This is a genomic window from Sphingobacterium sp. UBA5996 (assembly GCF_002429765.1).
In the GTDB taxonomy this organism is placed as follows: domain Bacteria; phylum Bacteroidota; class Bacteroidia; order Sphingobacteriales; family Sphingobacteriaceae; genus Sphingobacterium.
The window spans coordinates 1-113,687 of record NZ_DJAS01000018.1; the positions used below are offsets into that span (position 1 = coordinate 1).

Genomic DNA, 113,687 nt, shown 5'->3' on the forward strand with positions numbered 1-113,687 from the left:
TGAGACTTTTTCAGTGCCCTCGCTTGACGCAGGCTTCTTTTTTTTACTTTTTCTTTTGCTTTGTAGCCGGCTGTTGTTTACCGCTCTCCTTTTGTTGAATAAGCGACCGAACTCTTTTGCTCAAAACCACACGCAGATAGATCAATACGACCAAAAAGGCGATAGACAATCCTGTTACCAGCATGTTGCCGGCCTTATACCCTTCAAAACCACTGTAGATTAAAAATACAATGGCTAAACTTAAAACTATATTTAGAAAAAAATACTTTAACATATTATTTTTTTATTACTCCTAATACCCGTTCTCTCCATCCACCAAAGAAATAGAATGCCCCACCAACAACATTCAATAAAACAATCGTCAAAGCCATAACCATCCTTTCAGTATTGGAGATCGTTCTTGAAAGCATGATTTCCCGTAGAACCAAAATTACCCATAACAGCGATAATAAGATCGAAAGGCTCCCTAGCATAGGGAAAATACCAAGGTTAACTATTCGCGCCAACATAGCGACGATATAAAAAGCAAGACTAAACAGGAAAGCTTGTTTAGTCTGATGCTCTAAATTCTTCATCTTAATAAACGTCTAATTCGGGATCGATCTCCTCTTTCCAAGCCAGTATACCGCCTTTTAGATTTGCCAGGTTGTCAAACCCCTGTTGTTCCAATAACATGATTGCCTGCGCAGAACGTTTTCCTGAACGGCATTGTACGATAACTGGCTTATCCTTTGCGATCTTATCCGCCTCGATCAATATGCCCGAAAGGGGTATATTCAATCCATTGAGATTTGATACTTCATATTCAAACGGTTCGCGAACATCAATCAATTGAAAATCCTCGTTGTTATCGATTTTATTCTTTAATTCTTCTACAGATACTTCTTTCATTTTCAAACAATTTAATAGTCAAATATACTACATTTTTTCCGCCCTCTGTCCACTTATAGAATTTTCCTTATCTTCATGCAGATATTACTAAGCTTTATATGAATTCAATACCTAAAATTATTTTGTCCTTATCTTTGCTGGCAATTTCGGCAATTACCTATGGACAACAGGTTATTTCCAACCAGGAACGCCAAGATGTTAGCCGTATACTCACTACCTTGGCTGCTGACGATATGCGTGGTAGGTCTGCGCTCACCAAAGACATTGAAAAAGCAGCAGATTTTATTGCCGGCGAGATGAAAAGAATAGGTCTCACACCCTATGCGGAACAAAGCTATAGACAATCTTTTGAACTAGATAAAATCTCTCCAGTGAGCAAATCTGCAACGGTAAATAACCAGATTATTCCTGTAGATCATATTATTTCACTTGGCCACCAGATGGATTTGGAATGGGATAATAAAAGCGATATAACTATTGTGAAAATAAAATCGGGTGATGATTTTTCGAAAGTATTTAGAGAACATTCTTTGTCCAAAGAAAATACACTTGTATTGGTAGATCCCTCTTTTGAAAACTATTTTGTCCGTTTTGGTCAAATGCTTAACACTCCTAAATTTCTCGAAGATCCTACTGTACAGAAACCTTCAATTGTCTATCTCCTGACAAAGGAAATCCCGACAACCTATAAAATTCAAATTAAAAGGGCACATCAAAAATTTCCACTGTTCAACGTGGCGGGCATTATTCCTGGAAAAAGTAAGCCCAACGAATACGTCATCTTTTCGGGGCATTACGACCATATTGGTATTCTTCCGGCTGTTGGTCAAGATTCGATTGCCAATGGAGCAGATGATGATGCCTCTGGCGTGACAGCAATGCTGACCCTAGCAGATTATTACAAAAAGCAGAATAAGAATGAAAGAACTCTTATTTTCGTTGCCTTTACCGCAGAAGAACTGGGCATGTATGGCTCAAAATATTTTTCCAACCACATTGATGCCGATCAAGTAATGGCCATGATCAATATGGAAATGATTGGAAAAGATTCGAAATTCGGTCCTAATACAGTGTACATTACCGGATACGATCAGTCCAATCTGGGCGAATTGATGCAGGAGAATCTGAAAAATACGACCTTTAAATTCTACCCCGATCCTTATACTAAACAGAATCTGTTTTACCGAAGTGACAATGCAGTGCTAGCGGCCAAAGGGGTCCCGGCACATTCGTTCTCAACCTCCCAAATGGACAAGGATGAATACTATCACACCGTAAAAGATGAAGTATCTACGCTAAATGTTCAAAATATCATTTCCAGTATTGAGGCTATCGCGATAGGTGCCTCAGGAATTGTAGAAGGCAGGCAAACTCCTTCCCGAGTCGAAAAACTAAAGGATTAAGAAACAGCCGTCGCTTTGACTTCCTTTTGCATAACATAGTCGTTTAGTACATAGTCATAATAAGGAATATCGACAGTTTGAACCACTTTAAAGCCCTGCTTCAAATAAAAATGATAAGCAGGGTTATTCCTGTTGACATTCAGTTCAAGAATACCTCTGCCTTTTAAGACTGTTTTTTCTGAAGCGAAGTCTATCAGTGCTTTTCCGAACCCTTTACCCTGTACATCAGGCATCAAGTAGAGTTTTTCGATACGTACGCGATCTTCGAGCGTCCTCAACGCAATAAATCCTTGCCCAATACCATCTTCCTTCAATACATAAAAAAACTGACCATTGACCATACTTTCCGCAAGTGCTTCTACCGTATAATTTTTTTCCAGCATAAAGTCTATTTGATCTTGCGAAAGTACTTGACCATAAGTAAGCGGCCAAATGATAAAAGCCATATTGGAAATCCTTCTGATATCACTTTGCTCCGCCAGTTCGATTGTTATCATGTGATCTTCTCTCCTATTAAAATGTATTTTACATCGGAAAATTCAAGAGTAAATAAGCCATCATTTTCCATTTCGTATTCCTTATCGTTTATCTTAGTCAATCCCGTATACTTAATATCTTCGTCCTTATCAGCGCTAACTATCAAAATTCGCTCGCCTTCTGCCTTCCATTTGGTAAACCCTGTTGTCACAAAATAATAACGAAAGCCGTTGGAAAAAAGGACAATATTGATTTGCTCAAGATAGGCCCGATAATAGCCTAAATCCAACTGATCCGAAACGATATTTACCGCTTTATATTGATGTGCTATAAGGTATTCGATCGCAGCTTTTAGAAAAGCAACATCATAAGAAATCACCTTCAGGTTCTCCTGAGACGCATCAATGGCATTTTTTGTAAAAACAATATCGAACTTATACCCTCGTGCATCCAGTAAATCCATTGTTCTTTCTTCGATTACAATGGTTGGGCTCCATTCCAACAGCTGGCCCAGATCCTCTTCATCAATAAGGAAAAGATCTTCAATCAGTAATGCCGGTTCCTGATTTTCTCGGACAATATGGTGCGATGACATGGGATGAATTTAATATCCGAGCCGACGCAAGGTGATGTAAGCCATTAATCCCGTGCTAATCTCCAAGGAAGCCTCATCCACGTCAAATGTGGGCGTATGTACAGCAGAAGATATCCCTCGTGCCGCATTACCTGTACCCAAACGATAAAAACAAGCGTCGATTTCCTGCGAATAATACGAAAAATCTTCCGCCGCAGGCCACAGATCCAAGTCAACAACGTTTTCTTTTCCAAGATATTCCTCTGCAAAAGCACGCGCACTTTTAGTGAGTTCAGGCTCATTGATTAGAAAGGGATATCCTTTACGAACTTCAAATTCACAGGTCGCCCCCATGCTTTCGGCGATTCCAACAGCAATTTTCACCATTCTTTCGTGGGCTTCAGCCCGCCATTTCTCGTCAAATGTGCGAAATGTACCTTCCAAATAAACCTGATCGGGGATAATATTTGTAGCCCCATTAGCTATTATCTTTCCAAAAGATAATACCGTTGGTGTACGCGGGTCTGCAAAGCGACTGGCTACCTGTTGCAAAGCGGTAATAATCTGAGCTGTGATCACAATGGGATCGATATTCTGATGTGGGTGAGCTCCGTGTCCACCTCTTCCTTTTACAGTCATAAATAGTTCGTCGCATGAAGCCATATATTTACCTTCACGGAATCCAACTTTTCCCACTTCTATAAAAGGCATTACATGCTGTCCTATAATTGCCGATGGAGCAGGATCTTGTAACGCCCCTTCTTTTATCATTAAAGAGGCACCGCCTGGTAGGCGCTCCTCGCCGGGTTGGAAGATCAATTTGATGGTTCCTCCAAATTCAGCTTTTAGGCTATGCAATATTTTAGCTGTCCCCAAAAGAGAAGATGTATGTACATCATGGCCACAGGCATGCATTACTCCTGGGTTTTTGGATGCATATGAACGCCCCTCCACTTCTTGAATGGGTAAAGCATCCATATCTGCACGCAATGCAATTACTTCATTGGAAGATAGGTTACCCGTGATTAAAGCGACAATCCCCGTATCTGCTTTAGTCTCATAGGGAATTCCCAATTGATCCAGCTGCGATTTTACAAAGGCCGAGGTATTGTATTCTTCAAAGGAAAGTTCAGGATTCTGATGAAGATGTCTACGATTGGAAACCGTATCTTCAAAATATTGATGAGCTAGGGCCAGGACTTTTTCTTTCGTACTTGCCATAAAAGGTTGATTGATTTATTGATAGACAAAAACGTTCTCCGAAAATACAAAGACGTTGCTAAAATACTGACGTAATTCGCGCATGAAGGCGTTTGCCTCCGATCGACTTCTAAAATCGCCTACCTTGACGCGATAATTGGGTTCATCATAGGTGATATAAGTATCAATATCTTTATACATGTTTCGGAAACGTGTCTGCTCCGAAAACGCTTGATTCCTGCTCGATCCAGCAAATATCTGGACGCGGAAGCCTCTTACTTTGACCCGCGATGCCGCAGATCGGACAATGGGCTTAGAAGGCACTGCTGTCGCTTTGCTTTCGACAGGATTGATTCCCATAGCTGCCCTGAAATTTTGAAGCTGTGTAATCAACGTATCTTTGGTTACAATTACTCCACCTTTTTCCTGCGCGTTCACTTGAACAACAGAAAACAACACAAGTACATGTACGAAAATCAATCCTCTCTTCAGCATAGTTTAACCTTTCTTATCGATTAGTTATTTGCGCCGTGGCAATTTTTATATTTTTTTCCCGAACCACAAGGACATTCGTCATTGCGTCCAACCGTATTTTCATTGCGAACAGGTTCTTTTGGTCCATCGTTCACATCTTCTTCACTGACACCTGTAGGTGAAGTCAACTCCGCTTTTGTTTCAATAGTTTTCACTGGAGCCTGCTGTACCTGTCTCGCTTGCATTGAAGTCGGCTCTTGACCCGGAATCTCCCCTTTGAAAATAAAGCTTACCACATCTTTATTCATGGAAGCCAACATTGCTTTAAACAAATCAAATGCCTCCATTTTATAAATGATAATCGGATCTTTCTGTTCATAAACAGCGTTCTGAACGGATTGTTTCAAATCATCCATTTCACGCAAGTGCTCTTTCCAAGCCTCGTCGATTAAGGCCAAAACAATCCCTTTTTCAAAAGACTTAAAAACTTCTTTACCGTTGCTTTCGATCGCTTTTTTCAAATTGGCCGAAACCTGAATGCCACGGATACCATCGGTAAATGGAATGACAACGTTTTCGACAATTTGACCTCTTTCTGCATATACATTATTCAGAACAGGCACTGTCAAAGCACCAACGGCTTCAATTTTATGATGATAAGCATCGAGTGCATGCTCGAAAAGACGTTCGGTCAAGGCTTCAATTTTACCTTGAGCAAATTCTTCTGCGGTAATTTCTGGTGTGATTGCAAAAATACGGATTACTTCAATTTGAAAATCTTCGTAGTTACCCTGCTCTTTCGCTTCAACAACAATTTCTTCAGCAACGTCAAAAATCATATTATTCAAATCCACATCTAAACGCTCTCCAAACAGGGCGTTTTTCCGTTTTGAATAGATGACGGTACGTTGTGAATTCATGACATCGTCATACTCCAATAGGCGTTTACGGATCCCGAAGTTATTCTCTTCCACTTTACGTTGCGCACGCTCGATGGATTTGGTCAACATACTATGTTGCATCACTTCGCCCTCTTCGACTCCCATTTTTACCATGATGTTAGAAATCCGCTCGGAAGCAAATAAACGCATCAAGTTGTCTTCAAGTGAAACAAAGAATTGCGATGAACCCGGATCTCCTTGACGACCCGCACGACCACGTAACTGACGGTCAACACGACGAGATTCGTGTCTTTCAGTACCAATAATCGCAAGACCACCAGCCTTTTTAACTTCCTCTGTCAATTTAATATCCGTACCACGACCAGCCATATTTGTAGCGATAGTCACCTGTCCAGGACGTCCTGCTTCAGCAACGATATCAGCTTCTTTTTGGTGTAACTTCGCATTCAAAACATTATGTTTGATCTTACGCAGTTGTAGCATACGACTTAACAACTCCGAAATCTCCACAGATGTCGTACCGACCAATACTGGACGTCCTGCATCTGTCAATCGTTGAATTTCTTCGGCTACTGCATTGTATTTTTCACGTGCTGTACGATAAATCAAATCTTGACGGTCATCGCGTTGAGCCACACGATTGGTTGGAATTTCTACTACATCAAGTTTGTAAATTTCCCAAAGCTCACCGGCCTCCGTTGATGCCGTACCAGTCATACCCGAAAGCTTGTGGTACATGCGGAAATAGTTTTGCAATGTAATCGTAGCGTAAGTTTGTGTAGCATCTTCTACTTTCACATTTTCCTTCGCTTCGATCGCCTGGTGCAAACCATCCGAGTAACGACGGCCATCCATAATACGACCTGTTTGCTCATCAACAATTTTTACTTTACCTTCATCAACGATATATTCAACGTCATTTTCAAACAAGGTATATGCCTTTAACAGCTGGTTGATCGAGTGAATACGCTCCGCTTTGATTGAATAATCACGCAACATGTCTTCCTTTCTAGCTGCCTTTTCTTCCAAAGTCAACGAAGATTTTTCAATTTCAGCGATTTCAGTACCAACATCTGGTAAAATAAAGAATGAAGGATCCTCTCCAGTTGCTGTAATCAACTCGATACCTTTCTCTGTCAATTCTACCTGATTGTTCTTTTCGTCTATTACAAAATAAAGTTCTGCATCTACTTTAGGCATATTTTTATTTTGCTCCTGCATATAGTAGTTCTCTACTTTTTGTAAGATAGAACGGTTACCACCCTCACTTAAGAATTTGATTAAAGCCTTATTTTTAGGTAAACCTCTATAAGCTCTCAATAGGGCTAAACCGCCCCCTTCAACATCAGAATCACCGGCGGCCAATGCTTTTTTAGCATCATTCAAAACGGTATTGATATATGCTTTCTGAACATGGACCAAGCGCTCAATACGTGGTTTCAATTGGTAAAACTCATGTTGATCACCACGTGGAATTGGACCTGAGATAATCAAAGGTGTACGCGCATCGTCAATCAATACGGAGTCCACCTCATCGACCATAGCAAAGTGTAATTTTCCCTGTACCAATGCATCCGGAGTCTGAACCATATTATCACGTAGATAATCGAAACCGAACTCGTTATTGGTACCATATACGATATCCGATTGATAGGCCTTACGACGTTGTGGAGAATTTGGCTGATGTTTATCGATACAGTCAACCGATAAACCATGGAATTCAAATAATGGAGCATTCCATTCAGAGTCACGTCGAGCAAGGTAATCGTTCACCGTTACGATGTGCACTCCTTGACCAGAAAGAGCGTTTAGATAAGTTGGTAATGTTCCTACCAAAGTTTTACCCTCTCCCGTAGCCATCTCAGCAATTTTTCCGCTATGTAACACTATACCACCAATCAATTGGACATCGTAATGAACCATGTTCCAAGTGACTTCAGTACCAGCTGCCATCCATTTATTTTTCCAAATCGCTTTATCACCATTGATGATAACATTTGGTTTGTAAACAGCCAGTTCTCTATCAAAATCGTTGGCAGTAACTTCTAATTCTTCGTTTTCCGTCAAACGTCTGGAAGTTTCTTTAACCACGGCAAATGCCTCTGGCAAAATATCCTTCAATACCTCTTCCAACTTCTTATCACGGTCTTTGGACAGCTTGTCCACCTGCTCGTAAATAGAAGTTTTCTTTGCCATATCGTCCTCATCTTGTTCCGCTTCCTTCTTTAGCGAATCAATTTCTTGGTCAATATCTGCTAGGTAATTCTTAATTCTTTCTTTGAAATCAACGGTCTTGGCACGTAACTCGTCATTGGTTAGATTTGAAAGCTTCTCATATTCAGCTTTGATTTGGTCTACCACAGGCTGAATTCCCTTGATATCTCTCTCGGATTTACTTCCAAATAATTTACTTAAAAACTTTAACATAATTTTTTTTCTATCTCAACTTAAGATTTTGTACAATAATGACTCCAAAGTAAAATTGCAGACAATTTGACACTAATCGGGCAAATTTAGTTATTAGATATGATATCTAACAGCTTAGACCCATTTTTTTTACGTTATTTTTATTGAAAATGTCAGTTCCCTAAATCTAACAGTAGTCCAACATATATTTGTGTTCGTTTCGTGCTTTTTACATGCTTTTTTGAACACAATATAACTACCATTGGTAGCAACCAACTTATGACAAAAATATTTTTTTCTCTGAATTCGGTATAAAACCGAGCTCCTGAGCCTTTTCAAACATCTTCGTAATGGCGTTACGTCCTTCAATACCCAACGCTACTGAATATTTATTGACATAAAGTTCGATATGCTTGTACATCACCTCTTCACTCATTTCCTGTGCATGTGCGCGAATAAACTCAAGACCAGACTTCGGATTGGCAAATGCAAACTCCACACTTTCTTTCAAGATTGTATTCAATGTATCTTTCACTTCTTCCGGTAGACTACGTTTGACGACGATTCCGCCAAGAGGAATCGGAAATTTTGTCGTTTTCTCCCAATAGTCCCCGAGATCGACAACTTTATGCAATCCTCTTTCCGCATAGGTGAATCTATTTTCGTGAATAATCAATCCTAAATCAATAGAACCATCCAATAAGGCGCCTTCAATATCAGAAAAAACCAGTTCTACTTTATTTTTCAACTCGGGGAAAGCCAAGCTCAATAAAAAATTAGCCGTTGTATATTTTCCTGGATAGCCAACTTTCAATTGATCGAATGCTTCCATGCTTTCTGCCCGTTCCAATTTTTGTTGAAGTGATTTCGCCATCATTGGATCTTTCGTAATTAGCATCGGCCCCACACCAAAGCCCAGAGCACTCCCAGCATCGAGCAATTCATAGTCCTCAACAGCATAGGCAAAAGCATGATAACTTAGTTTGGTAATATCAAGCTCGCCTTGAAAAGCTTTTAAGTTTAAGGTCTCCACATCGTGATATTCCACTTCAAAATCCAATCCCTTAGTATCTATCTTATGATGAATCAATGCATCAAAAATAAATGTATCATTGGGGCATGGAGAAAATCCTAATGTTAATTTCATGTTGTACAAATTTTTCCCATCAATCCGATGAGTTTTACAGATTTAATCAAACCGTTATTTTATGCGTTATCAGATAGATAATCATCGCCAAGAAAGTACTTGCAATAATTCCCTTTCCAAGATGATCGCTTCCCGACCGATAAGCAAAACGTAATAGCACTAAATTTATCAGTACGGCTATGGTATAGATAGCCATAGGCTTCTCGGGTAAAAAGTGAAGTGCAAGATCCGTGAAACGTACCAATATATGAGCCAATACTGGAAATACAGCACCGATACCCAAACCTATCCAGAAATTATTTTTCACGTTTCCGACTGCTACTCTTTTCTTCAAGATGGTCAAAACTCCACGAATTCAATTCAGGAATGGCATGATGCGCCGTCATATCAAACTGTGTAGGAACAACAGATACATAGCCATTGGCTAAAGCAAAACAATCGGTATCTTCTCCCCTGTCCTGCAACACAAATTTACCCGTTGTCCAGTAATAATCGCGATTATGTGGATCAATACGTTCATCAAACTCCTCGACCCAATGCCCTCCAGCCTGCCTACAAATTTTAATACCTTTAAAACTTGAAGTTTGTGGAAAATTGACATTCAACAGGGTATTTTTAGGAAGGCCGTTTGCCAGTACCTGTTCAGTAATAGATATCACATAAGGCCTACAAGGGCTAAAATCAGCATCACGGGAAAAATTATCCAGCGAGAAGCCAATGGAAGGAATCCCTTCGATCGCTCCTTCTACCGCAGCAGACATGGTGCCGGAATATAAAACATTAATGGAATTATTGAGACCATGATTAATGCCCGATACACAGATATCCGGCTTTTGACCTTTGAAAACTTTATTGACAGCCAGCTTAACACAATCTACCGGCGTCCCTGAACACTGATACATTTCAACCCCTTCATATAAATTGATTTTATCTAAACGTAACGGCCTGCCAAGTGTGATGGCGTGCCCCATACCAGATTGTGCAGAATCTGGAGCAACGACGACAACATTTCCTATTTTCTGCATTTCCTCCAACAACACCTTGATACCTGGGGCTGTGATACCATCGTCATTAACAACTAAAATATTGGGCTTCATATGTAAATTATTTTTATTCTTCTGTTCATAGCGCATATCGACATTATTCCGATAGTTCTTCTTTCCCATTTACGAAGTTAGTAAATCTGAAACCGAGATGTAAATAATATTCATACAACCATCAATTATTCTTTTTAACTATACGATTACGACCAACATCCTATCAAATTAACACCAAATTCGACATTAACACCCCTATGACATCCACGTTACAGGGTTTTAGCAGGGGGTTAACAGGGCTATACCCCTGCTAACCCCCTGTTAACCCCCTGTAATCCCCCCGTTATTTCCTTGTTAGTATAGGAATTGGTATTAAGTTGCTAGACAGACATCCGGTAGTTAAATAGGAGCATGCTGAGCAAAATTGAAACCTAACGGTGCTACGACATCGTTTGCGTAACATTGTATCGTTATTGATAAATATTAGCCTTAAATTTAGCATTCAAACAAAGAAAATAATTCAGTTATGAGCGTTAATTTTGAATCCCGCTATGCAATAGGGCCCAAAGAATACAAAACTTTAGACACACAAGGATTAAGAGAAAATTTTCTAATTGAAAAAGTTTTTGAAGCAGATAAAATTAATTTTGTCTATACCCACTATGACCGCTATATGGCTGGGGGGGCGATGCCTGTCAGTTCAAAAATCAAATTAGAGACCATCTCGGCATTATTAAAAGAACCTTACTTCCTTTCGAGAAGAGAATTGGGCATTATCAATGTCGGAGGAAACGGCCAGGTCGAAGTTGACGGCGTTACCTACGATCTGAATACCAAAGAAGCGCTCTATGTTGGTCAGGGAGCTCAGGAAGTATATTTTTCAAGCAAAGATGCGGCGCAGCCCGCAAAGTTCTATTTAAACTCGACACCTGCACATTGCAGTTACCCCACTAAAAAAGTAACGAAAGAAGATGCAAATAAAATAGAATTGGGATCATTAGAAACATCCAACCACCGTACAATTAATCAGATGTTATTAAACAAAGTGGTACAAACTTGTCAGTTGCAGATGGGGATGACCGAGTTGAAGCCTGGGTCCGTATGGAATACCATGCCATCGCATACACATGATCGTCGTATGGAAGTTTATTTCTATTTTGAATTACCCGAAGGACAGGCTGTATCGCATTTTATGGGGCCTATTGATGAAACAAGACATATTTGGATGCAAAACGATCAAGCTGTCATTTCACCGCCATGGTCTATTCACTCAGGAGCGGGCACTTCAAATTACACCTTCATATGGGGCATGGCCGGCGAAAATCTAGATTATGATGATATGGACAAATGTGCTATTACAGAATTGAAGTGATATGAAAAAATTATTCGTATTAAGTTTAGCGCTTGGGCTTTCAACGGTTGCCTTATCGCAGAATAACAAAACAATTACTGTAAGCAACCCCAGTGCTAGCACTAGAACGGAGCTGATCAGTATTCCCTATACAACCTTCGAAAAACATTTCGATCTAAAAGGTGGTGTGTTTACAATTGTCGATAAGGATCAAAAAGAATTCGCTTATCAGCTTGAAAAATTAGGAAAGACCACTGTACAAAACGTCTTGATCCAGGTAGCCATCGCACCCAAAAGTTCCTTGACATTTGGGGTGAATGGCAGTAAGCCCACAGCATTCGCCTCCAAAACCTACGCGAGATATATCCCCGAGCGGAAGGATGATTTTGCTTGGGAAAATGACATTGCAGCATTCAGAGCCTATGGAAAGGCACTAGAGGGTACCTCCGAAGATGCACAAGGTTTTGACTTTTGGGCAAAACGGACCAATGATCTTGTTATTGACGAATGGTATAAAACCGGCGATTATCATGCTGATCACGGAAAAGGCTTAGACTATTATTCCGTCGGACAAACTTTAGGGGTTGGCGACGCAACGCCATTCTTTGGCGAAGAGGTCGTGTACCATAAACATTATCGCCAGTACGAGGTATTAGATAATGGTCCATTACGCACTACATTCAAACTTATTCATGAGCCTGAGCGTGTAAAAGGCCAGCAATTACAAGTTGAAAAAACGATTTCTTTAGATGCTGGCAGCCAGTTGAATAAAATAAGCTATTCGGTCAAAAACACAACGTCGGGTTCGACTCCAGTTGTTGTGGGAATCGCTAAAAGAAAAGAGGAAAAACCTCAGGTTTTAAACGATGAAAAAAATGGCATTTTAGCCTATTGGGAACCTGCCGAAGGAGACAAGATTACAGGCACTGCAGTTATTCTTCCAAGTGTAAAGTATGTTTTTAAGGATAGCCCAAAACAATTTTTACTAGCGACAACGGTCAAAAACAATAAACCTCTTATTTATTTTGCAGGTGCTGCCTTCAACAAAGCTGGTAAAATAACAAGTTTTGACCAGTGGCAGTCCTATGTCAAAACATTCAGAAATAATTTAGATCAACCCTTAACAATAAAATATTCAAAATAATGTCCATACTGCAATCTTTTGACTTGAGTGGAAAAGTAGCCTTGGTGACTGGCTGCAAAAGAGGAATTGGCAAGGCAATCGCCGAGGCATTGGCTGAAGCCGGAGCAGATATTATTGGGGTCTCAGCGACCTTAGAAATTGAAGGCTCTGCAGTAGAAAAATCCGTAAGAGCATTGGGAAAAAATTTCTATGCCTATCAGTGCGATTTTTCTAAGCGGACAGCCCTTTACAGCTTTATTGAAAAAGTAAAATCAGACCATCCAACGATCGATATTCTGTGTAACAATGCTGGAAATATACTCCGAAAACCAGCCGCTGAACATCCGGATGAATACTGGGATGAAATCATCGAAATCAATCAAAATGCACAATTTATATTAACCCGTGAAATTGGAAAGGATATGATTTCACGTGGAACTGGAAAGATCATATTTACAGCGTCTTTATTAACTTTCCAAGGGGGCATCAATGTTCCGGGATATGCTGCCTCGAAAGGAGCCATAGGATCTATGGTAAAGGCTTTTGCTAATGAGTGGGCATCCAAAGGTGTCAATGTAAACGGATTCGCCCCAGGCTATATTGCTACCGACAATACCGAGGCCCTTAGAGAAGATCCCGAACGTTCGAAGTCCATTTTGAGTCGTATCCCTGCTGGCCGCTGGGGAACACCGGAAGATTTCAAAGGACCGGCGGTATTCCTTGCTTCCAGAGCTTCAGACTATGTTCATGGAACCATCCTTACCGTAGATGGTGGCTGGATGGGGAGATAAATGATCAATCGATATTAGATTAGTTTGTTTTAAAAGTCTTTATCTCTCGGGATAAAGGCTTTTTTTCTGAAAGTGTCTGTTTTTAAAGGCCATCACGAACTTTCATGCCCGTTTTTGATCCAAAGGAATCATGAAAGTTTTTTGCGGTTCTAAATCCCAGGTTGCTAAATGATGCATTTGGATTTACAGAACCTATATAAACGGTATTGAAAGCTGCACAGCTATTTTTACTACACCACCAAGAGCCTCCACGGGCGTGGGCAACAGAACGGTCGCCATCTCTTTCAAGTCTTCCAGTGCAAAACTCAAAGACATTTCCGAAGATATCATAAAGTCCCAACGGATTGGGTTTGAATTTTCCAACAGGTGAAGTATAGAGATAACCATCGGAATAATCGGCCTTCAAATGATCTTTTCCATGCCAAACATTTGCATAATCGCCCATATTTTCCTTAGTGAAACCGTCGAAATAGCGTCCTTCGCTTCCTGCCCTAGCCGCCACCTCCCATTCGTCAAACGAGGGCAATCTGCAATCTGCCCATGTACAATAGGCCAGCACATCTTTATAGGAGATACAGGTAACAGGGTGATCCATTTTGGTTTCGATTCCGCCGCGACTTATACCGTTAGGAAAGCGCCAATAAGCCGTACTATCCTGTAGCCAACGAAACTCCCCTAAGCCAGGCTCAAAGACCATGGCATTTTGATAACGTTCTGCTAAGGTCTTATAGCCTGTAGCCAGAATAAATTTCTCAAATTCGGCGTTTGTCAGCTCAAACTTCGAGATCCAAAACGATTCAATATGTACAACCCTTTTGGGATTCTCTATACTGCTTACTTCACCCAGATGATAATTTCCTGCTGGAATTTGGATATATTTTCCGGCTTGAGCACCACAGTGGAGATATAAAAAGATCAAACCGATCGCATAGAACAGCTTTTTCATACTCCTTAGCATTCGTTATAACATACTTTCACGGCTTCTATACTATACCTCTTATTTGACCCTATTAATCTTACTGCGGTTCTTAAAACCGAATCGCTTATTTACCTTTTCTATCTTTGTAATAATTCAAAGCCCGTTTAAAGATCAAAGCTTCATTCTCTTTATTATAGTTTAGATAAGCGTAATAATTACTATTATCACCATATAGCTTTTTAAAAGAGGTAGACGTTGTAAATTCCTGATATTCGCCACGCTTCATGAGTAACATCAGCAACGTCAATGCATCTTTATCTTTTGGTGTTTTCTTGGCATAATCAATAATAAAAGGAATCATTTCCCAAGCATTGATCTCCACTAGTGCATGTTTGTAATTTACTCCCATTCTTTTGCTCCGGAGCACAGATTCCTGGATAAGCTTCATTACAGAATCCCTATTTTCATTTAAAAAATCGATCTGCCTTTGTGACCAGGAAGTTTCATTAAAACCGTCCAATAATGTTCCAAATATTTTTTTGTCAACTTGAGTCTGATATTCAGGTATAGCACAATTCTGCGCATATAGCTCTGCATGAATCATGGTATAGGTAAACTTTTCGCGCAGTGATAACCTGCTGAAATCCGTTGCTGGAATTGCATTTATACTGGCATCGGTTGTTTCGTTATCTTCCTCAGGGATAATCTTGGCAATTAATGCCTTTACTTTGGTCAGACCATAGGGTGGTATGGTCATTTTACTACGCATCTCAATCGCAGCAGGATCCATATAAAGGCCATTTTCATCCTCTTGAGCCGTTTGCGCAGAAACATTCATCCAACACAGGAAAGAAATAAAAAATAAAAGTCCCCTTCTCATAACGTATGATTTCTTATACTTTAAAAATAAAGAAATTATTGCTACAAAAACTATTCCTTTTATATGCTATTATTCGTTAGGTTCTGATTCTGCCTACCGTTTTTACAATGATCACATTCCGGATGAAAAAAGCCCCGGATTTCATGAAACCCGGGGACAGTATATTTTATGTATACCTTTCTATATTAAGAATATAAACCTTTTTTATCGATAAACTCAATCACCTTTTGAGGTGTAAAAAATTGAATATTTTTATTTTCTTTAATGGCTCTTCGCAAAAAAGTAGATGACAACTCCATTAATGGCGTGTCTGTCAGTGTGATAGCGGGGTGGTCTCTAAATTTTTCAGTGTCGTACCCAGGCCTTGGGTAAACATAAATCTGATAATCACGCAAGATAATATCTGCATTTTTCCACTTCGCTAAAGAATCCAAATTATCTTGTCCCATGAGCAGTACAAATTCCCTGTTTGGATATTTTTCTTTAAGATGTGTTAATGTATCAATTGTATAGGACGGTATTGGTAAATGGAACTCAACATCACAGACCCGCAGATGATCACAGTCTTCCAATGCTAGATTTAACATTTCTAATCGGTCGTAGGGATCTGCCAAGGTGGATTTCTTTTTAAATGGATTCTGTGGAGAGACCACAAACCAAACTTCATCCAACCCAGTAAAATTGGCCATATAATTGGCTATAATCAAATGCCCTATGTGCACTGGATTAAAAGATCCGAAGAACAAACCAATCTTTCGCATGAATTTATTTATTGATAAATTCCATTACAATATCTTCAGCTTCGGCACAGGCTGTAGCTAAATCAAAATTCTTCAAGATAACATCAAATTTATTGGCATAGGTAAGTTCCAATTCGGCCTTAGCAAAGCGTTCTTTTAATTTATCCTCAGAATCCGTTCCTCGTCCTGTTAAACGTTCTTTAAGAACCTCCAGTGACGGCGGTTGGACAAAAATAGAAATCGCCTGTTCAGGAAATTTTGATTTTAAACGTAAACCACCGACAACATCGATATCAAAAATAACATGTTTACCTTCTTTCCAGATACGTTCTATTTCCGAACGCAAAGTTCCATAAAATGTTCCTGAATATACTTCTTCAAATTCTATGAATTCTTGTTTCGCTACTTTATGTAAAAATTCTTCTTTGGACATAAAATAGTAATCTTTTCCATTCACTTCCTGTCCTCTTGGGTCACGTGTACTTGCTGAAATGGAAAATTCAATCTTATCACCATGTTTACTTAAAAGATCTCTTACTATTGTTGTTTTTCCAGCTCCCGATGGTGCTGAGAAAATAATTAATTTACCGCTCATTCTTACAATACGTTGAGCAATTGCTCTTTTATTTTTTCCAATTCTTCTTTCATTCTGACCACAATCTGCTGAATGCCGGCATGATTGGCTTTAGAACCAAGGGTATTGATTTCCCGACCCATTTCTTGTGAAATAAAACCTAATTTTTTTCCGTTTGAATCGGCTGAATCAAACGCTTTTAAAAAGTAGTTGCAATGGGAACGTAGTCTAACTTTTTCTTCGGTCACATCCAATTTGTCGATGTAGTACACCAGTTCCTGTTCGAATCTATTTTGATCAACATTTTCTTTGCCAATGGTATCATTCAAAAATTGCTCGATACGCTGTCTGATCAAAGGTATACGCTCAACTTCCAACAATTCTACTTCTTCAAGATAAGTTAAGATTAGTTCTGCGCGCTTTTTTAGGTCTCCGGCTAGTACATTTCCCTCATCCTCACGGAAGGTATTGAAGCGTTTGACGGCGTCATAAAAAGCATCCATCAATACTTTAGCCTCTTCATCATCGACCGAATCATCATTGTTGGTAATTACCTCCGGCATATTTAATGCAAGTTCAAACAGATTGACATTCGTATCATTGAGTTCTACAGCAATTTGCTGCAACTGACTATAGTATTTTTTGAGTAAATCAGCATTAATGGAAGAAGCTTTAGCGGTTTGATCCGTGTATTCAACCATCACAGTCAGGTTGACTTTACCACGCTCAATAAGTTTACTACATTCAGTACGCAGGGTCAATTCCTTGTCCGAAACGATTTTGGGCAAGCGAAGATTTAATTCAAGAAATTTTGAATTTAAGGACTTTATTTCGACACTATATTTGACTTTACCGTTATCGGCAGACGCAGTGCCATATCCTGTCATGGATTTTATCATATGCAAAGGTATGACTTTTCAGTAAAAATTGAATACCCTACAGGGATTAATTGCTGATACTCCTTAAATTAGGGCTCGTCTTATTTACCAATCGTGTTTAGCAATGATAACGACTAAGTAACTTTCATAGGGCTTTGCCCCTTTGCATTCGACATAACCAATTCCAATATCATATAAAGAAGCATTCCACTGATCCATACCCAATAAATGGGTACGGTGGTGATAGCCCGGAGATTCTTTCCCTATAATCAAAGCTTTAACGGCAGCTATAGCGCTCGCTCGATTGGCAGCAATCGATTCAAAATTGTTTGCGCTTCGTTTTGACAACCATTCGGGATTAAGCTTATAACCGGCCTCTTCTATGAAATAATTAGGTCCGTAGCCCTCCGGTGATACGTGGTCAAAATAGGAGCGCTTGGCCATATCTTTTGCGCGATAAACGGCAACCTCTGCCAACTGTTTATTCCAATTGAGCTTAGTTCGTTTTATCTTCTGCAAATTAAAAAGGTTCAGTTCTTTCGTATACTTCTCTGGATTTGTACGAATATTGTTCAATAGTTCATAGGCCTCCCGGGCTTGACGATGATCGACAACGACACGCTGTGCTAAAGCGAACTGTGTAAAAAACAAGGTAAATGCGAAAACCAAATAATTCATGCCTAAATAGTTATTTTCATAAGCGCGTGATGCACAACTTTCTTGTATAAAGCAAGATCTAGATCATTCACATCGCCCTACTTAGATGCGAACATGGACCAATCATACCGAAAAAAGTGCCCTTTCAATGGTAGATACGAATATACTGGCAATTTTATTTGCTTCGTTTACTTGAAAGCTTTTTAGAACAATGGCTCGTCCATCAACCTGAGTACTTCTCAAGTAAGAATAATTCGTCCTTACCCTTTAACCTTAAAAGACGCTATTTAGTATCCAACGTTTAATCTTTTTTTGAATTTTTAGCCGATAAAAACTGTACAAGCATGGGTATTAAGCTCATAAAAATAACGACCAAAATAACTAGCGAAAAATTATGCTTGAAAAATGGGATCTGACCAAAATAATAACCTGAAAGCGTAAAAACTAAAACCCATAATGCGCCGCCCAAAATATTGTATTTACCAAAGGTTTTGTAGGACATTTTGCCAATACCTGCTACAAATGGTGCAAAAGTCCTGACAACGGGAACAAATCGCGCATAAATGATGGTCCTCGTTCCGTGCTTCGCATAGAAATTTTGTGTTTTTTGAAGATAAGAAGGTCTGAATATCTTCGATCCTGGTTTAAAGACCCTCATTCCAACATATTTACCAATTTCATAATTTACGAAATCTCCGGAAATAGCCGCAAGAATTAGGATCAAAACAATCAACAACAAAGAGATATGACAATCCGGACGAGCGACTATAGCTCCCAGAGCAAATAAAACAGAATCTCCGGGTAGAAATGGGGTAACCACCAATCCTGTCTCTGCAAAGATGATTAAAAATAAAATCAGGTAGGTCCAGTTTTCATAACTATTAATCAGCTGCAAAAGATGCTGATCAATATGCAATATGAAATCAATGAATTGTGAAACGATTTCCATTTTCCATGTATAAAAAAAGGAGTCTTATAAGACTCCTTTTTTTGATTTGATTTTTTCTTTTATTAGCTCAAAGATTATGGGCAATACAGATAAAAAAATAATGATCAACACCACCTTCGAGAAGTTTTCGCGGATAATGGGAATATTCCCCAAGAAATATCCAGCAAGGGTTATACCACCTACCCACAATACAGCTCCTACAACATTATAGGTGATGAAGGTACCATAATTCATCTTTCCAATACCACCAACGAAAGGAGCCAGCGTGCGAACAATTGGTACAAAGCGCGCTATAACGATAGTTTTACTACCGTATTTCTCATAAAAAGAGTGCGTTTTGGCAATCTGCTCGTTTTTGACAACTTGCTTCCCGAAGAGTTTAAATTTTGTTAGGCGCATACCAAAATGCTTTCCGATAGAATAATTCAGGGAATCACCTGAAACTGCAGCTACTAACAAGATAAAAATCATCAGCCATACGTTGAGATCATTTGGCTGTGCGGCTAGCATACCCGCTGCAAATAATAAAGAATCTCCTGGCAAAAAAGGCATCACAACCACACCCGTTTCCACGAAAATAATAAGAAACAGAATAAGGTAAGTCCACGTCTGATAATCATTGACTATTTCCACCAAATGTTTGTCAATATGGAGAATAAAATCAATGAGATGTGTAATTAGTTCCAAACCGTGATAAAGATTAAGCGTTGTTTAACATAACGGGCATCACCAACATCAAAATATCTTCATGATCTTCTGATACTGCTGGAATCAATAAACCGGCACGATTTGGCGTACTCATTTCCAAAACAACTTCTTCACTCTCCAGGTTATTTAACATCTCGACGAGGAACTTGGCATTAAAACCAATTTCCATATCATCACCTTCAAATTGACACGACAAACGTTCATGCGCTTCGTTAGAAAAATCTAAATCTTCTGCTGAGATATGCAATTCACTTCCCGAGATCTTTAAGCGCACCTGATGTGTGGTTTTATTAGCGAAAATCACCACGCGTCTCAAGGTATTTAAAAACAATAATCGATCTACGGTCAATTTGTTAGGATTGACTTGAGGAATCACAGCGGCATAATCTGGATAACGTTCATCAATTAAACGACAGATCAAATTAATATTGCCAAAGCTAAAGAACGCGTTAGTTTGATTATATTCTATAGATACTGTAACATCGTCAGATGGTAGCGACGATTTAAGCAATGAGAGTGCCTTTTTCGGTAAGATAAGGGATGCTGGCTTTTCTGCACCAATATCAGTTCTCGAATAGCGCACCAATTTATGCGCATCAGTAGAAACAAACGTCACATTTTTTTCTGCTAATTGCACCAATACACCAGACATAGCCGGTCTTAATTCATCGTTACTGACGGCAAAGATTGTTTTACTGATAGCTTCTGACAAGATAGGTGCTGGCATCTGAATAACCGAACCATTATCGATGGAAGGAATTTTAGGAAAATCGTCAGCATTTTCTCCACTCAATTTATATTTTCCATCCCCCGCACTGATCTCAATAGCCAAGGTATTCATGTCTACTGAAAATGCCACAGGTTGGTCCGGCAAGGTTTTTAATGTCTCAATCAATATCTTCGAAGGCATGGCTACTCTTCCTTCTTCTTTTGCTTCGATCTGTAAAGAAGTAACCATACTTGTTTGCAGATCTGTAGCAGAAATAGTCAAGTTATTGTCTTTTATTTCAAAAAGAAAGTTTTCCAAGATAGGCAAAACAGTACTTGTACTGGATGCGCCATTGATAGCTTGTAACTGCTTTAATAAAATTGATGTTGATACAATGAATCTCATTTCCTGAATACTAATTATTATGTGCAATAATACACAAATTAATCAATATTTTTCAGTTTTATAGGCTGCTTTCTTTCCACATAAACAGATTTCAGTGGCTCAAATAAGCATTTGTATTTCAATCAATAAGCACAGCGCCACAAGTATAGAAAGCAAATTCGGCCGGATAAATCACAATATTTATTACATTTGTATAATAGCGGTATTGTATGCAGTTTAAAGAGATCATTGGGCATAAAGACATCAAAGAACATTTAGTTCGCACGGTTCAGGAGAATCGTGTGAGTCATGCGCAATTATTTCTTGGTCCCGAAGGTTCGGGCAGTCTTGCTTTAGCCTATGCGTATGCGCAGTTTTTAAATTGCGAAAATCGACAGGAAACCGATAGTTGTGGCGAGTGCCCCTCCTGTAGAAAATATAATAAGCTGATCCATCCAGATCTACACATGTCGTACCCTTTTATAGCCAAACATAAGGAAGATATAGCAACAGATTATGCAGACAATTGGAGAAAATCCTTTTTATCCAATCCATACATGGGATTGGAGTATTGGCGCAGCCGATTGGATGCAGACAATAAACAAGTCAATATTAATATTGCCGAAGCCCATGCTATCATCAAGAAGCTAAGTCTTAAATCTTTCGAAGCTGATTATAAGGTTCTAATTATGTGGCTTCCTGAATACCTCGATACACAAGGCAATGCCTTATTGAAGTTGATCGAAGAACCACCCGAAAAGACGCTCTTTATCCTCGTTGCAGAGAATCAGGACAAAATATTAAATACAATCATATCGCGCACACAATTAGTCAAAATTAAAAAATTAGATCATAGTGAGGTCACGCTGCATCTAAAGAAAGCACATCAGCTTTCAGATCAAGAGGCAGCAGAAATTGCTTTTATTGCAGATGGAAATCTTCAGGAAGCAATGAACCTATTGCACGCGCAGACTAATAATCATTTTGGGATTTTGGTAAACTGGCTCCGTTTTATTGTCTCGGATGCTGGCACCAATATGATTTCCTTGGTAGAAGAAGAGCTATCAAAAATTGGTAGAGAAAACCAAAAAAGCTTTCTTTTTTATGCAATCAATATGATGCGTCAAATCATATTGATCAAAGAGGGACTTTCCAATCTCGTATTCTTACCGGCAAAGGAACTGGATTTTGTTCAGAAATTTGCAGTACATTATACCCTTGAACAAATTGAAGCAACCATAAATCTATTGGAGGAAACACATTATTTTGTAGAAAGAAATGCAAATCCCAAAATATTATTTTTAGATTTATCTTTGCAGTTAACATTAATATACAAGTACAAAACGTTTCCGAAAGGAACTCAATATATAATATAGAAAACTATGGGATGTGGCAGTTGCTCATCCGGCGGAGGTTGCGGTACTACCACGGCAAATGGTACACCGGCAGGATGTCAGAACAATGGCTCTTGCATGACTAGCGGATGTAATAAATTAGATGTATATGACTGGCTTTCCGATATGGATATGCCATCAAACTATAAACCATTTAATATCGTCGAAGTACGATTTAAGGGATCGCGAAAAGATTTCTTTATTAATGTAGACAATATCTACCTTGAAATGGGTGAGATGGTTGTTGTTGAGCCCTCTACAGGGGGCTATGATGTCGGCCATGTATCCCTAACAGGTGAATTGGTTAGACTACAACTCAAAAAGAATAATGTTACCCCTGAGATGGTGACAAAAAAAATCTATCGGAAGCCTAATGAGGTTGATGTCGAGAAGTATAACGCAGCAAAAGATCTCGAATGGGAAACAATGCACAAGGCGCGCAAACTCGCCCTGGATTTGGGTTTATCGATGAAAATCTCCGATGTCGATTACCAGGGGGATAAAACGAAGGCTACCTTCTATTATACCGCTGAGGGTCGTGTCGATTTCCGGGAGCTCATTAAAAAAATGGCTGAAGCGTTTAGAATACGCATTGAAATGCGCCAGATCGGTATGCGACAAGAAGCCAGTCGTCTTGGTGGGATTGGTTCATGCGGACGTGAACTCTGCTGTTCAACCTGGCTAACAGATTTCAAAACGGTATCCACATCGGCTGCACGTTATCAAAACCTATCCCTGAATACATTGAAGCTAGCAGGACAATGCGGAAAATTAAAATGTTGCCTCAATTATGAATTGGATAGCTATATGGATGCACTTAAGGATATTCCTAATAACATAGACCGCATCGAAACGCTAAAAGGAGTCGCCTATCTTCAAAAAACTGATATCTTCAAAAAACTGATGTGGTTCTCTTTTCCTGGAGCAGAAAATTGGATTGCATTACCCGTTCAACAAGTCAGAGAATTTGTAGAAATGAATAAGCAGGGCATTAAACCGGAAGCAATTTCAAGTGTAATGGATACTGATGAAATCAAAGAAGAAAAAAATATCAAGCACGATTACGAGAATGTAGTCGGACAGGATAGCTTAACTCGACTTGATGATCGGAATAAAAGAAAGAAAAAGAGAAAATCCAAAAGCAATACTGGTAAACCTGAAAATAAGACTGGACAGAAAGCTGAAAAACCCGAACAGAGTCCATCAAAACAAAGTGGTAAACCTCAGCTAGCGACCGATGCCGTTAGCCCAATCGCGAATAAAGACAGCAAAGAAGGATCTAATAATAGACCAAAAAAGCGTTTCAATCGTCATCGGAATAAAAACAAAGGCAGTAATAACAATAATACACCGAAAGCAGAATAAAAGAATATGCCTAATTTTAACCCATTAGGCATATTCTTTTATATAAATAGACATGAAACTCAAACGCACTCCTCTTCTCCTTGGTTTGTTATGTATTGGCATAGGGTATTCTTGTGACCAACCGTTTGTTATAAATGAAAATAAACCTATTGGTAATAAAGCTTGGCTAAATACATCATTGCCCAGTTTTAAATTTCATATCGCCGACAAAAACAAACGATATGATGTATTGATGGATGTCCGTCATACGCCAGAATATGCTTTTTCCAACCTTTTTGTACTTATTTATCAACTCGGTCCAGATAAAAAGCAATACACTTTTCGTAAAGAAATAAAAATGGCCAGAGCTGATGGAAAATGGATAGGAAAATCTTCTGGCAGCTTGTACAATAATCAATCCGTAATCCATAAAGATTACCTATTTCCGGATACAGGAACTTATACTATTGCTATCGAACAGCACATGAAAGAAAATCCGTTGAAAGAAATTACAGACGTAGGGCTAACCGTTGTTCCAAAATGATAGCCTTGTTACGATATCTATTATTTCCTTTTACTATGATCTATACCGTGGTAGTCTGGATAAGAAATAGATTATATGATCATAAGCTGCTTGCGTCGCGCTCTTTCAATATTCCAACCGTTGTTATAGGAAATCTCGCCGTAGGGGGAACGGGGAAAAGCCCAATGACTGAATTTGTGGTTTCTATCCTTAAGAGTCACTATAAAACAGCTATACTCAGCCGAGGGTATGGACGCCGTACAAAAGGTTTTTATCTAGTACAGACGGATTCAGTGGCCATGGATGTCGGCGATGAGCCCTTACAATTCAAAAATAAATTTCCAGATGTCACAGTTGCGGTTTGTGAGGATCGTTGCACCGGAATTGAAAAACTTGAGTCCGCTCATCAACTCATTATTTTGGACGATGCTTATCAACATCGAAAATTATCACCGCTTTTCAATATATTATTATTTGATTTTCTATCGTTTTCACATCCCATGCTCGTATTTCCTACAGGAAATTTTAGAGATCTCCTTATTGAGGCTAAGCGTGCTCAGATCATAGCCATTACGAAATGTCCAATTGAACTTCCAACCGAAGACAAAAGACAAATAGAAAACAAAATCAGGTATTATAACAAAGAAGCATTAATCGTATTTAGTTATATTGACTATCTCGAACCCATTGATAGTAAGGGAAGTGTAGTTGATATCAAAGGCAAAGACATTATTTTGGTCACTGGTATTGCGAAACCTGAACCGATGGTAGATTATCTCCAAGACAAAACGAATTCAATTACACATATCTCCTTTGGAGATCACCATTCTTTTAACGAATCTGATATTAATCACATTTTAAAATCTTACCACAGTTCGACGAGTAGCAACAAAATAGTATTGACAACTGAAAAAGACTTTCAACGTTTAAAACCTTTTAGAAAATACTTTGCTGCTATCAACTTGGTATACTTACCGATCGGACTTCGATTTCACGACGCGCTCCAGCAGGACTTATTCTGTAAAAGACTACATGATACAGTGAATCAAAGTGTTAATCAACCTTAAATTTTGTTAAGAGCAGCTGCTATACTAAACCTTTTCATCAAATTTATATTCTATATGAAAGCGGAGAAGCTTAAAAGTTCTTCTCGGTCTTTAATGAACAAATGATTGTGCCACGACAAGCACTCATGATATAAACTATACAAACGATGAAAAAGAAAATTTTAATGGCAGTAGCGTGTTTATTTTTAAGCGCTACAGGTGTTGTTTCCGCTCAACAGCGTCAGCAACGTAGTCCGGAAGAACAAGCTAAAATGCGTGTAGAGCATTTAGACAAATTATTAAGCCTCAATCAAACACAAAAAGATTCAATCTATAATCTTACGCTAAGTCAGGCTCAGCAACGGGCTGCACTAAGAAATGATGGTGGGGATCGAAAAGCGAACATGGAGAAATTTAAGCAACTTCAAGAGATGCAATCTGCCAAAATCAAATCGTGGCTAACTCCTGAACAAGTTAAGTTATTTGATGAACAACAAGAAAAAATGAAAGAGAGAATGTCTAAACGCTAGCGTTTTTAATGTAATAGAGAGCTTTTAGGTAAAAAAGCAGAAAGGGCTATCCATTTTGGACTGCCCTTTCTGCTTTCTACTTAAAGTAATCGACATTAAGATTTTAACTTTTTCATAATGTCACTCACGTAAGTTTTAAATTTCTTGTCAGTTTCAATTAAATCCTCTACGGTTTGACAGGCATAAATAACAGTTGAGTGATCTCTTCCTCCGAAGAATGCTCCGATCGATTTGAGTGAAGATTTGGTATGTGCCTTTGCTAAATACATCGAAATTTGCCTGGCCTGCACGATTTCTCGCTTTCTAACTTTCGACTTTACCATATCCACAGGAACTTCGAAATACTCACAAACTAATTTTTGAATAAAATCCATTGAAATTTCTTTGTGTGTATTCTTTACAAAATTCTTCAACATCGATTTTGCTAACCCCAAATCGATCTCTTTCTTGTTCAATGTAGACTGAGCCAAAAGTGAAACCATTGCCCCCTCTAATTCACGAACACTGTTATCGATCTGTGTTGCGACGTATTCAACGACATTTTCTGGTAAGTCAATACCATCGGAATACATCTTCTTCTTCAAAATTGCCATCCTTGTCTCAAGATCCGGAATCTGAATATCTGCAGACAATCCCCATTTAAAACGACTAAGCAGACGCTCCTCCAAACCAGCTAAATCTTTAGGTGCTTTGTCTGAAGTCAAAATAATCTGCTTACCAGATTGATGCAAATGATTAAAAATATGGAAAAAGATATCCTGTGTTTTTTCTTTACCAGCAAAGTTGTGTACGTCATCCATAATAATGACATCCATTGCCTGATAAAAGTTAACGAAATCATTGATCGTATTATTTTTCAATGAATCCACAAACTGTTGACAGAATTTCTCACACGACACATAAATGACCAGTTTATCGGGAAGATTTCTTTTGATCTCATTTCCGATTGCTTGGGCAAGGTGTGTCTTTCCCAAACCAACATCTCCATAAATCATCAACGGATTGAATGAAGTGCCGCCAGGCTTATTAGCGACAGCATATCCTGCTGATCGAGCAAGACGGTTACATTCACCTTCGATAAAATTTTCGAATGTATAGTTTTGATTCAATTGCGGATCAACCTGCAATTTTTTCAATCCAGGAATAACAAATGGATTTTTGATATCTCTATTTAAAGATACCGGTACAGGGATCGATTGCCTTTTCCCCTCCGCTCCATTGCCATTCGATGGAAGATTAGTCGTATAAGGATGAGAAGCTGAAGACTTCTCTACTACAATATTGTATTCCAATCTACCTTGTTCTCCTAAAAATTTCTTTACGGTCTTGCGAAGAATTCCCACATAGTGTTCTTCTAGCCACTCATAAAAAAATAAGCTAGGCACTTGAATAGTCAAAACGTCACCCTCCAAACGGACTGCTTTCACAGGTTCAAACCAGGTCTTGAAACTTTGTGCTGGTATATTATCTTTGATAATCGAAAGACAATTATTCCAGACACTTGAATACGTTTTTTCCATTCTAAAATTGTTAATAAGTTGATTTACAATACGCGACAAAAAATATGTTGATAACTTTCTCTGAGAACGAAGATGACAAAAAAATATCAGCTAAAAAACTAAAATATAAAATAATTAATAAACAATTATATGTCAGTAATTTACAGTGTAAAATTGTGGAAAACTAGCGCTAAAATTGATCTCTAAAAATAATTATTAACATTCCAAATTTATTTAAAAAAAAGAACCAAAAGACGTGTAAACTTACTACTTCTCGCTTCCTAAGGTGCTGATCTAAATTAACCAAAATAATAGCTATTTACAATCTTTGGTTCATATATTTTTAATAATAAATTCATAAGAATTTAAAGCCAACTTAACATCATTGCTAATGTACATTTCACCAAATTAATACATACTTGTAAAATAAAAATCCGTATAAATTACCTGAATGAAAAAACACATTGTAACATGTGATGTTCCTGATGAACTTAAAACTTGAAAAATAAAAAAGGAGATCCAGATGGATCTCCTTTTTATTTTTCAAGTGCATAGGTTTTATCCGACCATTGAATTGGTTAATTTTCCGTCGCAAAGTTTTTTAGCTTCTACGATGATTGCAGTTGCATCATAGCGTGCGTTCTTCCACTGCGCATTTTGTTCAGCATGTTCAATGATCTTATCTGGAATACCTAAACGAACTACTTGGCTGTGATAACCATGATCAGCCATAAATTCTAATATAGCCGAGCCTATGCCCCCCTGTAAACTTCCGTCTTCCACTGTAATAATCTTATTAAACTTCTTAAAGACTTGATGGAGTAAGGATTCATCTAATGGTTTGGCAAACCGAAGATCATAATGTGCTGGATGTATACCTAATTCATTCAAATGCTGTACAGCTTTAACAGCTTCGTTTCCTATAGCTCCAAAACTTAAGATAGCAAGCTCTTCTCCCTCCGTTATAAGACGTCCTTTTCCAATTTCGATTTCCATAAATGGGCGGCGCCAATCTGGCATAACACCATTTCCTCTGGGATATCTGATGACAAAGGGTCCTTTGTCCGGCAATTGAGCTGTGTACATCAAATTACGCAATTCTTCCTCGTTCATCGGAGCAGAGACAGTCATATTCGGCACACAGCGCATAAATGCGATGTCATAAGCCCCATGGTGTGTCGCACCATCTGCGCCTACAACGCCCGCACGGTCCAAACAGAAAACGACGTTCAGATTCTGCAATGCAACATCATGGATCACCTGATCATATGCTCGTTGCATAAACGACGAATAGATATTACAGAATGGCAATAGTCCCTGAGTTGCTAGTCCCGCACTGAATGTGACAGCATGCTGTTCAGCAATACCCACATCAAAAGCACGTTCGGGCATAGCTTTCATCATGATGTTCATAGAAGATCCTGATGGCATTGCCGGCGTTATCCCCACGATCTTATCATTTTGTTCTGCGAGCTCCACTAAGGTATGTCCAAAGACATCCTGAAACTTGGGAGCTACAGGTTTATCACTGAGCGATTTTTTGATCTCACCTGTAATTTTATCAAATAAACCAGGGGCATGCCACTTTGTCTGATCTTTTTCAGCCAGCGCAAAGCCCTTTCCTTTAACAGTAACAGCATGTAATAATTTGGGGCCTGGTATATGCTTAAGGTCTTCAAGCGTTTTTGCTAATTTCTTAACATCGTGCCCATCAACTGGGCCAAAATATCTAAAATTTAGAGATTCAAAGAGATTAGCATTCTTCAGTAAAGTTCCTTTTATACTTTTTTCCAATTTCTTGGCAATCCCCAAAGCATTAGGACCAACTTCGGAAATCTTAGTTAATACTGCTGCTATATCGTCTCTAAATCTATTGTATCGTTTTGAGGTGGTAATACTTGTCAAATACTCCTTTAAGGCACCAACATTGGGATCTATCGACATGCAATTATCATTCAAAATTACTAAAAGATTAGATTTAGAAATTCCTGCATGATTCAATGCTTCAAATGCCATTCCTCCTGTTAACGCGCCATCACCGATCACGGCGATATGCTGGCGGTCTTTTTCACCTTTTATCTGAGATGCAACTGCCATACCCAACGCAGCGGAAATAGAAGTCGATGAGTGACCAACTCCGAATGCATCGTACTGGGATTCAAAACGGTTGGGAAAACCCGAGATTCCGTTCTCAATTCGATTGGTATGAAATATATCGCGACGACCCGTTAGAATTTTATGCCCATAAGCCTGATGACCGACATCCCAAATTAATTGATCATAGGGGGTATTCATTACGTAATGTAATGCTACCGTTAATTCGACAACTCCTAAACTTGCTGCAAAGTGACCACCATTAACCGAAACTTGATCAATAATAAATTGACGTAATTCCTGACTTAATTGTTCTAATTGGTCTTCCTTTAGCTTTTTAAGATCAGAGGGATCGTTTATTTTACTTAATAGTTCTCCAGTCTCAAACTGCATAGTATGCTATTTACATGATGTATACTCACAAAGTAACGACAAATTTATTTAATCTTTAAAATAAATCGCATTTACATATTGAGGTACAACAAATAAAATAATGAATAGTTTGCATAAGCGTTACTGCAAAAGATTTTATATGTAAATTTGTATAAGATATGCAAGTAGAAGAAGGCTACGAAATCAAGCTTCCTCAATTTGAGGGACCTTTTGATTTACTATTATTTTTTATCGAACGGGATGAACTAAACATCCACGATATACCAATTTCAAAGATTACAGATGATTTTTTGTCTTATGTGAGCCAAATGCAAGCGCTCAATATGGAAATGGCAAGTGAATTTATCTTCGTTGCCTCAACGCTGATGCGTATTAAAGCTAAAATGCTATTGCCTCGTCCAGATTTGGACGATAATGAGAATGAAATTGATCTTAGGGAAGATCTTGTTCAAAAACTTATTCTCTATAAACAATTTAAAGAAACCTGCGAAGATCTTAGAATATTGGAAGAGAATCGTCTAAAATGCTATAGCCGAGGCAATATACGTTTCGATATCCAGCAAAGACTTAAGCTAGATTCTAGCGGCGAAAATTTGGATAACTTCGACCTTTATGGCCTAATGATGATCTACGAGCAAATGATGTATCAATTCCGTAATCGTCCGCCAGAAGTAACCCATACGGTTGTCAAATACCCTTACACAATTGAACAACAAAAGAAAGCAATAGCCGAACTCATTGAGATTAACAAAAAATTGGATTTTCAGGAAATTCTTAAAAACTCAGAAAATAAAATTCAGTTCGTCTATAACTTTTTGGCCATTCTTGAAATGCTTCAGCAGCGATTGTTACAGATTGAAGTAGGCTTGGGCTACAACAATTTCAACGTTGGTGGAAGAGATCCAAATGAAGAGGAAGAATTTATCTTAGAAACTGAAGAAACATAAAAAAGACCTGTCTAAGACAGGTCTTTTTTTTAATCTTTCTTCTTAAAAGCATTCCATCCTTGCGCTGTAATCGGATAAAGATTTCCAGATTTAGAAATCATCTCGCAACCTTCGGATCTGGGAGTCATATAACCGATAATACTGATGTCTGGCAGATTCTTAATTTTATCGTGATCTGCCTGCGCGATTGTAAACAATAATTCGTAGTCTTCACCGCCATTCAACGCCGCTACAGTCGGATCAATTCCAAATTCCCGTCCAGTATCGTAAGTCATCTGATCAAGCGGAATTTTTTCCTCATATAGCCGACAGCCTTTGTCCGATTGTCGGCAGATGTGAAGAATCTCTGAAGCAAGCCCATCTGAAACATCCATCATCGCTGTAGGCTTAATTCCCAGATCAGCAAATAAAGCTACAATATCTTTACGGGCTTCAGGTTTTAATTGCCGCTCAACGATGTAATCTTTCCCTTCCAGATCAGGTTGTACATTTGGATTTTCTAGATAAATATCCTTCTCACGCTCAAGCAGCTGTAAGCCCATGTAAGCAGCCCCCAGGTCGCCAGAGACACATAATAAATCGCCTTCCTGAGCGCCACTACGATAAACGATTTGATCTGCATCAGCGTAACCTATACTCGTGACAGAAATTACTAATCCTTGTGCTGAAGCAGACGTGTCTCCTCCAATTAAATCAACGTTATATTTCTTGCACGCAATTAAAGCTCCCTGATAAATCTCCTCGACGGCTTCCAATGGAAATTTTGAGGACAAGCCTATTGAAAAGGTAATCTGAGACGCTATTCCATTCATTGCGTAGATATCGCTCAAATTGACCTGAACAGCTTTGTAACCTAGATGCTTTAAAGGAACATAACGAAGATCAAAATGAATTCCCTCCAAAAGTAAGTCAGTGGATATCAACGTTTTCTTACCCTCAAAATCCAAAACAGCGGCGTCATCACCTATACCTTTAATGGTAGACTTCTCCGTTAATTCCACAGCTTTGCTTATATAATCAATCAGTCCGAACTCACCCATTTCTTCCAAATTGGTTCGCTCGGTATTGTCAAAATCAAACATGTTAAAAAGTTTAAAAGTTTATTATCGATAATGCCAAACAATCATCTCAAAGATTGATCGTACTGACATTACAAAACAGTTGTCGCAATAAAATCCAACAGTTTTCCGCACTTGTCGAGTCGTAATTCTCGTTTCTGCTATGGAAAAAAGAAAAGCTCATGCTCGCTATCGAAAACCAGTCTTTTCTTCTATCGCTAATACCCAAATTATGCTAATCGCTATAGTCCCAAGCTCGCCGATATTTCCAGCATGCGTTCAATCGGACGCTGGGCGCGAAAAATAACATCTTCAGGAAGAAGAATTTCAGGCGATTCAAACTTAAGGCAATTGTAGAGCTTCTCAAGCGTATTCAGCTTCATGTGTGGACAATCATTACATGCACAAGCATTGTTGGGTGGCGCTGGTATAAAAGTCTTATGAGGACTCGCTTTCTGCATCTGATGGAGAATGCCTGATTCTGTAGCAACGATATAGGAATGAGCTGCATCATTTTGAGTAAATTTCAGCATTCCAGCTGTAGATCCGACATAATCTGCGTTCGCTAGAATATGATCTTCACACTCTGGATGGGCAATAAATTTCGCATCCGGATATTCGGCTCTCAAACGTTCAATTTTTTCCTGGGAAAAAATCTCATGCACCATACAAGCGCCGTTCCAAAGGACTAGATCCCGGCCAGTTTTCTTTTTAACGTATGTCCCTAGATTACGATCGGGACCAAAGATGATTTTTTGGTCCTCAGGCAAGCTCTCCACTATTTGAACAGCATTACTTGATGTACATACAATATCTGAAAGCGCTTTCAATTCAGCGGTACAGTTCACATAAGTGATGACCAGATGATCTGGATATTGTTCTTTAAACTTCGCAAAAAGATGTGGTGGACAGGAATCCGACAACGAACAACCAGCTTTGGCATCAGGTAAAATAACCTTTTTTGTAGGCGAAAGTATCTTGGCTGTTTCCGCCATGAAATGCACGCCAGCAAAAACAATTAAATCCGCATCCGTCTTGGCTGCCTCTTGTGATAGTCCTAGGCTATCTCCAATATAATCGGCTATATCCTGAATTTCAGACTCTTGATAATAATGAGCCAATATTACAGCATTTTTTTCTTTCTTCAATCGTTGGATTTCTTCAACCAAATCCAATGAAGGATCGATCGGAGCATCGATATAACCTTTGGCCTGAAGCTCATAATTTACAATTTCCATGCGGGTAGTTTCAACTTTTGTGAATGACAAAAATAAGCATTGTTGCATATATAAAAGTCAATTAAAAGCAAATTAATCTAATGATCGCAATTTACCCTTCACATCAACAGGAAATAGTATCTAGCATTCGGATATTAATGGTTGATAATGAAAATATCAATTATTTTTTCGGCTACAACTGATTTGTATTAATTATCCGGGTTACTGGATGGTACCAATTCCGAAATCTGATCCGATAATCGCTCCCAGTTATGATCTGGATTAGCAAACAAGAAAGAAAACCGAATGTTTCTTCAACTATAAAGCTTTTATATTTAAAATTAATAGTTAAATTATTATCTCTAAAAAACAATAAAAAAAGATCATTTCAAACTAAACCCTTCTAGAATCGAATATAAAGCATGTAATTAAGACATATATCCTTTATCAAAAGCTCAGCGGGTTTATTGTAAACTATTTCTATATTAGAAAATCAGTTTCGCTAATATTCCTCTTTCGGAGCCTAAGGAACGTTCTTCGCCACATTACAAAACAATGAAAAATATGCCACAAAACGAAGCTTTATTTATTAACATTTAATACGACTTGCGGATTTAAAGTCATTATAAAACTGATTTATGGTCTAGGACTTGATCAATAAATTTTTATTGAATTCTCAGGGGGTTAAATCAGCCAATACGCTATGAATTTGAAACGGTGAAAAGAAAGAATACTGAATATGTGTAGCAAAATGGAGAATAAAGCGCTTGACAATCGTCTGTAGCTCTATTTTTCATTCTAACTTCCATTTACCGCAAGCTGCCTATTAAGCGCTGCAGATTTATTAGTGCTTTGTAATTCGAACTAATTCCAGATAATATTAAACACAGCGCTAACAACTGTTGAACTGCAAATACACATTCAACTAGCGCATACTATACAATCAAAATTTACGCAATAAAGTAAGGTCGCTAGAAGAGCATATTTTGAAAAAAAACTCGAGGTGTGGTAAATAGTATAATCTTATAAGGACAAATCAATTGCAACCAGTTAGGAACTGGATCTAGGAAATGTATATTTATAATAAACTCGATAAGAATTGAATATTTCTATATATATAAAACGAATTCAATTATAAACTAATCTCAAAGCCTATTTATCAAAAATAATAGTCTACTATCGAATTCTACCCAAAATCGATCTTGTGTGTTTTCTAAACAAACCCTCTGAGAATCGAATATTAACGATATAATCCAATAAATGGGTATTTACTCAATTGTAAAGAGGTTTAATATAAAAATGAGCTAAATCAATCCAAAATCTGTAGATCAATGGCTTATTTTGGCACTCGAATTACAAAATCATACTAAAAGGCGCAGCCTGTTATTTCTAAAACTGTTAGACATAAATATAAAATCGCTATTAAAAGGAATTAAATATTATAGTGCACCAATTACTTACCAAAATCTATAAATAAACCAGCTTTAAAATAATAACCTAAAAAAATAATATACAGTTAAATACATAAATTTTAGATTTAAAATAAATAGCAATTCGAAAACACTTTTTTAAATTCTAAAATACACTTAATCGCTTAGGATTGAATAGGGGATAAAATTATCATTTAACATTAATCTATTCGATCTGTAAAGCGTTTATTTAAAAAATAAACCCCTTTAGAATTCTTTATAATAAAACTTCTAAATCATCATTCAGAATACTCAAATCTCACAAGCCAACATCCACTAATTCCAAATACAAATTGACGTCGGGCAACAAATATAACAAGATTGTTTGTACTACAATACATTATTCGAACAAATTATTTTATCTAAAAAATCTCAATCCCTTAATTATCTACTTCAGCGTTTAAAATCAAATTTTCAAATAAAGTCGTCTACAATCTTACAGAAAGTATTTGAATCTGATTATAATTGAATACTCAATTGTAAAAGCGTTTATATTAAAATTTGACGCCTATAGATTTGAATATAAAATCTACATCGTAGAAAACAGTTAAATATCTTAACTAAAAAGTGCTTAAAGCTCAAAAATTTATATCAATACACCTCAAATCTATCAATCTGGAAGAATTTCAATGATTTGATTGCTTGAATAATCAATGCCAAAAAATCCAATAGCTCAGAATGAGTTATTAAATTTCCATTTTTATAAAAACACAAATAGACAAATCTAAAGCACACTAAAATTAGTTTTCTAAAGCAAAAAGTCAACAGATAAACTATTTGGAACAGGTCCAGGCACTTTACAATCCAATAAAATGCACTATTTTCTTTAAAATAGCGAATATTGAAACCTCACAGCATCTAAGCTAAATTTACAAATAGCATTTTTTAACAATTTGAGCAGCTTAGAATTCCATAAAATCCATAATAAAAATTAAAAACTTAAAATATCGAACTATATAAGCTTTCGATTGCAAAAAGTGCAACAGATTTTGAAATTAAGCCTCTTAAAATCACATTAAATCCATATCAAAAAAAAATTAAATAAATATTGCTTTCTAAACCACTTTAGAAAGCGAATAGAATGAATAAAAACTAAACAAACTCAATCAGATTCGAATATTTCGATGGGATCTTTTACAAGTTCCAAATATCGAAACGTAGAAGCGTCTGATTGAACTTTACAAAACTAAACAAAGATTTTCGAACGTATTCCACAATCTTTTTTTTCAATAAATACTAATTATTTTAAATAGAAGATCTCTTATTGTTTATTATGGTGTGGAAAAGTGGTATAAATAGCTTTGATTTCATTTTGATTTTAGGTTTTTATAGAGTTTTCAACAATTTTTCAACAGTATTTTTAGATTAAATAGCTGATTTTTAAAATGCTAATTTTATTCATTTTTTATTTTCCATATTTTTTTGTTGAATAGTTTGTGTTTAAAAATTGTGGAAATCTCAAGAGTTTTATGCGGAAAAGTTTCAAAAATTTAGCTGGAAAGTAGGGGACTTGGAAATTGTTAAATACTTTTCATTTTTATTTAACCTTTTATTTACACGTTTTCCACATTTTTCGTTAATTTGAATCGTCACTTTTGGGGATAGTTTGTGAATTTAAAATATATGGCAGATAGAAAGGTCGATTTTTTGGTCATTGGATCAGGTATAGCTGGATTAAGCTTCGCATTAAAAGCTTCTAAATTCGGTAAAGTGTTGATAGTCACGAAGTCTAATGAGGATGAGTCAAATACAAAATATGCGCAAGGGGGGGTAGCTGCTGTTGTGGATAAGTCCGATAGCTTTGAAAAGCATATTGTTGATACTCAGATAGCTGGGGACGGATTATGTGATGTTGAAATTGTGGAAAACGTCGTTCGCGAGGCTCCTGATCGTATTGCAGAGCTGATTTCCTACGGAACATCCTTTGATAAGGAAGAATCTGGACTTTATGACTTAGCAAAGGAGGGGGGGCATTCGGCGCATCGCATATTACATTACAAGGATATCACCGGTTACGAAATAGAACGGGCACTATTAGAGCAGGCACATGTCGATCCAAATATTGAAATTGTAACACATTACTTTGCCATTGATTTAATCACACAACACCATTTGGGTGAATATGTAGATAAGAATAAAACGGATATCACGTGTTATGGTATCTATGCTTTCAACACATTTTCTCATCACGTAGATAAAATTTTGAGTAAGGTTACGGTAATGGCTTCCGGTGGAGCTGGGCATGTATATTCAAGCACAACTAATCCGACCATTGCCACTGGCGATGGTATTGCGATGGTGTATAGAGCCAAAGGGAAGGTGCGTAATATGGAGTTTATGCAATTTCATCCCACGTCACTATATAACCCTAAGGACTCACCTGCGTTTCTCGTATCCGAAGCAGTGAGAGGATTTGGAGGTATTTTAAGAAGAGTCAATGGAGAGTCTTTTATGGAGGACTATGATGAGCGAGCTTCGTTGGCTCCGAGAGATATCGTGGCTAGAGCTATTGATGCGGAGATGAAGAAATCTGGTATTGATTATGTATATCTCGATATCACGCATAGGGATAAGGACGATATTATCAAACACTTTCCGAATATATATGAGAAATGTCTTTCTATTGGACTTGACATGTCCAAAGACTTTATACCGGTGACACCTGCAGCGCATTATCTTTGCGGTGGAATTTATGTGGATGATTTTGGGCGTAGCAGTATTCTCAATCTTTATGCCTGCGGAGAGTGTTCTTCTACAGGCTTGCATGGCGCAAATAGACTGGCTTCCAACTCGCTGCTTGAAGCACTTGTATATGCCCATCGTATATTCTTAGATGCGACGCAATTGGTTGAAACAATCAGTCATATAAGTGATGTTCCTGAATGGGATGATTCTGAGACCTCGCGTTCTAATGAAGATATTTTGGTGACTCACAATTTGCGCGAATGCCAAAAGATCATGAGCGATTATGTTGGTATCGTCCGTTCTGATTTTAGGCTTGAAAGAGCGCTTAAGCGGCTCCATCTATTATATGAGGAGACAGAGGAGTTTTATAGAAATACCAGGCTTTCTGTCAAACTTTGTGAATTACGAAATGTGATTCAAGTAGCTTACATTGTTACGAAATCGGCGATGTTGCGAAAGGAAAGTCGAGGATTGCATTATACAACTGACCATCCCGAGCATTCCGAAATATTACAGGATACAATTTTCTAAGAGATATGGCACTTATTTTACCCGTTTTGGATAAGTCACCGCTAATTGCTGAAGAGTGCTTCTTAGCGCCCAATTCGACGATTGTAGGTGATGTTGAGATTGGACATCATTGTTCGGTCTGGTTTAATGCTGTCATACGTGGCGACGTCAATTATATTCGAATAGGGAACTATACAAATATCCAAGATGGAGCTGTTGTACATTGCACTTATAAGAAATGTGGTACTTCAATTGGCAGTTATGTAAACATAGGACACCAAGCTATGGTACATGGTTGCGTTGTTGAAGATCACGTACTTATCGGTATGGGCGCTATTGTAATGGATAATGCTGTGATCGAATCGAATGTAATTATTGCTGCTGGGGCTGTCGTTTTAGAAAATACGCGCTGTGAGTCCGGATTCCTATATGCCGGTGTGCCAGCAAAAAAAATAAAAGCGCTAACTGAAGAACAGAAAGATTTGTTACTACAGTTACCGCATAATTATGTTCTATACAGTTCTTGGTTTTAGCTTAAACGACTTAGGAATGTGTAAAAGGCTTTTTTAGTGGCCTCGATTATTCTTTCTTGAGGCCACTTAATGAAAAACTGTCTTTTTGCTCCCAGTTTGCTCGTATCGTGAATACTTTGTTTAAGTATACAACGGGTTCTGGAAAAGTCTTTTTTTCTACATCTCCGGTATCCCAGATACCGTTATCATTATCGTCTCGGATTACACGCAAACTGTATTTACCGCCTGGATATTGTTTATACACTACTGCCGGTTTATCTATGCTTATTTTGTCTAAGCGATAGACTTTGTCTTTTTTCTCATTGATCAATTCGACTAAGTATGTTGTATTGCTATCGAGGTCCGTGAAATCAAAGGTAAGATCCCCATAGTTTTCACTATCATCATAAGTAAGATCCAGTTTTTTTTCTTTGTTTTGTTCTCCAAAATAGCCCGTAATAGCGCCTTCTGCAAATTCAATTTGGTACTTTTTATCCTTCCTCCAATTATATCGAATGTGGTAGATGTTTGAATTCGCTGTATCCACAGCCAGCTGATAATTGGTCCGCACCAAAGAATCTTCCTTGAATTTTAATTTTGTCTTGTCTATATTTTTTATTGGTGTGAAAGCGGACACTTGAAGGTGAGTGATGCGATCGACCCTCCCGTTATTTGGTGTAAAAATAGGGTCTATTGTTTGTTCTATTTTTACGTTTCCTTTTCTAACCAGGATGGTATCCAGTGGCTTCTCATTTTCCGTTAAGGCCAACTTTAAAGAGTCTATTTTTAAATTTGGAATAAACAAGGTCGCAGAATCAGAGGTTTTTGCAAAGCGTATGATTTTATCTTTATTATTTACTTCATCATCAAGAATATTTAAGTTGGGTTTTTCTACTCTTCTATTAAAAATAAGGAGTACACTTCCATTTTTTTCAAATTTCTTTTCTAACGTTCTAAACTTCTTTGGAGTGGCCTTGAATATTTCAAGATTAATGTTGCTCAGATCTCGCTCTAGTACGATAGAATCTTTTAAGAAACCTATTTCTTCGTCGGCACCGTTATAGATTCTGTCATTATTTTTTTCCTGGAGTGCGTAAATGCGGTATGTTCCCTCCCTTAGATTATTTAGTTTGTAATTGCCTGCAGTATCTGTTGTCGTAAATATATTTGCCTTCTTTTTACCAAAAATAGAATCTTGGCTAATGGGGATCAATAAGACTTTAACTTCTTTCTCTACCTCTTTAGTTATTGCACTTTTTACATTACCAGATATGCTGAGCGAGTCGATTTTGTCTCCGGTAGCAAACACGTAAGCATAATTGACCAATGCATTTCCTGCATTATAATCGACAAGTCCTTTACCAAAGTAGATGCTATATGTGGTATTCTTTTCAAGAGAATCTGGAAGGGTGATTTCAAGATTTTTTTTCTTGACTTTAAATTCCGGATTGCTCCCCATATCGGGCGTCACACTAAATTCTTTTTGTTGATTGGCGAGTTTAATGTATTCATCAAAAGTGATGACTATTTTTTTTTCTGTAAAATTCTTCGAGAAATTCGGCGGATTTTCCAATAGAATCTTAGGCGGAATAGAATCTTTTGGCCCTCCAGTTGGTTGCTGTATACTCGCACACTGTATTGATAAGGCAATAAGCATGATAAACAAGCTTAAAATAAGTAATCTTGGCGTAAAGCTATTTTTTAGCCTTTCTGAGCTACTTTTATTTTCTTTTGAAGAAGTTGTCATAAAAAATAGAATATTGTCTTAAATCGCTTATTTTAAGCTTATATATGTATTTAGATTAAAAATCTGTAAATCAGTTATTTAACTCATGTGAACCATCAATACGCTGATATCAGAAGGTGAAACGCCCGAGATTCGTGAAGCTTGACCAAGTGTACGTGGTTTAACCTTCGATAATTTTTGCCTTGCTTCGATGGACAGTGAATTTAACAAACTATAATCGAAGTCCGGATTTATTTCTCTATCTTCCATCTTTTTCATGCGATTTACAATCTCTATTTCTTTTTCGAAATAGCTTTCATATTTAAGATTGATCTCTGCTTGTTCTATGGTATCGTTATCGAATTGTGCTACAAATTGCGCAAAACTTTCATCCCCTTTGATGATATCTTGAATACTAACCTGAGGTCTTGCCAATACATTACTTAATCTGGTTTTTTGAGCAAGTGCACTTGAACCTACATCAGCCAGTACGGTATTCATCTTTTCAAGATTAGTGGAATTTTGTTTTAAGTAGGCGATTATATTTGTAGAGTTATCTATTTTATCCTGTACTTTCTTTACTCTTTTTTCACCTACCAGTCCCAATTTATACGCTAATGGAGTAAGGCGAATATCCGCGTTATCCTGGCGGAGTAACAATCGATGTTCTGCTCTTGATGTAAACATCCGGTAAGGTTCTTCTGTTCCCTTTGTTACGAGGTCATCAACCAATACACCTATATATGATTCGGATCTTTTTAAGATAAGTTCTTTATCATCATTGATACGTTGATGTGCATTAATACCCGCTAGGAAACCTTGAGCAGCCGCCTCTTCATATCCTGTTGTACCATTGATTTGGCCGGCAAAGAATAGATGTTTTACCAATTGCGTTTCGAGTGTAAGATCCAATTGCATTGGCGGAAAATAGTCATATTCTATGGCGTAACCTGGGCGGTACATCTTAGCATTTTCAAAGCCCGGGATGAATTGTAGTGCTTTTAGTTGAACATCTTCTGGTAGTGATGTAGAAAATCCATTTACATAAATCTCTACTGTTTTGAAACCTTCAGGTTCGACAAATATCTGGTGGCGGTCACGTTCTGCAAAACGGTTAATTTTGTCTTCTATCGAAGGACAATAGCGAGGCCCCAAACCTTTAATACGTCCGGTAAACATGGGTGATTTTTCGAAACCCGTCCGTAGCATTTCATGTACTTTATCGTTGGTATAGGTGATCCAACAGCAACGTTGTTCTGTGGGTATATCTACATCTGTATAAGAAAATCTACCTCTTTTTTCGTCACCCCATTGTTCTTCCATCAGCGCATAGTTGAGGCTTCTTCCATCTATCCTTGGTGGAGTTCCGGTCTTCATTCTACCTGATTCGAAGCCGAGTGAAACAAGCTGTTCGGTCAAACCTGTGGCGGCCTTCTCTCCTGTTCTACCGCCTCCAAATTTCTTATCGCCGATATGGATAACGCCATTTAAAAATGTTCCGTTGGTTAATACGACAGCATCGGATTCTATTTCAATTCCCATTGAAGTGATGACGCCACAGGCTCTACCATTTTTTACGATGACCTCTTTGACCGTGTCTTGCCACATATCTAAATTAGGTAGAGACTCTAATTGTAACCTCCATTCTTCTGCGAATCGCATCCGGTCATTTTGCGTACGTGGGCTCCACATAGCTGGTCCTTTAGATAGATTAAGCATGCGGAACTGGATTGTTGATTTATCCGCAATGATACCTGTGTATCCACCCATCGCATCAATCTCCCGTACAATTTGACCTTTCGCAACTCCACCTATAGCGGGATTACAGCTCATTTGGGCTATTACCCCCATATTCATTGTGATGAGTAATGTTGACGAACCTAAGTTCGCAGCAGCGGCTGCAGCTTCACAGCCAGCATGACCTGCACCAACTACTATTACATTATATTTTTTAAACATATTTCTATTCTTGTTCCACGTGAAACGTGGTTTTTATTTGTTTACAAATTTAAGCTTTATCTTCGTTCCACGTGAAACGCTTTATGAAATTTTACATAAAATCAGCAAGATATAACCACCTCTCTGATTTCTCATCTATCTTCTTTTGTATCGATTCAATTTCCTCCGCAAGTGTCGAAAGCTTTAGATGATCTGTTAATTGATTAAGCTCTTCCGTTTTCAATTTTATATTTTGCTCGAGATTTTCTATCTCTTGTTCGAGTTTATTATACTCCAGCTGCTCTTTGTAAGAAAGCTTTTTCTTCTCTTCCTTTGCAACTGGCTTTACCTGTTCTTGAATATTTTTTTTCTGTCTTTCTTTCTCTGCCTTTTGGATCTCATCTTGTTCGAGTTTGAAGTCAGCATAGTTTCCATTGTAGATTTGGACTCTCCCCCTTCCTTCGAAAATAAAAAGTTGATCCGTTAGTTTATCTAATAAATATCTATCATGTGATACCAGGATGAGTACACCCTTGTAGTTATCGAGAAAATCTTCCAATACATTTAAGGTGTCGATATCTAAGTCATTTGAAGGCTCATCGAGTATAAGAAAATTTGGATTCCGCATTAACACACGCATGAGCTGTAGCCGTTTTCTTTCTCCTCCACTCAACTTGTTTACAAAACCAAACTGTTTTTCAGGAGGAAATAGAAAGTGAGTTAATAACTGGGAAGCTGTAATTACCTCTCCGTTTGCCATCTCAATATAATCTGCTACATTCTTCACAACATCCAATACACGGTCATTTTCATTTGCTTCCAATCCGCCTTGTTTATAATATCCGTATACTGTTGTTTCTCCAACAGCGATAACTCCAGCGTCAGGATATTCTTCACCAGTGATCAAGTTTAAAAAGGTAGATTTTCCCGTTCCATTTTTTCCAGCTAGACCAATACGATCTAGTTTTTTGAACGTATAGGAAAAATCCTGTATGATTTCTTTTGTGCCATAACGTTTAGAAACTTTATCTAGTTCCAATATTTTCGATCCCTGTCGACTCACTTTTACACTAAGTTGTACCGAGTCGTTTCCTTTAATAGCTTTAGATTTTTCTTCCAATTCATAATATGCATCGATACGCGATTTGGATTTTGTACCGCGTGCTTGAGGTTGACGCCGCATCCATTCCAATTCGCGACGAAGAAGATTTCTGCTCTTCTCTACCATCACTGCATCGATCGCTTCTCTTTCAGATTTTTTCTCTAGAAAATAGGAATAGTTTCCTTTATAATTATAGAGATTACCCCTATCCAGTTCGCGTATCTCCGTACAGATATTGTCTAAAAAATAACGATCGTGAGTGACCAAAAGAACGGTTTTGCTTCCTGTCGTTAACAGCTTTTCTAGCCACTCAATGGTTTCTATATCCAAGTGGTTGGTAGGCTCATCGAGGATATAGATATCAGGTTCATCGATTAAAAGTTTGGCTAATGCCAGCCGTTTTCGTTGACCTCCTGAAAGACTTTTAATATCCTGATGAAAATCCATAATATTTAGCCGATTGAGAATCGTCTTTATATTATGTTCATATTCCCACGCATTCAAAGAGCTTATTCTCTCTGTCAGATCTTCTAGCTTCTTTTCATCGATATTACTTTCCGAAAGAAGTTCTTCGTATTCGCGGATAAGACGTTGCTGGTCATTGTCTGCACTATAAATAAAATCATTGATAGATTTTAATCCTGTGAAATCAGGATCCTGTTCTAAGAAGCCAATTTTTATGCCTTTTTCTTTTACAACCTTTCCAGAAGTCGGTAGAATTCGTTCTGCTAAAATGGCAAGTAAGGTTGACTTACCTGTTCCATTGATTCCGACCAAGGCTACTCGATCTCCTTTTTGGAGTCCGAAATGTAAATCTTTAAAAAGCCATCGATCGTGGAAAGAATGGCTGACTTGTTCTGTAGCTAAAATACTCACGTTATATCACCCTAAATTATATTCATTAAATTACACAACACGGTACCTTCCAGGAGATCTCTATCCCCGGTAGTAGGTATTATGTTGATAATCATTTTTTTTATTAAATTTCTGATTATCAGTTATTTATATATTAAATCAATAATCTTTTTGATTGCTGACTAATTTAATGCATTGGGTGGCGTTCTGTATTCGGTTTACCTTTTCCATCACATGAAGCGTGAATTCAAAAGGAATAGGTATAACCCGCTAATTTGGAACGCTCGCAAAAATAAAGAAATAGTTTCTTATTCGATGCGAAAAAAGCTTCGTTGGATGATTAATTGGCAATAATGATACTGCCTTGATAAAATTAATTCAACGCGTAATCTGCAATCAGATTGAACCGTGGTATTTCAACATGAAAGCTGCTGTTGTCTAGTGTTCGGATCATATTATAATATCCTTCCATAAATCCGAATTCGCTATTGAGATTGCAACCTGAAGTATATTGATGGGTTTGTCCAGGCTCAATAACGGGTTGTTCTCCTACTACACCATCACCTGATACTTCTCTATAGTCTCCTTTTGCATCAAAAATTTTCCAATAGCGGCTTATCAATTGAACAGTGTAATCGCTGAGATTTTCTATGCTAATATGATAAGCAAACATAAAATGTTCACGGTCCGGATTCGAATACTCAGATTGATAGATGGTTTCAACCGAGATTTTTACGCCTTCTGTAATTTGTGTGATCATTTGAATGATGTTTATTGTTGCACTAAATATTTATGCTAAAATACTAATAATGAGTTTAAAATTCGAAATTTTAATGATTTAAAAAGGTTAAATAATGCTAAGTTTAAAATTAGTATAGTCAAATCGAGCTTAATTAGTACGTTTGTATTATGGCAAATGGCATATTATATTTAATTCCTGTTCCTTTGAGTGAAGATGCAGCTTTCCAGTCGTTTACTCCTTATTTGGTGGAAACGATAAATTCATTGGACGAGTATATTGTGGAAAACGAAAAGACAGCACGTAAATTTCTAAAACTTGCGGGTTTAAAGATTCCGCAGAGCGCGCTCAAAATTCATGACTATGGGAAACATGCGCGCGATAAAGGAAATATGAATGATTTTTTTGATGGCCTAACGCAGGGTAAGAATGTGGGTTTGATGTCGGAAGCAGGATGCCCCGGTGTGGCTGACCCGGGCGCTTCAATTGTTGCCCGTGCTCATCAGCTGGGAATCAAAGTTGTTCCACTTGTTGGTCCAAGCTCAATTCTGCTTGCTCTTATGGCATCGGGGTTCAGTGGTCAGAAATTTGCTTTTCATGGCTATCTGCCAATCGATAAAATAGAACGAGCCAAAGAAATTAAAAGTCTGGAGCTCCAGTCAGGACGTGAAAAACAAACGCAGATTTTTATTGAAACCCCGTTTAGGAATAATCAGCTTTTAGCAGAATTGTTGAAAACCTGTAAGCCGTCGACCTTACTCTGTATAGCATCCAATATGACAGCCCCAGATGAATCCATACAGAGCTTTACAATTGCTGAATGGCGAAAACGAAAGGATGATTTTCATAAAAGACCGACTATATTCCTTTTGTATGTTTGATGGCTCTCCCCTACCCTATTTATTTGGTACTATATAATAAAGCTGTAAAATTGCTAGAAATAGGTTTTAAGTTGTCTTTACGAGTTGAGTGAGTGCTTACATTTTGTCTTTTATCCTTCAATTTTATGTGAGAATAAGATGAATAGAATAATTCGCTGTAAAACAAAAATAAATTGATATAAATTACTCAAAAATATAACGATATGAAATACTGTAGATTATTTGGTTTAATGTTCTGTTTTTCATTAACTATTTTAGGCAAATGTCTTTATGCACAGTCTTCTACCTATGTAATAGTTCATGGGGCATGGGGCGGTGCCTGGCAGTTTAAAAATACGGCTACCGAATTGGAGAAAAAAGGAAATAAAATTTACCGTCCCACACTAACTGGTTTAGGAGAGCGTTATCATCTAGCAGATTCATCTATTGGACTGCAAACTCATGTAAATGATGTGGTGAATACAATTTTGTTTGAGGATCTTCATGATATCATTTTGGTTGGACATAGTTATGGTGGTATGGTTATAACGGCTGTAGCAGACAGCCTTCCGGATCGAATCAAAAAAATGGTTTATTTGGATGCTATCCTTCCTTCAGACCAGGAGTCAGTGATAAATTTGATGCAGAAGCCGGGTAAGGATAATGGACTCTTGAAATTTGAAAAGGATGGCTATATTCTTCCTTTTTGGGTAAAAGATGATACTAAGTTTCCGAGAGACGTCCCCCACCCTATAAAAACACTTACAGATAGAATTCATTTGATAAATCCGAAACGAAATGGGATTCCAACAACCTACATCTTAACGTATGAAGATGGGACCGCGTGGGAGAAGGATGATTTTTATCCATTTTATAAAAAAGCTAAAAGTCTTGGTTTTAAAACAATCGAATTTGTTGCTGATCACAATCCGCAAATAAAAAAGCTGAAAGAATTAGTAGATTTGTTAGAAAGGGAAAATAAATAAGCAATAGATATTTCAATGACGCAAGAGGAACTAGTAAGAGAATTGAGTAAGCCGGAGGTAATTTATACAGCCTTGGCTATCGTCGCTATACGTATTATCGTGTGGCTTTTATTTGCAAATACGATCCGGAAAACTTTAAAATTGGTTGCCCCAGAAAATCGATTAATGACACTTAACCAATCGTGGTTGGTCGCAATCCCTTTGGTGAATATTTATTGGAATTTTCAGGTTGCTGCACGTTTGCGGGATTCTTTGATTAACGAATTCTATGATCGGAAAATCGCCGTTGAGGAAAATCCTACCTTTAGAAAAGGATCCTTATATGCCTGGATTTATTTAGCAACAAATATTCCATTACCATTATCTATTTCAGGCGTGCTAATTGTTATGCATTTTGTGACTTTAGCAAATTACTGGTTTGAAATTAATGCAAATAAGCGGATTTTAGAAGAACATAATAAATTTAGAGAAAAGGAGGTAATTGTAAACCATGAGAATTAAAGATGTCATTGACTATTTGGAGCGGCTTGCTCCTTTAGATTTACAAGAATCTTATGATAATGCTGGACTTATTGTGGGAGATGCGAATAAGGAGGTTACAAAAGTGCTCATTTCGTTGGATTGTACAGAATCGGTCGTCCAGGAAGCTATTGATAAAGGCTGTAATTTAATTATTTCACATCATCCAATTGTATTTAAAGGATTGAAGAAATTCAATGGAAAGAATTATGTGGAGCGTACGGTTATTAAGGCAATCGAACATAAAATAGCATTGTATGCGATTCATACGAACCTGGATAATGTTACGGGTGGCGTGAATACAAAGATTGCGACCAAGCTAGGTTTGGAGAATCAGGCGATTTTGGAATCTAAAACAAATATTTTACGAAAAATGGTTGTTTTTGTTCCGAGAAGTCACGTTGAAGATGTTCGGCAGGCCTTATTCGATGCGGGAGCCGGAAAAGTCGGAAAGTATTACGATCAATGTAGCTTTAATACGGCTGGTTATGGTAGTTTTAGGCCGTTGGCTGGTGCGGACCCTGCAATTGGAGAGGTTGGCATGCAAGAACGTGTTGAAGAAACCCGGATAGAAGTGATTTATCAGAAAGGCATAGAACGTAAGCTGCTTTTGGCACTTTATGACGCCCATCCCTATGAGGAGGTAGCTTACGATCTGATTGATATTGCTAATAATGTCAGTGAGATTGGGGCTGGAATGATCGGAAATTTAGCAGAACCAATGGATGAACTGGATTTTTTAGCTTATCTTAAAGAAAAACTTGGACTTAATGTTATTCGTCATACAGCACTTTTGGGTAAAAAGGTTGGACGAGTAGCTGTCTGTGGTGGCTCAGGTGGATTTTTACTCGGAGCTGCTAAACGTTCGGGTGCTGATTTTTTTGTGACGGCGGATTACAAATATCATGAATTCTTTGATGCTGAAGGTGAAATCGTCATTGCTGATACAGGACATTTTGAGAGCGAACAATTTACGCAAGAATTATTGTACGACATTATTACGAAAAAATTTCCTAACTTTGCAACCTTAACAACAGAAATAGATACAAACCCTATAAAATACTACAGTTGATGGAACAAACCGTAGAACAAAAATTGAAAGCATTATGGCTTTTGCAAGCCATTCATACTAAAATAGATAAAATTCGCCAAGTTCGTGGTGAGTTACCTATGGAAGTTGCAGATCTTGAAGATGAGATTGCGGGTTTAGAAACTCGTATTGAGAAGATCAGAATAGACTTAGACGATTTAGAAGATTCGATCGTTAAGCGTAAGAACATGATTAAGGATGCCCAAGCCGCTATCAAGAAATATGAGTCGCAGCTAAATGAGGTAAAGAATAATCGCGAGTATGACGCTATTTCAAAAGAAATTGAAATTCAAGGTCTTGAGATTCAGGTTTGTGAAAAGAGAATTAAAGAAGCAGAATTCGAGATTCGCAATAAAACAGAAAACTACGATACTACTGTAGGGAATCTTGAGTATAGCAAAGGCGAACTTGAAGGAAAAAAGAAAGAATTGGAAACCATTACTTCTGAAACTCAAAAGGAAGAAGATGGATTGTTGGCGAAAGCTACTGAAGCTGAGGCTAATATAGAAGATCGGTTGAACAAAGTATACTACCGTCTTCGTAATTCATTCAAAAATGGACTTGCTGTGGTTTCAATTGACCGCGATAGCTGTTCAGGATGTCACAATAAAATTCCTGCTCAGATGCAGTCGGAAATCCGCCAGCGCAAAAAAATTATTATTTGCGAACACTGTGGACGTGTTTTGGTTGACGAAGGTATTGTATTGGAAATCGAACAAGAGTACGGTTTTTAATCGTTGATAAAGAAAAGCCCTGCTATTTTTAGCAGGGCTTTTTTTTTAATCATTTTTTTATGCAACTTTGTTGATATACTAACTAGGTCCACTATGCAAAATCGTAGTTTTGTATGTGGTAAATTTTAACCTTAACATGTTTATGAATAGAACTCACTTCAAGCTAATTGCAGCATTTTTGGTCGGAACAACTTTTCTGTCAGCAAAAGCGCAAGAAACCTTATTGCTTCGAAATCCAACTATAAGCGCTAATAATATCGCTTTTGTGTATGGTGGAGATATTTGGATTGCTGACAAAAATGGCAGTAATCCGAGACGACTAACAACCAATCCTGGTGTAGAACAAAATCCGATGTTTTCTCCTGATGGTAAGAAAGTGGCATTTACAGGCAACTATGACGGAAATACCGACGTCTATGTAATACCTGTAGCAGGAGGTGAACCCAAGCGTATCACTTATCATCCCTCTTCGGATGTATTACGTGGATGGCTCAACAATGATGAAGTATACTATACAACATCGCGAGATTTTACCTATGCTTTAAGTCCGCGATTATATAGTTCCAATATACAAATGTCAGGAATGGACAAGGCATTGATGATGCCTGAAGCCACGCAAGGCAGCCCTTCTGCAGATGGTCGCTATTGGGCCTATATCAAGAATACCGATCCTACAGAAAGAGACCGGGTAGCCTTTAAACGTTATCGGGGTGGCGGTATGCCGACTATTTGGATCTTCGATACGAAAACCAAAGAAATAGAAGCAATTCCACAAGTTAAAAGCAATGACGTTAAGCCATTATGGTTGGGTACTAAGGTTTATTTCCTATCTGACCGCGATAAAATCGTTAATATCTTCAGTTATGATACCAAGACCAAGAAGGTAGATAAATTAACAGATTTCAAAGACTATGATGTGCGTTCGCTGAATGGGAATGGCACAGATTTGATTTTTGAATATGCTGGAGCACTAAATACGTTGAGTTTAAGCAATAATAAAGTAACTCCGCTGCATATTAGTGTAAACACGGATGTGATGTATAAAAGGCCGTATTATAAAGATATCAAGGATGATATACGCTATGCTACACTATCACCAACCGGTCAGCGCGCACTATTTGAGGCGAGAGGAGAAATATTTACAGTGCCTAAAGAAAAGGGCGAGGCTAGAAATCTATCAAATTCACCGGGTTCTCATGAGCGTTTTCCAGATTGGTCTCCAAACGGTAAATGGGTATCTTATATTTCAGACAAAAATGGATCTTATCAGTTGGTGCTGACAGATCAGTTCGGAAAAGATAAACCATTATATTTTAATTTGGGTGAAACTAATTTCTATTTTGAGCCGACTTGGTCGCCCGATTCAAAGAAATTATTTTACAATGATTCGCATCTCAATCTGTATTATATTGATATCGCTTCTAAAGCAGTTGTCAAAGTTGCTGATGATAAATTAAGTGGCCAAACAGGGCGGGTATCCAATCATTTCCAGCCAAGCTGGTCTCCAGATTCTAAATGGATATCCTTTATTCGTACGCTGGAAAATGGCGTACCTGCTGTATTCATGTACAATTTGGACACAAAGAAAACCCAGCAGATCACCGATGGTATGAGCTCTGCTCGTAGTACGGCATTCTCTCAAGACGGTAAATATTTATTTTTTACGGCAAGTACCAATACAGGTTTAACGAATTCTGGTTTACATATGTCCGCTGTACAGCGAAATGTAGACTATGCAGTTTATGCTTTTATTCTTTCGAGCAAAACGCCATCTTTCTTTAAAAATGATAGTGATGAGGAGCAAATCCGTGAAGAAAACGCAGATAAAAAGGAAGAAGGAGAAACTAATAAAAAGGAGCGCTTAAAAGAGAACGATAAGAAATCTCCTAAAAAAGATAAAAAGGAAGCCGCAATGACAAGCAAGCCAATCGACAAATCTATTCAGGTTGATTTCGATCGTATAGAAAATAGAATTGTTGCGCTTCCTCTACCAGCAGGACCTTATTGGAACTTGAATGGTTTAGTACCTAATCAATTGACCTATCAACGCGGTGGAACGATTGGTGCCTATGATTTTAAGGAACTTGAAAACAAAACCTTAGTGGAAAATGCACGTAGTTATGTTATTAGTGCTGATGGTAAGAAAATGTTGTTCCAAACGGGAAATGGATTTAATATCGTAAATGCTGGACAAAAAGTTGCCTCACCTACTGCTGGAGAAATTAAATTAGCTGGAATCCAGCAACTGGTGGATCCTGCAGCGGAATGGAAGCAAGTGTTCAATGAAGTTTGGTCAATGCAAAAGGATTATTTTTACGTGGAAAATATGCATGGCGCCGACTGGAAAGCAATGAAAGCTAAATATGAAAAATTTCTACCATTTGTCAACCATCGTTCTGATCTCGGTTATTTATTGAATGAAATGATGGGAGAAATGGTCGTAGGACATAATTATATTTATCCCGGAGATCAGCCTTCTACACCTTCAGTTTCTGTTGGTGTTCTTGGAGCTGATTATACGCTAAAGAATGGATACTATCAGATCGCTAAATTATTTACGCGTCTAGAATGGAATCCGTCTTTCAAAGCACCATTGGCTGAACCTGGATTGAACATCAAGGAAGGAGATTATATTGTTGCTGTGAATGGTACAGAATTAACTGAAGATAAAGATATCTATAGCCTATTTGACAATACTGTCGGGAAGCAAGTGATGCTCAAGATCAATTCAAAACCTTCATTGGTTGGCGCACGTGAAGTCATCGTTAAACCGATTTCTTTTGGTGATGAAATGAACTTGCGTAGCATGGAATGGGTAGAGCGAAACCGTAAAAGAGTGAATGATTTGAGTAATGGCCAAATAGCTTACGTGTACATGCCGAACACCGGTCCTGAGGGGTATACTTATTTCAATCGTTATTACTTCGCTCAGATGGATAAAAAGGCTCTTCTGATGGACGAAAGGAACAATGGTGGTGGATGGGTTGCTGATTATGTGATCGACCTCTTGTCCCGCGAGTTAATTGCCGGCTGGGGTATTCGTGATGGAAAAGGATTCGCGACACCCGGTAACGGTATTTATGGACCGAAAGCCATGATCATCAATGAAAATGCCGGTTCTGGCGGTGATATGATGCCTTACATGTTCCGTTTTAAAGGCTTGGGCAAATTGGTGGGGCGCACCACAATGGGAATCTTAGTGGGTATCAGTGGTTATCCTCCATTGCTGGATGGAGGGCGGATAACATCTCCAAACTTCGGTGTGTATGACCTCAAAGGAAATTGGATCATCGAAAATGAAGGCGTTGCTCCGGATGTTTTTATCGAACAATTGCCGAAAGATCTTTTGGAAGGTCGTGATCCTCAACTGGAGAAAACAGTGAAAATACTGTTGGATGAAATGAAAACTTATCCATACAAAAATCTTCAGAAGCCAGCAGACCCAGTTCGGGTAAATTAATGAGATACGCATCAAAAAGGGCTTTGAAAATTTTCAAAGCCCTTTTTGATGCGATTAGATCATATACAATAGCAACTTTTGATGATTTTGAATGGATCAGCATTCGGCTATTTATTGGCTTTACCTGCTTTTATTGTTATCTTTAGCGTATATTTAATACATATGTTTCCAGCGCAAACTACCCACCCTTTTCAATCGTTGTTGCGGTTGATTTTAATGGTTATCGGTTTTACTTTCATATCACAAGTAGTCTATTTTATCGCGTTGTTTTTTTATTATAAAATGACGGGACAGGTTTTTTCATTAGCGGCGGTCATGAATGGATCGGCCAATGAAATGCGCCTTTTATTGTTTATGAGTAGTTTAGGATCATTTGTGATCCCTGCTTATTTGATGGATACTCGGGAGGGCTATGGAATTAAGTATTTCCGTCTTGATGATAAACCTAACGCAATACAGTTTGCCTATATCTTTCTGGCTATGCTTGCTTTTATGCCGGTGATGAATTTGATCGGTCACTGGAATGAGTCGTTAAAACTTCCAGAGAATATGAAATCGGTACAGCTTTGGATGGAACAGAGTGAAAAGGATTCGGGAGATCTTATTCGGGGTATTATTATGGAATCGAGCATTCTTGGTTTTCTGTTCAATATCATTGTGTTGGCGCTGATACCTGCCATCGGAGAGGAATTGTTATTTCGAGGTGTTTTACAAAATATAGTGGGAAGATGGTTGCATAATCCCCAGGTTGTTATCTGGATTGTAGCGGTTATTTTTAGTGCAATACATCTGCAGTTTTTTGGTTTTGTACCCCGCTTGCTCTTGGGTGCTTTTTTTGGTTATCTCTATCTATGGAGCAAAAACATCCTATTGCCCATCTTCGGGCATTTTGTTAACAATGCGGGAGCTACGGTTATCTCATTCTATTATGCTAGGCAAGGAAAAAGCTATGATGAGCTCAATGCATTTGAGTTACAATCTTGGTGGATATATCTTGTAGCCTTCATTTTTACTCTTATTTTTGTACTCTTATTTTATCGAACCACCCAAAAAGAAAACGATGGAGAACGATTGGAAAAAAATTAAAACATATACAAATGCTATTCAGGCAGAGATAGTCAAACAAATGTTGGAAGAGCATGGAATTCCTGCTGTTGTTTTGAATAAGCAAGATTCTTCTTATCTATTTGGAAAAATTGAACTTTATGTCAACGAAGGATCTATCGAAATGGCTGAACGACTAATTGAAGAAGCAGAAGGGGATATTAATTTATGAAAACAAGAGCAATAACAGGAGTAATCTTTGTAGCTGTCATGATAGCAGCCACTCTTTTTGGGGCATACGTTTACTCCATCTTTTTTACATTGCTCAGTACATGGTGCCTTTATGAATTTTATGGGATCGTTTCGTCGGATGAACGCGCTCCAAATAAATGGTTAGGCATACTATTGGCTTTGCTGCTATTTATTTTAGGTTCATTGATTTCATTGGACCTATTAAATGTTAAGTTTTTGGCGCTGATGATTCCTATTGTAAGCGTGACTTATATTGTTTCACTTTTTCAGAAACGAAAGTTCCCTTTTAACGACATCGCCTATACTTTTTTGGGTATAGCTTATGTTACACTGCCTTTTTTCCTATTTTCCAAACTAGGGTTTATGCAGGGTAGTTTTAATTATGTGCTTCCCTTAGGTTTTTTAATTTTATTGTGGACAAATGATACTGGCGCATATTTGGCTGGACGAAGCTTTGGAAAGCGTAAATTATTTGAAAGAATTTCCCCTAAAAAGACATGGGAAGGTTTTTTCGGGGGATTGATTTTGGCTATTGTTGCCACGGTGAATCTGGAAAAGTATTTCAGTTATTTACCGCTTTGGCAATGGATAACTGTTGCGGTAATTATTAGCGTTGTGGGTACTTTGGGGGATTTGGTCGAGTCTATGTTAAAGCGTAGCCTACAGGTCAAAGACTCGGGTAATATATTACCTGGGCATGGAGGGTTTTTGGATAGATTTGACGGATTGTTATTGGCTGCGCCAATGGTCTATGTTTTCTTAATTTTAATTAATTGATCGTAATATGAGTCACATTCAAAAATCTACTTTTGATTTTTTGACGGAATTGAAAGCTAATAATTCTCGGGAATGGTTTGCTGATAACAGGGCAAAGTATGAAGCCGCATTAGTTGATGTAAGAAGCTTTTTAACGGATTTAATTGCGGCTTTAAGTGAGTTTGATCCTAAAATTAATACCACCATACAGGCCAGCAAATGTCTATTTCGGATTTACCGCGATACGCGTTTTTCAACGGATAAAACACCTTACAAAAGCTGGTTTGGTGCAGGGATATCTGTAGATGGGAGAAAGCTACAAGGACCAGAGTACTATATCCATATCGGTGCAGAAAATTCATTTATAGCATGTGGCTACTGGCGACCTGAAAAGCAACATTTAGAAGCAATTAGGCAAGAAATCGATTATAATGGTGGTAAGCTAGATGATATTTTGAAAGAGGTGTTGTCCGAAAATAAAATTGCGCTATTTAAAGAGGATCTGTTAAAACGTGCTCCTGCGGGTTATAACGAAGATAATCCTTTTATTGACCTGATCAAATTAAAGAGCTTTGTGTTGGACAGATCGTTAACTGTAAAAGAGCTATCTGCGAAAAATGCACTGGATAATATCGTGGCGTCTTATAAAAGTATGCTTCCTTTCAAGGAGTTTTTACAAGAAGCCATCGATACAGAATAACTATTCGGGTAAGCTAATTTTACCCATACATACAGCGGGAGAATCTTTGATATACGCTACATTGGATTTGTTGCCCGCTAGGGTTTCGTTTGCCAATAGCGCAAAGAGAACGGCTTCTTTTGCATCAGGATCTATACCTAATGTTGCAAAACTTTGCACCTTACACGCTGGTAAACTTGTTTTGATATAATCAAACAGCAAAGGATTATGTAGCCCTCCGCCGCTGATATAAACGGCGATATCGGTTAGACCTTCAGTCTGGCTGCGAATTCCATTAACCATCGCTTGAGCAGCGAAACGATTAAGGGTAGCCATGACATCTTTGTGAGGCAGATCCGTTGTCTTAGAGCTATGCTGTGCTCGTTGGAGATAGGTCAGATTAAATAGTTCTGGGCCAGTAGTTTTTGGAAAGGGTAGTGTTAGAAACTCTTCCGCCAAAAGCTGATTCAATAAATCTTCATTTACATAGCCAGTTTTTGCCATCTGAGCATCCTTGTCCATTTCTGTATCAAAGTGCGTCTTCATGTATTGATTCATCATGGTATTTCCCGGGCCTAGGTCAGTAGCATATGCTTTCAACTTGGTTTGGTGGCTTGGGATAAATGTGAAATTAGAAATCCCTCCAATATTCAGTAAGAAACGATTTTCTGTCGGATGTGAAAAAAGTAGGTAGTCGCCATAAGCTGCTAAAGGTGCCCCCTCTCCCCCTGCAGCGATATGCTTCTGTCTAAAGTCTGATAGGGTTATGATACCTGTATGCACTGCAATATGATCCCCATCTCCGATCTGTAAGGTACTATTTGGCCAATTTTGATCTTTTGTCAACGATTTGGGAGCATGGTAAACTGTCTGTCCATGACTGGCTATACAATCAATCTCACTGTTCGCAATATTCCATTGTTTTAAGGCTGCATTGATTAAATTTGCATGGGTTATTCCAATGTAGGCATTGAGTCCGGAAAAGAGCTGCTGATCGATATGGCGTTTTGCAAAAACTTCTCGAACTCGTGTCCTAAATTCGTCGTCGTACTCCATGGTAGAAAATTTCTCCAGCTGTATTTTTGTTATTTTTCCTGCATGCTCTATGCGGCATAGTGCAATGTCTAACCCATCTAGTGAAGTGCCGGACATCAGGCCAATAATGAGTCGCGCTTTCTTTCGTGAAATTTGGTAAAGTCTTTCGATTTGAAGATTCATAGCTTAAAATTAAGCACAAAAATGTTATGATGAATATCATTTTTGACAATTGAAGATATTTTGTAACTTCACGGCATTAAAAATCAAAAAATTAAATACAATGAATTTTCCAGCAGAATTGAAATACACCAAAGATCACGAATGGATTCGTGTTGAAGGTGATGAAGCAGTTGTAGGGATTACTGATTTCGCTCAACGTGAATTGGGAGACATCGTTTTTGTTGACATTAACACTGTAGGTGATGAAATTGCCGCAAATGAAGTTTTCGGAACAATTGAAGCGGTAAAAACTGTTTCTGATTTGTTTTTGCCTGTATCAGCTACAATTTTATCTGTTAATGAGGCTATTGATGCATCTCCTGAGTTGGTCAATTCTGATCCGTATGGAGAAGGTTGGATTGTTCGTATTAAATTGAACAACGCTGCTGATGTAGACGCTTTGTTAGCCGCTGAGCAATACAAAGAAGAGATTAACGCGTAGTTTTAAAACTATCTATATGAAATAGGGACCAACAGGTCCCTATTTTTTTGTTCTAATCGATGGTTTATTGACTTTTTAATGTGGTCTTTATTTTGGCTTCCGGCATATCTACATCACTTATCATTTCGGTTGCCTTGGTAAGACAGGTTTTTTTGTCCAAAACATAAAAACCTTGGAGATTGCCGACCTGGTTTGCATCAGGACCAAACATCTTTCCTTCCACATTTACTTTGTAACCAAGCTCATTTGCCTCGATTAATGTCATTTTGCTTTCTACCATTATTCCTGAATCATCAGATTCTGTTTTTGATGTCCATGAATCTCCGATGGTAACCGGTTGCTCAGGTAATACAGTGCTGATATTTTCGAACATACTTTTGTCAAACGGCATATTGATGCCTTCAGGTAATTTGATATCCGACGACTTACCAAGTTGGTTTACATTGAAGGTTATATTATTTTCTAGCAGCTTGCCTAACGTAGCATGCATCTGCTTAGAAAAATCATTAGCTTCTGGATTTTTTGAGTCATATGCCATGTCCATTCCTGCCATATTCATTTTCATATTGATTCCTGTGTATTTTAAATCAAATGCGAATGAATTATCTTTTGTTGCTGTATTGGTTATATCAAACCCCATGTTGAGATCTGTAGTCATTTTTTGACCAGCGGCATCGATGTCCATGGTCATACTCAGGTTTTGTGAAATCTTTTTTCCTGCATCCGGATTTACGCGCAGTGTATATTTCTTTTGTGCGGAAGCCGCGAGAACAAAGAAAGCAAATACCGCGATCAATGAGGTTATTCTTAATTTTTTCATATCTATAATTTTTATGTTTTTATCAGTAATAATTGGGCAATTTAAATATATAAAAAAATCCCTTCTACGTGGTAAAAGGGATTTGGGTTTTTTATAATTAACAAAAATTACTTTTTGATATAAGATACTTCTTTAACAGCTTTTACAACTTTTTCGACGCTAGGCAGAGCCGCTTCGATTAATGTTGGTGCGTAAGGAAGTGGTACATCGGCACAATTTACGCGTATTACAGGCGCATCTAGGTAGTCAAATGCATTGCGTTGAACATTGAATGCTAAATCTGTAGAAATAGATGCCAATGGCCATGCTTCTTCTACAATCACTAAGCGATTCGTTTTCTTAACAGATGCGATGATTGTTGGGTAATCAATTGGACGTACGGAACGCAAATCGATTAATTCAACGCTGATACCTTCTTTTTTCAATTCTTCAACTGCAGGAATGACAACGCGAGGAAGCATTTTACCAAAAGATACAACAGTTACATCTGTACCTTCCTGGATGATATTAGCTTTTCCGATTTCCAAGTAATATTCTTCTTCAGGAACTTGTCCTTTATCGCCGTACATTACTTCAGACTCCATAAAGATGACAGGATCTGGATCTATAATCGATGATTTTAATAGACCTTTAGCTTCATATGGGTTAGAAGGTACCACGACTTTTAAACCTGGTGTATTTGCAAACCAGTTCTCGAAGTTTTGAGAGTGTTGAGCTGCAAGTTGGCCAGCATTTCCTGTAGGACCACGAAAGACCATTGGAATAGAGAACTGTCCACCACTCATTGAGTGGATTTTTGCAGCTGCATTGATCACTTGGTCGATAGCAACAAGTGAAAAGTTGAATGTCATGAATTCCACAATAGGTTTTAAACCATTCATTGCCGCTCCAACAGCAATACCCGCAAAACCAAGTTCAGCAATAGGTGTATCAATGATACGTTTTGCGCCGAATTCATCAAGCATACCCTGACTCACTTTGTAAGCTCCGTTATACTCAGCAACTTCTTCTCCTAATAAAAATATTTTGTCGTCTTTACGCATTTCTTCGTTCATTGCTTCACGAAGTGCTTCTCTGAATTGTATTTCTCTCATCAGTTGTAAAATAGTGTCAATTTTTTGATTACAAATCTACTATTTAAAATTGATATTTTGAAGATTTGAACACGCTAATTGTATAGTTTTATGTCATTTTTTAAGATGTAAATGACTTTCATATTAAATTTTTAAATATAAGTTGCTCAGATATTCCAATGTTTTTATAAGTGCCTTATTACTATTCATGATAGCTAACGGAATGTTCCACGTGGCACGGTTCCTTTTTTCTACGTAATTCGAAATACCGCGAATCTCTATAACGGGAACAGTTATTTTGTCCGCAGCATAGAAAACAGCAGCTCCCTCCATACTTTCTACGAGACTATTGGGATGGAGCTTTTGAATTTTTTCGATGCTTTCTGTATGACCATGTACTTTGTTTACGGTAATGCCCTCCCCCTGTTTTAGAAATGGGAGACGAAGCTCTTTGTCAGCTAATAAGCACGAGGAAAATTTAGACTTTCCGTAGCCCAATTGGTCTATTGGAATAAAGTTATGACCGTCTTCCGCGCCAAGCTCAACGAATGACTCTGAAACCACTTGGATGACTGAACCTATTTCAACATGCCGATCCAGACATCCCCCTATTCCTATATTAATAAGAAGATCATATTTTTTTTCATGAAGTGCTCTTCCTAGCGCAAAGGCTGTGGCCACCATGCCAACACCAGTGATGAGGGTATCGCATCGATCGTATGTTGATGCCACTTCCAGGAACGGCTGCAATTCAAATGAAGTAGCCGCAATAACTAATATTTGCATGACGAACTCTTTTTTGAGGGAAAAATACAAATTATCTTGCGCGCAAAAGTATTTTAAAACAAAATATAGTACTTGGTATTCGTCCAACTGACAGATCTGACTTTGATTTTATACATAGGATGATTTGGCTTTTGCTAACAATATCATTACTGATAAGCGCGGTGAAACGGCATTCTTTTCGGCATTTAAAAGTTAGAAGTAGCCACTGCTTTATTATACATTAATAGCGGTTTAATAGCTATTTAGTTTAGCTTTTAAATAGGGATAATATAGGTTGAACCTAAACTAACCCTAAGCTAACCCTAACTTAACCCTAAACTAAACCTAACTAAAAACGCAATCAAATAATAAGAAAAATTACGTAAAAGAGCCAATAATATATAAACACTGGTATTCTCATAAAGAGTAAGCAACGTTCGGTTTCAAATTTAGCCATGCGTTCTCTAATAGTTAAGAACTAGACTACGGAACTTTTATCGGTTTTGAATGAAGAATGGTATAAGCATTTCATTATATTACGGTATTCTGACGGCATTCCTCAAATTGAAATGTTAAAATTGCGCCTAAAGCCTTATCTTTGTATTATTATGGTATTTATAACTCGTCGTGAACGTTTCTGTGCTGCGCACAAGCTCTATCGTGAAGACTGGAGTGAGGAGCAGAATGAACAGGTTTTTGGTCTTTGTGCCAATCCGAATTGGCATGGACATAATTATGATCTTTATGTCACAGTTAAAGGAAATGTTAATCCAGAAACTGGTTTTTTGATTGACCTAAAGATGATGAAGGAAATTATCAATCGTAGCATCATCGATAAGGTAGACCACCGTAATTTTAATTTAGATGTTGATTTTATGCAGGGTGTGATGGCTTCAACTGAAAATATCGCAATCGAGATATTTAAGATTCTAAAACCCTTGTTTGATGAACAGGGAGTAATTTTACATCGTGTCCGTTTGCACGAAACAGAAAATAATTACGTCGAATATTTTGGCGATTAAACTTTAATACATTTAAATAGTAGAAACTATGAGTCAGCACTCATTTGACAACGAAGAGTTGGATGGATATATTAAGATCGACAAATACAATACTGAAAAGGTAGAACGAATCGCTTCTCATTATACCGATATATTGGCATGTCTTGGGGAAGATCCCAAACGTGAAGGTTTAGTAAAGACGCCAGAGCGTGTTGCGAAAGCGTTGCAATTTTTGACACATGGCTATGATATTGATGCTGGAGAGGTATTACGTGGAGCGATGTTTGAAGAAGACTATAGTCAAATGGTTGTCGTCAAAGATATTGAAGTCTATTCTCTTTGTGAACACCACATGTTGCCTTTTTTCGGTAAAGCCCATATAGCTTATATTCCTAACGGACATATTGTTGGATTGAGTAAAATACCGCGTGTCGTTGATATTTTTGCACGTCGTCTTCAGGTTCAGGAGAGGCTCACTAATGAAATCAGGGACTGTATCCAAGAAACTTTGGGTGCGCTGGGCGTAGCTGTAGTCATGGAATGTAAACACATGTGTATGGCAATGCGTGGCGTACAGAAACAAAATTCTGTGACAACAACTTCTGCATTTACAGGAGCTTTTCAAAATGATGTAACGCGATCCGAATTCTTACGCTTGATCACAGCTGATCTTGCGTAATACCGGTATGGTGCAATAATAAAAAAGCCTTCTAGAATATCATATTTTAGAAGGCTTTTTCTTTGGGGAAATTGTGATCTGAAATAAAATTTTAAAATTGAAGATGTTGGGTTTTTATGCATTTGAGGCAATTTTAAAAAAACGTCCTTTACAAAAGGTTTATTGTATTTGATTGATAATCAGGTTTTAGTAAAAAAAAGTTTTTATACTAAATATGTTTTTTGGTACCTTTGCGGTTATGGAAATTGTTGACAGCGATTTAGAGTCCTATTTGGAACATACTACAGACGAAGAAAATTCGTTACTGAAAATGGTAAATCGGGACACTTATTTGAAGGAAACAATGCCCCATATGTTATCTGGACATTACCAGGGAAGAGTTCTTTCTTTATTGAGTAAATTGGTTGCTCCCAAGCGTATTTTAGAGATTGGGACTTTTACTGGATACGCAACTTTATGTCTCGCTGAAGGGCTGAAGGAAGATGGTCTATTACATACCATTGATATCAATGCAGAGCAGCAAGAAAGGGTTCAAGGTTATTTTGATGAATCGCCATTTGCTGACAAAATCAGGTATCACATTGGCGATGCGGCGGTGATACTACCTACATTGAATGAAACATTCGATCTAGTATTTATCGACGCAGACAAGAAGAGAAATTTATTTTATTTCGAAACGATAATAAATCAAGTTCCGTCTGGGGGACTTATTTTGATTGACAATGTCTTATGGAAAGGTAAGGTATTGCATTCAAAACCAGACAACCAAACAAAGCAGATCATTGATTTGAATGCACGTTTAGCTCAGGACAAGCGCGTAGAAAAGGTGATATTACCAATTCGAGACGGACTTTTTGTATTACGCAAGAAGTAATTTGTGAACTAAAACATTCTTCATGAATTTAAAACAATTAAAAAGCTTTGTACTGATACTAGCTTTGGGAACTTTTGGATTAACAAAGGTTTCGGCTCAAAGTAATGCGGCATATGTCGATAAGTACAGTCCAATAGCAAAAGAAATGATGGAGGAACATGGTGTTCCGGCATCGGTTATCTTAGCCATCGCCATGCATGAAAGCGGAAATGGTGGTAGCAGGGTAGCAAAGAATTTGAATAACCATTTTGGTGTCAAAGGAAAGAACAATAGTACCGTTATTCGGTCAGCTTACAAAGGTTATCGGTCAGTATTGGACTCGTACGATGATTTTGTAGGAATAGTGAAAAGAAAAAAGACTACTCAAAGTCTTTTTGATAAACATCCGGGTGAAAAATACGAGGCTTGGGTAAAAGCGATAGCTCGTTCGGGGTACTCGACGAGTAAAGGTTGGACTGCAAAAGTACTCGCTACAATTAGACAATATCATTTGGATATGTTTGATCATGATGCTAAGCAAAACAAATTCTCGTCAACAAAAAGATAAGCACTAAGCACAACATTACTGCATGAAGAAGTTTTTTTATGGCATGTTTGTACTCATGATGTTGGTTACATCATGTTCAAGTCGGAGGGGCACGTTATCGTCCCCTAAATCTGGCTCCAATTCAAAAACTTCTTCATCTCCTTCTGTTGGGCGGCCCACCATGGCAGGGAACGATTACATCAGTCATTACAAACAGGTGGCAATTGCAGAAATGAACAGATACGGTATCCCCGCCAGCATTAAACTTGCTCAGGCACTGCTTGAATCAGGCAATGGGAATAGTTACCTAGCGCGCGAGGCGAATAATCATTTTGGTATTAAATGTGGCGGAGTGTGGAAAGGAAAATCCGTAACCCGCCCTGATGATAATATTAATGATTGCTTTCGTGTTTATGACAGTCCCGAACAATCGTTTCGAGATCATTCTGAATTTCTGTTGAGGCCTCGGTATGCAGCGCTCTTTAAATTGGATAAGAATGATTATAAAGGTTGGGCTAAAGGCTTGAAAGCAGCCGGGTACGCCACCAATCCACGTTATCCTGAATTGCTCATCGAAATGATCGAAAGATATCATCTTGATCAATACGACCGCGGTGAATCGCAGCGTGAAAAAGTTGTTCGAGAAGAAACGGTGCAGGTAGAAATCGTTCAGAATGTACAAGAAGCCCCCCCCTCGGTTGTAAAAACAGAAGCCATCAAGAGCCCCGTAGCCATGCGTATTCATGAGGTTAAAGCTCAAGATACGTTGTATTCGCTCAGTAAGCTATATAATGTATCTGTCGATCAGATTAAGGCTTTGAATGGTCTTACCGATGATGCGCTATCGTTGGGTCAGCTTTTGGTTATATCTAAATAGTTACGTTTTAAAAGATGTTAAATATTTCACTTTTGTATCGCTATATAGTAGTTTTACGATAGTGATATTAATACGATATATTTTTCTACTTATTGCCATTGGGGCTTCCACTTCTGCACTTTTTTGTCAAGATAAAAAAGTGGAGGGGATTGTCTTTGATAAAAATACCAAACAGCGTATTGGCAATGTCAAGCTTGCCAACTTACGAACAGGAGAGGTGAATTATAATACAATCAAAGGTGAATTTGTCTTTAATGCACAGTTAGGAGATCATATCGTCGCGATGAGTAAGGGGTACTTTTCAGATACGCTTCTTGTAGATGAACGTGGATTATTACTTTTTCATTTGGTACGCGAAACTTTTTATATAGAGGAGGTTCAGGTTTACGCACGCAAAAGTCCCGAAGAAATTTTGGAAAAGGCAAAAGTGGATTATGAAAAGGCATATCGTTTGGCAGGTTATGGTGATGTATTTTCTGTAGGACCAAATGGCGCTGGTTTAAGTATCAATTCAATCTACAGCTTATTTAGCAAAGAGGCCAAACGGGCACGCCGATTGACTAAAACCATTGAAAACGATTATAAGGAAAATGTGATCGATTATAAATTTTCGAAGGAACTTATTAGTAAAGTAACTGGACTCAATAGTGAAGAATCGGAGCGATTTAGAAGGATATTCAGACCCTCCTATTTCTTTATTCTTGCAGCAAGCGATTATGAACTGGCAAATTACATTAAGAATTGCTATTCACGGTATCAATTGAATCCTTCACAATATTTTATTGAGCCTTTTCCAACAATTAATTATAAATTAGTACCGTAAACAAAAATAGACGTTTTCAGAATGAAGTTATTTAATTTTGTCGGCATGGCTATGCTCTGCCTTTCTATTACTGGCATACAGGCACAGGATCTGAAAGATCTTAGGGCAAAACCAGATACCGTAATTTCCGTACAGAAAGAGCAACCTTTAAATATTAAAACCATTCGTCCTGTCGTTCCCAAACTGAACCTAGAAGTAGACTATTGGAAACATTGGACAAAATTTGGGATCAATTTAAATCAGGCATCATTTAATGATAATTGGAAAGGGGGCGGTGTCGGTTCTATTGCTGTTGGGTTGAATGCCAATCATAAATCGGATTATACCAGAGATAATTTCAATTTCGTGACTGAAGTTGATTTACGTTATGGAAAAATAAAGAACACCAATAATATTGCGAAGAAAAATAATGACCGTATATTTTGGGATAATAAGCTTTCTTATAAATTGTCTGCCAATTGGGCTTTGTTTACATCGGTGACCTTTGAGTCTCAGTTTGACGCAGGGTATAAATATAGGACGGAGAATGGTAGGGATACCATTGATTATATCGAAAATGCTTTTATGGCGCCAGCCTATCTGACGGAGTCTTTCGGTCTTGAGTACAAGCCCAGCAATGAATTCTCGTTACGTTTTGGTACAGGTACTGCTCGTCAGACCTTTATTTTGGATGAGCGCGTTAGACCTCGTTCGGTAGAGGGTTTTTATCAAAAATATGGTTATTACCTTCTTCCAGATATGAGTAAACCAGAAGGTGATAATAATCAGCGTAAAGGTACCGGCGAACGATTCGGTGTAAAGGAAGATCGAACTTTTGCAAATGCATTGGCATTCCAGCTAACGGGTAATTTGGACAAAAACTTCACAGATAAATTGAATGTAAAGGCGCGTTATAATCTTTTTGCGGATTATGAGAAACTTTCCGATCCAACGCACCGTTTAGATGTAACCGTAACAGCGAAAGTTACCCGTGTAATCAATGTGAACTTGAATGGTATTATGATTTATGATCCAGATGTTATTTCCAAGGTGCAATTGAGTCAGTCCTTGGCAATGGGAATTGTATATAGTTTACCAAAATAATGATTAGACCTGTGTCAGTAGGAATATTACTGTGCTCATTGCTTTCTTTGGCAAGTTGTAAGTCGAAGGTACAGCCGGCGATTTTGAAACCGTTGGTAACATCTTTTGCTTCTCCGGTGGTTTTGGAGCCGCAGATTGTGACTAATCCGGATACGAGTTTATTGACACCAGAGGAAAGAAAGATCATCTTTTTGCAGAAATCGGGAAGCCATTCTTATTGGCGTCAAGAAGAGGCTATTCATTATGATGTACGCAAGCCAAACTTTGTTATTATCCACCACACCGCACAAGATAGCATCGGTCAGACAATTAAAACTTTTCAGATCCCGAGAACTAAGGTGAGTTCACATTATGTTATTGGCCGAAATGGGGAGATTATACAAATGTTAAACGATTATGTCCGCTCTTGGCATGCTGGGGTTGCTAAATGGGGTTCTATCGTAGATATGAACTCATGTTCTATCGGTATTGAGCTAGATAATAATGGTAGAGAACCTTTTCCTGATGCACAAATTAATTCATTGATGACGGTGCTGGATACCTTGAAGTCTCGCTATTTAATACCGACAAATAATTTTATTGGGCATGCCGATATCGCTCCAGCAAGGAAGAACGATCCAAGTGTGTTTTTCCCCTGGAAAAAGCTGGCGGACCGGGGTTTTGGAATTTGGTATGATGAAGGGCAACTTGTTGCCCCCCCAGATGGTTTTAATGCGATAGATGCGCTTAAAATTATCGGTTACGATACGTCTAACCTTAAAGCTGCGATTGTTGCCTTTAAAAGAAAGTTTGTTGTAAGGGATACAACACCCGAACTGACCATATACGATAAGAGCGTGTTGTACAACATTTATAAAAAATATTAAACCTGTACAATCGTACTTTTCGTTTTATTAGGATTGAATTTTATCATCTACCAATGCGCTTTTTTTTACGCCCAGCTGTAGGAGATAAGCGATCAGCATGACGGCGAGACAGCCAATAAGATTTAACCATAGAAACGGTATTTTATCCATTAACCAAATACCAATCACGATCACTTCTGAAAGTATGGCGGCAATAAAAACTGCTTTTCCCCTGATTTTTCTCATATAGAAGGCTACAATAAAAATACCTAGGATCGTCCCATAGAATAAGGAACCTAAGATATTGACTGCTTCGAGAAGATTACCCAACCTATTTGCATATAAGGCTACCAGGATAGTAAATATGCCCCAAATCAGGGTAAATAGACGAGACCACAGCAGATCTTGTCTTTCAGATGATTTACGGTTAATGAATCTTTTGTAGATGTCAATTGTCGTTGTGGAAGCTAATGAATTAATAGCGCTTGCAGTTGATCCCATTGATGCGAGAAAGATAACTGCTATTAGCAGCCCGATTAACCCTTTTGGAAATACAGTCGTTACGAAAGACAGAAACACATAATTATTGTCGTTCGTTTCCGCACTGGGATTGTTTTTTTTAATCAAGTCTATGGTTCGGTCTTTAACCTGCTGCATTTGCGCGTTTAGTTGGCCCAATGCTGTGCGAGCATGAGCAATACTTTTTGTGTCATCTTGCTCTAAGGCTATATTAAGTTGCTGAACAGCAGACTCACGCGCTTTAAACAGTTCTTTATGTTTCTGTTCGAAGATTTGATACTCAGGAGCGTATTTGCTTTCCTTGAGGTTTTTGACTTCAACTTGATTAAAAAAGATAGGCGGTTGATGGAACTGATAATAGGCAAATACAAGGATTCCGATCAGGAGAATTGCAAATTGCATAGGTATCTTTAATAAACCATTCATAATTAATCCCATCCGGCTTTCTCTGATGGATGCTCCAGTTAAATACCTTCCGACTTGGCTCTGATCTGTTCCGAAATAAGAAAGCTGTAGAAAAAATCCTCCAATTAACCCTGTCCAAATTGTATAGTTATTGTTCAGATCAAAAGTAAAGTCCAACGCATTTGTTTTCCCTGATTTTCCTGCTATATGCAGTGCTTTTGAGAGGCCAATATCCTGTGGTAGCAGATGAATGACCAATATCCCGGCAATAAGTAAAGACGCAAAAATAATGCTCATTTGGAGCAATTGCGTATGAGATACAGCTTTGGTTCCGCCATAAGTTGTATAGATAACAACAAAACTTCCTATGGCCAAGGTCGTCCAAGTAAGGTCAATATGTAGTATGGTCGATATAATCAACGCCGGAGCAAATATTGTAATACCCGTTGAAATACCGCGTTGAATGAGGAAAAGAATAGCGGTGAGTCCTCTGGTCCTTACATCAAAGCGTTTTTCTAGAAATTCGTAAGCTGTAAATACTTTCAGCTTATGAAAAATGGGGATAAATGTTATGCAGAGGACAATCATGGCCAGCGGTAGGCCGAAATAGAATTGAACGAAACTCATTCCTGAAGAATAAGCTAGTCCGGGTGCAGAAAGGAAAGTAATGGCGCTTGCTTGAGTCGCCATTACTGACAATCCGACGTGATACCAGGGTAAAGAACGATTACCCAGAAGGTATCCATCAATATTTTTTATGCCTCTACTCTTGTAAACGCCATACACGACAATAACCAAGAGTGTCAGAAATAAAACGATCCAATCTGCTGTACTCATGAATAGTGGTTCGTGAAAATGTACAGAAAAAGGATGAATACAAATAGCCAGATAACGACCAACCAGTAGAAACGTTTCCAGCTATTCATCGTTGTTATCTATCGGAAGGCTTCTGAGGATAGATGACGCTATTAAAAATAGCGGCAATAATCAATCCGACAGCGGCACCTCCAAAGATGCTTAAAAATGTCTCGTTTGCAGTGAATCCAATTAATGCACCAAACACTACAGCAACTAAAAGAATGATTCCTTTTGCTTTGCCAGCATCAATTGTCGTGCAGCTGTTGTCAATCTGATTTTCCATTATTCTATTATTTTGATTTTGATAACAAATTTACAAATAATCTGTAAGCTCCGGGAATTCCTGCGGGTAATTGTCTGAAAAAAGACAAAGATGTATAAACAAATTTACCTTTTCCATAGTGTGCAACTAGTAATGATCCATTATGTAGCGCCTCACCCGGGTCTTGCATGGTAATAGGCGTACGATATCTTTTATCAATATCTTCGGCAAAATATAGTCCCCGTTCCTGTACCCAGTGTTGAAAGTCAGCTTCGCTGATTTTGTTTGGGTAATTGAAAATAGGATCGTTTTTATCAAAATGCACTGTTGCTTTTTCGTCCGTTACCCGGCTTCTGCCAATACTAAAAGGAAAGGGACCAAAGTTTTTTGCTATCATTCCGTTATTTACATTGTATTGTTCTAGAACTGTACCCCCCATTTTCACATACGCAAGTACTTTGTTTTGAAGCTGCGCAATCTGTTTATTGACGTTGAATATCCGTACACCAAAAATTACAGCGTCATAGGTGGAAAGATCTGCTTTTAACGCCTGTTCGTTACTTAGCACATCAACTTTTATACCAATGGCAACAAGCGATTCAGGAATTAGATCCCCTGCCCCATGAATGTATGCGACGTTCTTTACGTCGTTGATCAGGTTGATGTTGCTCATTTTTATAGCCGCATCTGGGAAATAAACGATATCAGGTATATGGTTGTAGTCAATGGACTTTATCTCTTTCAAGCGTTCTTTATTATTCAAAAGAAACCCAAGGGTATCTATGGAAGATTGGGTAGCATCGGATGGTTTTATGCTGATTTCCCTAGAGATTATACGTTCACTTTCTTTAAAAGATAAATAAAAAGATGCTGGTAAAACTTCCCAGCCTTTTGGTATGTTTGGTTTTACATGAAATGTAGTAGCGCCTATTTGTCCGTTTTTCTGAAAAGTCAGATTCACTTTGACCGTTCGGGCATTTTGGGTAAGCGCCAGAGAACTCGAACTTTTAGCCGTTAATGGTGGTAGGATTACGATCGGGTTGTAGATTTCACCACGGACAGGGTCGGTGTATTTATACTTTATAAGCTGATTGATTATGATGGGCTGGCCATTGATCCGAATTTCAATAGATACACTTGGAGCATCAGGATTTTCGGGATATCCGGTAAGATTGAAATCACTGATATTAAATTTACCTTTTCCATGCGGTTCCATCAGCCAGTAGGGTTGTGTTGTCCTATCGGCGATGACAAGCATAGTGTCTTTTTGCAACCTATTTGTTTTCAGTGTGTCATGAATGCTATTTCCGTTTAGCTGAGTCAGCTCAACTGTTATATTTGGACGGCGGACAATAATAGAATGATCCACTTTTATCTCATCTCCCAAGGCATAGGATGAATTTCTAGCAACACTTTCGAACCAAATTCCACCACAAGCAAGAATCAGTTTTTCAACTTCCTTTTTCTTCTCCGTTTTCCAGTATTCATCATCAATTTCATCCAGTATTTTGTATAGTTTGATCAGTTCTGTGATGATCAATTCCGGTTTATCAATTTGATATATCTGATTAATGTGGTCAATTAAGGGTTGGACTTTATTGCCGTTTTTCACTCTTTTCCAGGAAGTGTCTACATTATCCAGCAGTGTCTTTTCTGCAGGTACACCGTCGACGAATTCGAAATATTCAATTGATGAGCCGCGTTGGCTTGCCGACCCGAAGCCTTGACTTTTGTGTGAAGAGCGGCTGTGGGCAGCAATCTCGCCATAGGAGGCTCCTAATAGGGAATTGTAATCTCCAATATCTATTTTTAACTGATCTTCACGGGTATTGTTTTGACCGCCAAAATTAGCCGTATTCCAAAGGAGACGTTTCGCCTGCCAAGGACTTACAAATTGAAGTTGTTCTGAAAATTGATTAGGATCTGCAGCGGCTTTAAAAGCTTCTTGCGCTAGAATAGCGGAAGCTTGATGATGGCCATGGCCCCCCCTTGAATCGGGAGGAAAACGTGTAATAATTACATCGGGCCTAAATTTTCGGATGATCCATACGGCCTCTCCAAGAACACGTTTTTTATCCCAAAATTCGAAAGTTTCTTCTGGTGTTTTCGAGAATCCGAAGTCATAGGCGGAAGAAAAAAATTGCTCACCTTTATCAATTTTTCGAGCAGCCAGTAATTCTTGCGTTCGAATCAAGCCAAGCTCAATACCCTGTTCTGTTCCGATCAGATTTTGTCCCCCATCGCCTCTAGTTAACGATAAGTAAGCTATCTTATATTTCTTTTCCTGGGCTAACCATGCAATCAATCGGGTATTCTCGTCATCGGGGTGTGCCGCAAAATAGAGTACCGATCCCAATGTGTTAAGTTTTTCCAGATTAAGTTTTATTTCAGCAGCATCCCACTGTGGATTTTGTGCTTTAACGCTTGAAGTTGACAAGATACCCGCCAAAATTATGATAACAGAGATAAAAGGTCTTCGCATTTTTAAAGATAAAGATTTTGCTTAACAACGGATTGTTGATTATTGTAATTTTATTGAAAGTCTTTAAAGTTTGATTGATCCCTATGTATACCATTGCGCAAAGGTTATCATGCTGATTAGGCTTAGGCCAATACAAAGTGTAGGTTTCAGTTATACGTAAAAGCGCTGTAAAATCATATTCGTCGATGCTTAAACGGATAATATAAGCACAGAATAAAAAAAACGGAAATCCCAATCAAGTTGGAATTTCCGTTTAACAATTAAAATATTTTTTCCTGAAACGAATTTTTAGAGAATAGTTATTTTGTCGCTTCGCTCCAAGTGGCAACCTTTAACATAGTAAATATATGTAGAAAATATTGAGTTCTGTCAGATTACTTTAATTAGTTTTCCACATCGCTAAATTTTGTCAACATTTTAGCTTTTGGGAAATGTATAATATATCGTTACCATACCTTAAGCGACTATAGTACCGCGACACTTATTGTTTAATAGACAGACTGCTATCTTCATACGATCTAAACAACGTCGTAAGATTTGCTTCATAGTTTGGGCAAATTGGAATTGATATTCATCGCTATACTTCAAACGTTCAAAAAAGATTTAGACACATTAAAGAAAGTTTCAAAATCATACTTTTAAGCAAAAGCTATTTATCAATGGCACCAAGAACACGTTTCATAAATAAATTTAACGCGTCTTTTTTGGAATGACCTTCTTTAATTAATTTATCAACCTCTACCGCTCCATAAAGGTTTGAAATCAATTCACCAAGAACGTCTAGTTCCTCATCTTTCAAAGGAGCCTCTGTTAATGCTTCCAGTGTCTCTATGGTCTCTAGGACGTAGTCTACATCATTTTGCTCGATGAATTCTGTTAAATGCTTAATTACTGGAAGTTTCATTGAATAATTCTACTAATGCGTCCAACTTATTTGTTTGTACTTGATTAACCAATTTACCGTTCTTAAAGGCAGCAAAAGTTGGTAAATTATTCACGTTTGCTAATTTGCGAGATTCAGGAAATTTTTCTGCATCAGCGATTACAAAAGGCACACTTTCATTTTCGCCTGCTAACTTTTTGAATTTTGGTTTCATTATTTTGCAATTACCACACCAGGTAGCGGAATATTGAACCATAACAATATCGTTGCTATTTACAATTTCTTGTAAATTATCGTTTTCTAATTCTTGTAACATGATTTTATTATTAAGGTGATTGATGGAAGTCAACAGGAATCAGGAGTGACTCCTGTTGACGAGACTTGTCGTCTTCGTATTTTGTTAGTGTTTCGCTAAATAGTCAGCTACACCTTTTCTATCTGCGTTCATGGCATCTTTACCTTCTTCCCAATTTGCAGGACATACTTCACCGAATTTTTGTACGTGTGCATAGGCATCGATCAGACGTAAATATTCTTTAACGTTACGACCTAAAGGCATATCGTTTACCGACTCGTGGAATACACGACCAGTTTCGTCGATCAAATAGGTTGCTCTGTAAGTGACAGCAGAACCTTGTGCTAATGTGCCGTATTCAGGGTGTTCAACTTCTTGAACATCTAATATTCCCAATATACTTGATAAGTTACGGTTTGTATCTGCTAAGATCGGGTATTCAACACCTTCAATACCGCCGTTATCTTTTGCTGTGTTTAACCAGGCGAAGTGCACTTCATTTGTGTCACAAGAAGCTCCGATTAAGATTGTATTGCGTTTTTCAAACTCGGCAGCTGCCTCTTGGAAAGCGTGTAATTCAGTAGGACATACGAAAGTGAAGTCTTTTGGATACCAAAATAAAAGCACTTTTTTACCTTCTTTGACTGCTTTTTCAAAAATGTTAATTTGTAAATTATCGCCTAAATAATCGATTGCATCTACTGTAATGCTTGGAAAACTTTTACCTGTAAAACTCATAATATATCTTTCTTTTTTTGTTGCTACAAAGATACGGCAACTTCGGCCAAAAAGCGAATTGATTTTGCCAATACACTATCGTCAAAATCTATTTTGACTCGATTATAACAATAAATTTTTATTATAATAATGATGCGTTAATCCAATGATCAGGCGATCGATTGAATACCTTTAAAAAATAAATGGATTAATAATGCGGTAGTTACAAAATTATGGAATTAAATAATTGCAGTTTTGCAAATCAAAACCTACTTTTGCGCTGTTCAATTTGAGAACAACACAATGCTGGAGGGGTTCCAGAGCGGTCAAATGGGACGGACTGTAAATCCGTTGCTTCGGCTTCGAAGGTTCGAATCCTTCTCCCTCCACATTTTTCTTTCTTACCAAATTCCATTTCATCGTATAAGTTTTAAGTTTGTTTGCGTGTTAATTATTGCAGATTACATGAAATTCTTTGATGAGGTTTTTGGGAATAGCCAACGTCAATGGCTTGAGTAAAGCTAGTCCATTTAGGTCAAGACCTTCCTCAGGAAAAAAATATATCCCGATTTGAGACTTACTATTGACTTATTTATAAAATAAGATTAAGTTTGGCTTCTGAAATGGCCCCGTAGTTCAACGGATAGAATAGATGTTTCCTAAACATTTGATAGCAGTTCGATTCTGCTCGGGGCTACAATAAAGAAAGCGATGGATTACCATCGCTTTCTTTGTTTCATATGGTTTTTATTTTGGTATCAAAATTAAATCGTAATAGAATTGTCAATTTTTAATAATATTTCTATATTAGAATAATCAAATGATAATACAACAATTTTATCATTGGCTTTAATATAGATTGGATGGGAAAATTTTTAGTATACCAATTTAGAAGGGTATATGTAGCTAATCCTGCTTTTTTTGTTTTCTTTTCCATTTGGGTGTTTCTATTGACCTTTTTGGTGGCTTTTGTTCCCAAGGCTGATTCGTTTCATTTTATAAACTCACACCACGCTTTTTGGGCAGATATTCTCTTTACTATTTACACCTATTTTGGGGATGGTCTCTTTGTTATCACTGTTTTTATTGCTTACTGCTGTATGCAGCAATGGAATTGTGCTCGAGCTATACTCGGTACATATATCTTTTCGGGCGTCATCTGCTGTATGCTTAAAAATCTTTTCCATGTGGATAGGCCGGCCAGCGTATTTCATGGAGATCCAACATTCCATGTCGTCTCTTGGCTGCCTGTAGCCTACTTCAATTCGTTTCCTTCAGGCCATACAACTTCAGCCTTTGCGATGTCAGCCACGATAGCAATTGTCTCAAAAAATAGATCTTTTGGGATTCTTACCTTTGTTTTTGCGGCATTAACTGCATACTCGCGTGTGTATTTGGGGCAGCATTTTGTGATAGATGTATGGTTTGGCTCGATGTTGGGCACGGTTACGGCTTGCATTTATCTGCTGGCAATGCCCTATATTTTAAAAAGTAAACGCATGTCATTTAGCCTACGATTTCTTCAGGTCAAGTTTTAGATCGAAATTTCGATCAGCTGCTTCTTCGAAAAATTAGGCGGGGCTTGTTTGTTTAAATAAAGAGAGTCGCCCTACCATAAAAAACATTAAAAGGCCGAAGCATGCAAAAATACCGTAGGAATAGCGCAGGCTAAACGCTTCGGCAATATAGCCAATTAAAGGTGGCCCCATTAAAAATCCTAGGTAACTGATGCTTGAAACCATGGCTAAAGCTACGCCTGAAGGTACATTTTTGTTTTGTCCGGCAAGGCTATAGATCGAAGGAACGTTGCAGGCTACGCCTATACCTACCAACATAAATGCTAAGGTACAGATGATAAATTCAGGGTAAATAACCGAGGTCATCATTCCGATGAACATTAACAGTCCACTGTATTGCAGCGTTCTTTTTCGACCTAATTTACGGATGACCGCATCGCCAACAAAACGACCTGTGGCCATCATGATCATAAAAGAAGCGTATCCAACGACAACAAATTTTTCGGGCGCTTGTACGATTTCTTTAAAATATACCCCACTCCAGTCAAACATTGCTCCCTCTGTTGCCATACTGAAAAAGCCAATAATACCGAGTTGAAGTAGTCCGCCTTCTGGTTTAGCGAAGAAACTGCGTTTTTCCTTTTGGGGAGATTTTCCTGGCACCAGATACTTGTGATTGATTAGCGTATTCCCGATGACAATGATTAATATGAGTAAGAAATGGGAGAACGTATTCAGTCCGAAGTTCATCGTCAATAAACCGACTAAAGCTCCAGTAAAGCCTGCGATACTCCAAGCGCCGTGAAAAGAGGTCATAATTGATTTTTTGAAGATCTGTTCGGTGGCTACTCCTTGCGTATTAACCGAAATATTACACATATTACCGCTTACCCCGAATAGAAGCAATATAGCCCCCAATTGCCAAGCATTCTGTGCAAAAGGTATGGAACATAACACCAGCGCATAGGCAATGGGTACAATGCGTAAAACACTGGCGCTACCATATTTTGTGACCAGCTTTCCTGAGAGTGCCATCGTAGCGAGTTGCCCAACAGGGAGCATTAATAATATGGTACCTAATTGCCCTTCACTTAAGTTAAGATGTGCTTTAATAATTGGAATGCGACTTGCCCAGGATGCAAACGCAATTCCTTGGCAAAAAAAGAAAAGTGAAACCGCGATTCTTATACGATTTCGCTTCTTATAAAGATCTTCTTCTGAGTGAGTTAACGTTGCGTCCATAGTTTCTGATTTGAGGGTGCAAAGTTAAGGATAAGTATTTCATTAAAGAATATATTGAGTCAAAAAATACGTAAACTTTTGGATTTCGAGATAGGCGGGTTATTATGCCCCTATTTTATTGTTGGTCTAAGCATAAGATAATTATATACGGCACAGTTGTTTTTGCTTATTTCAAACACGATCGGATAAAAATCTTCTTTATTTCATGGTGGTTTGTTCGCTACCAATTTTACCTTTGTATTGGCAAACAATTATTAGCCTCCTAGATAACATGATAAAAAAACTATTTTTAAGTATACTACTGGCCTATGTTGGAACAACCTGTGTTATTGCCCAGCAACCCACATTTCTGTCCCATCCGACACTAAGTCCCGATGGTAAAGAAATGGTATTTAGCTACGAAGGCGACCTTTGGAAAGTGGGGAGTCAAGGCGGTGTTGCAGTTCGGTTGACCGGAATGGAAGGAAACGAGATCAATCCACGCATTTCTCCGGATGGAAAATGGCTGGCATTCTCGGCCAATCAAAATGGTAATATGGACATCTATGTGATGCCGCTGGCGGGTGGAGATATTCGTCAGCTTACTTACCACGATGCTTCGGATGAAGTGGACAGCTGGAGCTGGGATAGTAAATCACTTTATTTTACCTCATCCCGTTACAATAGAATGAGTGCCTTTCAGGTTGCTTTGAATGGTGGAACGGCAACAAGATTGTTTCCCCATATCTTTAATTATATCAGCAATGTGGTGCCAACACCCTCAGGCGAATTATTATTCAATGACAGCTGGGAAGGTTATAGTTCAGCCAACCGCAAACGCTATAAAGGAGCTTTCAATCCAGATATTAAGAGTTATAATCCCAAAACAAAAGTTTTTCACCAGTATACCGATTATATTGGTAAAGATTTTTGGCCAACAGTCGACCAAAAAGGAAACATATTCTATGTGTCCGATGAAAGTAATGGTGAGTATAATCTCTATCAAATAGCAGGATCGTCGAAGATCCAATTGACGGCTTTCTCAGAATCAATCAAACGCCCGTTTGTCGCAGCAGACGGTCGTAAAATCGCATTTGAAAAGGGTTACCAACTTTATATTTACGATGTCAATGCAAAGAAAACGATGCAACCTAGCATCGCTCTTAACCGCAACCAGGTCTTAGGAAAGCTGAAGGAGTTTAACATTTCAGGTAACATCAGTAATTTCGACGTTTCTCCGGACGGAAAAAAAATGGCGTTTGTATCCCGCGGGGAATTGTTTGTGTCGGATATCGAAGGAAAGTTTGTTCGTCAGATGCCAAGTCAGGGCGAACGTATTATGGAAGTTAAGTGGCTTAAAGACAGTAAAACATTGCTCTATAACCAAACGTATCTCGGGTATCAAAATTGGTTTTCACGCGCAGCAGACGGCAAAGGAGAGGTAAAGCAATTGACAAAAGATCTGCGTAACAACCGTGACATTACGTTTAATGCAGATAAAACAAAAGCTGTATACTTGAGCGGGCGTGATGAAGTTCGTATACTGGATTTGACAAGTTTGAAGAGTGAAATAGTGGTTAGAGACGAAATCTGGGCATTTCAAAATTCTTCACCTTCATTTTCCCCTGATGGAAACTATCTTTTATTTACAGCTATACGTAATTTTGAACAAGATATTTTTGTGTATAACCTGAAAAATGAGCAAACCACTAATTTGACAAATACAGGTGTTACAGAGGCAGCACCATATTGGTCTCCAGATGGTAAATATATTTATTTTGCGAGTAACAGAACCAAACCATCCTACCCCACCGGTATGCAAAACTCAAGTATTTTTCGGATGGCTTTGACCAATTTTGATCAGCCTTATCGTAGCACAAAGTTTGATGAACTATTTGTTACACCCGAAAAAAGAGATACAACATTAAAACCTAAATCAGTCGCGAGTCCAGCCAGCGATGCAAAGAAAACTGTTTTGGTTCAATTGGATTTAGAAGGTTTGCGTGACCGTATTGAACAAGTTAGCCCTGCATTTGGAACGCAATTTAATCCTTTGGTTGTACAAAAGGGCGATAAATCTTATTTGTTCTATTCCTCCAACCACGAAGGAAAATATAGTGCTTATCGGACCGTTTATGAATTATTTGTGCCAGCTAAAACAGAAAAAGTCACTGATGGAGGCTTTGGCCAATTTGTAGCGTCTTCAGGGAAGTACTTCGTTTTGAACAGAGGAACAATTCAGAAATATAACCTGGATCTGAATAAACTTGATGCGGTGACAATGAGTTTTAAATTCAATCGGGATCTCGAGAAGGAGTTCAGTCAAATGTTTTATGAAACATGGGCCAATCTGGAGGAAAATTACTACGATAGTCACTTTCATGGGGTAGATTGGGTAGCTGTCAAGAAGAAGTATGAACAGTATCTTCCAGGGATAAACGATCGGACAGATTTGCGTATCCTATTAAATGATATGTTGGGTGAACTGAATTCGTCGCATTTGGGTTTTAGTTCAATTGGGCAGGAAGAACGTAAACCGTTTGGTTTTGTAACGAATGAAATCGGTGTACTTTATGATGCCACTAACCCTTACAAGGTTAGCTATATTGTTGCAAATGGCCCGGCTGCAAAAAAGGAAGTTGATATTCAAGAGGGGGATGTCCTCCTTGCTATAAACGGAACAAAATTAAATACGCAGGCCGACCGCGATAATTATTTCACCTGGCCTTCTTTGGAGGAAGAGATCCAATTGACCTTCGATCGCAAGGGAAAGGAAGTTCAGACAAACATTCGTCCGGTTTCCAGCACAACGTTTAAAGATTTGCTCTACGACCAATGGATTAGAGATAACCGAAGCCGTGTAGACCAGTTGAGCGGTAGCAAGATTGCCTATTCCCATATGAAGAACATGTCTGATGCTGAATTGCAACGCTTTTTGATTGACATGGCCGAGCAGGAGAACAATAAACAGGGGATAATTTTAGACTTAAGGTATAATACAGGAGGAAATGTCCATGATGAAGTTTTAAGGTTCTTGTCTCAGCGTCCTTACCTGCAATGGCAATATCGTGGGGGTAAGCGTGCACCACAAAGTAATTTTGCACCGGCAGCCAAACCGATTGTCCTGTTAATTAATGAGCAATCTTTGAGCGATGCAGAAATGACCGCAGCGGGCTTTAAGGCATTAAAACTGGGTAAAATCATTGGTAACGAGACCTATCGTTGGATTATTTTTACGTCAGCAAAAGGTTTAGTTGACGGATCAAACTATCGACTTCCTTCTTGGGGATGTTACACCCTTGATGGTCAGGACCTCGAGCAAACTGGAGTTGCACCGGATATACTTGTGAAAAATACAGTCCAGGACCGGATGGAAAATAAAGACCCGCAATTGGAAAGAGCAATAAAGGAGATCCTAGGTGCCATAAAATAATTCTATTATCCACTAGAATTATTTCATGAAAATGGGCTGTCTAACAAAGTTGGACAGCCTATTCTTTTGCAGCGCTTTTTTTTCTTTGAATATATTCTTTCGCACCTTGTTATTTGTCGCTTTTGCTATTCTTCGCTTTGCATTCTATGATTTCCTCATCTAGTTCTGACGGTTGTCCTGTGGAAATTAGTAGCTGATTTTAAATGGTTTTTATTTTTAAGTTGTTGCTTATTAGGTGTTAATGGTTTTATGTTGCGTTTCATTGTGAAATTGCTGATTGTGTTGCATCCCTTCCAAAAAACTAAACAGGAGATAATATGAAAAAGATTTTTTTAGAGGTAAAAGAGGCTTGCTCGGCAGATTGGGATAAGATGACTCCACAGGAGCAAGGCCGTTTCTGTGGTCAATGTAAGAAGATCGTTGTTGATTTTTCTCAGATGGATGATCAGGAGATTGTAAATGAAATAAAGAACTCTAATAGAAGGTTATGTGGGAGATTTTATGAAGACCAATTAATGCGCGAATTAGATGCGCATGTTTCCTTTGCTAAAAACCCTATTTGGCGCGGTGGATGGACAGGAATCGCAGCGGGATTCATGTTGGTCGGATCGTTGAGTCTTTATACGGCTCAGGCACAAAACAAATTGACGGGGGAAGTAGTCGTTGTACAGTCTGCGATGGGAATCAATAAGGTTAAAGAGCAAGGCCACATCGACGTGTTAACAAACGATAGCAAAGTATCAAAGGACAGCGCCGATAGTGCTAAGGTTAGCATAAAAGGTCGTGTGGTTTGTGCGGGAAGTGATGTGAGTATGGCGGGAACAACGGTCTCTTTAGGAAATTATCGTACTGAAGTGGATGATAAAGGGAATTTTCAGCTTTGGGTACCACGATCGCTACTTGGGGTAAATCAAGAGCTCCGTGCACAAATGTTAGGGTATAAAACGGTGGTGGTTCCATTGAAAAATGGGAATCAAATGCATTTGGATAAACCAATAGAAATGGAAGTTAGGCCAATGATCATGGGAAAGATAACTGTTCCAAAGACGAAGCACAATATGGAGCGGAAGACGAATTAAGGTATAGAGACTCTTTATACGGCTCGCTTGATTATTACAAATGCATTAACAATCTCCCTTGAATGTCATAAAAGTCAAAAAAATATTCTTTTTCACTTGACTTTTTCTGCGTTGAACCTTACATTTGGTCTATCGAATGACTTCGTAGCTCAGTTGGTAGAGCAACAGACTCTTAATCTGTGGGTCCTGAGTTCGAGCCTCAGCGGGGTCACTTCCAAAAAAGCCGTTTTACGTACGTAGGATGGCTTTTTTTATTGCTAAACAACCTTGATAATTTACTTATTTCAGTTATTAACTTCATGTTATTAGTAGCGTGGGGAGTTTATAAAATTTGGCTATGAGATCCGCTTATCGTATTGGTCATCGAATATTTTCTGCTCGGAAAACATAAAACTCTTTAATCTGTTATTAATTCAGGAAATTAATTGCGTAAATTTGTATTTCAGAAGATAAGCTTATGGAAGACAAGAAGATTTCGATATTGTACGTTGATGATGAAGAAAACAATTTGTTTTCTTTTAAAGCGACATTTCGGCTAAAGTATACCGTATTTACCGCCATTAGTGGCGCTGATGCAATCGATATTGTCAAAAACAATCAAATACACATTATTATTACGGATCAACGTATGCCAGAAATGACTGGTGTAGAGTTTTTGGAGCAGATTATTAAAATTAATGCCGCCCCTATGCGTATTCTTTTGACAGGATATACGGATATGGCTGCTGTTGTTGACGCCGTTAATAAAGGAAAAATCTTTCATTATCTCAATAAGCCTTGGAGCGAAGAGGAACTCGATCAGACGATTCAGCGCGCTTATGATGTATATGCAGAACGTCAAAAGATTGTGGAGACAAATTCTCAGCTAGAGACTTCTAACGACCAATTGGAATTTTTGTTACGCCAAAAGCTACTTTCGTAAAAATAAGATAAGTTTAGGAAAGTAATCTTTTAAGCTTGTTGATGTTTTCTCGTAGTTTGATAAGCTTTCCATCGTCTATGATGGTCAACTGTAAAAGGCTTATTTGCTCGGTATGACGACAGTAAAGGTCGTACCTTGATTGAGTTGTGATTGCACTTCAATTTTTCCCTGGAGCTTAAAGAGTGCATTTTGAACATTATAGAGTCCAAACCCCATCCCTTTAGCTTGATCACTAGCTCTGAAGAATAGTTTGAATATATCGTCAACATACTCTGGCGATATCCCTATTCCATTGTCGCTCACAACTATTTTCGCTTTACGTTCTGATACCAAAACAGAAAGCTTGACAAACTGATTCTCTTGCCCCTTACTTTGGTATTTAAAAGCATTAGAAAGAAGATTATGTAAAATGAGTTCAAGAAGCGCCTTGTCTCCATTAAAATTCTCCTTTTGATCCACTAAAATTTCAAAAGCGACCTCTTTATTTTGCGTATACATACTATAAAATTGACGTATATTGCCGAAGAGTTCTTCAAAATTTATCTCGGACAGCAGGAGCTCGCCTCGTCTTAGTAAATAATAGTCGCGTAGGCTGTCAATGTAAGCGTCCAAACTAACTAATGAACTATCCATTAGCGCGAGCAACTCATGAATTCGATCTACGCTGTCAAACTCCAGTCCAAGTTTCACAGCGGAAAGAACTCCGGTCAACGGATCACGAAGGTCGTGGCTAACGCTATAAGCAAACTTATCTAATTCATCATAAGCTTTTTGTAGCTCGCGATTTTTTACCTCAAGCATGGAGTTTGCAACATAAAATTTATTTGCCTCTTCTATAGCCGAAACAATCTCTTCATTCATCCAGGGTTTGCGGACAAATCTAAATATATGTCCTTTATTGACTGCTTCAATTACAGTTTCCATATTGGCGTAAGCTGTTAGAAGAATACGGATTGGCTTTGGAAAGTCTTTTTTTATGCGGTGTAAAAAATCGATGCCCATCTCATCAGGCATACGTTGATCGCAGAAGATAATACGGATATCCGGATGAGTATGAAGTATCTTTTCAGCTTCAGTTGTGTTGGATGCTGTATAGATCGTATAATCGTATCTAAAGTTCGCTTTAAAGCTAACTAAATTGTTGGCTTCGTCATCGATATATAGTATTTCAAACTCCCTCTGCATAATTTTATTATATGGTTTTATTCCCTTACAAAAGATATGAAAAAATAATAGTTAATTGAACTATTTTAAGTTTATAGTTATACTAATCATTTTGTTGAATGGGAATGATTAGTGTAAAACTAGTACCCTGTCCCACTTCTGAATCTACAACAATCCGACCATGATGTTTTGCAATAGTATTGTAGGCAATGGACATTCCTAGACCAGTCCCCTCGCCGACGTCTTTCGTCGTAAAAAACGGTTCAAAGATCCGTTCATGAATTTCTTTTGGAATACCAATACCATTATCGGCGATTTTGATAAAAACCGAAGTGTCATCGCTATAAACTCCGGTCTCAATACATATTTTTCCACCGACTTCGTGGTTGAATTTTTTATTTACAGCATAAATAGCATTTGTAACAATATTCAGAAATACTTGATTAAGTTTACCTGCATGACATTCTACTTTCGGCATATCTCCATAGATCTTATCAACCTCTATTGTGTTATTCAATAGACTATTGAGAATAACCATCGTTGATTCAAGTCCCTCATTCAGATCGGCAAATTTTAATGTATCCTCATCCACACGTGAAAAAATCCGTAAACTCTTGACTATTTCCGCGGTACGGTGAGCTCCATCGTGCATACCTTTTAATAAAAAATCCACCTCTGTTTTTAAATAGTCAATATCTAGATCGTCTTTAAATTTTTTAATCTGAATTTGTTTTTCTGTATCCGATATACCTTCTTTAAAGGCTATACGTTCCACTTCCTCCAGTGTTTCCCAGATCATCTTTATGTCACGTTTTAATGGGGCAACGTTCGATGTGACAAAATTGATAGGGTTATTGATTTCATGGGCAACCCCGGCTGTCAACTGACCAAGGGACGCCATCTTTTCAGCCTCAACAAGCTGGGATTGCGTTTCCTTTAGGTGAGTAAGAGTGGTCTGTAGTGACTCGTTAGATTGTGTCAATTCACGTGTCCGCTCATCCACTTTTTGTTCCAACACTATATTTTGCTCGCGTATCAATCTTTCGTTTTCTAACGAAATCGCTAATTCCCTGACTTGCGAGGCTTCTTTCTCTTCTTTTAAGATATTGATACTATAAGCGAGACCGAATGATAATAGAGCCATTTCAACAACGGAAGCAATTTGTACAGCGTTGCTTGTAAAATCGTTGTATTGTAGGATGCCATAGTCCTTTAGTAAGAATACGACTGAACCCAACAATAAAACCGTCCAACCATAAACAAAATATTTAGCGGGCTTATAACCATTTATCATCACACGGTAGGATAAGTAAAGGACGAATAAAGACCCCGCCCCCGTTGTTAATTGCATAACTGTAAATGCCAGTTGGGTAAGGTTTAGTAGTGTTAGAACTGAGCCAATGACAAAGAGGACAATGAAAAAAGTGATCACACGCCGTGATCTAGGCGCATTTTTGGATAATTGGAGGAATGAATCTGCAAAAAGTAAGGCACATAATCCTGATAGACATCCAAAAATAATCGGCCCTTTTGTTGCGAAATACGTCCAATTTGGCCATAAATATTGAAAACTGTAACCTTTAATTCCCATTTGTGTTATTCCTGCACAAAGAACATATAGTACATAATATAGATAGCCCCTCTCCCGAACAGAGAAAAATAAAAATAAATTATATATTGCCATAATGCAGACAATTCCGATATAAATACCGCTTAATAAGCTATCATCATTCATTTCTTTTAAGAAACTTCGTTCGTTACTTAAATAGATTGGTAGAATAATCTGTTCGGTGCTCTTAACTCGAATAAAAAATGTGGTTTTCTTATTCCCTGTTAATTGAATGTCAAATGCGTAATTAGGTACCTTATATTTTCTAGCCGAAAAAGGGCGATGTTCTCCCAACTTGATCGATTTATAACTCCCATCTGGTGAGGGTATAAATAATTCGACCTCGTCAAGAAGAGGATAGGCGATCTCGAGTAGGAGCTCAAGTTTATCTTTGCCCTTATTTATCATCGGCAACCGGAGCCAGATATCAGAAGATGATGTACCTAAATTGGGGACTTTGCTTCCCAAAGATTGGAAGGATGAATCCGAAGTATCTGAAAAATCAGGCCGTCCATTGCCTTCGTAGCGTTCTAGGCCATATCCGATCAATAAGCGCTGCGTGGGGTGTTCTATAATAACCTCTCCAAAACAGGGCGGACTATATGTACAGATCAATAGGAAAATTAGGTTAAGCCAGCATCTCATCACAATATGCTATTTTTTTGCTTCGGCGATAACTAAATTCATAGAGACAAGGAAGCAGCCCGCTTCGTCAGCTTGGTTCAATGTGTTTTGAAATTCCTCCATCTCGGCGGTGCTCAATTGCTCTTTTTCGACCATTTCTAAAAGGATTTTATCTAAAAATAGATAACGGTTAGCTTCCTCTTTCGAGCGCACCACCATACAAAATGTTTGCAATTCTACGTGTTTAAAACCTTGATTTAATAGATCTGAGGTTAATTTATTTCCGGCCCAGCCATTATTCACTTTTTCATCGGTCAAATAATGGCATATCTTTGACTCAATACCCACATGTTTGCTATAGAATGTCAGACTATTCCAGATGGTCTCAACGATAACCAGAGGTTTCCCCTCAATCAAAACACGGTGAACCTCGGCAAACATTTTTTGTGCTTCCGATAGATGTTGTACAACGCGTTCCATTCTAATACCGGAGATGGAATTGTCTGCAAAGCTAAGGTTGTAAACCTCACCTTGAACGAAGTCTACATTTTTTATGTTTGCAGCGCTTGATTTCGCATGCTCAATTAGGGTGTTATCATGATCTAAACCAACGACTAGTACATTATCACCCAGCATATTCGCCAAGTTGATGGCATCCATTCCAGTGCCACAACCAAGATCGACAACCACGCCCTCTTTAATCGAATTGAAAGGAGTGTATGAATGTATTTTCAATTGTTTAAGAAAATCACCGGTATCCATCAAGTATCCGGCATTATAATGCTTATTGTCCATTACAAAATATTTAAATTACGATCATCTGGCCTATGGTCTAATGATGTATGTTTCAGATTTTTAATAATCTCATGTAGATCCCATTGATTCAAATTCGGAATATCAATTTGATAATGGATTTCAATTTCTTTATTCCGCAAAGTTTCTATGCGGACAATATTGGAATTATTACGAAGGGAAAGAATTGCATCTTTGTTTTCTTGATCGGCTTCGGTTAGGGTTTCTAGGTTTCGCATAATCATCACAGTTGCCAGCAGGTCTAGCTTAGGATAATAAAATGTACCATTATTTCCAACACTGGTGTCGATCCGGTAGCCAACACTTTCTGCTAATTTTACTGTATAAGGAGCGCATAAAGCAAATAGCGATTTAATGCCGACCTGTGTACTGATTGCAGCGCCAGCCCGTGTTAAAAATATGCTGCCAATGCCATATCCAGCAATCTCTCGCGAGTTCCATAGCCCACAGCCTTCACCTGTTCCCTTTTGCGCGTACTCATAAACAAGGTCTAAAATTTTAGCATCCATCGATCCGGTTGCTTGTTCAATCGGAAGAGGTTCGCTACCACCAGATACGTGTATGCGTACTCCTCCATAGACTTTGTCGCCATCAAGGGATTCTACGATCAGCACGAATGATGCCGGATTATACATCCAGTCATTTTTGGAGGAAGTCACCTTCTTCACGCCTATTGCCGTTAATACATGCGCGTGTCCTTCTATGAAACGTTCACAGGTTTGGGGATCGTCGATAGCCCGAAATGCTCTTAGTCTTACTACTGGACGTCCTTCGTTGAATAATAATGCCACCGAATGCTTGATTTATCGTTTAAACGCAAATCTAATCAATTAAATGCAAAGCTGTTTATTCTTCAAATAATTTATATCTTAAAGAAATTATCTGTACTTTTCAATGATGGAATTATTTGATTTTTTTCATCTATATAGGCAAAAATTACCTATTTTAACCGATTTCATCGAAAATATTTTATTGTCTTATTAAATTATATTTTTGACATCATAATGTCCACCTCACAGCATTAATGTTTCTGCAGGGTATTTTTATAAATCTGACCATCTTTTATAATTACCAAAAAGTTTTTATCTGGATCTGCCAACAATTTTAGATCCTTGAGCGGGTCACCATCAACAAGGATGAGATCTGCCAGCGCGCCTTCCTCAACACTTCCTAGTTTGCCCGGATATGGACTTCTTAATCCTGAAAGCTGTAGAAGTTCACCATTATCGTGTGTAACCATTTTAATGATTTCGACATTTGTAAACCACTTTTGAAGTCGCAATATAAAAGCATTCTGCAATTTATTCAGATCAGGTTCAAAAAGGAAATCTGTACCCCAAGCTAGTTTTACGCCATATTTTTTAGCCATAGGCCACACTTTTTCCTGACCTTCTATGACAGGCTTACGCTTAATTCTTCGTTGCGGATCCATATCCGGCGTATCTTCCACAAGATTTTGTAAACTTAGCCATATATTGTTTTTTGCGATTAGCTGCAACGTTTCTTCGTCAAGCAATTGTCCATGTTCGATACATCTTACGCCAGCTTCGATCGCTCTTTGAATCGCTCTTGGTGTATAAGCATGTACGGTGACATAAGTTCCCCAATCTTCTGCCGCTTCCACTGCCGCCTTCATCTCGTCAAGAGTATATTGGGTTACATCTACTGGATCGTATGCAGAAGAAGTGCCCCCGCCTGCCATGAGTTTAATTTGACTCGCTCCAAATCTCAAATTTTCTCTCACTGCAGTCAATACCTCGGCACGCCCGTCGGCGATAAATGTGGCACCATATCGTTCTGCACGAGAGACTACTCCAAAAAAGCGGCGTGATTTTTCCTCAGGAGTACGAAAGTCCCCATGCCCTGCCGTCTGGCTTATCGTAGCCCCAGATGGCCATATCCTAGGTCCCAAAAGTTTGCCCTTATCAATGGCAGCTTTTAATGGGAATATTGGACCACCGACATCTCGTACACTTGTAAAACCACGCATTAACATCTGTTGAGCCGAACTGCCTACTGTATTGAACAAAAATTCTTCCGATAAGTCATTTGTCATCATCTGTGGCATTGTCAAAGCGCCAAATACCAAATGTACATGGGCGTCAATCAAACCCGGCATGAGGGTTTTGCCTTTACCGTCAATTCGAATGACATCCTTATCTTTCGCCTTAATTGGAGACGCGCTTATGTGCTGAATGGTGCTGCCTTCTATTAAAACATACCTTGGAGAGGTTAGCATTTGACTCGTAAAGTCAATCAGTTTGACATTTTCTATTAAAACCTGCTTCTCCTGACCTTGGATAGCCTGTAGAAAAACTATACAAAGAAATAGAGTTAGTAGTTGACCTAGACGCATAGTATGAAGAATTACGGTGATATATAATATGACAAATAAATTTTGATTTCAACGAACTGATGTCAGCTCGAAAAGTATCTTCTAAGTTAAACTATAAATTTAATATATTTTAGATGTTTCGGCACAAATTTTCTCTCGACTCCTCTTTTTAGGTAAATAGGAGTCAATAATGCTAGCAATCATTTGAAAAGAGTTAATTTTATTCCATTATGATGTATAAAAAAATCATTCGAAGTTATTTAAGTGGTGTAATTCCTAAGATCAGTACTAATAAAGAACTGTTCACCTTGTCTTTCTTGCTCGGTTTATCAGCCTATCTCTTCCTGATCGTTTTTCAACCATTTGGAACGTACAATTTTGATCATATCCATAAATTTGTTTTGTTATCCGGATATGGGGCAATATTATCTGCAGCATATATACTAGTTTCTCTTGTCTTACGTACAAAAATCGAAACGATTGCTATGGAGTTGTTCCGCATTACCCTTGTACTACTAGTGACAAGTTTTTTTAATTTCATCTATCATGGTTGGATTATTAATGGTGTGCCTCTACAGTGGGGCAACCTCCCTTATATTGGATTTTATACACTGTCACTCTATAGTCCAATTGGAACGATTTATTTTTTGCTTCGAATAAACAGGTATAGTCCACATGATGTACAAAATAATCCGCTTAATGTTGTAATTCCGATAAACTCAGATGCGATATCAAATCAAGGTAATGATTGTCATTTTTTGACATTAGTCAGAATTCCAAATGGAAGCCAAACATTAACATTACGGCCGGATGATTTTATTTTCGCAAAATCGATGGACAATTATTGCATGATCTATTTCAGAAAAGATGATACACTGAAGAAGCAAATGATACGAATAACATTAACGCACTTGTCTCAGCTTCTACATACGGGGGCTATCCACCGGTGTCACCGATCATATCTAGTCAACTTTGAAAAGGTATTGGTAAAGGAAAGAAATGCACAAGGTTTTTTGTTGCGTTTTGCAGATATTGAAGATTTCGCCATCGTTTCAAGGTCTGCAATTGAATCCGTTCGACCCTATTTATAACCAACGGCCAGTTACGCTGTTGTCAATCATCCCTAAAACTTGACGTATACCACATAATTTTGTGTATTCCTAAAGTGGAGCATAATTTCACTTAAAAAAAAGATGAAAACTAAAAATTTAAACCTGCTCTTACTATTTCTTTTTTTCGGAATATATTTTATTCTTGATTATTCGTTCTTTTCCGCACTGCAATCTACTCTAATTAACTATATTCCTAGTCGGTTTTTAGGGCACGTGTGCGCTTATTCTATAAGCCTTTTGCCACTATTTTTGGGAGCAATGCTACTTAAGCCAAGAGAGTCAGATAAATTCTTTACAAAATTCGGGTTAAATGGTTCTTTTCTACAAGGGATTTCTTTTGGGGTGATAACAACTTTGCCGATGTTCTTGGGTTACGCCTGTGTTTTTACCATAAATCGTAAAATAGATCCAAACACGCTATTAATAAATAGTGTATCTTCAGGATTCTTTGAAGAGATAATCTTTCGTGCCTATTTTTTTGGTTTAGTTTTTCGCTATACCCGACTAGGCTTCATTCCATCCATTTTTGCAACGTCATTCCTATTTGCCTTACTACACCTTTATCAGAGTCAGGACTTGGTTGAATTGGTTTTGATATTTAGCGTAACGTTCTTCGGCGCGATCCTGTTTTCGTGGTTGTATGTCGAATGGAAGTTTAATCTATGGATCCCGATCGCACTTCATATTTTTATGAATTTAGCCTGGATGATCTTTGATGTTGCTGACAATTCCGCTGGAAATGTATGGAGCAATTTATTTCGTTTTTTTACTGTCTTTATGGCGATTGTATGGACGATCTTGCATGCGCGGAAAACGAATGCTGGTCTACAGGTCAAATTGAGAAATTTATGGCTGAACAGTTAATGGGATATCTTATTTCAAAGGGCGTTTGTGGCTGTACATGTGTTGTTGCAAAATGACTCTCTTGAAGATCATATGAGCAATAGTTTATGGCTAAAATAGATGCTTTGGTGATCGCTAACTCTTAGATAATCCCTGAAAACCAGTATTTTTTTTGGCATAAGATTGGCTAACTTGATGTTTATGAATAGACTGTTATTTTTACCACTATTGCTCTTGATCGGATCAGCTTTAGCCATTGGAACATTGAGTTGTGATCGCAACACAAAGGATAAAGGCACAGGTGCAAAAGATTCATCTATAGTTAAAATAGTAGCTGTAAAGGATACGATCACCCCTACGCAATTCCCTCCTTTGCCAATTGATTATGAAAAGACGAAGGTTTTAAAAAACAGCTATGTGGTTGATCGGTCAGGCGTTGAACTTCGTCAGGGGCCTGATCAGTCTGCGCCGGTATTGGGGAAATATCCCTATGGTACCAAACTCGATGTTATTGCTGAAGAAGGGGATTGGGGTGCCGTCATGGATCGCATTCAACGGGATTATAAAGGAGCACAAGGTGAGATGGGTGATGTAACGAGATGGGAAAAGGTATATGTCGCAAAGTCGAAGCTGGGAAAACAAGATCAAATTACAATATCACCAAAAGATTTAAACTTAATCATTTCTATTACGATAAATGGTCGAGAAACCTATTATGAAAAGGGACATTCTTTAGATAAATATCTCCGGGTAGAATTGATCGATGAGCAAACATTTTCTGCAGCTCGTAAAACTTCGAAAGACTACTTGATAAAGGATACCATGTCTTATCCTAAAAATGGGAAGGTATTGGAGCTGCCTTTGAAAAATGGGGAAAAACTAATATTTACGGATAAGGGTATCGATAGTGAATTAGAAGAGCGCTATTCGTACAAAGGGCATTATGATTTTCTAAATGCTTATGCAGTGGAAGGGAATTATTGGGAAAGTTCTGATGTACGCCTTTTTGACAAACAAGACGGTCATTTAATTGTGGAGTGTGGTGCCTCCCCCTTCTTTTCATCGGATAAAAATTACCTAATGACTCTGCTGGCTGATCCTTATGAATCCACGGGAGACTTACAGCTCTTCCACGTGAAACAAGGGAAGGTTTCACCAATGCTTTTTGTCAGGTTTAAGGAGTGGATGCCAACTTGGAAGGAGGAACTGATATTCTGGGGGAACGATTGTTGCATCTATACCGCTGCTAACCATATCAATGGCTATTGGGGGGATGAGGGTGCTTTAAATGAAAAAGCACAGTTTATTAGAATTAGCATATTACCACAGTAGAAAACAGCTAAGCCCTACTTTTAGTGATCGGAATACTTAGATTGTATTATTTTTCTGTTCACTAAAACTATTCTAACCTGTACCTGTTGTATTCATAAAATTAGATTATAGTTTGTAATTTAGCTGGATGAAATTAAGAATATTATCATTATTTACAATCATTTTTATGTTTACTATGTCTTCCATGGCACAAGAGCAACCATGGAAAGAGCATAATAAATGGATTTGGGGACCTTCCGTAGGTTATCAGTATCAAAGTGGTAATTTTCTGAAAGTTTCAGGCTGGGGATTGTTTGCCCCTAATGATTTTCAATATATGAAAATTGATGCCGGCGCTAATTTCAGCTGGATGGGAGGTAAAACAACTGTCATTCCAGAGTTGGGGTTCACCTATTACCTAAATGATTTTGTTCTGTTCCCTTTTGTGAAAGCTGAACTCACACCTTACACAATAACACCTAAAGTCGGAGCTAGTCTCTTTTCTATTGTCGATCTCGGTATAGGTTATGGATTTGACTATAACACGAAGAAAAACTTTAAGCCAATTGAAGGGTTTACTGTGTCGGTCGGTGTCAATATTCCGCTTAATTTTCATATTTATTAATAGAAGCATGCAAAGTAAGATTTCCTATCTTTTTCTCGTTGTATTTATCTTATTGGCACTTATTGGACGTGTTAGAGCACAAGATTACTTAATCGGCCCTACCTTGAGCTACCAATTTCAAAAGGGAAGTATAGTAAAAAGTGGCGCTTATTTTGCTTTTCCCGTTGTTGGTGATCATATTTTGCGAGCCGATGCTACAGCCAACTTTACCTGGACTCAAAAGAAATTTGCCATCATCCCTGAGGCTGCGGTAACTTATTATCCTCAAACATATGTTCTGACTCCGTTTTTTCGTACAGAACTTAGTCCTTATACTATAACACCGAAAGTTGGGTTGAGCTTAGCGACTTTATTGGATATTGACTTGGGATATGGATTTTCAATCAACGACAAAAAAGATTATAATCCTATAAAGGGATTCGCAGTATCTCTACGATTCAGTATTCCGCTAAATTATCGAATCAATATGTAGTTTGATTTTCTTTGTGTCTCATTAGCCTAATTAAATACTCCAAAATCCTAGTTTGCCAAGATCATTTTTGATTATGGTCTGTTTCTTTTTTTTAATTTCTTGTGCTACAGTGTTTTTAATCTCTTTTGGACTAGTTGTCAAGCCACTTCTTGAATGCGGTGACTCTTTCCCGTGAAACAATGAGCTCATCCGATGTATAGTGCTTAAGGTATATTTTCAACCGGGCATTGGAATGTACAGCAATACTTTTGATGGCGTCAAATTGAACGATAGTGCTTCTGTTGATCCTGAAAAAATCTTTAGGGGACAATTGCGGTACCAAACCGTCCAATGTCTGATCCAAAAGATAATTTTCATTTTCATTTGTATAAAGATAAGTGCCTTTGTTCTCACTATAAATACATTCAATATTCTGGGTTGTCACTAGTTTTATGTTTTGGCCAAGTTTTATTGTAAAGCGTTCCTTGTAGGTTGGTAAAGCGTTGCTAAACAAAGTTTCTAACGATGTTAGGTCGAAATGGGTATTGGGTCGCCTAAAATGAAGGAATTTTTCAACTGCATTTTTCAATTCTTCATCATCAATCGGCTTAAGTAAGTAATCAATGCTGTTTTGTTTAAACGCACGTAACATATATTCATCGTATGCAGTGGTAAAAATAATAGCCGCACTTGGCTTAACCTGTTCGAGAATATCAAATGAAATCCCATCAGCCAGTTGGACATCCAAAAAAAGTAGATCAGGTTCAGTATTTGACATAAACCATTCTACAGATTCCTCGACAGTTTGCAGTACCGCAGATACTGTGTAACCCATGTTCTCCAATTTTCTTTGGAGTAGTCTCGCTGATGGAAGTTCGTCTTCTATGATTAATATTTTCATGGCTTGTATAGGGTGCTTATTTGTCGTCGGATCCTTGTGTTTTTAATTTAGTGCCCGTTACAGCGCAAGAGTTTGGGGGCGGGGCGCAATTTCTTTGATAATCGGTAGCCCAACTGAAAACAGGATATCACTTTCCTCAATATACACGGGTAAATCGGAGAGTATTGCATACCGCTCCTGAATATTTTTTAGGCCAATTCCCGAGTGGCCATGGAGCACCTTCTTCTTTTGAAGATTATTATCAACATAGAGGTAATCATTTTTTCGATAAATCTTTAATAAAAGAGGTTTTCTAAGTGAAATAACATTGTGTTTGATCACGTTTTCGATCAGTAGTTGAAGTGAAAGAGGTAGAATAAATCCCTTACGCTGCTCATCATTGATCTCTAAATCGATCTGAATTCCCGCTTCGAATCGAAGACTTAACAGATTCAGATAGGCTGTTGAAAAAGTGAGCTCATCCTGCAGTGAGACGAAACTTTTATCTTTATGCTCCAAAACATAGCGATAGATTTTAGAAAGATCAGTGGTAAACATGCTGGCCTTTTTGGGACTCTCCTCAATTAAACCATTTAATACATTCAGACTGTTGAACAGAAAATGCGGATCGAGTTGATTCTTGAGCGATTCAAATTGTGCTGCTATTAGTTCCTTTTCTTGTTGAGATTCCTTGATTTGATAGTCTTTGAACCTTTTATAAAAGTAGAGACCAAAGAAAATCATTGAAATGCACCATGATATCATCGCCGTTTGAAAGTAGTATGCAACACGCTGCTGATGAGTGAAATGGTGAAAGCGCTGAGCGAAGCTTTTAGTAACGCCCGGGTAGAATAGGCCGGAGAAAAAAGCATTCACAATAAAAACGACTACTATGGTCAAGAAGAAACTGACACTATAGAAGATAAGCATCTTTTTCCCAAAATCTTTACTGTTAGGGTATTTATTCCCTACCCATTTCGACAGATAGTTATGGCCTAGGAAAAGAAAAAATCCGTATAAAAGACCTCTGGCCATATTAGGGTGAAAAATAATGGATGTCCAAGGGACATCGTTATGGTCAAGCTTGGTCATAACCACAAAATAAGTGCTTACGACGAAGCTTGCCAATAACGCTTGTATAATTGCTTTAAACGGTGCTTTTTTCACAAAGTATTAATTGCATTCTTTTAACAGTTGTTCTGCCCGATCTTTGCCCCATGATGGCGCAAAGGGAATGGAGACTTTTTGTTCATTGAATAAAGATAGTGCTTTCTTGACATCCTCACATTTTTTACGGGTATCTTGATTGAAATATTTTTTTGCGTTCATTTGGAATTCTGCGAGGCCCAATACTGCTCGTGGATTATTGGGGGCTAATGCAAGTGCTTTCTTATAAAGGCCTATGATGATAGGCGACAGTTCCTTACCTTTTGTCATGGGATCGGTTATCATTAATGCTGTCTTGTTCATTGCCCGTAAAATAAGCCATTCAGGATTATTGTCTTGTGCAGTGCTGTTCAAAATATCTTCCGCAGATTGTATATATTTCGCTTGTGTTTCTTTATTTTTCTCTTTAAAGGAAGCAGTTGTGAACACCATTGCTTGATAATACGCTGGTATCCAGTTGTTTTTTTCTACCTGTGAAATACGTTCGAGAAGAGCTGCCGCCTTTTTTGTCTCTCCTGACTGCCATAAACCCATGGCCTGGCCCATACTTTTTTCAAAATTGCTCTGTGCAAATGTTGTACTGCTTATTAAACAGATAATGGCGATAATAATCGATTTCATAATTTTTAGTTTAGTAGTAAGTATTTTTTTGTTATTGTCTTTTCGAGTTTACAGGGGTGAAGTTGCGTATCGTTGCTCTCAATTAAAAACAAATTTGGATGAACCGACGTATTTCCCTGATGAGCTGTTGCTTCCTATAGATTGTCCAGTTGATTGTCTTTGTCGTTTTTACTGATCGTCCAGAAATACCCAAGAAAAACAAATCGTTTGGCTGTAGGGACAATCGGTCTACGGTTATAAATTCCCTGTGCATTTGGTTGATCTGCGTACTGATAACCGTAGATCGGTGAAGCGCCGAGAACGTTACTGACGGAGAAATGGATAATTTTTTGTTGGCTATAGAGAAAAGACCAGCTCATGGATAGATTATTATAACCCCTGATGTGGCCATCCATAAAGGAGCTTTGGTTAGGATCATTATAATTTCTGCCCGATACGTAAGCGTTAGTCAAACTGAGTTGTGAACGAAGGCTTGAAAACCAATATTTTCCAACGATATTAAAACTATGTTTATAAACATAAGGCGGAGTAACAGTAGATGGATAGTTCGCTTCATTTCTCTTGCTGTCTGTGTAGGAATAGGATATCCAGTACTGTAGGTTTTTTACACTGCTGCTGTTTTTGTAAAATAGGTCAAAGCCTTTGACATCTCCGCTTCCATTATTGTCATATTGGCTATTATATTGAGGTGTTACACTATTGTATTTAACCAAGTTGTTATAAGTTTTGCGGTATGCCTCTAAACGAAGTAGATGTCCTCCACGCGCATAGAAATAATTTGCGATATAATGTTTGGCCGCTAACCAGTCGAGCTGAGGAGCATATTTTAATACTGGTGTAGGTGCCTGCTGATGGAAGTTCCCGAAAGCAACAGAGAGCTGGGTATATTTATTTAACGCGTAGCCCAGCGAGGCCCTCGGTTCTAACGTTTTCTTGTTTTGCAAATTGGAAGAGGTTTCTCGCAGGCCGATCTTCCCAATCAAGTTTGGTAAGAAACCAAAGGTCGTTTCAGTATATAGAGCAGTCATTTTGCTCTGGAATCCATACATATAGTCAAGGTCTTGCCGGTGGTATTCTTCTTGATAATTCGTGTCAAAGTATTCTATTCCCCCAATGCTTTTAATCTTGTTGTTCCAGATTTTACTTAGTGTTGCTTTTAAGTGAAGACTCTTTTCATCATTAGGTAGGTAGACCTCTCCGTAATGAACCTTATCCGTCAGATAGCCTAGGCCTATGCCCGATTCGAGCGTCCAGCGGTTTCCTAAATTCTGGCGGTAGCTGATATTGGTATAGGCGTTGTTGGATTTCTTTTTCACCGGGACAGGGTTTGGGTAATTGATGTCTGCTTGGTAAAGCCCCATATTTTCGAAAGTGTAAGCCCCATAAATATTTAGAAAGCCTTCTTTAAATTGATGGCGATAAATCATTTCTCCAGCGGCATTTTCATAGGGCTTCGTCCAGTTAATATCTGGTGTAATAATTTTTGAATAGGGGCTTAGGTTTGTATAATTGCTGTTGAAGGTTAGCGAATTTTTGCCCCATTGTAAAGTATGCCCTAAACCTAATCCAACGGAAGATAGCGAAAGTTCTGTTTTGGGTTGTTCTATCGTGTTTTCGGTATTCAGGGCTAGAATGCTCGACAGTGCATTTCCAAATTCTGCAGAATAGCCCCCAGTAGAAAAATTCACGCCCTTAAACAAAATGGGCGAAAACCTGCCCCTGACAGGAATTTCATTAGGCGTTGCGGTATAAGGTTGGGCGACTCTGATACCATTAATGTAAGTCTGTGTTTCGGAAGCATCTCCACCGTGGACCATAAGACGCCCATTTTCTCCTCCGACCTGTGCTCCAGGCAATGTGGCCAGCGCGCTGATGATATTGCCCATACTTCCTGCGGTAGTAACGATATCTAAAGGGCTCATTACGGTGTTTTTACCGGAACTATTTGCTTGCAGAATACCTGCTTGAATGGTGACTTCTTGTAAACGATTTTCGCTTTCTAGCATTTGTATAGTCAGAAATTCTTTTTGTGGCAGTTGGATAGACTTGCTGTATAGGGGAAAGCCAACTACGGAGGCTTTGATGATTTTAACTCCTTGCTCATTCGTTTCAAAAGCAAAGTTGCCAAGTGAATCTGTGGTGCCGCCATCATAGCTACCATCGATATAAATATTGGCCAAATAAATAGGTTTACCATTTTTGCCGACTACTTTTCCTTTTAGAATAGACTGTGCAAATAGGATGTTAATGGAAATAAATAGTAAGGTTAATAACAGCTTCATTTTCTTTATATTTTGCTCAAATATGGCTGATAGTACCATTTACTGCTAAAAAGAGTGGATGGAATGTCAAAATATCGTGATGAATTGAGGTATCCCAATTTTATGCTGTAAATTGATGCCGAAAAATACGGTTTGATAACAGAAGTGTGCGCTGTAATTTAAGTCAAGAAAAAGCGAATAACTATTTTAAATGACTGTTAGTATGCTGTGCGAATGTTGACTGTGTTAAAATTCTTGACGGCTATGATGTACCAATAGTGAAACATTCCCAAGTGATTGGCTAACTGGAAAATAGCTACGAGCAATCATTTAACGAGCAATCATTTAAACTGGCTTTCGAAAATATTACAGTTTTTTTCGATTCATCCACAATATATAGCAAGTCCCGATGCGCAGGGCAAAAGAATCGGTAACACCAACATGAATAATTTTACGCGTTTAGAACAACCAACAGGCCGGCTTATTACAGTCGATGACAAAGAATATCTTTTTTTTGGAGGAACCTCGTATTTAGGTTTGGCAACTGATCACACGTATGCATCTATTTTTATAGAAGGTATACAACGCTATGGCATAAATAACGGGACTTCGCGAAATAATAATGTGCAACAGGCGATCTATGACCAAGCGGAAAGATATGCGGCGAGGCGTTTTGATTTTGAAGCGAGTTTATTGCTTTCCAGTGGATATCTAGCTACTCAATTTTTGATTAAGACATTGGCCGGCGAAGGAGAATTGCTGTATGCCCCCTCCTGTCACCCCTCGTTGTGGCTAGACGAAAAACCTGTCGTAGCGGGAAGTTTTATTGACTGGGCCAATTCAACTGTTGCATATATTAACCAATCGGTTCAAAAATCCTTTATTATTGTCAGCAACAGTCTCGATAATATGAAGCCGGAGATTTATGACTTTACTGTCTTTGCACAGATTAATCCAAGCAAGCGGGTTTTGTTGCTGCTGGACGATTCTCATGGAATTGGTGTTATGCGAAAAAATAGTATTTCGTTCGATAAGAGCCGTTTTAATTTGGCTAATATTGAACTGATTGTCGTGGCTTCATTAGCGAAAGGGCTGGCAACAGATGCGGGTTTGATTCTGGCAGATGAGCAGCGGATCCAAAAGCTAAAAAAATCCAATTTTTATACCGGTGCATCTCCGAGTTCGCCTGCGAGCTTATATGCATTTGTACATGGAGAGGAGATCTATTTACAGCAATTCAAAAAACTGCAGTACAACAGCAGTTATTTCAAAGCACGTATAATGTCCAGATTAAATGCTGTGCCTAATTTTCCTGTCTTTTCATCAACAGACATCAACCTTTATGAAAGACTGATGGCGTCAGGTATATTGGTTTCGAGCTTTCCCTATCCGCTTGCTACAGACCCGCTATTGAACCGTATTGTGGTGAATGCACATCATAGCGAAGCGGATTTGGATCGGTTAAGTCATGCTATTGGCATATATTGATTTTTATCGCGCAACTAATGAGTCAACATCTTGTAAATTAGATAATTGTTTTTATTTTTGAACTTTATTTTAATGGTTGGATAAAACTAGGATCTCGTTAAATGATTGTAAATGTTTGGCTTTTGGAAGCTTATTTATCAAAAAAGTATTTAAATAATTTCCATTACTCATTTTAAAACAATACTTTTGCATCCCCAAACATTAGTTGGCTTAAGGGTTGAAAAATAAATAATTACAGTAAAATAGATATGACTAAAGCAGAAATTATTGCAGAGATCTCTACCAAAACTGGCTTAGAGAAGGTAGATGTTCAAGAAACCGTAGAGGCGTTCTTTAAAGTTGTCAAAAACGCAATGATCGGAGGAGAAAATGTATATGTAAGAGGTTTTGGGAGCTTCGTAGTCAAAAAAAGAGCTGAGAAGACTGCAAGAAACATTTCAAAAAATACAGCAATCATTATCCCTGAACACTTTGTTCCTAGTTTCAAGCCAGCTAAAATTTTCGTAGAGAAAGTAAAGAATGGCAATAAATAATCTTTAAAATAGATTAACATGGCAAAAACCAAACAGATAATAGTAATAGGATCAGTAGTAGCCTTGGTTGCTGTGCTTTTGGCGCAGCCTATTAAAGGTTTGGTGAACAAAGAAAAACAAACTGCTGCAGCATCTGGATCGAAGCCTTCCAATGAAATAAATTTGGAAAATATATCTTCGATGACAAAACAAGGTTTAGATGCTAGTTTAGTCAAAGAAATTTCCGATATTGAGGGCCAAGTTGCAAAAGCTTCTGGAGAGGATAAGATAAAGCTGTTGCAACAGTTGGCAGATAAGTGGGATGATGTCGCTAAACCAGCCCCTCAGGCTTTCGTCTATGAGGAAATGGCAAAGGTTTCACCCAAATTTGAGTATTGGTTGAAAGCAGGTAACGCGTATCGTGCTGCTTATACAAATTTGCAAGATTCTACTTTAGCGCAGGCGTTGAATCAAAATGCTATTCATGCCTATGAGGCGGCGTTAAAAGCGAATACAAGTAGTTTGGACGCAAAAACAGGATTAGGTGCCGCAATGGTATCAGGAACGAATAATCCCATGGCAGGTATTGCCTTATTGCGGGAAGTCGTTGCTGCAGATCCTAAAAATTTAGAGGCAAATAAAACTTTGGGATTGTTTTCATTACAGTCCCGTCAGTTTGACAAAGCCATCGAGCGTTTTAAGACCGTTATCGATCAAAAACCCGATGCTGAGTCATACTTTTACTTAGCCACGGGCTACGAAAATATTGGGATGAAAAAGGAAGCTGTGACTGCTTTTCAAAAAAGTAAGGAACTGGCAGCCGATCCTTCCCTATCACAATTCATTGATCGAAAGATTGCTGAATTGAGCAAGTAATTAATTTATTATTTTATAATCATTAAAAAATTTAGCTATGCCAAGCGGAAAAAAAAGAAAAAGACACAAGATGGCTACTCACAAACGTAAAAAACGTTTAAGAAAAAATAGACACAAGAAAAAATAGTCTTGTGATGAGCTTTTAAACATCTTGGCCCATTTTGCTGAGATAGCTTTACGAAACGATCTACATGTCTGTGAAGGGTATGTAGATTGTTTTTTTCGTAACAACGTTCTTTAAATGTTTAATCGGATACCAAAGATTGCGATAGGATATTGCATAGGTATCAAAAATGAGTAGCTTTTGGTAAAGGAATTAATTATCGATTCAACTCCTGATAAAGGGGTAACTATTGCTTTACTTCAAGATAAGCAGCTTGTTGAACTTAACCGCGAGCCCGCAAATAATAACTTCGCCGTTGGAGATATCTATCTCGGACGGATTAAGCGAATTATGCCAGGGCTTAATGCAGCATTCGTAGATGTGGGCTACGAAAAGGATGCTTTTCTACATTATTTAGATTTGGGTCCGCAAGTTCAATCTTTGCTAAAGCTTACCCGTATAGTCAAGAATGGCAGTTATCAAGAGAAACTGCTCAATAGTTTAAAACTTGAAAAGGATATCGATAAAGCTGGTAAGATCTCTGATGTCTTGAGCAAAAATATGCTCGTGCCAGTACAAATCGCCAAAGAACCCATTTCAACAAAAGGACCGCGTCTGAGTTCAGACCTTTCAATAGCAGGTCGTTTTGTCGTTCTGGTACCTTTCTCAAGTACTGTTTCCATTTCCAAGCGTATCAAAGGTAGTAACGAACGCAACCGTCTCAAGAAGATTGTCGAAGGAATTAAGCCTGCAAATTTTGGCGTGATTATCCGTACAGTCTCTGAAGGTAAGGGGGTCGAAGAACTACAACGTGACTTATTGGACCTGATCTCAAAATGGGAGCTATTTACCAAACGTCTTCGTAATGCTGAACCGCCGCAAAAGGTTCTTGGAGAAATGGATCGTGCATCCACTATTCTACGGGATATTTTGACCGACGAGTTTTCGCATATTTATGTTAATGATCCTTCGATCTTCGAAGAAACAAAATCATATATACACGATATATCTCCAGATTTGGAGAAAATTGTCAAGCTTTATAAACATAAAGAGCCAATTTTTGATCATTTTGGAGTTGAAAAGCAAATCAAGGCAGCTTTTGGCAAAACGGTAACATTACCAGGTGGTGCGTATCTCGTTATTGAGCATACCGAAGCCTTACATGTTATTGATGTCAACAGTGGTAACCGCTCTGCGAATAAGGAGAATCAGGAAGACAATGCATTGCTGGTCAACATGGAAGCAGCAAAAGAAATTGCGCGACAGCTGCGTTTGCGTGATATGGGTGGAATTGTAGTCATCGATTTTATCGATATGCATAAACCCAATCATCGAAAAGAGCTGTATACATTCTTAAAAGAATGTATGGCATCGGATAGAGCAAGACATACGATTTTACCACCAAGTAAATTTGGATTGGTGCAAATTACACGTCAGCGCGTCAGACCTGAAATGAATATTGTCACAAACGAAAAATGTCCGGCTTGTGATGGTACAGGTGAGATCCGATCAAGTATTGTCGTGATGGATGATATTGAAAGTAATTTGAAATTTATTCTTCAAGAACAAAACGAAAAAAAGGTGACCTTATGTGTTCACCCTTATATAGACGCCTACATTAAGTCTGGTTTGATTTCGAAAAGAATGAAATGGTTCATCAAGTACGGAAAATGGATTAAAGTAAATCCAATGACGTCATATTATCTAACTGAATTCCATTTCTTCAATGCGAAGGATGAAGAAATCAAGTTATAATAGAAAGAGATTAACGAAAAGGGTTAGTAGGAATACTAGCCCTTTTTTGTTTTTATTCCGTTTATTGTTTAAACCCAGTGGATAAATATGCCGTCCTTTTCCATTTTTCGGAAATAAGTCATTTGCCGTTTAGCGTAGCGGTGTATTTCAGTTTCTAATTTAGTAACGAAAGCTGGATAATCGAGCTGTCCAAGAAGGTGGAGTGAGCCATATTTATATTCCAGTCCATAATATTGAAGCTGCTCGTGCGTGATACCTTCACTCAGAAGTTTTCCAACTTCTTCTAAAAAACCTTCTTTTAAACGTTGTTTTAACCTTTGGCTAATGTGCGAACGTCTGGATTCCACTGGCGGATTTAATCCGATCACTATACTGTCAACCATCCGTTGCTGAGCGAGATGATTTGGATTTATCTTTAAAAAAGACAATATTTCTATCGCTCGGATGATTCGCTTTTTAGTAGAAAAATCGATTTGGAAATCTGCCGGTAGTATATATTCCTGGAGACGTTTTAGCAATTCAGCTTCTGAGTACTCAAGCAATGACTCCTTTAGGCCTGCTATCGATGGGATCAAAGCGTATGGGTTTTGTTGGATAACACTTTGAATATATAGGCCTGTACCACCACAAAGAATTGTATGATTTCCTTTTTCTAAAATAGATTGTTGCGCATGGTGAAAGTCCTCGATAAAGTTTCCGAGATGATAGCGTTCTCCCGGTTCGAGAATATCAATAAGATGGTAGGGAATGTTTTGATATTCGGATAGGTCTTTTCCCGTGCCGATATCCATTCTCCGATAAATCTGGCGGGAGTCTGCGCTGATGATTTCAGCGCCGATATGCTGGGCCAGTTGTACCGCCAATTTGGTTTTACCGGAGGCAGTTGGGCCTAAAATAACGATAACTTTCTCCTTTGAAACAGCCTGCTGCTCCAAAAGAGAAAGTATAGGATTTAATCTGTCTATCACAGAACAAATTTAGTCCATTTTTCTGTTCCTTCGTTATTTTTTACGACAGTATCGATAAAAGCCATACCTCTTACGCCATCATATACTGTTGGAAAATCTTGTTGTTCTGCAGTAGGAGTTTTTCCTTCACGTATTGCAGTCACAGTTGCAGCAAAATTACGATAGATATTCGCAAATGATTCCAATAAACCTTCTGGGTGACCAGCCGGGACACGGGTGTTGTGTGTTGCAAATGAGCTTAAGGTATAGGGAGCACCATAAGCATTTCCTGTACGATAAAGCTGACGCGGTTGATCAAGCATTTTAATGATTAAATTGTTAGGATCCTCGTTAGCCCATTCCAATCCACCTTTTTCACCATAGATACGGATGCGAACAGCATTTTCTTCACCTGCTGAAATTTGGGAGGCCATTAATACACCTTTTGCTCCATTTTCAAAACGTAAAAGTACCGAACCATCGTCATCCAATAGACGGCCTTCAACGAATGTTGTTAGATCTGCACATAATTCTTCGATTTTTAAACCAGATACATATTCTGCTAAATGTGCAGCATGTGTACCAATATCACCCATAACCAAAGATTTACCAGAACGTTTTGGATCTGCACGCCAGGCGGCCCCAGCATTGCCTTCTCGTTCTGTTAACCGGCTTAACCAACCTTGAGGGTACTCAACAACAATTTTTCTGATCTTTCCGAAGTGACCTTCCTTGACCATCGCTTTTGCTTGTTTAACCATCGGATAGCCAGAATAAGTATGTGTAAGACACAGTGTGCGGCCTGTACGCTCTACAGTTTCTTGTAATTCTTTTGCCTCTTCAACAGATACAGTCATTGGTTTTTCAACCACGACATCAAAGCCTTTTTCCATGGCTAATTTAGCTGGAGCGAAATGCAGAAAGTTAGGTGTTACGATCGTTACAAAATCCATGCGCTCTCCTTCAGGAAGCAAAGATTCTTTCTCGATCATCTCTTCATAGTTTAAATAGACACGCTCAGGTGCTACAAATAGGTCTTCTCCAGATTGTTTTGAAATTTGTGGATCGATACTAAAAGCACCACAAACTAACTCAATCTTGCCATCCATAAAAGCGGCAATACGGTGTACAGCTCCGATAAAGGCATCATTACCGCCTCCAACCATACCCATGCGAAGTTTTCTCTTCATAACGTTATTATTTTTTGATTATTTATTTTTCAAACCCTTACAGTGTACAATATACACAATTTAGCTTATTTTAGGTATAAAATCATCTTGATGCTACCCATATTTTCCTTTGGAAGGCCATGCGGATATTGTTTAATTAATGCATTTAACTCTTCTTTATTACGATAAACATGTCTTTTTGTGTCTGCTACCCAAAAGTTGATCGGAGCTGTTATTTCTTTCACAACAAAGCCGATTTTTTCCAAAGAGGAGTGCTGGCTCCAATCGCGATCGGTGAAGGTCATAATATCTCCAGGTGAAAAATCTTTGCAGAAAGCTTTGATCAATTTGCTTAACCCACCGATTACATTGAATCCCGCTTTGTTACAAAAGCGTATCAGCTCGAAAGAACGATAGTCATCCTCCTTGTCCATCATGCGGCGCCCCCCAGAGAATATAGCGACAGCAACAAGCTCGCCCTTCTCAAAGAGTCCATAACGATATTTACCTGGCAGAGCACCCTGTAAATGATGTTCCACGAGGAACTGTAAGCTTGTCTTTTTATCGATCCGTGCCACCACAGTCTTGCGTGCGAAGATAGATTTGTTGTTTTTAGTTCGCGAAACAATACGCTTGACGATGAGTTCAAACTTGGTTGTTAATAGGTCTTCATCAATATGAATACAAGTTTCGGAAGTTTGGCTCCTAATAGGTTTATTGTTAGGGTATAATAATATGGTTGTTGTTAATTCAAGGGAGGATATTTGTATAAATCCATCAACTTCAAAGAGTTGTAATGAGACTTCAAGCGCTTGCTCAAGTCTAAGCTTAAACTGTGTTGACAGCTGTATAAACGATGGATCCATAAAACAAAAGTAACTTTTGTGGAAGTCTTCACGAAATATTCGATTTTAATAATTATCCGTACCTTTGTAAGCGAGCGTATAATGGTGCTATAGCGTATCTTTGGTTTAAAAGCAGAGCGAATCAGGTTCAGAAATTAGTCGAACATGAATCAAAATTTAATTGTGCAAAATTTCAATAGGTACGAAATGACCTTTAAGAACAAACGACGTGTCGTGTACTCCTACGATTAGGAGTATCTGCACTTATATAAATAATTATTTACATATGAAACTTCCGATAGTGGCGTATGGCGATCCTGTATTAAGAAAGGTCGCTGAAGAAATAGATGAAGACTATCCTGATTTAAAGAAATTGATTGATGATATGTTCGATACCATGTATGCGGCGCATGGTGTTGGCTTGGCGGCACCGCAGGTAGGCTTGCCTATACGTATGTTCGTTATCGATGCAACTCCTTTTGCAGAAGATGACGAAGAAAACAAAGAAATGCTTCAATCGTTCAAAAAGGTTTTTATCAACCCGATCATGGTAGAAGAGTCTGGTGAAAAATGGACCTTCGGAGAAGGATGCTTAAGTATCCCAGATATTAACGAGGATGTATTACGTCATCGGAATATCCGTATCAATTACCTGGATGAAAACTTCGAGGAACACGAAATGGATCTCACTGGTTTAGCTGCCCGCGTGGTTCAGCACGAATATGATCATATTGAAGGAAAGTTGTTTACCGATAAATTGAGTACGTTGAAAAAAACGATGTTGAAAAGTCGGCTGGATGCCATTTCGAAAGGAAATATCCGCGTTGGTTATAAAATGCGATTCCCACAGCAAAAGAAAAAGCGTTAGTCTGTACTAACGCTTTTTCTTTTATCTCTTCTCCTTGTTTAGCGATTGGAGTTTCGAAGCACAAGGTTCGATCGTTCCAGTCCTCTTTACAATTTACTGTTGAAACCTAATAAGTAGTCCATCAAAACCTCTGACAGTGAATTTAATCGGGGTAAGGGATTCCACTCAATCCAGGCGAGGTAAGTATAAACGATATTTAACGGCAGTCATTCGTATAAAAAATACAACTGCAGCTCCGATAAAGGCTGCCCACGAAACATCAAGATCAAGGTGCACCAATAAAATATACATGAGACCACCACCTAAACAGGCTGTAGCATATACTTCTTTCTTAAAGATGAGCGGTGTTTCATTCAACAGGACATCGCGTGTCATGCCTCCACATACGGCAGTAAACATTCCAAAGATAATGGCAGCATAGGTATTACTTTCATAATTCAGTGACTTTTGCACCCCTAAGATGGTAAAAAAGCTAATTCCGATGGCATCAAAAAGTGTCAATGTACGATAATAACCATACAATTGTCTATTGAAGATAATGGCAATTAAAATTCCGATGAAAATAGCGATGAGATAATTGCTGTCATTTACCCAGACTGGGCGCAGATTTAAAAAAATGTCCCGCATTGATCCCCCGCCAATGGCGGTAACAAAACCTAAAAAGGCCGCTCCAAAAATATCAATATCCTTACGTTTTGCTGAAAGGGTACCTGATATTGCAAAAAATAAAGTGCCAAGCAAATCGCTTAGATAAAAATAGTTGGCATCTGTAATCATGGTAATCCTTTTAAGTAATTTTCATTATAATCTCGAGTTGGCGCCGCATTGTATAAATGCATTTCCAATTGGAAAAACTTCCCTTCCCTGGACAAATTTAAGAGAAATCCTGATAGTTTAAATTCACCTATAGCAAATTGCTTTTAGGCTAGCAGGGCCTTGTACATCCTCCAATCTTAAGTGTTCGATGATCCGCGCAATGATGTCCGTATCATGGATGGCATGTATATATAACATTAAGATCTTCCAGAATTTCCTCTGATCAATATATTTGCAAAAAAAAATGCCATTGATATGCTGTTTTTTTGGTTCGTTCCAATGAAGAGCGGAATGATGGATTTAAAATTTTAGAAGCGGAAACCTGTACTGAAATAAGGGTACCAGCCTTCATCCGATCTTGTCATCACAAAATGTAAGGGAAGTGCATCTGCGACGATGTAATATATGCCCCCGCCCACACCTTGATGAAACTTACCACTATTGTAGCCTTTTGCCCATACCTTACCAATATCGTACATGCCCATGAGTCCAAATTCACCCGGGAGAACATAGCTCCTGACATCCTTTATTTTAAGACGTGCCTCTAAATTATTATAAAGCATCTGCTGTCCTGCAAATCGATATTGGCGAAATCCTCTAAGGTTTTCGTGACCGCCTAGAAATAAATATTGATAGAATGTAGGATTTCCGACAACTGCTCCCCCGCCCGTTCTGTTGGCGAATATAATGCCTTCATTGAGTACACTAAAATATCCAGTTATCGCAGCATTTAACTGCGCCGAATTTTTTGAATACTGATTGAGTCCAAAATAAGAATTCAAATCGGCTTTGATATACATTCCTTTACTTGGATTAATCTTTCGATTACGTGAGTCTTGTGTTAAAAAAGCATTGATACCTGCAAAAGCTTTGTCTTTGGTAATCGACAAGCTATCGTAAGAATGTAAAGCCTGAGGATTTAAAATAAATCGATCTTCATTCTCATTAGGATCTAAATGATAAAATTGGATATGTGGACCTACGGCAACGTTTAACGTGGATGAAGGTTTCCATCTTAACTGTGGATTGATATTGAAGATATTAAATCTGCTTCGGTAATATTTTGCACCATACTGTTCCTCTAAAAATGGTGAGTTATTTCCTACACCGAAGAAATTCTGTGTGTTGTCGGGAGCTTTCGCTAAGGCATCGATAACAATATCAGCATCGCCGGCAGCAGCAGTCCATTCGCCTCTATAGTGAATTTTATATGCTCCAGTCCGAAAGGCGGTTGCTACGGTGAGCTGTTGTCTATAGGTAAAGGGGCTTTTTCTAAAGCCACGCTGATGTGTGTAAGCTGCTCCGAGTCCGAGGGAAATACCGTCGTCTGCATTATAGCCGGCAGTAACCAAGGGAAGCCAGGTGTTGTACAGGTTTACCGGAACAAATTGCGTGTTGATGCTATCTTGAGCATAATGAAGCTTTATTTTGTTCTTTTCACCGAGCATAACGGAATTTTTAGTGTTTTCGTAAAGCTGTATCCTTGATTTGCTTTGATTGATAACATAAGTCTTTGGTGTGCTATCGCCTATAATTCTTAGTTTGATGGGAGATTGCGCATTATCGATTAAAACAGAATCTTTTCCGTCACCTAAATAGAGGCGAATCTCTTTTGTAAGGGTATTTTTGTAGGTTTTGTCCATCAAAGTTTTGGTGACTTTGCCTACTTTGTTGATCTTCGAAACTTTGACTTTTAAGTTTTTACTTCCAGTGCTGCATATTTCTACCTTTTCGTTTTTGTCGCTGAGGTGAATATCGACAATGTTATTGATAAAATTGTAATACTCTTCCATCGCAGTTGGCAGTGCATCACGGCGGCTCTGAAGTGTTTTGAAGATTTGTTCTCCACGAATAGTAATGGACGACTGCGGGAGGCTTTGTACGGATTGCCATAACACGGAATCTGTGAGGCGTGTTACAAATTGCTTAACCTCTTTGGCCCATTCCCTGTGGGAGAGCTGATTGCTCGGATGAGCATTTAAGAAGCGCGATTTGAAAAGAGAATAGCGAATGTCGGGGATGCCCGTGGTGAATCCCTGCATGACCGGATTGACGAATTGCTGATAGATGTCTTTCATCAGGAAACCTTGCGTGACACGCAGTGCCTGGTCGCGATCGCGGGGAATAGGAATATAGTCTTTATCCTGATCTGTGCTATCCTGATTCTCATCGTACCATCGCCATTGATCCTCATGTCGGTCCCAATCACTAACCAGGACATCCAACATCCTTGCGCGTAGGTACGCTTTGGCTTTAAAATTGTCGTCATTATCTTCCTGCAACTTTCGCACAGTTTTAGGACTATTGTCTGAATCTCCGAGCGGTTCACGCTCCTCCAGTAGAGCTACTGTATGTTCAAAAAGTGGAGCATATTCGCCTAATAGGCTATCTTGTGCTACAACGCCAATGATTGGATGAGCGTGTGCGACGTTTACGGCATTGGCCAAGGCGGGTATCATCAGCGCGGAATAGGGATGCTGGGCACTGGTGGCATCATCCAATACATCCTGCACAAAGGTACCATGCAATTCTTCTGGTATAAGGGATTCAGTCCTTTTATTGACCGATCGCAACGCCCATTCCCTTCCCATAGAATCTGTTAGTCTTAAAGAAACCGATTGCATTCCACCGCCTTGTTTAACAGGACGCAGACCACCATATAATGTGGAAAGTTGAAGCAGCGGCAAAGTGGTTTCCGCAGCCCATTCTTTGCGGTAGTTTTCGCCAAGGAAGAACTTTTTAAATTTACTGGCTTCACCATATTTTGCGTTTGCTATGACACTTATACTGTCCTTAATAATGGTTTGAGCAAAGGGTGTGCCCTGAATCGTACGCAACCCTGTATGCTTTTGCTGGGAATAAGAATGACTAGCAAGAAAAATAAGAAAGAATGGTACGACCTTTTGCATGCCTATTGTTTTTCAAATTTATAAATGATCCCTTTATCCTGATTGCCGGCTTCGCTGCTGATATAAAGATTGAGTTTTGAATCAAAGTTAATACCTTCGGGTTGAGGAAAGATCTTCGGATCTAATGGAGAGAGCGATTTTACATGAAAATTCTCATCCGTCACAACAAGAGCTTTGTCTACAGAAGATAAGATGTACCACTCCTTGCTATCTGCTTTTTTTGCTAGGGCTGATGGTTTAAAAGTCTTTTTGATTTTAGTATCAAAAGCACGAAGTTCATCAAGCTGAATAGAAAATTCTCCTTTCGGATGGAATTGACTGTTTTCGTCAATTGAAAAGATATATCCAGAGGTTTGTGACTGCTTTCTATCGACCTTGCATTCTTTACATAATACATATGCCTGGTTAGTTTCGCGATCAACAAAAAGCCCTTCATATTCTCCTTTTGGAAGTAAATTCTTCTGTTCGACAACGTTTTTTATATCATCCTTTTCTGAAATGGGAAAAGAATAGATGCTGCCGTTGCTCTTTAAGATAAAGAAGTGTGTATCGCTTATCGAGATATCTTCATAGTCGCCATCTTTCCCAAAAGGGCTGAAGGTGACTTTTTGTGTGGGTTGGTTAAACTTATACAGAAAGCCTTGTTCATCCTGAATGGCATAAATATCATCATCCTGCCCCGGAAGAAAGGTGATCCCGGATATTTCCAGTAATTCGTTAGGTAAACTCATCTTGCTGCCCGAAGATAATGTGTAGGGAATGCTTTGTGATTTTTCAGCTTGAATATGAGCTCGCTTGTTGCTGTTTTCTTTGGTTGTATTATTGGGGTTGCAGGCAAGTAAAATAGCCGAGACTAGACTTAAGATAGCAGTTATATGTAGGTTGGGGTTTTTCATATTATTATATTTTCAATTGATGTGGTCGTGGCGTTTCAGAACGAGCTTAGATGCCATGTTTTTAGTATCGTACTTTCAAGTTAATTATGTTGTGATGAATTACTTAATTGAATAGGTATACTGTTCCATTTAGCTTTTAAATAATCAAGGATTTGCTGTTGCGAAACATTTTTATGCTGCGTTTCTATCGCTTGGTTTTGCCCCTTGTCATTCAGTAATGTAGCTTCGGTGTCGTCCGAAAACTGGATATCGAACATCTCCTGTATTTGATGTGCCAGTGTCGGATTCAGCAGCGGAAAGCAAGTTTCTATACGTCGGTAAATGTTGCGGTTCATCCAGTCTGATGAGCCGAGATAAACGAGCGTTTGGGTCTGATATTGAAAAATAAATATTCTTCCGTGTTCTAAATATCTTCCTACAATCCTTTTCACGGTGATGTTTTCACTTAGTCCCGGTACCTGCGGTTTTAGCCTGCAGATCCCCCTGATCAACAACTCTAGCCTCACCCCTGCCCGGCTCGCTTCATACAATTTGTTGATTAACGATTCTTCTTCCAGATTGTTTAATTTAATTTTTATCGTTGCTGGAGCTCCATCTTGAGCTGCATGGATGGCTCGGTCAATCAGCTCCAAAAACGTAAGCTTGAGGTTGAACTGTGCTACTAGTAGATGTTCAAATGATAGTTCATTTGAGTTGTGGGGTTTCCTTCGGGCTGGAAGAAACTTAAATAGCAAATTTAATTCGTTGGTCAGCAGCTTATTAGAAGTAATAAGGAAGTAGTCTGTATAAACCTTAGCCGTTTTTTCATTTAGATTTCCCGTACCCAGTAAAGCACTTTGTCGACCTGCCTGACGTTTGACCAGTGCTATTTTTGCGTGAACTTTTAAGTTTGGGATACTGTAGGTGATTTTTACGCCGTTCTCTTTCATCAGCCGAGCCCAATGTATATTATTAGCTTCATCAAACCGCGCTTTTAATTCTACAAATACATTGACCTGTTTTCCATTTTTCGCAGCGGTAGCCAATGCTTGTGCAATATGAGAATCGCCTGCTATACGGTATAAAGTCGTATAAATCTCTTCTACGGATGGATCTAATGCGGCCTCATTAAAAAAGCGTAATATAGGATCGAAGGATTCATAGGGAGTACAGACCAACAGATCTTCCCGGTCAATTTGATCAAAGATAGATTCTTCGAAATTTTTATCGGTATTGATTTGTAGTTGTCTTGGATACGAAAGGTTCTCTATTTTAATCGGGAATGAGAAGAGATCTTTCAAGTTGTGGTAGTTTCCGCCTTCAACAATGCTACTTTTCCGTAGGTCGAATAAGGTTGCCAGTCTTTCAATTAGCGGCTCTGGTAGATTAGGTTGATAGAGAAATCGCGTCGCATAGCCAAGGTCACGTTTGTTGACTTCCGCTTCGATTTTCTGTGCAATATCTCCCTCAAATTCGTCTTGAAGATTTAACTCGGCATCTCTTGTGATTTTAAAGGAATAGAAACTTAATGATAAATTTCGTATAGCCATGGGTAGAAATGCTTTGATAATATCATCTATAAGGACGACATATTTGCCGCTATTGGTCTCGCAGGTGAAAAATCGACCGATATAGTTTGATGGGATGTTTAGGAATGATACTGCTTCTGTATTTTCATCCTTAATGGCGAAGTACAGCTGATTGTTGTCTGGAAAAAATGACGTATCATCTATGGAGATAATTTGCAGATAGGAAGCAACTGTATTAAAAAAATAGTGTGCAGTTAGCCCTTTTATTTCTGCTGGGATAGCTTGGTTGTAAATGAAAAATATACTTTCTTTCGCTAATTCTTGAATAATATCAGTGAGTAGGAACCCGAATTTTTCCTGTTGTTTGTGGATGAATTTTGACGCTTTTTTATATGTAGCGATGTCTATGTTGGGGATAAGCTGTTGCGGGTTTTGTTTTATTATTTTTTTTCCAGCCATCAATACAGGCATTCTAACCCGATAAAATTCATCCAGATTGGAAGAAAAAATAGCAAGAAACTGCAGTTTTTCCAATAGCGGGACCTCTTGACGACCGGCTTGGTCAAGGACCCTATCGTTAAACGACAACCAGCTAATGTGTCTGTTGATATAAAGATCTTTCTTCATCATCCGTATATGTTTTTTGCTGTGGCAGTCTATTTGTGAAAGCATCGATACTTTGATGTCCGCCTATTGTAAGCTAACGATTGAATTCTTCGAACTTTTTTGGATAAAATAAAAGGAAGTACATGCATTTGATTATGAAGTATTTAGATGGCATTTATAGGGGATTAAAATAGGGTTGCTCCGATAAAAGAAACGACTGATATTACAAGTCCAAACATAAAAACTCCATATGCGTATCGTAGAAGTTTGTATTTCCTTCCTAATACCACCCCTTGTGAATAAACATCCTTCGTGAGCATGCCATATAGAAACTCAGAATCGACCATTACCTTTTGCATACCCTCGTTGTAGTCATCGAGTTTCATTTTGTAGAAATTACCAAAAAAGAGCAGATTGACTGATTTTTGTTCGATTTCGTCTTTTGAAAATTTACCGGATGGAATTTTAGGAATTGTAGAGAGTATAGCCATGACCATGGTGGCTACCACGGCAGTTGTTAAGATAATTGTTGGGATAATAAGGTGTTCGTTCGCATCTAGTTTTCGAAATAAAACAGCAATGACGACGGAAAGGATAATAGAATTAACGGTTAATAAAATATTAGCCTTATTGTCTGCCATATCACTTAATCGCTGATTGTTTGAAGAAGTAATCCGGAACATGGTCTCTATTCCGCGTTCAGGCTTGCTACTTTTCTCTTTTTCTTTCTTGTCTTCTTTTTTATTTTCTTTGCTTTTCTTGATTGATTTCTCTTGTTTTTTTTCCAGTTCCTTTAAATTCATCTCCTTTTTGGCATTAAGCTTTTGTTGTGCATATTCAGTATGGTAATGATGGCTCATTAGGAGTTTGATCGTACCGGCTCGCCATACATCTTTGTCAATCTCTTTTCCTAACACCGCTTCCGCTTCTGCTTTCATAAGTTTATTTCTAGTAACAAAATCATCACTTCCAAAATGAAATAAGTCAGCATCGCAGAGAATTTGCTCGAGCAGGTTTGTTGGATCCTGAGGCATTCGAGTTGCTAAAATACAACCTTTAATTTTTTCCTGTATGCCCTGTGGTATGCCTTTTTCTCTCAAAAATTCCAAAGCAATTTCGACACTTCTCTTTTCATGGCCAATCGCATTGTCGGAGTGAACGTACCCAAGATCATGAAAGTAGGCCGCGCTAATAACAATAAAGTGATCCTCCTCTCCCAATTGATAATACAATAAAATTTCCTCCGCCGAACTTACGACGGAACGCGTGTGTATCGTATTATGGAAGCAGTGGCAGATTGAAATATTTTCTGTAATATAATTTTCAGCATATTCTTCTACCTGTTTTAAAAGCTGAGCATAATCTATCATGGATCAATATGATTTTATTTCGAATAAAAGTATTTAATATCTTTAATTTCTTAAAAATAAGGCGTTCTTTTTGTGTACTAGCCTACATCAAATTTACAGAAAAAAGAGCTATTACAATAGCGATTAATTCTCTGCGCTATAATAAATATATTATTGGTATAACCAGATGGCTAATCCACTAATATTTCCATATAATACATTTGCTTGATGGGGTTTTGCCTAGATAAAGATGAAGTGAATACGATGTTTCATGCTAATAATGTATCAATTTTACTCTTCTTATCCCTTAATTTAGTTTTTGTTTACCTATAGCTTAGCCTTAAGTTAGGTTTAGTTTAGCTTTTACCTATACTAAACCTAAACTAACTCTAACCAAACCCTAACTAAACCCTAAACTAACCTATGATGTG

At 38.2% G+C, this 113,687-nt stretch carries 101 protein-coding genes and 3 tRNA genes; 48 read left to right on the top strand and 56 right to left on the bottom strand.

Translation table 11 applies throughout. The annotated features are described in order from the left end of the window. Positions 1-43 precede the first annotated feature (43 nt). From B3E00_RS14130 to B3E00_RS14140, 3 genes are read right to left on the bottom strand one after another with little or no spacing between them, the layout of a single operon-like run. Entirely contained in the window at positions 44-274 is a 231-nt protein-coding gene (locus B3E00_RS14130; protein WP_293880192.1) for a DUF6358 family protein, read from the bottom strand. A 1-nt stretch (position 275) separates the two neighbouring features. Then, entirely contained in the window at positions 276-575 is a 300-nt protein-coding gene (locus B3E00_RS14135) for a hypothetical protein (RefSeq protein ID WP_293880194.1), read from the bottom strand. Between the two features lies 1 nt (position 576). After that, a complete protein-coding gene (locus B3E00_RS14140) occupies positions 577-891 on the bottom strand; it encodes a rhodanese-like domain-containing protein (protein WP_209577005.1) in 315 nt (104 codons plus the stop codon). Positions 892-989: 98 nt separating this feature from the next. Between B3E00_RS14140 and B3E00_RS14145 the strand changes: the two genes are divergently transcribed. Next, positions 990-2,294 (top strand): M20/M25/M40 family metallo-hydrolase, encoded by a 1,305-nt coding sequence (locus B3E00_RS14145; protein WP_293880199.1) that lies wholly within the window; start codon positions 990-992, stop codon positions 2,292-2,294. Here B3E00_RS14145 and B3E00_RS14150 read toward each other — a convergent pair. From B3E00_RS14150 to surE, 8 genes are all read right to left on the bottom strand, one after another. After that, positions 2,291-2,791, bottom strand: a complete 501-nt coding sequence (locus tag B3E00_RS14150; protein ID WP_293880201.1) for a GNAT family N-acetyltransferase — start codon at positions 2,789-2,791, stop codon at positions 2,291-2,293. The genes B3E00_RS14145 and B3E00_RS14150 overlap by 4 nt on opposite strands. Then, a complete protein-coding gene (locus tag B3E00_RS14155; protein WP_293880203.1) occupies positions 2,788-3,366 on the bottom strand; it encodes a hypothetical protein in 579 nt (192 codons plus the stop codon). Before B3E00_RS14155 ends, B3E00_RS14150 begins: the two co-directional genes overlap by 4 nt. A 9-nt stretch (positions 3,367-3,375) precedes the next feature. Continuing rightward, the gene (locus tag B3E00_RS14160; RefSeq protein WP_293880205.1) at positions 3,376-4,566 is read right to left on the bottom strand and encodes a M20 metallopeptidase family protein; all 1,191 of its coding nucleotides are present in this window, start codon (positions 4,564-4,566) and stop codon (positions 3,376-3,378) included. Positions 4,567-4,581: 15 nt separating this feature from the next. Continuing rightward, on the bottom strand, positions 4,582-5,040 hold the full coding sequence (locus tag B3E00_RS14165) for an SPOR domain-containing protein (protein WP_293880207.1): 459 nt from the start codon (positions 5,038-5,040) through the stop codon (positions 4,582-4,584). Positions 5,041-5,060: 20 nt separating this feature from the next. After that, positions 5,061-8,348, bottom strand: coding sequence for a preprotein translocase subunit SecA (gene secA, locus B3E00_RS14170; RefSeq protein ID WP_293938979.1), 3,288 nt, complete (start codon positions 8,346-8,348; stop codon positions 5,061-5,063). A 256-nt stretch (positions 8,349-8,604) separates the two neighbouring features. Next, positions 8,605-9,474, bottom strand: a complete 870-nt coding sequence (locus B3E00_RS14175) for a 1,4-dihydroxy-6-naphthoate synthase (RefSeq protein ID WP_293938980.1) — start codon at positions 9,472-9,474, stop codon at positions 8,605-8,607. A gap of 46 nt (positions 9,475-9,520) precedes the next feature. Further along, positions 9,521-9,781, bottom strand: a complete 261-nt coding sequence (locus tag B3E00_RS14180) for a hypothetical protein (RefSeq protein WP_293938981.1) — start codon at positions 9,779-9,781, stop codon at positions 9,521-9,523. After that, the gene (gene surE / locus B3E00_RS14185; RefSeq protein ID WP_293880363.1) at positions 9,771-10,571 is read right to left on the bottom strand and encodes a 5'/3'-nucleotidase SurE; all 801 of its coding nucleotides are present in this window, start codon (positions 10,569-10,571) and stop codon (positions 9,771-9,773) included. Before surE ends, B3E00_RS14180 begins: the two co-directional genes overlap by 11 nt. 466 nt (positions 10,572-11,037) lie before the next feature. On the opposite strand from surE, the gene kduI reads away from it, so the two are divergent. From kduI to B3E00_RS14200, 3 genes are read left to right on the top strand one after another with little or no spacing between them, the layout of a single operon-like run. Next, positions 11,038-11,883, top strand: a complete 846-nt coding sequence (gene kduI / locus B3E00_RS14190; RefSeq protein WP_293880215.1) for a 5-dehydro-4-deoxy-D-glucuronate isomerase — start codon at positions 11,038-11,040, stop codon at positions 11,881-11,883. A 1-nt stretch (position 11,884) separates the two neighbouring features. Beyond that, positions 11,885-13,006 carry a DUF4861 family protein gene (locus B3E00_RS14195; protein WP_293938983.1) on the top strand — a complete coding sequence of 374 codons (1,122 nt, stop codon included), beginning with the start codon at positions 11,885-11,887 and terminating at the stop codon, positions 13,004-13,006. A 5-nt stretch (positions 13,007-13,011) separates the two neighbouring features. Beyond that, positions 13,012-13,776: an SDR family oxidoreductase gene (locus B3E00_RS14200; protein WP_293880365.1), complete on the top strand. Its 765-nt coding sequence runs from the start codon at positions 13,012-13,014 to the stop codon at positions 13,774-13,776. Positions 13,777-13,858: 82 nt separating this feature from the next. Here B3E00_RS14200 and B3E00_RS14205 read toward each other — a convergent pair whose 3' ends face one another. The 9 genes from B3E00_RS14205 to dnaN form a co-directional block, all read right to left on the bottom strand. Beyond that, positions 13,859-14,722 (bottom strand): SUMF1/EgtB/PvdO family nonheme iron enzyme, encoded by an 864-nt coding sequence (locus B3E00_RS14205; RefSeq protein ID WP_293938985.1) that lies wholly within the window; start codon positions 14,720-14,722, stop codon positions 13,859-13,861. A 97-nt stretch (positions 14,723-14,819) separates the two neighbouring features. After that, positions 14,820-15,575, bottom strand: coding sequence for a hypothetical protein (locus tag B3E00_RS14210; RefSeq protein ID WP_293880221.1), 756 nt, complete (start codon positions 15,573-15,575; stop codon positions 14,820-14,822). A 185-nt stretch (positions 15,576-15,760) separates the two neighbouring features. After that, complete coding sequence (gene nadD, locus B3E00_RS14215; RefSeq protein WP_293880223.1) at positions 15,761-16,336, bottom strand: nicotinate (nicotinamide) nucleotide adenylyltransferase; 576 nt, start codon at positions 16,334-16,336, stop codon at positions 15,761-15,763. Between the two features lie 4 nt (positions 16,337-16,340). Beyond that, positions 16,341-16,910: a guanylate kinase gene (gene gmk, locus B3E00_RS14220; protein ID WP_209576974.1), complete on the bottom strand. Its 570-nt coding sequence runs from the start codon at positions 16,908-16,910 to the stop codon at positions 16,341-16,343. Between the two features lie 2 nt (positions 16,911-16,912). Continuing rightward, positions 16,913-17,788, bottom strand: a complete 876-nt coding sequence (locus tag B3E00_RS14225) for a YicC/YloC family endoribonuclease (RefSeq protein WP_293880227.1) — start codon at positions 17,786-17,788, stop codon at positions 16,913-16,915. An 84-nt stretch (positions 17,789-17,872) separates the two neighbouring features. Beyond that, positions 17,873-18,445, bottom strand: a complete 573-nt coding sequence (locus B3E00_RS14230) for a CAP domain-containing protein (protein WP_293880229.1) — start codon at positions 18,443-18,445, stop codon at positions 17,873-17,875. 280 nt (positions 18,446-18,725) lie between these two features. Beyond that, entirely contained in the window at positions 18,726-19,373 is a 648-nt protein-coding gene (locus B3E00_RS14235) for a DedA family protein (RefSeq protein ID WP_209576969.1), read from the bottom strand. A gap of 24 nt (positions 19,374-19,397) precedes the next feature. Continuing rightward, positions 19,398-20,060, bottom strand: coding sequence for a DedA family protein (locus B3E00_RS14240; protein ID WP_293938987.1), 663 nt, complete (start codon positions 20,058-20,060; stop codon positions 19,398-19,400). Between the two features lie 13 nt (positions 20,061-20,073). After that, positions 20,074-21,195, bottom strand: a complete 1,122-nt coding sequence (dnaN, locus tag B3E00_RS14245) for a DNA polymerase III subunit beta (protein WP_088159749.1) — start codon at positions 21,193-21,195, stop codon at positions 20,074-20,076. 209 nt (positions 21,196-21,404) lie between these two features. Here dnaN and B3E00_RS14250 point away from each other — a divergent pair, with 209 nt between their 5' ends. The 5 genes from B3E00_RS14250 (at position 21,405) to B3E00_RS14270 (ending at position 26,011) form a co-directional block, all read left to right on the top strand. Further along, positions 21,405-22,550, top strand: coding sequence for an ATP-binding protein (locus B3E00_RS14250; protein WP_293938989.1), 1,146 nt, complete (start codon positions 21,405-21,407; stop codon positions 22,548-22,550). 6 nt (positions 22,551-22,556) lie between these two features. After that, positions 22,557-23,933, top strand: coding sequence for a PSP1 domain-containing protein (locus B3E00_RS14255; protein ID WP_293880235.1), 1,377 nt, complete (start codon positions 22,557-22,559; stop codon positions 23,931-23,933). Positions 23,934-23,985: 52 nt separating this feature from the next. Then, on the top strand, positions 23,986-24,456 hold the full coding sequence (locus B3E00_RS14260) for a gliding motility lipoprotein GldH (protein ID WP_293880237.1): 471 nt from the start codon (positions 23,986-23,988) through the stop codon (positions 24,454-24,456). Beyond that, complete coding sequence (gene lpxK, locus B3E00_RS14265) at positions 24,453-25,502, top strand: tetraacyldisaccharide 4'-kinase (protein ID WP_293880239.1); 1,050 nt, start codon at positions 24,453-24,455, stop codon at positions 25,500-25,502. Before B3E00_RS14260 ends, lpxK begins: the two co-directional genes overlap by 4 nt. Before the next feature lie 146 nt (positions 25,503-25,648). Continuing rightward, on the top strand, positions 25,649-26,011 hold the full coding sequence (locus B3E00_RS14270; protein WP_293880241.1) for a hypothetical protein: 363 nt from the start codon (positions 25,649-25,651) through the stop codon (positions 26,009-26,011). A 95-nt stretch (positions 26,012-26,106) separates the two neighbouring features. Here the strand turns inward: B3E00_RS14270 and dnaA are convergent, their stop codons facing one another. Both dnaA and dxs read right to left on the bottom strand, forming a co-directional pair. Then, positions 26,107-27,531: a chromosomal replication initiator protein DnaA gene (gene dnaA / locus B3E00_RS14275; protein ID WP_046672557.1), complete on the bottom strand. Its 1,425-nt coding sequence runs from the start codon at positions 27,529-27,531 to the stop codon at positions 26,107-26,109. A 537-nt stretch (positions 27,532-28,068) separates the two neighbouring features. Beyond that, the gene (gene dxs, locus B3E00_RS14280) at positions 28,069-29,997 is read right to left on the bottom strand and encodes a 1-deoxy-D-xylulose-5-phosphate synthase (protein WP_293938991.1); all 1,929 of its coding nucleotides are present in this window, start codon (positions 29,995-29,997) and stop codon (positions 28,069-28,071) included. Between the two features lie 158 nt (positions 29,998-30,155). Here dxs and B3E00_RS14285 point away from each other — a divergent pair, with 158 nt between their 5' ends. After that, positions 30,156-30,944: a segregation and condensation protein A gene (locus B3E00_RS14285; RefSeq protein WP_293880245.1), complete on the top strand. Its 789-nt coding sequence runs from the start codon at positions 30,156-30,158 to the stop codon at positions 30,942-30,944. 29 nt (positions 30,945-30,973) lie between these two features. Here B3E00_RS14285 and thiL read toward each other — a convergent pair whose 3' ends face one another. Then, positions 30,974-32,026, bottom strand: a complete 1,053-nt coding sequence (gene thiL / locus B3E00_RS14290; protein WP_209576961.1) for a thiamine-phosphate kinase — start codon at positions 32,024-32,026, stop codon at positions 30,974-30,976. A 218-nt stretch (positions 32,027-32,244) separates the two neighbouring features. Next, entirely contained in the window at positions 32,245-33,240 is a 996-nt protein-coding gene (gene nadA, locus B3E00_RS14295) for a quinolinate synthase NadA (RefSeq protein ID WP_209577375.1), read from the bottom strand. A gap of 3,071 nt (positions 33,241-36,311) precedes the next feature. Here nadA and nadB point away from each other — a divergent pair. Together nadB and B3E00_RS14305 are read left to right on the top strand one after the other, a co-directional pair. Continuing rightward, positions 36,312-37,904: an L-aspartate oxidase gene (gene nadB / locus B3E00_RS14300; protein WP_209576960.1), complete on the top strand. Its 1,593-nt coding sequence runs from the start codon at positions 36,312-36,314 to the stop codon at positions 37,902-37,904. Positions 37,905-37,909: 5 nt separating this feature from the next. Then, positions 37,910-38,416, top strand: coding sequence for a gamma carbonic anhydrase family protein (locus tag B3E00_RS14305; protein ID WP_293880252.1), 507 nt, complete (start codon positions 37,910-37,912; stop codon positions 38,414-38,416). A 46-nt stretch (positions 38,417-38,462) separates the two neighbouring features. On the opposite strand, the gene B3E00_RS14310 is transcribed toward B3E00_RS14305, so the two are convergent. The 4 genes from B3E00_RS14310 to apaG all read right to left on the bottom strand — a co-directional run bounded on the left by B3E00_RS14310 (position 38,463) and on the right by apaG (position 44,776). Then, on the bottom strand, positions 38,463-40,142 hold the full coding sequence (locus B3E00_RS14310) for an Ig-like domain-containing domain (RefSeq protein ID WP_293938993.1): 1,680 nt from the start codon (positions 40,140-40,142) through the stop codon (positions 38,463-38,465). 78 nt (positions 40,143-40,220) lie between these two features. Then, positions 40,221-42,080 carry a tRNA uridine-5-carboxymethylaminomethyl(34) synthesis enzyme MnmG gene (mnmG, locus tag B3E00_RS14315; RefSeq protein WP_293880256.1) on the bottom strand — a complete coding sequence of 620 codons (1,860 nt, stop codon included), beginning with the start codon at positions 42,078-42,080 and terminating at the stop codon, positions 40,221-40,223. A 91-nt stretch (positions 42,081-42,171) separates the two neighbouring features. Continuing rightward, the gene (locus tag B3E00_RS14320; protein WP_293886497.1) at positions 42,172-44,037 is read right to left on the bottom strand and encodes an ABC-F family ATP-binding cassette domain-containing protein; all 1,866 of its coding nucleotides are present in this window, start codon (positions 44,035-44,037) and stop codon (positions 42,172-42,174) included. Positions 44,038-44,389: 352 nt separating this feature from the next. Next, entirely contained in the window at positions 44,390-44,776 is a 387-nt protein-coding gene (apaG, locus tag B3E00_RS14325; RefSeq protein ID WP_209576955.1) for a Co2+/Mg2+ efflux protein ApaG, read from the bottom strand. 149 nt (positions 44,777-44,925) lie between these two features. On the opposite strand from apaG, the gene B3E00_RS14330 reads away from it, so the two are divergent. The 10 genes from B3E00_RS14330 (at position 44,926) to B3E00_RS14375 (ending at position 55,156) form a co-directional block, all read left to right on the top strand. Then, positions 44,926-45,636 carry an SAM-dependent methyltransferase gene (locus B3E00_RS14330; protein WP_293886496.1) on the top strand — a complete coding sequence of 237 codons (711 nt, stop codon included), beginning with the start codon at positions 44,926-44,928 and terminating at the stop codon, positions 45,634-45,636. Positions 45,637-45,839: 203 nt separating this feature from the next. Then, positions 45,840-46,601, top strand: coding sequence for an alpha/beta fold hydrolase (locus tag B3E00_RS14335; RefSeq protein ID WP_293886495.1), 762 nt, complete (start codon positions 45,840-45,842; stop codon positions 46,599-46,601). Between the two features lie 15 nt (positions 46,602-46,616). Further along, entirely contained in the window at positions 46,617-47,102 is a 486-nt protein-coding gene (locus B3E00_RS14340) for a hypothetical protein (RefSeq protein WP_209576952.1), read from the top strand. Beyond that, entirely contained in the window at positions 47,092-48,192 is a 1,101-nt protein-coding gene (locus tag B3E00_RS14345; protein WP_293886494.1) for a Nif3-like dinuclear metal center hexameric protein, read from the top strand. The genes B3E00_RS14340 and B3E00_RS14345 overlap by 11 nt, the downstream gene beginning before the upstream one ends. Next, a complete protein-coding gene (locus B3E00_RS14350; RefSeq protein WP_209576949.1) occupies positions 48,192-48,944 on the top strand; it encodes a zinc ribbon domain-containing protein in 753 nt (250 codons plus the stop codon). The genes B3E00_RS14345 and B3E00_RS14350 overlap by 1 nt, the downstream gene beginning before the upstream one ends. 142 nt (positions 48,945-49,086) lie before the next feature. Further along, a complete protein-coding gene (locus tag B3E00_RS14355; RefSeq protein ID WP_293938995.1) occupies positions 49,087-52,404 on the top strand; it encodes a S41 family peptidase in 3,318 nt (1,105 codons plus the stop codon). Between the two features lie 162 nt (positions 52,405-52,566). Continuing rightward, on the top strand, positions 52,567-53,490 hold the full coding sequence (locus tag B3E00_RS14360) for a CPBP family intramembrane glutamic endopeptidase (protein WP_293938996.1): 924 nt from the start codon (positions 52,567-52,569) through the stop codon (positions 53,488-53,490). Beyond that, on the top strand, positions 53,465-53,680 hold the full coding sequence (locus B3E00_RS14365) for a DUF2007 domain-containing protein (protein WP_209576943.1): 216 nt from the start codon (positions 53,465-53,467) through the stop codon (positions 53,678-53,680). The genes B3E00_RS14360 and B3E00_RS14365 overlap by 26 nt, the downstream gene beginning before the upstream one ends. After that, positions 53,677-54,477: a phosphatidate cytidylyltransferase gene (locus B3E00_RS14370; protein ID WP_293938998.1), complete on the top strand. Its 801-nt coding sequence runs from the start codon at positions 53,677-53,679 to the stop codon at positions 54,475-54,477. The genes B3E00_RS14365 and B3E00_RS14370 overlap by 4 nt, the downstream gene beginning before the upstream one ends. Positions 54,478-54,484: 7 nt before the next feature. Then, positions 54,485-55,156 (top strand): DUF2461 domain-containing protein, encoded by a 672-nt coding sequence (locus tag B3E00_RS14375; RefSeq protein ID WP_209576940.1) that lies wholly within the window; start codon positions 54,485-54,487, stop codon positions 55,154-55,156. Here B3E00_RS14375 and B3E00_RS14380 read toward each other — a convergent pair whose 3' ends face one another. Beyond that, positions 55,157-56,353, bottom strand: a complete 1,197-nt coding sequence (locus tag B3E00_RS14380; RefSeq protein WP_293880271.1) for an anhydro-N-acetylmuramic acid kinase — start codon at positions 56,351-56,353, stop codon at positions 55,157-55,159. A gap of 100 nt (positions 56,354-56,453) precedes the next feature. On the opposite strand from B3E00_RS14380, the gene gcvH reads away from it, so the two are divergent. Next, positions 56,454-56,834 (top strand): glycine cleavage system protein GcvH, encoded by a 381-nt coding sequence (gene gcvH, locus B3E00_RS14385; protein WP_293880273.1) that lies wholly within the window; start codon positions 56,454-56,456, stop codon positions 56,832-56,834. Between the two features lie 64 nt (positions 56,835-56,898). On the opposite strand, the gene B3E00_RS14390 is transcribed toward gcvH, so the two are convergent. From B3E00_RS14390 to mqnB, 3 genes are all read right to left on the bottom strand, one after another. After that, positions 56,899-57,654: a DUF6263 family protein gene (locus B3E00_RS14390; RefSeq protein ID WP_209576934.1), complete on the bottom strand. Its 756-nt coding sequence runs from the start codon at positions 57,652-57,654 to the stop codon at positions 56,899-56,901. A 107-nt stretch (positions 57,655-57,761) separates the two neighbouring features. Continuing rightward, the gene (locus B3E00_RS14395; RefSeq protein WP_293880276.1) at positions 57,762-58,748 is read right to left on the bottom strand and encodes a pyruvate dehydrogenase complex E1 component subunit beta; all 987 of its coding nucleotides are present in this window, start codon (positions 58,746-58,748) and stop codon (positions 57,762-57,764) included. A gap of 123 nt (positions 58,749-58,871) precedes the next feature. Beyond that, positions 58,872-59,513, bottom strand: a complete 642-nt coding sequence (gene mqnB / locus B3E00_RS14400) for a futalosine hydrolase (RefSeq protein ID WP_293880278.1) — start codon at positions 59,511-59,513, stop codon at positions 58,872-58,874. Positions 59,514-60,100: 587 nt separating this feature from the next. Between mqnB and B3E00_RS14405 the strand changes: the two genes are divergently transcribed. From B3E00_RS14405 to B3E00_RS14440, 8 genes are all read left to right on the top strand, one after another. Further along, positions 60,101-60,514 carry a 6-pyruvoyl trahydropterin synthase family protein gene (locus B3E00_RS14405; RefSeq protein WP_293880280.1) on the top strand — a complete coding sequence of 138 codons (414 nt, stop codon included), beginning with the start codon at positions 60,101-60,103 and terminating at the stop codon, positions 60,512-60,514. Positions 60,515-60,542: 28 nt separating this feature from the next. Then, a complete protein-coding gene (gene folE, locus B3E00_RS14410; protein WP_209576925.1) occupies positions 60,543-61,172 on the top strand; it encodes a GTP cyclohydrolase I FolE in 630 nt (209 codons plus the stop codon). A gap of 238 nt (positions 61,173-61,410) precedes the next feature. Further along, complete coding sequence (locus B3E00_RS14415; protein WP_293880367.1) at positions 61,411-62,046, top strand: O-methyltransferase; 636 nt, start codon at positions 61,411-61,413, stop codon at positions 62,044-62,046. 22 nt (positions 62,047-62,068) lie between these two features. Next, the gene (locus B3E00_RS14420; RefSeq protein WP_293880283.1) at positions 62,069-62,593 is read left to right on the top strand and encodes a glucosaminidase domain-containing protein; all 525 of its coding nucleotides are present in this window, start codon (positions 62,069-62,071) and stop codon (positions 62,591-62,593) included. Between the two features lie 22 nt (positions 62,594-62,615). Then, complete coding sequence (locus B3E00_RS14425; protein ID WP_293880285.1) at positions 62,616-63,449, top strand: glucosaminidase domain-containing protein; 834 nt, start codon at positions 62,616-62,618, stop codon at positions 63,447-63,449. 61 nt (positions 63,450-63,510) lie between these two features. Then, positions 63,511-64,272, top strand: coding sequence for a hypothetical protein (locus tag B3E00_RS14430; RefSeq protein WP_209576920.1), 762 nt, complete (start codon positions 63,511-63,513; stop codon positions 64,270-64,272). A gap of 21 nt (positions 64,273-64,293) precedes the next feature. After that, positions 64,294-65,355, top strand: a complete 1,062-nt coding sequence (locus B3E00_RS14435; RefSeq protein ID WP_209576918.1) for a DUF3078 domain-containing protein — start codon at positions 64,294-64,296, stop codon at positions 65,353-65,355. Continuing rightward, positions 65,355-66,221, top strand: coding sequence for an N-acetylmuramoyl-L-alanine amidase (locus tag B3E00_RS14440; RefSeq protein WP_293880287.1), 867 nt, complete (start codon positions 65,355-65,357; stop codon positions 66,219-66,221). The genes B3E00_RS14435 and B3E00_RS14440 overlap by 1 nt, the downstream gene beginning before the upstream one ends. 27 nt (positions 66,222-66,248) lie before the next feature. Here B3E00_RS14440 and B3E00_RS14445 read toward each other — a convergent pair whose 3' ends face one another. The 6 genes from B3E00_RS14445 to B3E00_RS14470 form a co-directional block, all read right to left on the bottom strand. After that, on the bottom strand, positions 66,249-67,961 hold the full coding sequence (locus tag B3E00_RS14445) for a sodium:solute symporter (RefSeq protein WP_293880289.1): 1,713 nt from the start codon (positions 67,959-67,961) through the stop codon (positions 66,249-66,251). 94 nt (positions 67,962-68,055) lie between these two features. Beyond that, positions 68,056-68,265 carry a hypothetical protein gene (locus B3E00_RS14450; RefSeq protein ID WP_075990403.1) on the bottom strand — a complete coding sequence of 70 codons (210 nt, stop codon included), beginning with the start codon at positions 68,263-68,265 and terminating at the stop codon, positions 68,056-68,058. 7 nt (positions 68,266-68,272) lie between these two features. After that, positions 68,273-70,726, bottom strand: coding sequence for a PIG-L family deacetylase (locus B3E00_RS14455; protein WP_293880294.1), 2,454 nt, complete (start codon positions 70,724-70,726; stop codon positions 68,273-68,275). Between the two features lie 649 nt (positions 70,727-71,375). Further along, positions 71,376-71,630, bottom strand: a complete 255-nt coding sequence (locus tag B3E00_RS14460) for a DUF6952 family protein (protein ID WP_209576910.1) — start codon at positions 71,628-71,630, stop codon at positions 71,376-71,378. Next, complete coding sequence (locus tag B3E00_RS14465) at positions 71,611-71,925, bottom strand: thioredoxin family protein (protein ID WP_209576908.1); 315 nt, start codon at positions 71,923-71,925, stop codon at positions 71,611-71,613. Before B3E00_RS14465 ends, B3E00_RS14460 begins: the two co-directional genes overlap by 20 nt. A gap of 84 nt (positions 71,926-72,009) precedes the next feature. After that, positions 72,010-72,642 (bottom strand): peroxiredoxin, encoded by a 633-nt coding sequence (locus tag B3E00_RS14470; protein WP_293880298.1) that lies wholly within the window; start codon positions 72,640-72,642, stop codon positions 72,010-72,012. Between the two features lie 287 nt (positions 72,643-72,929). Between B3E00_RS14470 and B3E00_RS14475 the strand changes: the two genes are divergently transcribed. The 3 genes from B3E00_RS14475 to B3E00_RS14485 all read left to right on the top strand — a co-directional run bounded on the left by B3E00_RS14475 (position 72,930) and on the right by B3E00_RS14485 (position 74,159). After that, positions 72,930-73,010 (top strand) — tRNA-Tyr (locus B3E00_RS14475). A 236-nt stretch (positions 73,011-73,246) separates the two neighbouring features. Then, positions 73,247-73,318 (top strand) — tRNA-Arg (locus tag B3E00_RS14480). A gap of 166 nt (positions 73,319-73,484) precedes the next feature. Then, positions 73,485-74,159 carry a phosphatase PAP2 family protein gene (locus B3E00_RS14485; RefSeq protein ID WP_293880300.1) on the top strand — a complete coding sequence of 225 codons (675 nt, stop codon included), beginning with the start codon at positions 73,485-73,487 and terminating at the stop codon, positions 74,157-74,159. Between the two features lie 33 nt (positions 74,160-74,192). Here B3E00_RS14485 and B3E00_RS14490 read toward each other — a convergent pair whose 3' ends face one another. Further along, positions 74,193-75,380: an MFS transporter gene (locus B3E00_RS14490; RefSeq protein WP_293880302.1), complete on the bottom strand. Its 1,188-nt coding sequence runs from the start codon at positions 75,378-75,380 to the stop codon at positions 74,193-74,195. Between the two features lie 271 nt (positions 75,381-75,651). Between B3E00_RS14490 and B3E00_RS14495 the strand changes: the two genes are divergently transcribed. From B3E00_RS14495 to B3E00_RS14510, 4 genes are all read left to right on the top strand, one after another. Next, the gene (locus B3E00_RS14495; RefSeq protein ID WP_293880304.1) at positions 75,652-78,792 is read left to right on the top strand and encodes a S41 family peptidase; all 3,141 of its coding nucleotides are present in this window, start codon (positions 75,652-75,654) and stop codon (positions 78,790-78,792) included. Positions 78,793-79,109: 317 nt separating this feature from the next. After that, positions 79,110-79,871, top strand: a complete 762-nt coding sequence (locus B3E00_RS14500) for a hypothetical protein (RefSeq protein ID WP_293939000.1) — start codon at positions 79,110-79,112, stop codon at positions 79,869-79,871. A 138-nt stretch (positions 79,872-80,009) separates the two neighbouring features. Beyond that, positions 80,010-80,082, top strand: a tRNA-Lys gene (locus B3E00_RS14505). Positions 80,083-80,328: 246 nt separating this feature from the next. Beyond that, a complete protein-coding gene (locus B3E00_RS14510) occupies positions 80,329-80,793 on the top strand; it encodes a response regulator (RefSeq protein ID WP_209576897.1) in 465 nt (154 codons plus the stop codon). A 99-nt stretch (positions 80,794-80,892) separates the two neighbouring features. Here the strand turns inward: B3E00_RS14510 and B3E00_RS14515 are convergent, their stop codons facing one another. From B3E00_RS14515 to B3E00_RS14535, 5 genes are all read right to left on the bottom strand, one after another. Further along, complete coding sequence (locus tag B3E00_RS14515) at positions 80,893-81,978, bottom strand: hybrid sensor histidine kinase/response regulator (RefSeq protein WP_293939002.1); 1,086 nt, start codon at positions 81,976-81,978, stop codon at positions 80,893-80,895. An 82-nt stretch (positions 81,979-82,060) separates the two neighbouring features. Further along, a complete protein-coding gene (locus B3E00_RS14520) occupies positions 82,061-84,211 on the bottom strand; it encodes a sensor histidine kinase (protein WP_293939004.1) in 2,151 nt (716 codons plus the stop codon). Positions 84,212-84,220: 9 nt separating this feature from the next. Next, positions 84,221-84,985: a methyltransferase domain-containing protein gene (locus tag B3E00_RS14525; RefSeq protein ID WP_293939006.1), complete on the bottom strand. Its 765-nt coding sequence runs from the start codon at positions 84,983-84,985 to the stop codon at positions 84,221-84,223. Next, positions 84,985-85,794, bottom strand: coding sequence for a hypothetical protein (locus tag B3E00_RS14530; protein WP_293939007.1), 810 nt, complete (start codon positions 85,792-85,794; stop codon positions 84,985-84,987). The genes B3E00_RS14525 and B3E00_RS14530 overlap by 1 nt, the downstream gene beginning before the upstream one ends. A 230-nt stretch (positions 85,795-86,024) precedes the next feature. Continuing rightward, positions 86,025-87,359, bottom strand: a complete 1,335-nt coding sequence (locus B3E00_RS14535) for a metal-dependent hydrolase family protein (protein WP_293939009.1) — start codon at positions 87,357-87,359, stop codon at positions 86,025-86,027. A gap of 209 nt (positions 87,360-87,568) precedes the next feature. Between B3E00_RS14535 and B3E00_RS14540 the strand changes: the two genes are divergently transcribed. The 5 genes from B3E00_RS14540 to B3E00_RS14560 all read left to right on the top strand — a co-directional run bounded on the left by B3E00_RS14540 (position 87,569) and on the right by B3E00_RS14560 (position 91,701). Further along, entirely contained in the window at positions 87,569-88,429 is an 861-nt protein-coding gene (locus B3E00_RS14540) for a LytTR family DNA-binding domain-containing protein (RefSeq protein WP_293939011.1), read from the top strand. A 102-nt stretch (positions 88,430-88,531) separates the two neighbouring features. Next, positions 88,532-89,314 (top strand): CPBP family intramembrane glutamic endopeptidase, encoded by a 783-nt coding sequence (locus B3E00_RS14545; RefSeq protein WP_293939013.1) that lies wholly within the window; start codon positions 88,532-88,534, stop codon positions 89,312-89,314. 180 nt (positions 89,315-89,494) lie between these two features. Further along, entirely contained in the window at positions 89,495-90,625 is a 1,131-nt protein-coding gene (locus B3E00_RS14550) for an SH3 domain-containing protein (RefSeq protein ID WP_293939015.1), read from the top strand. A 184-nt stretch (positions 90,626-90,809) separates the two neighbouring features. Continuing rightward, a complete protein-coding gene (locus tag B3E00_RS14555) occupies positions 90,810-91,229 on the top strand; it encodes a hypothetical protein (RefSeq protein ID WP_293880321.1) in 420 nt (139 codons plus the stop codon). Between the two features lie 7 nt (positions 91,230-91,236). After that, a complete protein-coding gene (locus tag B3E00_RS14560; RefSeq protein ID WP_293886468.1) occupies positions 91,237-91,701 on the top strand; it encodes a hypothetical protein in 465 nt (154 codons plus the stop codon). Between the two features lie 130 nt (positions 91,702-91,831). Here the strand turns inward: B3E00_RS14560 and B3E00_RS14565 are convergent, their stop codons facing one another. The 4 genes from B3E00_RS14565 to B3E00_RS14580 form a co-directional block, all read right to left on the bottom strand. Continuing rightward, the gene (locus tag B3E00_RS14565; protein WP_293939017.1) at positions 91,832-92,581 is read right to left on the bottom strand and encodes a LytR/AlgR family response regulator transcription factor; all 750 of its coding nucleotides are present in this window, start codon (positions 92,579-92,581) and stop codon (positions 91,832-91,834) included. A 57-nt stretch (positions 92,582-92,638) separates the two neighbouring features. Further along, entirely contained in the window at positions 92,639-93,727 is a 1,089-nt protein-coding gene (locus B3E00_RS14570; RefSeq protein WP_293939019.1) for a sensor histidine kinase, read from the bottom strand. Positions 93,728-93,733: 6 nt separating this feature from the next. Continuing rightward, positions 93,734-94,348 (bottom strand): tetratricopeptide repeat protein, encoded by a 615-nt coding sequence (locus B3E00_RS14575; protein ID WP_293939021.1) that lies wholly within the window; start codon positions 94,346-94,348, stop codon positions 93,734-93,736. Between the two features lie 134 nt (positions 94,349-94,482). Next, on the bottom strand, positions 94,483-96,630 hold the full coding sequence (locus tag B3E00_RS14580) for a TonB-dependent receptor (protein WP_293886464.1): 2,148 nt from the start codon (positions 96,628-96,630) through the stop codon (positions 94,483-94,485). 420 nt (positions 96,631-97,050) lie between these two features. Between B3E00_RS14580 and B3E00_RS14585 the strand changes: the two genes are divergently transcribed. The 4 genes from B3E00_RS14585 (at position 97,051) to B3E00_RS14600 (ending at position 101,343) form a co-directional block, all read left to right on the top strand. Beyond that, positions 97,051-98,097 (top strand): 8-amino-7-oxononanoate synthase, encoded by a 1,047-nt coding sequence (locus B3E00_RS14585; protein WP_293880328.1) that lies wholly within the window; start codon positions 97,051-97,053, stop codon positions 98,095-98,097. A gap of 248 nt (positions 98,098-98,345) precedes the next feature. Continuing rightward, positions 98,346-98,630, top strand: coding sequence for an HU family DNA-binding protein (locus B3E00_RS14590; RefSeq protein WP_046673299.1), 285 nt, complete (start codon positions 98,346-98,348; stop codon positions 98,628-98,630). A gap of 18 nt (positions 98,631-98,648) precedes the next feature. Continuing rightward, positions 98,649-99,485, top strand: a complete 837-nt coding sequence (locus B3E00_RS14595) for a tetratricopeptide repeat protein (protein WP_293880334.1) — start codon at positions 98,649-98,651, stop codon at positions 99,483-99,485. 304 nt (positions 99,486-99,789) lie between these two features. Then, positions 99,790-101,343 (top strand): Rne/Rng family ribonuclease, encoded by a 1,554-nt coding sequence (locus B3E00_RS14600; protein ID WP_293939023.1) that lies wholly within the window; start codon positions 99,790-99,792, stop codon positions 101,341-101,343. Between the two features lie 68 nt (positions 101,344-101,411). On the opposite strand, the gene miaA is transcribed toward B3E00_RS14600, so the two are convergent. The 3 genes from miaA to B3E00_RS14615 all read right to left on the bottom strand — a co-directional run bounded on the left by miaA (position 101,412) and on the right by B3E00_RS14615 (position 104,325). After that, positions 101,412-102,311: a tRNA (adenosine(37)-N6)-dimethylallyltransferase MiaA gene (miaA, locus tag B3E00_RS14605; protein ID WP_293880338.1), complete on the bottom strand. Its 900-nt coding sequence runs from the start codon at positions 102,309-102,311 to the stop codon at positions 101,412-101,414. Then, complete coding sequence (locus B3E00_RS14610) at positions 102,308-103,480, bottom strand: Gfo/Idh/MocA family protein (protein WP_293880340.1); 1,173 nt, start codon at positions 103,478-103,480, stop codon at positions 102,308-102,310. Before B3E00_RS14610 ends, miaA begins: the two co-directional genes overlap by 4 nt. A 65-nt stretch (positions 103,481-103,545) precedes the next feature. Continuing rightward, positions 103,546-104,325 (bottom strand): hypothetical protein, encoded by a 780-nt coding sequence (locus B3E00_RS14615; protein ID WP_293880342.1) that lies wholly within the window; start codon positions 104,323-104,325, stop codon positions 103,546-103,548. Positions 104,326-104,590: 265 nt separating this feature from the next. Here B3E00_RS14615 and def point away from each other — a divergent pair, with 265 nt between their 5' ends. Next, positions 104,591-105,172, top strand: a complete 582-nt coding sequence (gene def, locus B3E00_RS14620; RefSeq protein WP_293880344.1) for a peptide deformylase — start codon at positions 104,591-104,593, stop codon at positions 105,170-105,172. 165 nt (positions 105,173-105,337) lie between these two features. Here the strand turns inward: def and B3E00_RS14625 are convergent, their stop codons facing one another. The 5 genes from B3E00_RS14625 to B3E00_RS14645 all read right to left on the bottom strand — a co-directional run bounded on the left by B3E00_RS14625 (position 105,338) and on the right by B3E00_RS14645 (position 113,277). Beyond that, positions 105,338-105,949, bottom strand: coding sequence for a trimeric intracellular cation channel family protein (locus tag B3E00_RS14625; RefSeq protein ID WP_293880346.1), 612 nt, complete (start codon positions 105,947-105,949; stop codon positions 105,338-105,340). A 347-nt stretch (positions 105,950-106,296) separates the two neighbouring features. Further along, entirely contained in the window at positions 106,297-108,897 is a 2,601-nt protein-coding gene (locus tag B3E00_RS14630; RefSeq protein WP_293880347.1) for a BamA/TamA family outer membrane protein, read from the bottom strand. 2 nt (positions 108,898-108,899) lie between these two features. Next, positions 108,900-109,793: a hypothetical protein gene (locus B3E00_RS14635; RefSeq protein WP_293939025.1), complete on the bottom strand. Its 894-nt coding sequence runs from the start codon at positions 109,791-109,793 to the stop codon at positions 108,900-108,902. Between the two features lie 80 nt (positions 109,794-109,873). Next, positions 109,874-111,931: a polyphosphate kinase 1 gene (gene ppk1 / locus B3E00_RS14640; RefSeq protein WP_293939027.1), complete on the bottom strand. Its 2,058-nt coding sequence runs from the start codon at positions 111,929-111,931 to the stop codon at positions 109,874-109,876. Between the two features lie 161 nt (positions 111,932-112,092). Beyond that, complete coding sequence (locus B3E00_RS14645) at positions 112,093-113,277, bottom strand: Pycsar system effector family protein (RefSeq protein WP_293880353.1); 1,185 nt, start codon at positions 113,275-113,277, stop codon at positions 112,093-112,095. Positions 113,278-113,687: the final 410 nt, after the last annotated feature.

What these genes read in the sequence shown, in the direction of transcription:
- B3E00_RS14130 (WP_293880192.1), bottom strand. Translation starts at nt 274, where the DNA reads ATGTTAAAGTATTTTTTTCTAAATATAGTTTTAAGTTTAGCCATTGTA.
- B3E00_RS14135 (WP_293880194.1), bottom strand. Translation starts at nt 575, where the DNA reads ATGAAGAATTTAGAGCATCAGACTAAACAAGCTTTCCTGTTTAGTCTT.
- B3E00_RS14140 (WP_209577005.1), bottom strand. Translation starts at nt 891, where the DNA reads ATGAAAGAAGTATCTGTAGAAGAATTAAAGAATAAAATCGATAACAAC.
- B3E00_RS14145 (WP_293880199.1), top strand. Translation starts at nt 990, where the DNA reads ATGAATTCAATACCTAAAATTATTTTGTCCTTATCTTTGCTGGCAATT.
- B3E00_RS14150 (WP_293880201.1), bottom strand. Translation starts at nt 2,791, where the DNA reads ATGATAACAATCGAACTGGCGGAGCAAAGTGATATCAGAAGGATTTCC.
- B3E00_RS14155 (WP_293880203.1), bottom strand. Translation starts at nt 3,366, where the DNA reads ATGTCATCGCACCATATTGTCCGAGAAAATCAGGAACCGGCATTACTG.
- B3E00_RS14160 (WP_293880205.1), bottom strand. Translation starts at nt 4,566, where the DNA reads ATGGCAAGTACGAAAGAAAAAGTCCTGGCCCTAGCTCATCAATATTTT.
- B3E00_RS14165 (WP_293880207.1), bottom strand. Translation starts at nt 5,040, where the DNA reads ATGCTGAAGAGAGGATTGATTTTCGTACATGTACTTGTGTTGTTTTCT.
- secA (WP_293938979.1), bottom strand. Translation starts at nt 8,348, where the DNA reads ATGTTAAAGTTTTTAAGTAAATTATTTGGAAGTAAATCCGAGAGAGAT.
- B3E00_RS14175 (WP_293938980.1), bottom strand. Translation starts at nt 9,474, where the DNA reads ATGAAATTAACATTAGGATTTTCTCCATGCCCCAATGATACATTTATT.
- surE (WP_293880363.1), bottom strand. Translation starts at nt 10,571, where the DNA reads ATGAAGCCCAATATTTTAGTTGTTAATGACGATGGTATCACAGCCCCA.
- kduI (WP_293880215.1), top strand. Translation starts at nt 11,038, where the DNA reads ATGAGCGTTAATTTTGAATCCCGCTATGCAATAGGGCCCAAAGAATAC.
- B3E00_RS14195 (WP_293938983.1), top strand. Translation starts at nt 11,885, where the DNA reads ATGAAAAAATTATTCGTATTAAGTTTAGCGCTTGGGCTTTCAACGGTT.
- B3E00_RS14205 (WP_293938985.1), bottom strand. Translation starts at nt 14,722, where the DNA reads ATGAAAAAGCTGTTCTATGCGATCGGTTTGATCTTTTTATATCTCCAC.
- B3E00_RS14210 (WP_293880221.1), bottom strand. Translation starts at nt 15,575, where the DNA reads ATGAGAAGGGGACTTTTATTTTTTATTTCTTTCCTGTGTTGGATGAAT.
- nadD (WP_293880223.1), bottom strand. Translation starts at nt 16,336, where the DNA reads ATGCGAAAGATTGGTTTGTTCTTCGGATCTTTTAATCCAGTGCACATA.
- gmk (WP_209576974.1), bottom strand. Translation starts at nt 16,910, where the DNA reads ATGAGCGGTAAATTAATTATTTTCTCAGCACCATCGGGAGCTGGAAAA.
- B3E00_RS14225 (WP_293880227.1), bottom strand. Translation starts at nt 17,788, where the DNA reads ATGATAAAATCCATGACAGGATATGGCACTGCGTCTGCCGATAACGGT.
- B3E00_RS14230 (WP_293880229.1), bottom strand. Translation starts at nt 18,445, where the DNA reads ATGAATTATTTGGTTTTCGCATTTACCTTGTTTTTTACACAGTTCGCT.
- B3E00_RS14235 (WP_209576969.1), bottom strand. Translation starts at nt 19,373, where the DNA reads ATGGAAATCGTTTCACAATTCATTGATTTCATATTGCATATTGATCAG.
- dnaN (WP_088159749.1), bottom strand. Translation starts at nt 21,195, where the DNA reads ATGAGATTCATTGTATCAACATCAATTTTATTAAAGCAGTTACAAGCT.
- B3E00_RS14250 (WP_293938989.1), top strand. Translation starts at nt 21,405, where the DNA reads ATGCAGTTTAAAGAGATCATTGGGCATAAAGACATCAAAGAACATTTA.
- B3E00_RS14255 (WP_293880235.1), top strand. Translation starts at nt 22,557, where the DNA reads ATGGGATGTGGCAGTTGCTCATCCGGCGGAGGTTGCGGTACTACCACG.
- B3E00_RS14260 (WP_293880237.1), top strand. Translation starts at nt 23,986, where the DNA reads ATGAAACTCAAACGCACTCCTCTTCTCCTTGGTTTGTTATGTATTGGC.
- lpxK (WP_293880239.1), top strand. Translation starts at nt 24,453, where the DNA reads ATGATAGCCTTGTTACGATATCTATTATTTCCTTTTACTATGATCTAT.
- B3E00_RS14270 (WP_293880241.1), top strand. Translation starts at nt 25,649, where the DNA reads ATGAAAAAGAAAATTTTAATGGCAGTAGCGTGTTTATTTTTAAGCGCT.
- dnaA (WP_046672557.1), bottom strand. Translation starts at nt 27,531, where the DNA reads ATGGAAAAAACGTATTCAAGTGTCTGGAATAATTGTCTTTCGATTATC.
- dxs (WP_293938991.1), bottom strand. Translation starts at nt 29,997, where the DNA reads ATGCAGTTTGAGACTGGAGAACTATTAAGTAAAATAAACGATCCCTCT.
- B3E00_RS14285 (WP_293880245.1), top strand. Translation starts at nt 30,156, where the DNA reads ATGCAAGTAGAAGAAGGCTACGAAATCAAGCTTCCTCAATTTGAGGGA.
- thiL (WP_209576961.1), bottom strand. Translation starts at nt 32,026, where the DNA reads ATGTTTGATTTTGACAATACCGAGCGAACCAATTTGGAAGAAATGGGT.
- nadA (WP_209577375.1), bottom strand. Translation starts at nt 33,240, where the DNA reads ATGGAAATTGTAAATTATGAGCTTCAGGCCAAAGGTTATATCGATGCT.
- nadB (WP_209576960.1), top strand. Translation starts at nt 36,312, where the DNA reads ATGGCAGATAGAAAGGTCGATTTTTTGGTCATTGGATCAGGTATAGCT.
- B3E00_RS14305 (WP_293880252.1), top strand. Translation starts at nt 37,910, where the DNA reads ATGGCACTTATTTTACCCGTTTTGGATAAGTCACCGCTAATTGCTGAA.
- B3E00_RS14310 (WP_293938993.1), bottom strand. Translation starts at nt 40,142, where the DNA reads ATGACAACTTCTTCAAAAGAAAATAAAAGTAGCTCAGAAAGGCTAAAA.
- mnmG (WP_293880256.1), bottom strand. Translation starts at nt 42,080, where the DNA reads ATGTTTAAAAAATATAATGTAATAGTAGTTGGTGCAGGTCATGCTGGC.
- apaG (WP_209576955.1), bottom strand. Translation starts at nt 44,776, where the DNA reads ATGATCACACAAATTACAGAAGGCGTAAAAATCTCGGTTGAAACCATC.
- B3E00_RS14330 (WP_293886496.1), top strand. Translation starts at nt 44,926, where the DNA reads ATGGCAAATGGCATATTATATTTAATTCCTGTTCCTTTGAGTGAAGAT.
- B3E00_RS14335 (WP_293886495.1), top strand. Translation starts at nt 45,840, where the DNA reads ATGAAATACTGTAGATTATTTGGTTTAATGTTCTGTTTTTCATTAACT.
- B3E00_RS14340 (WP_209576952.1), top strand. Translation starts at nt 46,617, where the DNA reads ATGACGCAAGAGGAACTAGTAAGAGAATTGAGTAAGCCGGAGGTAATT.
- B3E00_RS14345 (WP_293886494.1), top strand. Translation starts at nt 47,092, where the DNA reads ATGAGAATTAAAGATGTCATTGACTATTTGGAGCGGCTTGCTCCTTTA.
- B3E00_RS14350 (WP_209576949.1), top strand. Translation starts at nt 48,192, where the DNA reads ATGGAACAAACCGTAGAACAAAAATTGAAAGCATTATGGCTTTTGCAA.
- B3E00_RS14355 (WP_293938995.1), top strand. Translation starts at nt 49,087, where the DNA reads ATGAATAGAACTCACTTCAAGCTAATTGCAGCATTTTTGGTCGGAACA.
- B3E00_RS14360 (WP_293938996.1), top strand. Translation starts at nt 52,567, where the DNA reads ATGTTTCCAGCGCAAACTACCCACCCTTTTCAATCGTTGTTGCGGTTG.
- B3E00_RS14365 (WP_209576943.1), top strand. Translation starts at nt 53,465, where the DNA reads ATGGAGAACGATTGGAAAAAAATTAAAACATATACAAATGCTATTCAG.
- B3E00_RS14370 (WP_293938998.1), top strand. Translation starts at nt 53,677, where the DNA reads ATGAAAACAAGAGCAATAACAGGAGTAATCTTTGTAGCTGTCATGATA.
- B3E00_RS14375 (WP_209576940.1), top strand. Translation starts at nt 54,485, where the DNA reads ATGAGTCACATTCAAAAATCTACTTTTGATTTTTTGACGGAATTGAAA.
- B3E00_RS14380 (WP_293880271.1), bottom strand. Translation starts at nt 56,353, where the DNA reads ATGAATCTTCAAATCGAAAGACTTTACCAAATTTCACGAAAGAAAGCG.
- gcvH (WP_293880273.1), top strand. Translation starts at nt 56,454, where the DNA reads ATGAATTTTCCAGCAGAATTGAAATACACCAAAGATCACGAATGGATT.
- B3E00_RS14390 (WP_209576934.1), bottom strand. Translation starts at nt 57,654, where the DNA reads ATGAAAAAATTAAGAATAACCTCATTGATCGCGGTATTTGCTTTCTTT.
- B3E00_RS14395 (WP_293880276.1), bottom strand. Translation starts at nt 58,748, where the DNA reads ATGAGAGAAATACAATTCAGAGAAGCACTTCGTGAAGCAATGAACGAA.
- mqnB (WP_293880278.1), bottom strand. Translation starts at nt 59,513, where the DNA reads ATGCAAATATTAGTTATTGCGGCTACTTCATTTGAATTGCAGCCGTTC.
- B3E00_RS14405 (WP_293880280.1), top strand. Translation starts at nt 60,101, where the DNA reads ATGGTATTTATAACTCGTCGTGAACGTTTCTGTGCTGCGCACAAGCTC.
- folE (WP_209576925.1), top strand. Translation starts at nt 60,543, where the DNA reads ATGAGTCAGCACTCATTTGACAACGAAGAGTTGGATGGATATATTAAG.
- B3E00_RS14415 (WP_293880367.1), top strand. Translation starts at nt 61,411, where the DNA reads ATGGAAATTGTTGACAGCGATTTAGAGTCCTATTTGGAACATACTACA.
- B3E00_RS14420 (WP_293880283.1), top strand. Translation starts at nt 62,069, where the DNA reads ATGAATTTAAAACAATTAAAAAGCTTTGTACTGATACTAGCTTTGGGA.
- B3E00_RS14425 (WP_293880285.1), top strand. Translation starts at nt 62,616, where the DNA reads ATGAAGAAGTTTTTTTATGGCATGTTTGTACTCATGATGTTGGTTACA.
- B3E00_RS14435 (WP_209576918.1), top strand. Translation starts at nt 64,294, where the DNA reads ATGAAGTTATTTAATTTTGTCGGCATGGCTATGCTCTGCCTTTCTATT.
- B3E00_RS14440 (WP_293880287.1), top strand. Translation starts at nt 65,355, where the DNA reads ATGATTAGACCTGTGTCAGTAGGAATATTACTGTGCTCATTGCTTTCT.
- B3E00_RS14445 (WP_293880289.1), bottom strand. Translation starts at nt 67,961, where the DNA reads ATGAGTACAGCAGATTGGATCGTTTTATTTCTGACACTCTTGGTTATT.
- B3E00_RS14450 (WP_075990403.1), bottom strand. Translation starts at nt 68,265, where the DNA reads ATGGAAAATCAGATTGACAACAGCTGCACGACAATTGATGCTGGCAAA.
- B3E00_RS14455 (WP_293880294.1), bottom strand. Translation starts at nt 70,726, where the DNA reads ATGCGAAGACCTTTTATCTCTGTTATCATAATTTTGGCGGGTATCTTG.
- B3E00_RS14460 (WP_209576910.1), bottom strand. Translation starts at nt 71,630, where the DNA reads ATGAAACTTCCAGTAATTAAGCATTTAACAGAATTCATCGAGCAAAAT.
- B3E00_RS14465 (WP_209576908.1), bottom strand. Translation starts at nt 71,925, where the DNA reads ATGTTACAAGAATTAGAAAACGATAATTTACAAGAAATTGTAAATAGC.
- B3E00_RS14470 (WP_293880298.1), bottom strand. Translation starts at nt 72,642, where the DNA reads ATGAGTTTTACAGGTAAAAGTTTTCCAAGCATTACAGTAGATGCAATC.
- B3E00_RS14485 (WP_293880300.1), top strand. Translation starts at nt 73,485, where the DNA reads ATGGGAAAATTTTTAGTATACCAATTTAGAAGGGTATATGTAGCTAAT.
- B3E00_RS14490 (WP_293880302.1), bottom strand. Translation starts at nt 75,380, where the DNA reads ATGGACGCAACGTTAACTCACTCAGAAGAAGATCTTTATAAGAAGCGA.
- B3E00_RS14495 (WP_293880304.1), top strand. Translation starts at nt 75,652, where the DNA reads ATGATAAAAAAACTATTTTTAAGTATACTACTGGCCTATGTTGGAACA.
- B3E00_RS14500 (WP_293939000.1), top strand. Translation starts at nt 79,110, where the DNA reads ATGAAAAAGATTTTTTTAGAGGTAAAAGAGGCTTGCTCGGCAGATTGG.
- B3E00_RS14510 (WP_209576897.1), top strand. Translation starts at nt 80,329, where the DNA reads ATGGAAGACAAGAAGATTTCGATATTGTACGTTGATGATGAAGAAAAC.
- B3E00_RS14515 (WP_293939002.1), bottom strand. Translation starts at nt 81,978, where the DNA reads ATGCAGAGGGAGTTTGAAATACTATATATCGATGACGAAGCCAACAAT.
- B3E00_RS14520 (WP_293939004.1), bottom strand. Translation starts at nt 84,211, where the DNA reads ATGAGATGCTGGCTTAACCTAATTTTCCTATTGATCTGTACATATAGT.
- B3E00_RS14525 (WP_293939006.1), bottom strand. Translation starts at nt 84,985, where the DNA reads ATGGACAATAAGCATTATAATGCCGGATACTTGATGGATACCGGTGAT.
- B3E00_RS14535 (WP_293939009.1), bottom strand. Translation starts at nt 87,359, where the DNA reads ATGCGTCTAGGTCAACTACTAACTCTATTTCTTTGTATAGTTTTTCTA.
- B3E00_RS14540 (WP_293939011.1), top strand. Translation starts at nt 87,569, where the DNA reads ATGATGTATAAAAAAATCATTCGAAGTTATTTAAGTGGTGTAATTCCT.
- B3E00_RS14545 (WP_293939013.1), top strand. Translation starts at nt 88,532, where the DNA reads ATGAAAACTAAAAATTTAAACCTGCTCTTACTATTTCTTTTTTTCGGA.
- B3E00_RS14550 (WP_293939015.1), top strand. Translation starts at nt 89,495, where the DNA reads ATGAATAGACTGTTATTTTTACCACTATTGCTCTTGATCGGATCAGCT.
- B3E00_RS14555 (WP_293880321.1), top strand. Translation starts at nt 90,810, where the DNA reads ATGGCACAAGAGCAACCATGGAAAGAGCATAATAAATGGATTTGGGGA.
- B3E00_RS14560 (WP_293886468.1), top strand. Translation starts at nt 91,237, where the DNA reads ATGCAAAGTAAGATTTCCTATCTTTTTCTCGTTGTATTTATCTTATTG.
- B3E00_RS14565 (WP_293939017.1), bottom strand. Translation starts at nt 92,581, where the DNA reads ATGAAAATATTAATCATAGAAGACGAACTTCCATCAGCGAGACTACTC.
- B3E00_RS14575 (WP_293939021.1), bottom strand. Translation starts at nt 94,348, where the DNA reads ATGAAATCGATTATTATCGCCATTATCTGTTTAATAAGCAGTACAACA.
- B3E00_RS14580 (WP_293886464.1), bottom strand. Translation starts at nt 96,630, where the DNA reads ATGAAGCTGTTATTAACCTTACTATTTATTTCCATTAACATCCTATTT.
- B3E00_RS14585 (WP_293880328.1), top strand. Translation starts at nt 97,051, where the DNA reads ATGAATAATTTTACGCGTTTAGAACAACCAACAGGCCGGCTTATTACA.
- B3E00_RS14590 (WP_046673299.1), top strand. Translation starts at nt 98,346, where the DNA reads ATGACTAAAGCAGAAATTATTGCAGAGATCTCTACCAAAACTGGCTTA.
- B3E00_RS14595 (WP_293880334.1), top strand. Translation starts at nt 98,649, where the DNA reads ATGGCAAAAACCAAACAGATAATAGTAATAGGATCAGTAGTAGCCTTG.
- B3E00_RS14610 (WP_293880340.1), bottom strand. Translation starts at nt 103,480, where the DNA reads ATGAAGAGAAAACTTCGCATGGGTATGGTTGGAGGCGGTAATGATGCC.
- B3E00_RS14615 (WP_293880342.1), bottom strand. Translation starts at nt 104,325, where the DNA reads ATGGATCCATCGTTTATACAGCTGTCAACACAGTTTAAGCTTAGACTT.
- def (WP_293880344.1), top strand. Translation starts at nt 104,591, where the DNA reads ATGAAACTTCCGATAGTGGCGTATGGCGATCCTGTATTAAGAAAGGTC.
- B3E00_RS14625 (WP_293880346.1), bottom strand. Translation starts at nt 105,949, where the DNA reads ATGATTACAGATGCCAACTATTTTTATCTAAGCGATTTGCTTGGCACT.
- B3E00_RS14630 (WP_293880347.1), bottom strand. Translation starts at nt 108,897, where the DNA reads ATGCAAAAGGTCGTACCATTCTTTCTTATTTTTCTTGCTAGTCATTCT.
- B3E00_RS14635 (WP_293939025.1), bottom strand. Translation starts at nt 109,793, where the DNA reads ATGAAAAACCCCAACCTACATATAACTGCTATCTTAAGTCTAGTCTCG.
- ppk1 (WP_293939027.1), bottom strand. Translation starts at nt 111,931, where the DNA reads ATGATGAAGAAAGATCTTTATATCAACAGACACATTAGCTGGTTGTCG.
- B3E00_RS14645 (WP_293880353.1), bottom strand. Translation starts at nt 113,277, where the DNA reads ATGATAGATTATGCTCAGCTTTTAAAACAGGTAGAAGAATATGCTGAA.